This window comes from Bradyrhizobium sp., assembly GCF_052389815.1.
In the GTDB taxonomy this organism is placed as follows: domain Bacteria; phylum Pseudomonadota; class Alphaproteobacteria; order Rhizobiales; family Xanthobacteraceae; genus Bradyrhizobium.
Genome location: NZ_JBQTHN010000096.1, coordinates 1 through 111,872, shown reverse-complemented (window position 1 = coordinate 111,872; position 111,872 = coordinate 1). Strand labels below are relative to the sequence as shown.

The window sequence follows — 111,872 nt, the reverse complement described above, 5'->3', positions numbered from 1 at the left end:
TGGCTAAATCCCAGAACATCTGCGGCGTCGCCGTCTATCTCGCGCCGGACGCCGGAGCGGACCTCACGGCCCGGATCATGGCGCTGCCCGGCGTCGAGCTACAGGCCGCATCCGGCGAAAATCGGCTTGCGGCGACCGTCGTCGATACCCCGTCATCCATGGCGATCGACCAGATCGCGGCGATCCACCGCATGCCCGGCGTCGTCGCCGCCTCGCTGATCTTCCACGCGGTCGACGAGCCGGACGGCGAGACCGAGGCCAGTCACGACAATACTTGCGAAGACAATGCGGCGTGCTGTGCACGTGCCGGCCGGAATGGCGGCGCCAGCGTGCCGACCCAGCAACCAGAGATTCGTTGAGCGGAGAGCGACGATGGACAAGCAATTGACCGATACTAATGAACTTCAGACCACCCGTCGCGAGGCGCTGAAGGCAGCGGCTGCGGTTGCCGCCGCTTCGACGATCGGGGCGACGCTGCCGGACGCTGCGCTGGCGCAGGCCGGCAAGACCGACGGCATCAGGTGGGACAAGGGTGTTTGCCGCTTTTGCGGCACCGGCTGCGGCGTCATCGTCGGCACCAAGAACGGCAAGGTGGTCGCGACCCAGGGCGATCCCGATGCGCCGGTCAACCGCGGCCTCAACTGCATCAAGGGTTACTTCCTGTCGAAGATCATGTACGGCGAGGACCGGCTGACCCAGCCGCTGCTGCGCATGAAGAACGGCAAGTTCGACAAGAACGGCGAGTTTACCCCGATCTCCTGGGACGAGGCCTTCAAGATCATGGCCGAGAAGTGGAAGGCCGCGTTGAAGGCGAGCGGACCTTCGGCGGTCGGCATGTTCGGCTCGGGCCAGTGGACGATCTGGGAAGGCTATGCCGCTGCCAAACTCTACAAGGCCGGCTTCCGCACCAACAATCTCGATCCGAATGCGCGCCATTGCATGGCATCCGCCGTTGCCGGTTTCATGCGTACCTTCGGCATCGACGAGCCGATGGGCTGCTATGACGACCTCGAACAGGCCGACGCGTTCGTGCTTTGGGGCTCCAACATGGCGGAGATGCACCCGATTCTGTGGTCGCGTCTCACCGACCGCCGCCTGACGCATGAGGGCTGCGAGGTGCACGTGCTCTCCACCTTCGAGCACCGCTCGTTCGAGCTGGCCGACAATCCGATGATCTTCACGCCGCACGGCGATCTGGCGATTCTCAACTACATCCAGAACTACATCGTGAACACCGGGGCGGTGAACAAGGAGTTCGTTGCCAAGCACATCGAGTTCGCATCGACCGTGACCGATATCGGCTATGGCCTGCGCCCGACGCATGCGCTCGAGGCGAAGGCGGTCAACGCCTCGCACAAGGCCGGCAAGGACGGCGCGCTCGATCCGGCCGGAATGAAGGACAAGATCGGCTTCGACGAGTACAAGAGGCTGCTCGAGCCCTATACGCTCGACTACGCCCACAAGGCCTCCGGTGTGCCCAAGGAGAATCTCGAGCGGCTCGCCAAGCTCTACGCCGATCCGAAGAAGAAGATCATCTCCTACTGGACGATGGGCTTCAACCAGCACACGCGCGGCACGTGGGTCAACAACATGATCTACAACGTGCACCTGCTGACCGGAAAGATTTCGGAACCCGGCAACGGCCCGTTCTCGCTGACCGGCCAGCCGTCGGCCTGCGGCACCGCGCGCGAGGTCGGCACGTTCGCGCATCGCCTGCCGGCCGACATGGTCGTCACCAATCCGAAGCACCGTGCCGAGACCGAAAAGATCTGGCAGCTCCCGGAAGGCACGCTGCCCGGCAATGTCGGCTACCACGCCGTGGTGCAGCACCGCATGCTGAAGGACGGCAAGCTGACCGCCTATTGGGTCCAGTGCACCAACAACATGCAGACGGCCCCGAACATGAACGAGGAGGGCTATCCCGGCTATCGCAATCCGGCCGCCTTCGTCGTGGTTTCCGATCCCTATCCGACCGTCACGGCGCTGGCCGCGGATCTCATCCTGCCGACGGCGATGTGGATGGAGAAGGAAGGCGCCTATGGCAACGCCGAGCGGCGCACGCAGTTCTGGCGCCAGCAGGTCAAGGCGCCCGGCGAAGCGCGCTCCGACCTGTGGCAGCTGATGGAATTCTCAAAACACTTCAAGCTTGAAGAGGTGTGGCCTGAAGAGCTGATCGCCAAGAAGCCGGAATGGCGCGGCAAGACCCTGTTCGACGTGCTCTATGCCAACGGCGAGGTGAACAAGTTTCCGATCACCGAATGCCAGAAGGGTTTTGACAACTCCGAGAGCGCCGCCTTCGGCTTTTACGTGCAGAAGGGCCTGTTCGAGGAATACGCGAAGTTCGGCCGCGGTCACGCGCACGATCTTGCCGACTTCGAGCAATATCACCAGGCGCGCGGCCTGCGCTGGCCGGTCGTCAACAACAAGGAAACGCTGTGGCGCTTCCGCGAAGGCTACGATCCCTATGTGAAGCCGGGCGAGGGCTTCTCCTTCTACGGCAAGCCGGACAAGAAGGCGCGCATCATCTTCTGCCCGGTCGAGCCTGCGGCAGAAGTGCCCGACAAGGAGTTTGACCTGTGGCTGTGCACGGGCCGCGTGCTCGAGCACTGGCATTCCGGCTCGATGACGCGGCGCGTGCCCGAGCTGCATCGCTCCGTGCCGGCGGCGACGCTGTTCATGCATCCGGACGACGCGGCCGAGCGCAAGCTGCTGCGCGGCCAGTCGGTCAAGATCCAGACCAAGCGCGGCGAAGTTGTCACGCGGGTGGAGACCAAGGGACGCAACAAGCCGCCCCGCGGGCTCGTCTACTTCCCGTTCTTCGACGAGAGCCAGCTCGCCAACAAGCTCACGCTTGATGCGACCTGTCCGATCTCGAAGGAAACGGACTTCAAGAAGTGCGCCTGCCGCGTGGTTTCCGCCTGACCTGATGGAATGAACCATGGCGGATTCGGGTGCAGGCATTCCGGGCGATCCGCGGCGCCGCAAGGCACTGCAGGATATGGCACGTTTCGGCGGCGGCGCAGCCGTCGCCGCGACGATGCTGACCGCATTCGGCGTGTCCTCGCGCGCCAAGCCGGCGCAGACGTTGCGGCCGCCGGGCGCATTGCCTGAAAAGGAATTCCTTTCCGCATGCGTCCGCTGCGGTCTCTGCGTCCGCGACTGTCCTTACGACACCTTGAATCTCGCGGACTGGGCGGACGGTCTGGCCGTGGGAACGCCGTTCTTCGTGGCGCGCAACGTGCCCTGCGAAATGTGCGACAACATTCCATGCGTCAAGGCGTGCCCGACCGGCGCGCTCGATCATTCGCTTGTCGACATTGCGAAGGCGAAGATGGGCGTCGCCGTGATCACCAGCCGCGAAACCTGCCTCAATCTGCAGGGACTGCGCTGCGACGTCTGCTACCGGGTGTGCCCCGCGATCGACAAGGCGATCACGCTGGAGACCTCGCACAACGCCCGCACCGCCAGGCACGCCATTTTCGAGCCTGTCGTTCACGCCGAATACTGCACCGGCTGCGGCAAGTGCGAGAAGTCCTGCGTGCTGAACGAGGCTGCGATCAAGGTGCTGCCGATCGAGATCGCCGCGCTGAAGCAGGATGAGCACTATCGGCGCGGCTGGGATGAAAAGAAGAAGGCGGGCGGGGCTCTGGTCGATGCGCCGCTCAAGCTGCCGGTGCGCAGGCCCGAAGCGGGAGGCGCGCAATGACCGCCAACGCCAGGCCATATCTCGAGGCACGCGCGCAGAAGGGCCTTTGGGCATCGACGCGTTTTCTGCTGCTGCGCCGGGTCAGCCAGCTGTTCTTCCTGGCGCTGTTCCTGTCGGGGCCCCTGTTCGGCATCTGGATCGCGAAGGGCACCTTGGCCTCGTCGATGACGCTCGGCGTGCTGCCGCTGAACGATCCCTTCATCTTCCTGCAGTCGCTGGCGGCGCGGCACTGGCCCGAGGGCGTCGCGATCCTCGGCACGGCCATCGTTTTCGGCTCGTACCTGCTGTTGGGCGGCCGCAGCTATTGCGCCTGGGTCTGCCCGGTCAATCCGGTGACCGATCTTGCGGCCTGGCTGAGGCGGCGGCTCGGGATCACGTTCACGGCCAAGATCCGGCCGGAGTTGCGGCTCTATTTCGTCGGTGCGGTTCTCGTGGCCTCGGCCGTGTCCGGCTCGGTTGCCTGGGAGCTGATTAATCCGGTCACCGCGCTGCATCGCGCGCTCGTGTTCGGCCTCTGGTTCGGGGCCGGCGGGACGGTGGCGATCTTCCTGTTCGATCTTCTCGTGGCCAGGCAGGGCTGGTGCGGCCACCTCTGCCCCGTCGGCGCGTTCTACGGCCAGATCGGCAAGATCGCGCTGCTGCGCGTGGCGGCCGACAATCGCGCCGCCTGCAATGACTGCATGGATTGCTTCGCCGTCTGTCCGGAGCCGCACGTCATCAGCCCGGCGCTGAACGGCGAGCGCCTGGGCCTCGGTCCCGTCATCACGTCGGGCGACTGCACGCTTTGCGGAGCCTGCATCGACGTCTGCTCCAAGCGCGTATTCAATCTGAGCCTGCGCACCCGCAACGGCGCAGCGTCCGCCGATTCCGCGATCGTGCCAGCTTCGGCTGTGCGCGCCGCCTCACCCCGTCGCAGTCCTGAAAGGGTCGTCCCATGACGCGTGTCCGATTCATTCCACTGGTTGCGGCCTTGGCCGTAGTTCTTGCAGCTCCCCTTGCCGCCGTCGGGCCGCAGGCCCAGGAGGCCAAGGCGCCAAAAGGTTTGCGTGAAGCACCGCTGACCGACACGTCGGCTGCCCCCGACGTCGGCAAGCAAACGGTGCCGGCCGGCGGCTTCGACCGCGCCTATCGCCAGCAGCCGCCGCTGATTCCCCACAAGGTCGAAGGCTATCAGATCACCGGCGACAACAATGCCTGCATGGGCTGCCATGACTGGCCCGGCAATACGCGCGTCAACGCGCCGAAGATCTCGGAAACGCACTACGTCGACCGGCAGGGCGTGCGGCTCGATAAGGTCGCCGGCACGCGCTACTTCTGCCAGCAGTGCCATGTGCCGCAGGTCGACGCCAAGCCGCTGGTCGGCAACATCTTCAAGAACGCGACGCAGGCAAAGTGAGGCGACAATGGCCGATACCGACACTGTCGCTGCTCCGGCAGCCCCGCGGCCGGGCCTCGTAACGAGGCTCTGGCGCTGGTTCTTCTCACCCACGGCGCGCTTCGCCTGGGGCCTGATCATCGTCGTCGGCTTTGGTGCTGGCGTCGTCTTCTGGGGCGGCTTCAACTGGGCGATGGAGGCGACGAACACCGAGGCGTTCTGCATCTCCTGTCACGAGATGAAGGACAACGTCTACGCGGAGTATCGCAACACGCCGCACTATTCGAATCGCACCGGCGTGCGTGCGAGCTGCCCGGATTGCCATGTGCCAAAGGATTGGACCCATAAGGTCGTGCGCAAGATCCAGGCGTCGAACGAGCTGTATCACAAGGTGCTCGGTTCGATCGACACGCCGGAGAAGTTCTCCGCGCACCGGCTCGACCTCGCCAAGAACGTCTGGCGCGCCATGAAGACTACGGATTCGCGCGAATGCCGCAACTGCCACAAGTTCGACCACATGGAATATGCCGCGCAGGAGCCGCGGGCCTCGAAACTCCATCAGACGGCGTTCGCTCAGGGCAAGACCTGCATCGATTGCCATCAGGGCATCGCGCACAAGCTTCCACCGAAGGCGCAGGAGGCCTACCGCGACATGCTGGATCACATCGACGAAGTCGGGCCGCTGCAGAAGCTGATCGATTTCCTGCAGGATGCCAATGTGGCCCGCGCCAAGGCTGCGCGATAGGGCCGAAGGGGCTCCATGCCGAGCTCCGGAAAGCGGCGCGCTATGACCCGCATGGCGCGCCGGCATTTCTCTCCTCTCATGCAATTGCCACAGTCGCGTTTGCCCTTGCAGTCAAAGTGTCGTCCTCAAGTGCATCGTCTCCGCTGTGTGGGCGCCGGATTTTCCTGAAAGGGCGCGGGCGGGCCGACAGTTCACGAGCTTGTCGCGACTGAATCGCATCCTGATCGTTCGTGAGATTGTTCTGTTCATTTTCGATCCGCTATGTGGAAGCGTGCACGCGCCGCATTGGAAAATATGGAGAGCCATTTCATTGACCAATGCGCGAGACCGTCAGATGATTGGCTCCGCAGATTGTGCTGCCGAGGGTTTGCCGCATGAGGACGAGCGATACGCCATTGGTTGGGGAAACGCGCAGGCGCGTGACCCGTCGCTGCATCTCGGCGGCGACCGGAGCCTGTCGCTGACTACGACGCATTAACCCCGAAGAACGCAAATCAGACAGGAGCGCCGAAGTTTCGGCGAACGCATAGTCATGTCTCAAGCCTACATCATTGAAATCGAAAGTAGGACGGCGGGCATCGTCGCAAGGGAAGAGAGGGGATTTAGATTCTTCTCCTCCGAACGCGCCTTCGACAGCCTCGAGGGTCGACAATTCCGTTCGGCTCGCGATGCGGAACGCGCCGCAAGGGCCCTGCTCCGCGAACGAGGCCATCAATTCGCCCGGCGCCTCGTAGCCGCGCTCTGACCAACGAAAGGAAAGGATTGATGATCACGCGACGGACAACGCTGGGACGTTTCTGGTCGCGGCGCTTGCGACCTCGCCACTGCTCCTGATTCCAAGGGCTGTCAACGTTTCCGACATCATTTGGAAATGGACGCCTGGCTCCTGATCAACCCTACCACAAACTGAGGAACAAGCATGAGCTTCTACAAGGACTTCAACGACAAAGTCGCGATCGAGAAATGGAATGCCGAACGCCGCGCGGCGTACGAGACAATCGAGCTAAAGCAGCTATCACCAACGGTGGGTGCGGAAATCAGGGGCGTCGACCTTTCGAAGGATTTGCCGGGCAAGCAATTTGCCGAAATCCGGCGTGCGATCGACGAGAACCTCGCGGTCATATTCCGGGACCAGAAGCTGTCGCCGGAGGATCAGAAGCGTTTCGGCCGTCGTTTTGGCAAGTCGCTGCATCGGCATGAGCTTGCGGCGTCGCGCTTTCACAATGATACTCCGTTCGATCCGGAATTCCTGGCGTGGAAGACCGGCAGGGATTCGCGATTCACTCCCGGCGATGGCTGGCACCCGGACGTGTCCTGCGATCCGAGCCCGATTGCCTATTCGTTGTTGCGCGTGACCAAGACGCCGCCGATCGGAGGGGACACGGCTTTCGCCAACATGTATCTGGCTTACGAATTCCTTTCGGATCCGGTCAAGCACTTGCTCGATGGACTGACGGCGATCCATGATGGTGCGTTCGCTTGGACGGCGGGGTATGGGGCAAAGCCCGATCCGGGCAAGACATACCCGAAGACCGAACACCCGGTGGTCGCCACGCATCCGCGCACCGGGCGGAAGTTTCTCTATGTGAACGCCTCGTTCACGACACACATCGTGCAGCTTACTCGGCGGGAGAGCGACGCCGTTCTCCAGTTGCTGTTCCGCCATGTCGAGAGCCAGCTGGCACTGCAGGCCCGGGTGCACTGGCAGCCGAATTCGCTCCTGGTGTGGGACAACTGGGCGAGCCAGCATCATGCGGTGTGGGACTATTATCCCGAAGAGCGTTGGGGCGATCGCGTCTCGGTCGTGACCGGCGAGGCCCCCAAGGCCCGGCTTGATCTCGGCGCAGCGGCGGAATAGGCGGCCGATCAACGAGGCGCGCAAGTGCCGGCGTTCCGCTGCGGCGTACAGCCGAGTCGGAACGCCAGCATGCGCGCACCTCGGAGCTTTCTTTCGTGTGGCGAAATTTCTGGAGGCTGGACTCGATCCGCTCCGGGATTAGACTGTTGTCAACAACAACAGGCTCGTCGCGGGAGAGAAACGTCATGAAGTTCGGCATTTTCTACGAGCTGCAGCTGCCGAGGCCATGGCAGGACGGCGATGAGCTCAGGCTGTACCAGAATGCCCTGACGCAGCTCGAGACCGCGGACCTTTTGGGATACGACTACGCCTGGGTGGTCGAGCATCACTTCCTCGAGGAATATTCGCATTCGCCGGCGCCGGAATCCTTCCTGGCTGCCGCGAGCCAGCGCACGAAGCAGATCAGGCTCGGCCACGGCATCTTCCAGCTCACCACCAACCATCCGGCGCGCGTCGCCGAGCGCGTCGCGGTGCTGGATCTCCTCTCCAGCGGCCGCTGCGAGTTCGGCATGGGCGAGAGCGCGTCCATCACCGAGCTGACGCCGTTCGGGCGCGACATGGAGACCAAGCGCGAGGTGTTCGAGGAGGCTGTCTCAGCGATCTTCCCGATGTTCACCAAGGTCGGCACCGAGCATCACGGCAAGCACTTCGACATCCCCTTGCGCAATGTCGTGCCGAAACCGGTGCAGAAGCCGCACCCGCCGCTATGGATGGCCTGCTCGCAGCTGCCGACCATCGAGCGCGCGGGCGAGAACGGCTTTGGCGCGCTCGGCTTCCAGTTCGTCAGCGCGGATGCCGCGCATGCCTGGGTGCACGCCTATTACAACGCGATCACCAAGCGGCTGAAGAAGCTCGCCGACTACGAGATCAATCCGAACATGGCGCTGGTGTCGTTCTTCATGTGCGCGGAGACGGACGAGGAGGCGCGGCGGCGCGCCGACGGCGCCACCTTCTTCCAGTTCGCGCTGCGCTATTACGGCCAGTCGCAGAACCGCCAGCGTCCGGCGCCCGGCACCGTCAACATGTGGGGCGAGTACAACAAGTGGAAGCGCGAAAACCCGGAGGCTCAGGAGGCGGCGCTGCGCGGCGGCCTGATCGGTTCGCCGGAAACGATCGTTAAGAAGCTGCGGCGCTTCCGCACCTCGCATATCGACCAGGTGATCCTGCTCAACCAGGCCGGCAGGAACAGCCACGAGCATATCTGCGAGTCGCTGGAACTGTTCGCGATGGTGGTGATGCCGGAATTCCGGCACGATCCCGAGCACGCGGCCTGGAAGAAGGGCGTGCTCGACGGCTCGATCCAGCTCGAGGAAATCGATACCGAGGCCTTCAAGGACCGCTACGGCAAGCTCGCGGTCAACGTGGCGCCGGCGAAAGTGGCGGCGGGCTGACCGTTTTTCGGGCGGGCGGAACCTCACGGCCGCGTGCTGAAAAGAATTTCGCTGCGCGCGATCCACTCACGGAAACAAACCCTGCGCCGCGCGCTGCAACGGCAGTGCGCGCATTGTTATTTTTCGCAAGCGCTCGACAGCTTCGTCGCGTCGCACCATCATCCTGACATCGCTTGATCGCGCAACGTCGCGATCGTCAGGAGAAAGCAATGAAGCGTCGGGACTTCCTCAAACTGTCTGTGGGCGCCGCAACTGCGGGCGCTCTTTTGCCGCAGGCGCGCGCCAACGCACCCGTGAAGGAAATTCGTGTCGGCTACCAGAAGACCGGCGTACTGGTCATCGCGCGCCAGCAGGCGATCCTGGAAAAAAAGTTCGCCGCCAGGCAGGTCGGCATCAAATGGATCGAGTTTACGTCAGGGCCGCCGTTGCTGGAGGCCATGAGCGTGGGCAGCGTCGACCTGGGCGCGGTCGGCGATACGCCACCGATCTTCGCGCAGGCCGCCAATGCCAATATCGTCTATGTCGCGGGATCGCGGATCACCAACGGGCAGGGCATTCTGGTCCCTGAAAATTCCGGCATTCGGACCATTGCCGATCTGAAGGGCAAGCGCGTCGGCTTCACCAAAGGCAGCAGCGCACACAACGTGGTGATCGCGACGCTGGAAAAGGCCGGGCTGACCTTGGGCGACATCACGCCCGTCCATCTGACGCCGCCCGATGCGGTGCCGGCATTTGCCAACGGCAGCATCGATGCATGGGCGGTCTGGGACCCCTATTTCGCGATCGGGGAAAAACGCCAGAACGGCCGCATTCTGGTCAACGCCCACGAAGTCGCCAAGACCAATTCGTTCTATCTCGCCAACCGCGACTTTGCGATCACCCATGTGCGGGAAACCCGCGAAGTCATCGACGGACTCGCGGAGGCCGCGCGCTGGGCCGAGACCAATCGGGCCAAAGTCGCAACCGCGCTCGCAGCCGTTACCGGCGTGCCGCTCGAAGTGCAGACTGTCGCGGCCAACCGCGCCTCATTCCTGATCGGACCGATTACCGACGAGATCGTCACGACGCAGCAGGCGGTCGCAGACCGCTTCCACAAGCTCGGGCTGATCCCGAAACCCGTTGTCGTGCGGGATGCGGTCTGGAGGCCGGTGCAAACCTGACCTGACCGTCTCGTCACTCACCCAGGTATCTCAGGAGAACTGCATGCGTTGTCTTCAACGAGTGATGGCGGCTGCCATCCTGTCTGCGGTCACGGTCGCCTCGACCGTTGGCGCTTCCTTTGGTTAGAAACACGAACGGAGATCATGATGTATCGTCGTCAATTCATTCAGCTGGCCCTCGTTTCAGGGGTCGCTATCACGCTGCCGTCGCTTGCGCGCGCCGAGGACAAACCGAAGGAGGTCCGCATCGGAACACAAAAGGGCGGCTTCTTTCCTGCAGTGCGGCAGCGCCGCACCGTCGAGAGCGTATTCGGGCCGCTCGGCATCGAAGTGAAGTGGGTCGACTTCCAGTTCGGTCCGCCGCTGCTCGAGGCCATCAATGTCGGGAGCGTCGACTTCGGCTTTGTCGGCGATTCTCCGCCGATCTTTGCCCAGGCTGCGAACGCGCGGATTCGGTATGTGGCCGCCGTAAAGTCGGAGGGCAACACGCAGGCGATCATCGTACCGAAGGAGTCGGCGATCAAGACGCTTGCCGACCTCAAGGGCAAGCGGATCGCCTTCGGCAAGGGATCTAGTGCGCACAATTTGCTGGTCGCAGCACTGGAGAAGGCCGGCGTCCCCTGGACTGACATCACGCCCACGCCGTTGGCGCCTGCGGATGCGACTGCAGCCTTCGTCAAGGGCTCTATCGACGCCTGGTCGATATGGGATCCCTATCTTTCGCTCGCCGAACTGAAGGAGGGCGCCCGAGTGATAGCGTTCGACAAGGACATCCACAAGCCGAACGCATTCTACATCGCTGGCACCGAGTTCGTCGAAAAGTATCCGTCCGTTGTGGCCCGGCTCAACTCGGTGTTCGCCTCGGAAGGAGCCTGGGCCGAGTCCCACCACGAGGCGGTTGCGAAAGCGCAGGCCGAAGCGACGGGCGTCGACATCCAGGCCGTCAGGCGCTTTGTCAACCGTTCCAACTACCGGGTCGTTCCGATCGACGCCGACGTGATCAGGAGCCAGCAGGCGATCGCCGATCGTTTCGCTCGCCTCAACTTGATTCCCAGGCAGATCAACGTCGCCGACATCGTGTGGAAGTGGAGCCCGGGCACCTGACGGATCACTTGCACTTCTGAAAGTCTCGAACGACGGGGATCTGTATCAATGAGCGTCGACGTACACACTTCCACGAAAGTCCTCTGGTTCCTTCCGACCCATGGTGACGGGCACTATCTCGGCACCACGGTGGGCGGACGGGAGGTTGACTTCAATTACCTGCGGCAAGTTGCACAGGCCGCCGATCGGCTTGGTTACTATGGCGTGTTGATCCCGACGGGGCGTAGCTGCGAGGATTCCTGGATCGTTGCTTCCGCGGTCGCGTCGTACACCGAGCGACTCCGCTATCTCGTCGCGGTGCGACCGGGCCTGCAATCGCCGAGCGTTGCCGCGCGGATGACTGCGACGCTCGACCGGCTGACAAATGGCCGGCTGCTGGTCAACGTCGTGACTGGCGGTGATCCCGTCGAGAACAAGGGCGATGGCATCTTCCTGGAGCATGCCGCGCGCTATCAGGTGACGCGTGAATTCCTGACTGTCTACAACGCACTCCTGGAAGGAAACACCGTCAACTTCGAAGGCAGGCACATCCGCGTCGAAGGCGGCAGCTTGCTGTTTCGGCCGGCGCAGTCGCCGAGACCACCCCTGTTCTTTGGCGGATCGTCGGATGCAGGGATAGACGTCGCGGTCGATACAGTCGAGAAATACCTGACCTGGGGCGAACCTCCGGCGCAGGTCGCAGAGAAGATCAGCCGGGTGAGGGAAGTTGCCGCGAGCCGCGGTCGGAGTCTCTCCTTCGGCATCCGGCTCCATGTAATCGTCAGGGAGACCAATGAGGAAGCCTGGAAGGCTGCGGGCGATCTGATCAAATACGTCACCGACGACACTATCGCGGCTGCGCAGAACGTCTTTTCGCGCATGGACTCGGTCGGCCAGCAGCGCATGTCGCAGTTGCATGGCGGGCGACGCGACAAGCTCGAGATCAGTCCGAACCTCTGGGCCGGCGTCGGCCTCGTGCGTGGCGGCGCCGGCACGGCACTCGTTGGCGATCCCCCAACCGTCGCGGCGCGCATCAGGGAATATCAGGACATCGGCATCGATACCTTCGTCCTGTCCGGCTATCCGCACCTGGAGGAAGCCTATCGCTTCGCCGAACTGGTGTTCCCGCGGCTGTCGCTGTCGCAGCCCGGCAATGTCACGCCGATCCGCGTCAATACCGGCCCGTTCGGCGAAACCATCGCCAACGAGCGCCGTCCTCTGGTGAAGGCGTCGCAATCATGAGCCTTGTTGAAAGTCTCCCCCGCGTCCGACGGCTGCGTCTGCCGCGTGCCGATGGGCTCATCCCGTGGATTGTGCCGCTCGCGATCATCCTGATCTGGCAAGTGGCGAGCGTCACCGGCTTCGTGCCGACGCGCGTGCTGCCGGCACCGACTGACGTAGCGCTTGCGGGGTGGAAACTGCTGCTGTCGGGCGAACTCGTCCGCAACATCTGGGTCAGCTTCTGGCGGGCCAGCGTCGGCTTCCTGATCGGCGGCAGCATCGGATTCAGTTTCGGGCTGGCGAACGGCTTGTCTCAATTGTCTGCAAGACTGACCGACACCACACTGCAGATGGTGCGCAACATCCCGCACCTGGCGCTAATTCCGCTGGTCATCCTTTGGTTCGGCATCGACGAGTCGGCAAAGCTGTTCCTGGTGGCGCTCGGCGTGTTCTTCCCGATCTACCTCAACACACTTCATGGCATCCGCACCGTCGACCCGCAGTTGATCGAGATGGGGCGCATCTACGGCATGACCGATGGCGATCTGTTCCGCAGGGTGATTTTCCCGGGCGCGCTGCCCTCGATCTTCGTCGGCCTGCGCTTTGCACTCGGCATCATGTGGCTGACCCTGATCGTGGCAGAGACCATCGCGGCATCGTCCGGGCTCGGCTACATGGCGATGCAGGCGCGCGAATTCATGCTTATCGACGTCGTCGTGCTTTCCATCCTGATCTACGCGCTGCTGGGGAAACTCGCTGACAGCGCCTCGCGTGCGCTGGAACGGCTGACGCTGTCCTGGCACCCCGCCTTCCAGAAACATTGAGGAACAGATGCAAGAGGCCCTTCGTATTCTTCCCGCCGAGGCCGAACTGGTGATGCAGCCCGACTTCATCGAGCAGGCCCGGCAGGCCAAGCGCGGTCCGGAAAGCCACTCCCGCGGGCTGCCGCTGACCATCCGCTCCTTGCGCAAATCCTTCGGCGACAATGAAGTGCTGCGAAGTGTCGATCTGCACATCTCGGGGGGGCAGTTTGTGGCCATCGTCGGCCAGAGCGGCTGCGGCAAGAGCACGTTGCTGCGGCTGATCGCGGGGCTGGAGACCACCACCGGCGGCACCATCAGCTTCGGCGAGGAAGCGCGCGCCGCCGATATCAGGGTGATGTTCCAGGAGCCGCGGCTACTGCCCTGGGCACGGGTGCTCGGCAATGTCGAGGTCGGTCTCGGGCGCGAGCGCCATTCCCCCGACGCGCAGGCGCGCGCCGTGCATGCGCTCGACGAAGTCGGTCTCAGCGACAAGCGCGGCCAGTGGCCGGCAACGCTCTCCGGCGGCCAGAAGCAGCGCGTGGCGCTGGCGCGTGCGCTGGTCAGCCAGCCGCGGGTGCTGGCGTTCGACGAGCCGCTCGGCGCGCTCGATGCGCTGACCCGCATTTCGATGCAGCAGCTGCTTGAGCGGGTCTGGCGCGATCAGGGCTTCACTGCGATCCTCGTCACCCACGACGTCGCCGAAGCCGTGGCGCTGGCCGACCGTGTACTCGTCATCGAGGATGGCGAGATTGCCCATGATGTCGCCGTCGACATTCCGCGGCCGCGCCGACGCGGCTCGGCCGATCTTGCGGCGCTGGAAGGCTCGATCCTGCGGCAATTGCTCAAGTCAACCGACGACGCAGCATAGGAGGCGGCATGAACTCCACCGTCCGCGACATCAGCATCATCAGCGAGGTTTCCGCCGATGATTTCCGCAACGCTATGCGGCGGCTCACCGGCGGTATCAGCGTGATCACGGCCGGGCGGGGCAAGGACATCAGCGGCATGACGGTGACGTCGGTATTGTCGCTCTCCGTCGAGCCGCCGGCGCTGATCGTCAGCGTCAACCGAGCCGCTTCGTCGTGGCCGTTGATCCGCCGTTACGGCTTCTTCGGCGTCAACCTTCTCAACGCCGACCAGCTCGACATCGCCGAGCGCTTCACTGGCAAGGGCGGGCTGAAAGGCGCCGCGCGCTTTGCCGGGGCCAACTGGTTCACCCGGGCCTCCGGAGTGCCGCTGCTGTCGGGCGCGCTCGCCGCGATCGATTGCGAGGTAGAGGAAGTGGTCGAGCGCCATTCCCACGCCATCATCATCGGCCGCGTCCTGGATGTGCAGCTGTCGCCGCGCTGCGCGGCGTTGGCCTATTGGCAGGGGCAATATGTCGCGATCGATCGTGACGAGGATGCCGCCAAACTGGCTGAGGTCAGCGTTCCGGCCGGGCGTTCCCGGCGGTAGGGCTGGTCATTTCGAACCTCAGGGGCTAGAAGGCGTTCAGCGCGATGTCAGGCGCGCAATGCCAGCCCTTCGCAGGTTCGATGAAACGTCTTGCCACCTGGGCCTTCTACGCCGTCGGCGCGCTCGCGATCGCCTATCTCGCGCTCTATGCCTATGTGGCCTTCACCGGGCGCGATTTCACGCCCGGCGATCCCATTCATATTTTCCGCAAGCCTGACGCGCCGAGCTATTCGTGAGCAGTATCCCGGCATAACAGCCTCCTGGCCTTGTGCTGGGCTTCTTGCAATGACGGGGCTTACCCCGCCACTGCCGCGCGGTGATAGTCGCCGGCGCCGGCCGGCGTGATAGGAATGCCGCCATCGGCATATTCGTTGAGCTTGTTGCGCAGGGTGCGGATCGAGATGCCGAGGATGTTGGCGGCATGGGTCCGGTTGCCGAGGCAATGCTTCAGCGTCTCCAGGATCAGGTCGCGCTCGACGTCGGCCACGGTGCGGCCGACGAGGGCGCGCGTCACCTGCTCGGCGGCGAGCGTAGCGTGGGCCACGGCCGGCGCGGTCTTCGCGAGATCGAGGCGGTCGCCGTCCGGCGTGATGATGGCGTCAGACCCGATCTCGTCGCCCTGTGCCATCAGCACCGCGCGATGGATGGTGTTTTCCAGCTCGCGGACGTTGCCCTGCCAGCGGTTGGCGGTCAGCACGCGCTTGGCTTCCGCCGAGAGCGGACGCAGCGGCACGCCGTTGGCCTCGGCATACTTCTTGGCAAAGTGCTGCGCCAGCTCGAGGATGTCGGCGGGGCGCTCGCGCAGCGGCGGGATCTTCAGGTTGACGACGTTGAGGCGGAACAGCAAGTCCTCGCGGAAGGTGCCTTCGCGCACGGCGTCCTGCAGGTTGCGGTTGGAGGTCGCGATGATGCGGATGTCGACTGGTACCGGCTTGGTGCCGCCGACGCGGTCGATCACGCGCTCCTGGATGGCCCGCAGCAGCTTCGATTGCAGCCGCACGTCCATCTCGGAGATTTCGTCGAGCAGGAGCGTGCCGCCGGTCGCCTCCTCGAACTTGCCGATGCGGCGGGCGATTGCGCCCGTGAACGCGCCCTTCTCATGGCCGAACAGCTCGGATTCCAGCAGATGCTCGGGGATCGCGGCGCAGTTGATCGAGATGAAGGGCCGCTTTGCCCGCGCCGAGCGGGAGTGCACGTAGCGTGCCAGCACTTCCTTGCCTGTTCCGGATTCGCCGGTGATCATCACCGAGGCATCGGAGCCTGCGATCTGCTGCGCCAGCTTGATCACCTTGCCCATCGCTTCGTCGCGCCAGACGAGGTCGCGGGAGTCGTTGGCGACGGCGGCGAGCACGGCGGCGATCAGCTCGGGATCGGGCGGCAGCGGGATGTATTCCTTTGCGCCGGCGTGGATTGCGGCGACCGCGGCGCGGGCGTCGCTGGTGATGCCGCAGGCCACGATCGGTACGTGGATGTGCTCGGCTTCCAGCCGCATCACGAGATCGCGGATGTCGAGCGCGACATCGACCATCAGGAGGTCGGCGCCCTTGCCGCCGCGCAGCACGTTCATCGCCTGCTCGTTGCCTTCGGCATGGGTCACCGAGGCGCCGTTTTCCATCGCGATCTTGGTGGCGGTGGTGAGCTGGCCCTTCAGTGTACCAACGATGAGAAGCCGCATGATAGTCTCCTGTTCTTATTCCCTTCGCGCCATGAAGCGCGCTTGTTGTGCTCCGGGACGCCCTAGCTGCGGTCCGCCTTGATGATTTCCGTCATGGTCACGCCGAGCTTGTCCTCGACCAGCACGACTTCGCCACGAGCCACCAGGCGGTTGTTGACGTAGATGTCGATGGACTCACCGACCCTCCGATCGAGCTCGAGCACGGTGCCGGGCCCGAGCTTGAGCAGCTCGCCGACGTCCATCTTGGAGCGGCCGAGAACGGCCGAAACCTGAACCGGCACGTCGAACACCGCCTCGAGGTCGGCGGCGATGCGCGAGGCGTTCTCGTCCTCGTTGTAACCGATGTCGTCGGTCGGCGGCGCGTCGGCGGCGTTGAGGTCCGGAAGCGGGACGTTGGTGTCGGTGTCACTCATGGCTCATCCTCACGGCCCCTCGGCCTCGTTGCGGGACGCCATGTAGCGCCCGACAAGTTCGCTTATCTTGGCTTCGATCGCGGCGCGGTCCAGCACCACGCCGCCGTCGGCCCATTCGATCCGGCAGTCGCCGGTGGCAATGGTCGGCTCCGCCAGGATCACCAGGCGGCCTTCGAAGCCGGCATGGGCAGCGAGCCGCTCGATCTGCGTCTTCGCAGGCTCGTAAAGGCTGTCATTGATGCGCACCACCAGATGCGGCGTCGACACCAGGTGCGAAAAGCAGTCGGAGACCAGCGCGGTGATCTCGCCGAGCGGCTCGCGCGCGATCAACTCGGCGCAAAGCTTGCGGGCGACCGCGACCGCGACGTCGACGGCTTCGGTCTCCATCCGGCTCTCGATGCCGGCAAAGCGCGAGGCGATGCCCTTGATGGCTATGCCGATCTCTTCCAGCGCAAGCGCGACGCGGCGATCGCTCTCCACCTTGGCCTCGCGCTGGGCTGCGTCGTAGCCGGCCCGATAGGCGCGCGCCTCGGCTTCCGCGACTTTTGCCGCGATCTCGGCAGCGGTCGCGGCCTTCTCCTTCTTGTCGGGAGCGCCGAAGTCGACGTCGAACAGGAATTTTGCGGGAGCCGACATCAGTACACCAGCTCCTCGTCGGCGCGGTTCTTGGTGAGCGTGATCTCGCCCTTGGCGGCGAGATCCTTGGCGAGGTTGACCAGCAACGCCTGCGCCTCGTCGACGTCGCGCAGCCGCACCGGACCCATTGCGGCCATGTCGTCGAGCAGCATCTTGCCGGCGCGCGAGGACATGTTGCCGAGGAAGAAGCCGCGCACTTCCTCGTTGGCGCTCTTCAGCGCGACGGCGAGCTTTTCCTTGTCGACATTGCGCATCAGGGTCTGGGCCGAGGCGGAATCCAGCTTGATCAGGTCGTCGAAGGTGAACATCAGCGCCTTGATGCGCTCGGCCGCCTCGCGGTTGTCTTCCTCCAGCGAGGTGATGAAGCGGGTTTCGGTCTGGCGGTCGAAGTTGTTGAAGATTTCCGCCATTACCTCGTGGGCATCGCGGCGGCGGGTCTGCGAAAGGTTGGACATGAATTCGCTTCGCAGCGTCTGCTCGACGCGCTCGATCACTTCCTTCTGCACCGCCTCCATCTTCAGCATGCGGTTGACGACGTCGAGCGCCATGTCCTCAGGGAGAATGGCGAGCACGCGCGCCGCGTGCTCCGGCTTCAGCTTCGACAGCACCACGGCGATGGTCTGCGGGTACTCGTTCTTCAGGTAGTTGGCGAGCACCTCTTCCTGCACGTTGGAGAGCTTCTCCCACATGTTGCGGCCGGCTGGGCCGCGGATTTCGTCCATGATGCCGGTGACGCGTTCGCTCGGCAGGTACTGCTGCAGCAGCCGTTCGGTGGCGTCGAAATTGCCCATCAGCGCGCCGGAGGCCGACATGCGCGAGACGAATTCGAGGAGCAGGTCCTCGACCGTCTCGGCCTCGACGGTGCCGAGCGTCGACATGTGGATCGACAGCTCGCGCACCTCGTCGTCATCGAGCAGGCTCCACACCCTGCCGCCGTATTGCTCGCCGAGCGCCAGCATCAGGATGGCGGCGCGCTTCGGTCCGCTCAAGGGCTTTGCCTTGGGACGGTTGCTCTGACGGCTCGCCAGCGAGGAGATGACAGTGGTGATGTCGGCGGCGTTGGAGGTTTGCGGTACGGCCATGTCGGATCACGCGGGCTGGGCTTCTTCGCTGAGCCATTGACGGACAATGGAAGCGGTTTCGTTGGGATTGCGTTCGGCGAGTTCGCCGACGCGGTGAACGGCCTGGGCGTGGACCTGGCCCTGCACCTGGGCAACGTCGATCAGCGAGGCTGCCGTGGAGCCCGGCGGCAGCAGCGGCTGGCCCGGCGCGCCGCCGGCCTCGCCGGCCCTGGCGCCATCGGCAAGTGCCATCGTGCCGGCCTCGGTCAGCGCCGGGATGGCTTCGGCTGCGAGGATACGTTTGACCAGCGGACGGATCACCATGAACAACACGACGAGGCCGAGCAGCATCATCACGCCGAGCTCGATGACGTACATGACATCGTCCTTGGTGAACTGGAACATGCCGAGCAGGCCGGCCGGCTCCACCACGGCAGGAACGCTGGGCGGTTCGGCAAAGCGCAGGTTGACGACTTCCACCTGGTCGCCGCGCTTCTGGTCGAAGCCGATCGCCGAGCGCACCAGCGATGCGATGCGGTCGAGCTGTTCTTTGGTGCGGTCCTGGTAGACCATCTCGCCCTTGTCGTTCTTGGCATAAATGCCGTCGACCAGCACCGCGACCGAGACGCGGTTGACCCTTCCGGCCTCGGTCACCTCGGTCTTGGTGGTGCGCGAGATTTCGTAGTTGTTGGTCTCTTCGCTCTTCTTGCTCTGCTCGCGCGCGGCTGCCGTGCCGTCGTTGCGCTGCTGGCCGGGTAGCTCGTTGTTGACGGTGACCTGCCCGTTATTCTCGGCGGTGGCGGAGGATTCCTCCCGCGTCTGGCTGGAGCGCAGCACCCGGCCCTCGGGGTCGAATTTGTCGGAGGTCTGCGTCACCTTGTTGTAGTCGAAATCGGCGGAGAGCTGGACGCGGGCGCGGCCCTGGCCGACCACGGAGGAGACGATGTCCTCGACCTGCTTGCGCATCCGCTTCTCGAAGGCGTTGCGGCGGTCGTCGCCGATGGCGTTTTCGGCTTCCGACGTGGCGCCGTCGGCCAGCAGTTGGCCGCCCTCGTCGACGATCGAGACCCGCTGCGGCTTCAGCCCGTTGACGGCGGACGCCACCACGTGGCGGATGGCCCGGATCTGCTGCGGCTCCAGCGCGCCACGGACGCGGACCACGATGGAGGCCGACGGCTCCGGCTTCTCACGGGAGAACAGCGGCCGCTCCGGCAGCACGAGGTGGACGCGGGCGGCCTGGATGCGGTCGATGGCGCGGATGGTGCGGGCAAGCTCGCCCTCCAGCGCGCGCATGTGGTTGATGTTCTGGACGAAGCTGGTGGTGCCCAGCGCGTCCGACTTGTCGAAGATCTCGTAGCCGACGCCGCCGCCCTTGGGCAGGTTGTTCTCGGCCAGCTTCATGCGCAGGCGCGTCACCTTGTCCTTGGGGACCATGATGACGGCGCCCTCGTTGCGCAGCTCGAAGGGAATCGCCTGGCGCTCGAGATCCTTGATGATGGCCGAGGAGTCGTCCACCGACAGGTCGGTAAAGAGGGTGGTCATCTGCGGCGTCGTGACGCGCATGATGACGAAGGCGAAGAATCCGATCAGCGCGGCGGTCACCGCGACCATCGCCGCCAGCCGCGCCGCGCCCAGTCCTCTCAGGAAAGCAACCAGACTTTGCACCAAGGCCCCCAGGGATTCGGCCCGAACCGGCCGAGGTGGGCAATTATTGCCTAGGGTATGGTTTCCAACTGGTTAACGGGGGTTAACGGGGAGCAACGAAATCCAAAAAATGAGAAAAACCGGCTTCGCAAGACGAAGCCGGTTTTCATCAAATGCCACGATGGGAGAGCTTTACTGGCGGTACTGCTGGATACGGGTGGTGCGCAGGCCGGCCAGACCATGCTGATCGATCGAGAACTGCCAGGAGAGGAATTCGTCGACCGTCAGCGTGTAGCGGCTGCAGGCTTCCTCGAGGGAAAGCAGGCCGCCGCGGACCGCAGCGACGACTTCGGCCTTGCGGCGAATGACCCACCGCTTGGTGCCGGGTGCAGGAAGATCCGCGATGGTCAACGGACTGCCGTCAGGCCCGATGACGTATTTGACCCTCGGGCGATGGGGTTCTGTCATGGCGTACTCACAAACTCTCAACCACTGAACTCACAATGAGAAAACTACGCCGCCCCGCTTAAAATTTGCCTAAGCCCAAGGCTTCAATGAGAATCTCCTTCGAAATACCGAAAGACCCGCCTGCCGGATCAACGGCTTGCGGGCCAGTCTGGTTAATCTGGGTTAAGAAGTTCTAACCGAACGTTAACAAGCTCAGCTTGTGCTTGAGCTTGGGCGCACCACGCGCTTGATCTGGTCGGTGGTGTAAGTCTGGCCGCCGATCGAGAGCAGCGGCGGGGACGCCGTGAGGTCGACCGAATCAACCACGCCCTGAACCTCGGTCGAGATTGCCACGCTGTTGCCTGAAGAATCCTTACCCGTGGCGGTGAGGGTGTAGGTGCCCGCGGGCCATTGCGTACCGTCATTGCCCTTGCCGTCCCAGACGAAGCTGGCATTGCCCTGCTGCAGGGAATAGTTGCCGGAATAGACGGACTGGCCGGCCGAGTTGGTGATGGTGACGGTGGCGTTGGTGTCCTTGGGCGCATTCAGGTTCCAGGTCGCCGAGCCGTCGAACTTGGCCTTGCTGCCGTCCACCGCCACGGTATTGCCGACATAGACCAGCGCCTGGGTCGACTGCGCGCTCTTCTCGATCGCGATCAGCGAGGCGAGCTGCTCGTTCTGCCTCATTTGCTGCTCGATGCCGGCGAATTGCACGAGCTGGGCGGTGAACTGGTTGGTGTCGAGCGGCTCGAGCGGGTTCTGGTGCTGCAGCTGGGTGGTTAGCAGCGTCAGGAAGGTCTGGAAATTGCTCGCGATCGTCGCCGTGTTGTTCGACGAGGAATTATTGCCCGCATTTGTCGAGGTGTTGCTGGAGGTCGCGGAGACCACCGTGGTCGGCATGGTTGCGTCGATGGCCATGGCGTACTCCTTAAACCCTGATGTCCACGCCGCCGCTCGCGCCCAGCATGCGGCCGTAGCTGCCGGCGACGGCCGCAGGCACGGTTTCCTCGTCGGTGACGATCAGGCGCTGGGCGTTGGGATTGGAATGGTTGCCGTTCTGCCCCGAGGACGACTGGTCGCGCAGCGAGAATTGCAGGCCACCGTCGCCGGTGGAAAGGCCGGCATCGTTCAGCGCGCGCTGCAATTGCGGTGCGTCCTGGCGCAGCATCGACAGCGTCTCCGGCTTCTCGACCGTGAGATGCGAGGTCACCTGGCCATGGCGGTCGACGTCGATGCGCACATCGATGCGGCCGAGCTCGGCCGGGTCGAGCCGGATCTCGAAACGGCTCTTGCCGCTGCGCACGGACGCTGCAATTTCCATCGCCAGGCCCGAGAGCGGCACGGCGGCCGATTGCGTTGCCGCGGTTACGGTGAAGGAAGACTGTGTCGGGCCGGCCGTGGCCTGGATCAGCGGCAGGAAGGAGGCCGCGGCCTGCAGCGTGCCGGTTTGCGCATTCGACTGGCTGGACGCGGCATCAAGGCTTGCCGGATTGAGGTGGGTCGCCGTGGTCGAAGCGGCCTGGATGCCGGCCGATTCCGGCTTCGCCTGCTCGGCGTGGCCGGTCATGACATTCGGTTTTGCCACCGCTGGCTGCCCGGTGCCGGGGGCGACGGCGGCCGTGCCGGTGCTCGCTGCGTCGGGCGAAATCGTCGAAGCCTCGGGCGCGTCCGCAGATGCTGCGGCATCGCCGGCTAGGGTCGAGGCCTTGGCCCCGACCGTGATCTTCGGCGCCGCCGGCCGCGTCGCCGCAACCGTCAATCCGATCGCTTGTGCCGTCGTGGCGTCGCTGGATTGCGTGCCTTGCCCGGCCGTGGCGATCGCTTCGCCGGCTCTTGCCTTCGCATCGGCCTTCACCTCGGTCGCCGCTGCCTTGTTCGCTGCGTCGGTAGCGACGGCAGCAACCGCCGGCGTGCCGGCGGCTTCGGCCACCGCGTTGCTGGCGGCGATGGCCGCGGCCGCAATCGTCAGCGGTCCGGCGCCGGCGCCTGCGGTCGTGGCAGGGGCGGTTGACGGCGCGGCGGGGGCCTGCACGTCGGCCGCAATGGCGACGGTGATCGCGGTGGCGATCGCATCGGCGACCTCGGTGCCGTCCTGATCGGTGGCGGCCTGCGTTTCCGTGGGATCGGTTGCTTCCGCCTCGTCGGCAGCGGTCTTGTCGGCCTGCTTCATCTCGTCGCTCTTGCCGGCCGACTTCGTCTTGGCGCGCCTGGCCTGGCCTGCGTCCGTTGACGGGTCGGCGCCGGCCCGATCGGCGGCAGCGACGTCGCGCTTGTCGGCATCGTTGCGCTCGGGCTTGTCCGCGTTGGCATCGCGCGATTGAGCCCTGTCGGCGGCGGCGTCGTCCCGCCGGGCAGGGGCGGCACGCTTGCCGGCAGCCGACGGCTGCGGCGCAGGCGAAGGGTCCTGCGCGCGATCCTGGGTGCGGTCATTATGATTGGCCGCGGCGGTCGTGTTGCTGTCGACCAGCGAGGCGAAATTGTCGCTGACCGGCGACGGGTCGGCCTTTGCCCGCAGCTGGGCCTGGAACGACGGACTTGCGGCGATATCGGACGTGACGCTGACCACGGGCGGCCTCTCGGATAGGAACTCGTCCCTATGGTCAGCAAGGACCGGGCCAGCCGCGACCGCGGATCAAATTACAGCATTATCAAATACTTATGGAGCGGACGCCGCATGAGCCGCAGCCCGGAAGCGACCGCCTTTTCTGCCCGGCGGCAAGATTTGCCGTGGCCTTTGGAGCCTGTCCAATGTCTGCGCCCCCGTGATTGCTTCACGCAATCTCGGCCTATATTAGAGTGTGTCCGCCGGACCGTCCGGCGAGGCAAACGTTCCCTGAAGCCAAGGCCAAGGCCTTTCATCTCAAGGGCTTGAGCCGCGATATCGCGGGGCGCGCGCCCTTTGCGCGACCGCATCGACCGACCGGAGCCATGCGCAACAGTCTCGATCTCGAAGGCCGTCCCGAAGACACCCGTGTCGTGGTCGCCATGTCCGGCGGCGTCGATTCGTCGGTGACGGCTGCGTTGCTCAAGTCGCAGGGCTACGACGTCGTCGGCATCACGCTGCAGCTCTACGATCACGGCGCGGCCACCCATCGCAAGGGCGCCTGCTGCGCCGGGCGCGACATCCATGACGCCCGCAATGTCGCGGCCTCCATCGGCGTTCCGCATTACGTGCTGGATTACGAGAGCCGCTTCCGCGAGTCCGTGATCGACAATTTCGCCGAGAGCTATGCGCATGGCGAAACGCCGGTGCCGTGCATCGAGTGCAATCGCACGGTGAAGTTCCGCGACCTCCTGGAGACCGCGCGCGAGCTCGGCGCGGCTGCGCTCGCCACCGGCCACTATGTCGCTTCGCGCCGCCTGCCGGACGGATCGTGCGCGCTGCATTGTGCCGCGGACAGCGATCGCGACCAGAGCTATTTCCTGTTCGCCACCACGCGCGAACAACTCGATTTCCTGCGCTTCCCGCTCGGCGACATGAGCAAGCCCGAGGTGCGCGAGCTCGCGCGCCGTTTTGGCCTCGAGGTCGCCGACAAGCAGGACAGCCAGGACATCTGCTTCGTGCCGACCGGCCGCTACACCGACATCATCGGCCGGCTGCGCCCGAACGCGATGGAGCCCGGCGACATCGTCGACCTTTCCGGCCGCGTGCTCGGCCGCCATCACGGCATCGCGAATTTCACCGTCGGCCAGCGCAAGGGCCTCGGCATTGCTTCCGGCTCGCCGCTTTATGTCGTGCGGCTCGATGTCGACAGCCGCCGCGTCGTGGTCGGTCCGCGCGAGGCGTTGCGCATGGATCGTATCGTGCTGCGCGACGTCAACTGGATCGGCGACGGCGCGCTCGATTCCGCGCTCGGCGAGGGCATGGAGATGTTCGTCCGCGTGCGTTCGACGCGGCCGCCGCAGCCGGCGTTCTTGCGCGCCGGCAAGGACGGCTACGAGGTCGAGCTGGTCGCGGGCGAGGAGGGCGTTTCGCCCGGCCAGGCCTGTGTGTTCTACGACGCGCCCTCGGGGCAGGCCCGCGTGCTTGGCGGCGGCTTCATCAGAAGCGCGTCGGCGAAAATCGCCGAACGCGAAATGGCCGCGCCGCTGGTCGAAGCCGTGCGCGGGTAATCAAAACGCGCATGATCCCGTAAAGTGGGTACCGGTTTTCGGACCAGATCATGCGCCAACAGTAGAGTTCAGGGCAGGGGATGGGGGACATCAATCTCACGGGCGTGACCAAGGCGTATGACCGCTGGGCGCCGATCTACGATCTGGTGTTCGGCAAGGTGTTCGACGAGGGCCGCCGCTCCACCATCGCGGAGGCCGACCGCATCGGCGGGCGCGTGCTCGACGTCGGCGTCGGCACCGGGCTGTCGCTGTCGGACTATTCGCGCAGCACCAGGCTCTGCGGCGTCGATATTTCCGAGGGCATGCTGCGCAAGGCCAAGCAGCGCGTGCGCGAGTTCGGCCTGACCAATGTCGAGACGCTGGCGGTGATGGACGCCAAGCAGCTCGCCTTCGCCGACGCTTCGTTCGATGCGGTGGTGGCGCAATACGTCATCACGGCGGTGCCGGATCCCGAAGCGACCCTGGACGACTTCATCCGCGTGCTGAAGCCCGGCGGCGAGCTCATCCTGGTCAATCACATCGGCGCCGAAAGCGGCCCGCGCCGCGCCTTCGAGCTCGCCTTCGCGCCGTTGGCGCGCCGGCTCGGCTGGCGCCCGGAATTCCCGTGGGAGCGGATGGTCAATTGGGCCAGAAAACACGGCGGCGTAACGCTGACGGAGCGCCGCCCGATGCCGCCGATGGGCCACTTCTCGCTGATCCGCTACCGCAAATCGTGATCCCTTGCGGCGGGAACATCGAATGGCTCAGGCCGTTTTGTTCCCATGCGGATGAAACACGTGCTTCTCGCCTTGATGGTGGTGCCGGTTTCGGCCGGTTCCGTGCTCGCCCAGGCGCCGCCGTCTCCGACGACGCCGGCACAGCGGACCGCTCCGCCCGCACCCGATCGGCCGGCGAACTGCGCGCCCATGGACAAGGACGCGCATCCCGGCGTAGCGCCCGAAGGCCAGACGACGGGCCAGGCTCGCGAGCCGCTCAGCGACAAGCTAGCCAGATCCGACGGCGTGCTTTGCCCGCCGGCCGGCATCGACCCGGAAATGCGCGCGCCGACGCCGGACGCCGGCAAGACGCCCGTGATTCCACCGCCCGGCAGCCCCGGCGGCGATCCCTCGGTGCGTCCGAAATAAGCCGGAGTTGCAGATACTTGCGCGGAAGGGCGGGTTTGCTTGACAGGCAAGCGACCCACTCCTTATATGCCGCGCGTTCGCGAGATACGGCCGATTTCGGCCGCCGCCGAACGCGCGTGGCGGGGTAGCTCAGCTGGTTAGAGCACGGGAATCATAATCCTGGGGTCGGGGGTTCGAGTCCCTCCCCCGCTACCACGGGCCACTTTTGTCCAGCCCGGACACATAGGTAACAGAACGTACCTGGGACATGGGTGACAACCTCGTGCCGAACGGGTTGTCGGGGGTTGCAGGGTCACTCCACGCCTTCATGGCGCGGTCCATTATTGCTCGGCCCGCCCGGAAGACACATCCCGCGCGCACGCGCAAACGCTGATTCACGACATAAGCTCAAGCTCCGACTTGAGCGCGACCAGGAAGCGAGCGGCCTCGCCGCCGGTCACGATGCGATGGTCGAAGGTGAGCGACAACGGCAGCATGCGCCTCACCGCTGGCTGGCCCCGATACGCGACTGCCCGCTGCGAAATCCGCCCTGCTCCGACAATTGCCACCTGCGGCGGTACGATTACCAGATTGGCAAACCGGCCTCCAATCATCCCGAAATTCGACAGCGTAATGGTTGCGCCGCGCAGCTCTTCGGGGGGTATCGAGCGCGCGATTGAGTCGGCCCGCAAGCGGTCGAGGCCGGCCCGCAAGTTCGCGACGCTGCGCTCAGCGATATTGCGCAACACGGGAACGATGAGGCCGCCCTCGGTGTCGACGGCGATGCCTAAATCGATGCGCGCGATCAGGCGCCGTTCTTCCGTGCTGGAATTATACCAGGCATTGAGAACAGGTTCTGCCTTGCAGGCGACGGCGATGGCCCGCACCAGGCGGATCGTCACGTCCTCACCCGTCGGCCAATCGTCGATGTCGGCTTCATCGGTCACGGTGGCGGGGACAACTTCCGCGTGGGCTGCCGTCATGCGTTGGGCCATCGCGCGCCGCATCCCTCGCAGGGGCTCGGGGCGGCCGGTTTGGGACATGCTCTTCGCGGCCCGTTCGACATCGGCCCGTGTGATGGTGCCGCCGGGCCCCGTGGCCACGACGCTCTCAAGATCGACATCGAGCTTGCGTGCGAGTGAGCGTACGGCCGGAAACACCTGAGGCTGCTGTCCGGCCGGCCGCTCGGAGGAGGGGCCTGCCGCGAGCGAATGATCGGCGCTGCCGAGCTCGCCGACAATTGTGCCGGTGTCCTGCTCGGCGCTTTCGGCAAATTCGACGAGCGGCGTTCCGACCTTCACGATGTCGCCCTTGGCGCCAAACACGTGCGCAATGCGTCCGCTCGACGGCGATGGTATCTCAACGACTGCCTTGTCGGTCTCGACGGAAACGAGCGGCTGATCGGTGACGACGTGGTCGCCTTCGTTGACATACCAGGCGACGATCTCCGCCTCTTCAAGACCCTCTCCCAGATCCGGCAGCATGAAGTGACTCATCGGACGAAGTCCATCGAGAACTAGCTGAACTGGCACACCTTGCGCGCCCCCGCGACGATGCGTTCCACCGAAGGCATGTAGAATTGCTCGAGGCGTGCCATCGGGATGATCGTGTCGTAGCCGGTGATGCGGGTCACGGGCGCGAGCAGCGAGGAAAGACCGCGTTCGGCGACAAGGGCTGCGATCTCGGCTCCGAATCCGCCGGTGCGGGCCGCCTCGTGCACGATGACGCAACGCCCGGTCTTTGCGATCGAGCCGAGCAGGGTGCTTTCATCATAAGGCTTGAGCGTGGCAAGATCGATGACCTCGGCGGCGATGCCTTCGGCGGAGAGCGCATCGGCCGCGGCCATGGTCTCCTTGACTGCCGCTCCCCAACTGATCAGCGTGAGGTCGCGACCTTCCCGCAGGACAAAGGCACGATCCAGCGGCAAGGCTGCACCGTCATCCTGCAACTCGCCCCTTGCCGCACGGTACAAGCGCGTCGGCTCCAGAAACACCACCGGATCGGGATCGCGGATCGCGGCGAGGAGAAGTCGATAGGCGCGCTCCGGCGAAGAGGGGATGACAACGCGCAGGCCGGGAATATGGGCGAGCATCGCCTCGGTGCTTTCGGAATGATGCTCGGGCGCGCGAATGCCGGCCCCATGCGGCGTACGCAGGACCATCGGACAGGTGAGCCGCCCTTGGGTGCGGTTCCGGATGCGGGACGCATGGTTCACCAGCTGATCCAGGCAGGGATAGATAAACCCCATGAACTGGATCTCGCCGACGGGCTTCAGCCCCTGCGCTGCCATGCCCACGCAGAGCCCGCTGATCAGGAGTTCGGCAAGCGGCGTATCAAGGACGCGCTCAGCTCCAAAGCGTTTTTGCAATCCCGCAGTTGCGCGGAAGACGCCTCCGTTGATGCCGACGTCTTCACCCAGTACGACGACGTCGGGATCGTCCTCCATTGCGCGTCCCAGCGCCAGATTGATGGCATCCACCAGCGTTACCTCAGGCATCATGCTCTCCCGCGAGCTCACCGCGCTGGGCCGCATAGACCTCCGGCAAATCGGCGTAGAGGTGATCGAACATGGTTTCAGGCCGGCGCGGTGCTGTTGCCAGGTAACGCTCGACGGCCGTCTCGATGCGCTCATGACACTCGGAGGCGAGCCGCTCCTCATCTGCCTTGCCCCACATTTTTCGAGCAACGAGATGAGCCCTCAAGCGCGCAATCGGCTCTTCCTTCCAACGCGCCTGGACTTCTTCAGCCGAACGATAGCGTGATGCGTCATCGGATGTTGTATGGTCGCCGAGGCGGTAGGTGACCGCCTCGATGAAACGGGGGCCTTTGCCCTCACGCGCAGCAGCGATGGCCTCTTCGGCTGCGGCGTGCATCGCCACCACGTCACTGCCATCGACCTGCTCGCCGGTGAATCCCGCAGCGATGGCCTTCTGAGCCAGCGTTTCGCAACTGGTCTGCAGTCGCAAGGGTACCGAAATCGCCCATTGATTGTTGGCGGCGACGAACACGACGGGCAATTTGTGCACGCCGGCAAAATTCATCGCTTCGTAGACGTCGCCTTTCGAGGTGGCGCCATCGCCGAACAGGCACACGGCGACACGTGGCTCCTTGCGCAGCTTCAAGGCATAGGCGACGCCGGCGGCATGAGGCGCCTGAGACCCCACGGGAACGCAGAACGGAAAATCGTGAGCCGGTCCGGAGAAACAATTGCCGCGTTCGTCCCCGCCCCAAAACAGCAGGATCTCTTCAAGCTTGACCCCGCGCCAAATCAGCGCGCCATTGTCGCGATAGGACGGTAACAACACGTCTTCTTCCCGCATCGCACTGGCCATCCCAACCGATACCGCCTCCTGGCCGAGCGAAACGGCGAAAGTCCCAAGCCGGCCGGTGCGCTGCAACGCAACAGCCTTGTTGTCAAACAGGCGCAGCAGCACCATGGCCCGGTAGAGCGAGATGAGCAGGTCGGCGTTGGAGGCGAAGGCGGGGAGCGGCCGGATTATCGAGCCGTTTGGCGCGAGGTAGTTGCGATGGCGCACCTCAAAACGCGCGATGACGGGCAGATCTTGATTTAACCTGCGGCTAGCCACGCGCTCACTCCCGGAGCGATTGTGCCCTCTGTAATTGTTCAGTTGGTGATTGTGACGAGACGATGCAAGAGACTACGGTGGGTTCCCCTGACGCGCACCCGGTTGTTGCTGCACTGCAGTTTGCCGGGATCGATCCACACGATCGTGGTGGCGACGCAGCGATGGCGGTATAGGAGATCATGGCAAATGGTCAGGTCGTCCTGGTAACGACTGAGCCGCCAGGCGGCGGCCCATCGGTTCGCTCGGTCTTTTTCGTGGCGGAAGGAGATCCGGCCAAGGCGGCAGCCATCATCGCGGCCATGATGGCCCCGAATGAAAGAGTTGAGGCGTGGGGACCACTTCCGGAAGTTGCCGTCAAGGCACTCGGATTGAAACCTGGTGACTTCACGCACGGGTGACCGGCGTCCGGCGATACGAAAACATTACTTCCGCAACAATAGTGGGTATCGCGATGTAGCGCTCCCCCGCTACCAAATCTGCGATTCTGCGCCAACCGGCGATTTCGAACTCTTGGTGGAGCTTTGGATTTGACATCCGCGCCACGAGTTCGCGGCTACGTGGGGTCGCAACTGTAAGGTCCAATCCACCAGTCAGGAGAGCCAGCGCTTGCGCCGCTTGTAGCGCTTCACGTCGCGATAGGACTTGCGCAAGCCGGTCTCGTTCAGGCCCAGGTAGAACTCGCGAATGTCGGAGTTCGAACGCAGCGTTTCGGCGCTGCCCTCCAGAACGATGCGGCCGGTCTCCATGACGTAGCCATGATCGGCAACCTCCAGCGCCATGGTGGCATTCTGTTCGACCAGCAGCACGGAGAGCTTCTCCTCGCTCACCAGACGGCGCACGATGCCGAAGATTTCCTCGACCAGCATCGGCGCCAGGCCGAGCGAGGGCTCGTCCAGCAGGATGACTTTCGGCTCCGACATGAGTGCGCGACCTATGGCCAGCATCTGCTGCTCGCCGCCCGAGAGGTATCCCGACAGCTGTGCGCGCCGGCTCTTCAGCACCGGGAAATAGGCATAGACGCGCTCGATCCCGCTGCGCAGCTTCGCCGCGCTACGCTGCAGATGCGCGCCGGCGACAAGGTTCTCCTCGGTGGTGAGATGCTCGAATACGCGCCGGCCCTCGAAGACCTGCGAGATGCCGAGCTTCGTCACGTCGAAAGCCGGCATGCCGTCGATGCGGTTGCCGTCCAGTGTGATGGTGCCCTTGGTGACCGCGCCGCGCTCGGTGCGCAGCACGCCGGACACCGCCTTCAGCGTGGTGGTCTTGCCGGCACCGTTGCCGCCGAGCAGCGCCGTGATGGAGCCCGGCTTCGCCTCCAGCGACACACCTTTCAGCACCAGGATGATGTTGTCGTAGACCACCTCGATGTTGTTGATCGAGAGCATGCCGATGTCCTTAGCTGCTTCGCAGAGCGAGATGACCTTCTTCGAATCGTCATCTCGCTCTAGCCATTTGTCTCAGCATGATCTTTTCGGAAAACCGCTTCACACTTTTCCGGATCATGCTTCAGCCCGGATGTAGCGCAGCGAAATCCGGGAGCGCCGCCCCCGGATTTCATGACCGATGCGAAGCATCGGCGTTCTTGCGAACAGCGGCCTCGGCCGCTCATGTCATCCGGGCTACGGCGTCCCGATTCCTGCCTTAGTGCGTGGCCGCGAGATGCCTGTTGATCACGTCGCGGTAGGCTTGGAACCACTCTCCGTTCTTGACGAGTTTGCCGCCCTTGACGCTCCACACCTGCACCCAGCCGCCGCCTTCGTGGTCAGCCGGGGTGACCTCCATCGGTGGAACCATGCCACCCAGCGTGAAGCCCTTGATCGACTCCATGCCCTTCTTGACGTCCTCGCTCGTCGGCTTGGCGCCACCCTTGGCCTTGATGGCGTTGCGCGCGGCCTCCGCGTGGATCGCCGCGATCATGACGCCGCGATTGTAGAACACGCTGATCTCCTGCGCGGATGGCGCGGGCTTGCCCTGGGCCTGGTACATCGCGTTGATGTCCTTGATCACCTGGAAGTCCCCGCCTACGCCGGCGAACTGGATGGTGTGGTAGCCCTCGGCCACGCCGTAGCCGCCGGCCGCCTTGATGTCGGCTTCCGAAGCGCCCCATACCAACGAGATCACCTTGCTCATGGGAAAGCCCTTGCCCTTGAGCTCCTTGATCGACACCGACGGGGAACGGCCGAACAGGTGCGCGATGACGAAGTCGGGCCGGAAGCGGCCGGTGATATCGAGAACCTGGGCGGCCATTTCGACGCCCGGTGCGGGCACGGCGAAGGTCCTCAGCTCGAAACCCTCGCTCTTCGCCAGATCCTCGAGAATGACGAGCGGCTCCTTGCCCGCCGGATTGTCATAGAACAGATAGGCGATCTTCTTGCCCTTGAGGCTGCCGCCCAATTCCTTCTTCGCGAAGGCGACGGCCGCCGCGCCCTGTGACCAGTAGCTCGCCGCGATCGGGAAGACGTAGGGAAATTTCTTGCCGTCGGCGGCGGCGGCAGTGCCGAAGCCTGGCGACGTGCCGAGCATCTTGTCCTCCTCCAGCTTCTTGGTCAGCGCAGCCGTCTGCGGCGTGCCATAGAGGCTCTCCAGCACTGCGCCTTCCAGCTTGAAGCGCTCGTGCGCTTCCATCGCGGGCGGCACCTTGTATTCGTGGTCGATCTCAACCACGCGGATCTTGTAGCCTTCGACTCCGCCCTTGCTGTTCAGGAGCGCGATATAGTCGTGATAGCCGGGGCAAAGGAAAATGCCGACCGTCTGGGTCGCTCCGGTGCGGTCGCACTGCAGGCCGAACACCAGCTCCTTTTGCTGTGCGAAAGCGACATCGGTCGCCAGCGCCACGGCTCCCGCGGCAAGAGCCGCGCCGAGCCAACGTCGGGTATGCTTCATGGCTTCCTCCTCCAGGTCTAGTTGTTGCAGTTGCTCAGTACGAAAACGGCCAGACACGAAAGTAGTTGCGGATGTTGCGCCACAGCCGGTTCAGGCCTTCCGGCTCCATGACCAGGAAAAAGATGATCAGTCCGCCGAACAGCACAAGCCGGGTGCTGGCGATCACGCTCGACATCTCGCCGGGACTGAAGAAGAGGCCGGCGAGCGGCTCCATGGTGAGGCGCAACACGATCGGCAGCATGGTGACGAAGACGGCGCCGAGGATGGAGCCCAGAACCGAGCCGAGCCCGCCAATGATGATCATCGCCAAGTAGTCGATCGACACCACGATCTGAAACTGCTCGTAGTTGGCGATGCCAAGGTAGTACGTGTAGAGGACACCGCACACGCCCGCGTAGAACGACGAGATGGCGAACGATAGAAGCTTGTAGCGGTAGATGTCGATGCCGATGATCTCGGCGGCGATGTCCTGGTCGCGGATCGCGACAAAGGCGCGACCGATGCGGCTGCGCGCCAGGTTGAGCGTGGCGACGATGGCCACGCCTGCGAAGAACAGCAGGAAGAAGTAAAGCTGCCCCTGCGTTCTCAGCTCATGCCCGAATAAGCTCGGCCGCGGCACCTGGATCGAGGCCTGCGCGCCGCCGGAAATGGCCGGGGTGTGATTGATGATCCATTCGATGATGAGCTGGCCCGCCAGTGTGGCGATGGCGAGATAGAGCCCCTTGATGCGGAGGCTCGGAATGCCGACGATCGCCCCGATCAGTGCCGCCATCAGGCCGCCGGCCGGCAGCGTAATCCAGAACGGCAACCCGAGCTTCACCGCCAGGTTTGCCGCGGTGTAGGCGCCCACCGACATGAAGGCCGCGTGCCCGACCGAGATCTGGCCGGTGTAGCCGGTGAGGATGTTGAGCCCCAGCGCGCCGACGACGGCGATCAGCGACAGGTTGATGATCGATAGATAGTACTCGTGCAGCGACAACGGCACGATCACCGTGAACAGCACGACGATCGCCAGGATCGTCCAGCGCGCGATCGGCAGCGGATAGAGCGCCATGTCGGCGGCATAGCTGGTCTTGAAGACGCCGGACTCGCGATGCAGCATGGTTCAAACCCGTTCGATCCGCTGTGTGCCGAAAATGCCGTAAGGTCTGAACATCAACGCGATGATCATCACCACGTATGGCGCGAAATCCTTGGTGCCGCCGCCGACGTAGGGGTCGAGGTAGCCGGCGGCGAGGCTCTCCACGACGCCGATGATGACGCCGCCCACCACCGCCCCGACGATCGAATCGAGACCGCCCAGGATCACCACCGGGAACACCTTGAGGCCGATCAGCGCCAGATGCACGTCGACGCCCAGCATGCTTCCCCAAATCACGCCGCCCAGCGCCGAGACGATGCCGGCCATCGCCCAAGCCAGCGCAAAGTAGCGCTCGACGTTGATGCCCATCGCCATCGCCCCCTGCTGGTTGTCCGCGACCGCGCGCATGGCAATGCCCATGCGGCTCTTTAGGAAGAACCAGGAGAAGGTGCCGAGCAACGCGAAGGTGACGATGACGCCCGCGATCTGGATCGGCGGAAGGGTCGCCGGCCCGAGGGAAACGGGCGTATCCCCGATCGGCAGCGGCAGCGCGCGCGTTTCTCCGCCCGCGGTTATCGGCGGCAGGCCGCGCAGCATGGCACCAAGCCCGATTGTGGCCATGATCACGGCGATGATCGGCCGTCCGAGCAGCGGCCGCAAGACGATGCGCTCGAGCGCGAAGCTGAACGCCACCATGACTGCGACTGCGATCGCGACCGCTGCGATGGCGGGCATGCCCTGGACGCCGGCGGCGATGGCGGCGATGAAACCCGCCAGCATGACGAACTCGCCCTGCGCGAAGTTGATCGCGTCGGTTGCCTTGTAGACCAGCACAAAACCGAGTGCGATCAGCGAATACATCAGCCCGATCGAAAGGCCGCTTACGACCAGCGAAAACGCGAATTGAGCCTCATCCCACATGGGAACGTCTCCATTCGTGCGCCACTGTGCGTGCCATCTTCATGCCGCCTTCTGCCGGGTGCCGGCGACCGGATCGACGTCATGCACAAGCAGGGTCGAGGCGAGTTTGCTCTTGCGGCCGTCCTCAAAGGTGATGTCCATGGTGAGCTGCGCCTGTGTGCCGCCGTCGTAGAATGCGCTGATCACGGGTGCATACTTTTCGGCAATGAAGCCGCGGCGCACCTTGCGCGTTCTCGTAATCTCGGCGTCGTCGGCGTCCAGTTCCTTGTTGAGCAGCGCAATGCGCCTGACCTTGAGCGCGTCCGGCAGGGTAGCGTTGATCTTGCGAACCTCGCCAAGGATCAGTGCCGCGACGTCTGGCTTGCCGGTCAGATCGATGTAGCTGGTGTAGGGCATCCCGCGCTGCTCGGCCCATTTTCCGACGGTGGTCATGTCGATCGCGATCATTGCCGCAACTAACGGTTGCTGGTCGCCGAACGCCACGACTTCGCGTATGAACGGGCTGAATTTCAGCTTGTTCTCGATGAAGGCCGGCGCAAATGGCGTGCCGTCCGAAAGCTTGCCGACATCATTGGCCCGATCGATGATGGCAAGATGGCCGCGCGGGTCGATGAAACCCGCATCCCCCATCTTCAGCCAGCCATCGGGCGTGAGCGTGTCGCGGGTAGCTTCGTCCTGCTTGTAGTAGCCCTTGAACACGCCCGGTCCGCGGACCTGCACCTCGCCACGATCGCCGATGCGCAGCTCGGTGCCCGGCAACATGCGTCCCACCGTGTTTGGATCGGCTTCGCCGTCGGTCTGCCAGGCGACCAGCGCGCTTGCTTCCGTGGCGCCATAGATCTGCTTCAGATTGACGCCAAAGGAGCGGAAGAAGCGGAACGTGTCGGGGCCCAGCGGTGCGCCGCCCGTCAGGCACCAGCGCGCGCGGCGCAGGCCGAGCTGGTCACGCACCGGACCGTAGACGACGAACTCGCCGATGCGATAGGCGACCCTGACGCCGAACGGGATCGCCTTGTTGTCCTCCTTCAGCAACTCACGCCGCACGGCGATATCGCGAAAATAGGTGTAGGCTTTCCGCTTGAGCCAGGACGCGTCGGCCGCCCGCACTTCCAGTGCGGTCAACATGTTCTCCCAGATGCGCGGCGGCCCGAGCAGGGCGTTGGGACCCAGCTCGCGCAGGTCGCGCTGAACGGTCTCCGGGCCTTCCGGACAGTTGCACGTCGCCACGGCCACAAGGCTGGCGCTGAGCGAGAAGATGGAATCGCCCACCCATGCCATCGGCAGGTAGCATAACCAGTTGTCGCCGCGATTGACCTGTTCGACCGAGACAAAGCTTTCCGAGACGGCGATCAGGTTGCCATGCGAAAGCAGCGCTCCCTTGGAGCGGCCGGTCGTGCCGGAAGTGTAAGCTATCAGGGCTACGTCCTCCGCGCCGCCCTTGGCCAGCTCCGTCGCGTAGTGCCCGGGGTTGGCCTCGTGAAAGGCGCGGCCCTGCTCCTCCAGCTCCGCAAACGACTTGAGCATGGGATTGCAATAACCGCTCATGCCCAGCGGGTCCTCGAAGATGATCAGCCGGAGTTTTGGCAGCCGTTCGCGCACGGACAGCACCTTGTCGACCTGCTCCTGGTCCTCGGCCACCACGACGGATACCTCGGCATGGTCGAGCACATAGACCAGCTCGCTCGCAATCGAGTCCTGATAGAGGGGTATGGCCATACCCCCAATGGCCTGGCTGGCAAGTTGCGCCCAGTAAAGCCGCGGCCGGTTGTCGCCCAACACCGACAGCTTGTCGCCGCGGCCGAACCCGTTTGCCGCAAGCCCCAGCGCGAGGGCCTGCACGTGCGCCTGGCAGTCGCGCCAGCTGTAGGTCTTCCAGATGCCGCGGTCCTTCTCACGCATACCCGGCCGACGCGGATGCGCGAGCGCATTGCGTGCGAGCAGCTTGGGCAGCGTGTTGGTGGCACCCTGTTCGACCAGCGTCATGCCTTGCCTCTCTTCGCCGTCCCGAGGTAGGCCGCGATCACCGCCGGGTTGCCTTGCACCATTGCCGGCGAACCTTCCGCGATCTTACGGCCGCGATCCAGCACCACCACATGGTCGGAGATGTCCATCACCACGCCCATGTCGTGCTCGATCAGCACCACCGTCACGCCGCGCTCCTGGTTCACGTCCAGCACGTAGCGCGCCATGTCCTCCTTCTCGTCCTGGTTCATGCCGCCCATCGGCTCGTCCAACAGCAGCACCTTGGGATCCTGCGCCAGGGCGCGCCCGAGCTCGACGCGTTTGCGCAGGCCGTAGGCCAGCGCTGCCGTGGGCTGTTTGCGCAGATCCTGCAGCTTCAGAAACTCGATGATCTCCTCGCACGCATCGCGGTGGGCGATATCTTCGCGCTGCGCGAGGCCCCAGTACACCACGCTGGAAAACACGCCAGAGCGCATGCGCACATGCCGGCCCAGCATCAGGTTGTCGAGCACGCTCAAGCCGCTGAACAGGGCGATGTTCTGGAAAGTTCGCGCGACGCCGAGCGCCGCCACCGCGCTCGGGCGCCTGGAGGTGATGTCCTGTCCATCGAGCGTGATACGCCCTGTGTCGGGTTTGTAGAAGCCCGATATCATGTTCAAGAGCGAGGTCTTTCCGGCGCCGTTGGGCCCGATGATCGACAGAATCCCTCCCTTGGGGATGTCGATTGAGACCCCGTCGACGGCAGTAACGCCGCCGAAGCGCTTCGATACACCCTCGACGGACATCTGGACCGCCGCCGCCGTGATGCGCTCGGTATCCTCAATAATGTTCATGTGCGGCCCCGGCGGTCAGAGCCGACATCAGGCCGGAAGTCGTCGTCGGCGGAGGCGGATGAACCCGCCTCCAAGCGCGCGAACGGACAAAGAGGTGATCGGCCATTGCGACGTAACCCTCCCCGATATCCTGGCGATTTTTTCTATTATTCATTGTGCGCGGGCCGTCCTTCTGGGATCAGCCTGCCGCCAGTGTTGAGCCCATGTTAGTGCAGCCGCCAACCCGACGCCATGGCCACCGTTGCGGCGAGATGTCCGAACCGCATCGCGGTTCATGCGGGGTATCTTCAGCTTCCTGCGCTCACCGATCCCCGGTCGATCGCGAACACGCGGTCGAGCAGGCCGTGGGCATGCGTCATGCTCGATTCGGAGAGAACGACCGACAGCCCCGACTTGCGCAGCCCCGAGATCACCTCGGCCAGGCGCCGTGCCAGCACCGGCGCCACGCCCTCGAACGGCTCGTCGAGCAGGAGAAGCTTGCGCCCGGCCATCAGCGCCCGGCCCAGCGCCACCAGCTTCTGCTGGCCTCCCGAGAGCTGCAATGCCTTCCGGGCGCGCAGCGCCGTCAGCTCGGGGATGGTCTCGTAGATGCGCGCCAGCCTCGCCTCGGGTTCTGGTGCGTCGGCGGCCCATGCCGGCAGTAGAATGTTCTCCTCCGCCGTGAGGCCCGGCACGAGCCGGCGATCCTCCGGCATGTAGCCGATCCCGAGCTCCGCGCGGCGGTGGATCGGCAGGCCGGATAGCTCCCGGCTCTCGAAGTCGAGCGTTCCCGATGCCGGCGGCAGCAGTCCCATAATGGTGCGCAACAGGGTGGTCTTGCCCGCGCCATTGCGGCCGATCAGGCCCACGAACTCGCCGGTGCCGACGTTGAGGTCGACCGCGCGCAGGATCGCGACCGCTCCGATGGAGACAGACACACCCTCAAGCCGCAGCATGGGGTTCCTCGTCGCCTATCACGTAGCGGCGAACGCTGTCCGCGCGCAGCACGGTGTCGGGTGTGCCGTCCGCGATGATGCCGCCGTCGTAGAACGCCACCACGCGCCCGGCGAAGCGGGCGACGATGTCCATGTCGTGCTCGACGAAAATCACGGTCACACCCGCCGCGCGCGCCGCGCCCATCACGACGTCCATAATGGCGAACTTCTCGTCAGCGGAGACGCCGCTCGTGGGCTCGTCGAGAAGGAGCAGCCTGGAGCGGCTGGACAGCGCCATCGCGACGTCGAGAAGCTTGCGGATCCCCTCAGGCAGCAAGCCGGCCTGCTGGTGCGCGTAAGGCTCGAGCGCGAACCGCGCAAGCGCCGCTTCGGTTGCCGCCTGCGGATCGCTTGCACCGGCGATGCTCTCGGCAATCAGCAGGTTGTCGCGCACATCGAGCGTCTGGAACAGCTGCGGAACCTGGAACGAGCGCGAGATCCCGAGCTTGGTGATCTGGCGCGGGCTCGAGCCGACTATGTTGCGTCGATCGAACATGATGCGTCCGCTGTCGGGTTTGAGATAGCCAGTCACCATGTTCAGGAAGGTGGTCTTGCCGGCCCCGTTGGCGCCGATCAAGCTGACGACGGTATCGGCGTCGAACGCAAGGCTGATGTTGGCGGCGGCCGTGACGGCGCCGAAACTCTTCTTCAGTCCTTCCGCGGACAGGACGGCATTCATGCGGATCTCCGCCACCGCTCGGCGAGCGACCACAGGCCGGCCGGCTGGAACATGATGATGGCAAGCATGGCAAGCCCAAGCGACATCTGCCACACATTGGGAGCGTATTGGCTCGCCATCGTGCGCAGCGCCTCGAAGATGGCCGCCGCCACGAACGGGGCCATGATGCTCTGCGTCCCGCCGAGGATGGCGATGAACACGAACTCACCCGAGGTGGTCCAATAGGCTGTCTCGGGATCGACATGACCGACGGCCAGTGCGGCCAGCGCGCCGCCCAATCCTGCCAGGGCGCCCGCGATCAGGTAATTGACGTACACGACCCGGTAGGGTGATGCGCCGAGATAGGAGACGCGCAGCTCGTTGTCGCGCACGGCAGAGGCAAGTCGCCCCCAGTGTCCGCCGAGCAGCCGGTGCACCAAAAGTGCGGCAACGACTGCGCAAGCGGACCCGGCGATCAGGAACACGCGACGCTCCATTCCGGATGCGAATGCCATGCCGAAGAATGTCCGCGCATGCAGGTTGAACCCGTCCGTGCTTCCCAGAGCGGCACTCTTCACCAAAAGGCCGTACAGGATCATCGAGAGCGCGAGCGACAACATGGCGAAGAAGATGTCGCGATAGCGGGCGAGCAGCAGGCCGAGCAGGGCGGCGATCAGGCCGCCGGCCGCAGCCGCGGCGAGCAGCATCACGGCCGCGTCGGCAATGTGCCATTGGTGCGAGAGCAGGGCTGCCGCATAGGCGCCGATGCCGAAGTACAGCCCCTGCCCAAACGACACCAGGCCGGTGCGCATCAGGACGACAAGTCCCAGCACCACGACGCCCTTGGCGAGCGCGAGCATGGCCATGAACACGAGCCATTGCGGTGCCAGGAGGGCGAGCGCGCTCAGGAGAGCGAACGCAACGGCGGCGGTGGCAAGAGCCTTCATATCTTCCGCGCCTCCTGCGCCGCGAACAGTCCCTTCGGGCGCGCGATCAGCACGATCGCCATCACGGCATAGATCGAGAACAGCTCGGCCTCCGGCCAGTAGCGCACCGTCGCCGAGCGTACGAGGCCGACAAGCAGTGCGCCGAGCGCCGCTCCGCCGAGACTGCCGAGCCCGCCGATCACGACGACGGCGAAAGCGAGCACGATGACTTCAACGCCGATACCCGGCGTGACGGCCACCGTAGGTGCCGTCAACGCGCCGCCGAGCGCGGCCAGCGTCGCGCCGACGGTGAAGGTCGCAAGATAGAAGCGGCTCACGTTGATGCCCATCGCCATGCTCATCTCGCGGTCATGGATGACGGCGAGCAGGAGCTTGCCCTGCCGCGTGCGGTAGAGCGCCCACACAAGCGCGAGCCCCGTCACGACCGCCATGCCGATCAGCAGCAGGTTGTAGACGGGGTAGGCGAGGCCGCCGAGGGAGAAGTTGCCCGGCAGGGCGTACGGCTCGGGCAGCAGCAGCGAATCGACGCCCCACACGAGCTTGATCACGTCCTCCATGATGAGGAAGACCGCATAGGTGATCAGCACCAGGACCACCTCGTCCTTGCCGTACATCCACTGCAGGAGCCCGCGCTCGAGCAGCGGGCCTGCGAGGCCGCCGACGACAATGGCGGCAAGCAGCAGCATGCCGAAGCTGCCTGCCGCCGGCAGTCCGCCGTTAAGCCACGCGCCGGCGAGCGAGCACGCCGCGTAGGCGCCGAGTGCATAGAGGCTGCCGTGCGCAACGTTGAGGATGCGCATGACGCCATAGATCAGCGTCAGCCCGGCCGACATCAGGAACAGCCAGGACCCATACGCGATGCCATCGAAGGCTACAGGCAGGATATTGCTCATCGGGGGCGGAGTGGCGGCGGCTCGAACAAGCCGCCGCCTCCAAGGCTATTTCTTCAGACCGGTCTTGATCCAGGCCTCGCTCTTCACGCCATCCGGCGGGTTCACCTTGTCGGCGGGATAGCGGACGACATCGACCATCTTGAGCTGACCACCCTCGACCTTGGTGGTGCCGACCGCGGCATCCATGATCGCCTGGTGTCCCTTGCCAAGTGACATCTTCACCGTTCCGCCGGGCCCCTCGAAGGTGAGGTTCTCGAGCGCGGCAATGATCTTGTCTTGATCGGGGGCCGCGCCGCCGGTGCCCTTCGCCTTCTCGTAGGCGGCCTTCACGCCGAGAATTGCCTGGGCCATCTTGAAGGAGGCATAGTTCGGCGGCACCTGGTACCGGTCCTGGTAGTTTGTCTTCAGCCAGCGCGCCAGTACGGTATCGGGCGCGAATGGTCCGAAGGGGCCGCGAGCTCCCAGGATGGTTCCGTCAGGAATACGCGTGCCGAGCCTGTTGATCGCCGGTTCGCCCGCCGAGAGGATCACCTTGTGCTTTTCGAACAGGCCGCGCGGTGCGCCTTGCAGCACAAGCCCCTCGAGATCGCCGCCCCACATGCTGGAATGGATCACCTCTGCGCCACTACCGAGCAACGTCGTGATCTCGGCGCCGAACTGACCGGCAAAGAGCTTCGGCATCTGTGAGGTCTTCAGCTCGATACCGGGCTTCAGGGTCTTCATCGAATTCTCGAAGTCCGCCCATGAGTCCTGGCCCCAGGCGTAGTTCTGGTTGATGCCCGCAATCGACTTTACGTTGGGATTTCGTTCCACCAGGTAGAGCGCGACGGACACGTTGTCCATCGTGCCCGTGGGGCCGGTGCGGAACACATATTTGTAGCTCGCGTCCTCGAAGATACGCGGCGTACCGCAGTCGAACAGGATCGTGAGCTTCTTCAGCTCCTCGGCCACCGGCGCGATCGCCAGGCAATCGCCGCTCGAGATGTAGCCGATGACAATATCGACCCTCGGCGCAAGGTTACGAAATTCGGCCACCTGCTTCTGCGGACCGCCGGCCTCGTCGATGATGACGAGCTCGATCGGGGTGCCGCCGAATCCCTTCTGCGTGTGCGGCGCGGGCACGGTGCCGGCGTTGAGCATCTCGGCGGTGAGCTCGGCCGCGTTGCGGGCCGGGACGCCAAAGGGGCCGGCCGCCGGGCCGGAGAGCAGCGTCACGATGCCGACCTTGATCGGCTGCTGTGCCAGGGATGCAGGGACAGTGAGCAGCATGACGAAGGCGGCGACGGCCGCGCGCAGGCCGAAGCTGAGTGAGTTTCGCATCTGATTCCTCCTCCACGTCGTCGGTTGTTGCCTACTACAGGCCTCGCGCCCGCTCCCTGAGCGTGAACTTCTGCACCTTGCCGGTTGCAGTCGTCGGCAGCGGCCCGAACACCACGACTTCGGCGCCGCGCCGCTCGCCGTGGATCGCTGCGATCCGATCCGGATAGATCTCGGCCGAGCGCGGCAGGAACGAAACGGGCGTGAGCGGGGAGAAGTTTGCCTCGTTGCGGCCGAGGCCGGAAAACGCCCCGTTGCCGGTGCCGTTGCGCGACCGTGGATTGGATTTCGCCGCACGCTTCTTGCGTGCCGGTCTGGAGCTCGTTCGCTTCGGCCGTGCCGCGCGCTTGCCTTGCGCTGATCGTGCCATCGCAGCTCCTCCCGCGGCGCCCGCGCCTTTGAAGGGTCGGGCGCCGTCCGATCCGGTTCTCCTTGGACCGGGCGCTGGCATATGCCGCATCGCGCCCCCATTGCCGGCAATGCGACATTGTTGATCGGAGTTGGCGCCTTGGCAAGTTTGGCCTGCCGCTCAATTGCTGCGGCACGGCATAATTCGGGGCAAGAAGACAGGACTTGCAAACCGGCGTGACATTCCTCAGGCTTAGCATCGTCCGCGAACGGTCAGGCAGGGGCGTGCGCGGGACCGGCGTTGCAATATGCTCAACCACATGAGGCGGAAAAGCCGCCCGCGTTTTCAGCAGGAGGAGACACCATGAGAATTGTCAGTGTTGCGGCGGCCGCGCTGCTTGCCGGCATGATGACCAGTGTTTCGGGCGGGGCTTTAGCCCAGGAGCGTACCGTCAAGATCACCGGCTTCGGCGCCAAGTCCGGCGTCGTCCGCGTGTTCGGCGTCAACAGCGAGGCGGCGATGAAGGCGGCCGCCGAGGAAATCAACAAGGCGGGCGGCGTCACCCTGGGCGACGGCACGAAAGCAAAGCTTTCGGTCGAATTCCTCGACGATCGCTGCAATGCCGAGGAGGGAATCTCCGTCATTCGCCGCATCGCTTCGTCGGATGCCTTCGTGGCGATCGGGCCGACCTGCTCGAACGTTGCCGAGTCGCTGTTCGGAATCCTGCAGAAGAAGGTCGGCGATGCCTCCGACAGCGGCCTGCAATTTCCGGTGTTTGCGGACGTCGCGGCCAAGGGCGGCCTCGCTGCGATTTCCGAATGGGCGTTTCGCAACGTCCCGAGCGAGTTCCAGATGTACAAGTCGCTGTTCGCGTGGCTGAAGCAGGAGCACCCCAATCTGAAGACGATCTACGGCGGCGTCGAAAAGGACTTTGCGCATTCCAACGCCACCTACGGCGTGATGAAGAAGCAGGCCGAGGAGAACGGCTTCCAGTTGCTGGGGTCCGGCGAGTGGCTGCTGAATGACACGAACTTCTCGACGCAGGTCCGCGAAATGCGCCGCGCCAATCCGGAGATCGTCGCCATTTCCGCCCACCCGTTCACGACCTGCGGGGTGCTGCGCGAGATGGATCGCCAGGGCGTGAAGCCGAAACTCCTGATCGGCCTGACCAGCTCCTCCAGCATCGAGACGCTGCAGGGCTGCGGCAAGCAGGCGGAGGGCATCATCATACCGACCAGCTTTGCGCCTGTCACCCCGGAGGCGAAAGCCGCCGCCGACAACGTCACCAAGCAAGGCGGCAGCATGGATCTGCACAGCGCGGCGGCCTACGAGATCATGTTCATCCTCAAGGACGTGATCGAAAGCCAGAAGATCATGGCAAAGCCCGATACTGTGCAAGCCGATCGTACCAAGATGCGCCAGGGGCTTGCCGCGTTGAAGGAAACGAAGGGGCTGCTCGGCAAGGTCGGGCGCACCAACGACCGCGAGGCGATCAAGCCGTATCTCTACGTGCACGCGAAGGACGGCAGCTGGAAGGTTCTCCACAAGCCTTCCTCGTGATCGCCGTCGACAAGCGGCGGGCCGGGCTGGCCCGCCGCTTCCCTTGACCCTGTAGTGTGGGGGCACCGCAGTGGACCTGCTTGACCTGATCGATGCCGTGCAGTCCGTCGCCGACGGGTTGCTGTTCGGCTCCACCTATGCGCTGCTCGGAATAGGCTTCACGCTCATCTTCGGTGTGATGCACAAGATCAACCTTTCCTATGCCGCCGCGTCGATCGGCGCCGCTTACGGCAGCCTGCTGCTCGTCAGCGGCTTCACCGGCGCGCCGGCGATCGTCGTCTTCATGGCCGCGGCGCTGTGCGGCGGGGTGATCGGCGCGCTCGTCTATTTCATAGGCTTCAAGTTCATCCCGGTCGCCAACCCGCTGGCCACCTTGATGTCGACCGTCGGCCTGTTGCTGCTGATCGACGAGATCATCGTGCACACCACCGAGGGCGTGCCGCTCGCCTATCCGGCGCTGTATTCCGACGTGGTGGTGCGGTTTGGCTCGTTCATGTTGCGCGGCGACCTGATGTTCGTGTTCGTGCTTGGTTGCGCCTGCATGGTGCTGTTCCTGCTGCTGCTCTACCGGACCAGGCTCGGCATCGCCACGCGCGCCGTCTCGCAGCAGCCGATCGCCTCGCAGCTCTGCGGCATCAGCATCCTGCAGGTGAACGTTCTGACCTTCGTGGTCACCGGCATGCTGGGCGGCATCGCCGGCGCCATGAGCGGCGCGGCGATCGGCATGCTGTCTCCGCTGCTGGCGCAGCCGCTCACCGTCAAGGGCCTGATCGTCACCGTGATCGGCGGCCTCGGCAGCATACCCGGGGCGATCATCGCCGGCCTGATCGTCGGCGGGCTGGAGAGCCTGTTCCAGTTCCTGCGCGGCGTGACCGAACGGGACCTCTACATCATGATGCTCCTGTTCGCCTTCCTCGTATTCCGGCCGGGAGGCATTTTCGCCAAGGCGCCCGGGCGCGACTGAGAGGGGAGCGGCATGGATTTCTATCTCGGTCTCGCACAGGTCATAGGCGTCCATACGCTGCTGGGCCTGTCGGCCTATTGCGTCCTGCTCACCGGCCAGGTGAGCCTGGCGCAGGCGGCCTTCTTCGCCGTCGGCGCCTATGTCGCGGCGATCCTCACCGTCATCTTCAAGTGGCATCTAATTTCCGCGCTCGGTGTTTCCGCCGCCGTCTCCGGCCTGACCGCCTGCGCCGTCGGATTCCCGGCGCTGCGCGTCAAAGGATTGATGCTGGTGGTCGCCACGCTCGCTTTCGGCGAGGCCGTGCGCCTGTTCTTCTTCAATTTCACCTACCAGATCCAGGCGGGCGAATTGAAGATCGGCCCGCACGGCGCCGAAGGCTTTCGCCAGATCCGCTACTTCCCGGAGCATGGCTGGACCACCTTCGACGTCCTCGTGTTCATCTGGCTGATGGTGGCGATCGTGATGGCATGCCTGTGGTGGCTCGATCAATCGCGTGCCGGCGCCGTGATGCGCGCGGTCGGCGAAGACGAGGTGGCGGCGCTCAGCTCCGGCATCAACGTCACGGCGGTGAAGGTGTCGGCGATGACCATCGGCGGTGTCATCGCCGGAATCGGCGGCGGCATCTTCGCGCACTACACGACGCATATCGAGCACGTGCAGTTCGGCGTCATTCTCGCGACCTTCGCCATCGCCTATCCGATTCTGGGCGGGCTTTCGAACGTGTTCGGCACGCTGCTCGCCGTCGTCTTCATCCAGGGCTTCCTGATCGAGGGCCTGCGCTTCCTCGGCGACTGGCGCAATCTGCTGTTCGGAGCGCTGATCGTGCTGGCAATGAACCTGCGGCCGCGCGGCTTTCTCGACGCCAGCGGCATCGCCTCCGTGAAACGCATGCTGCTTGCGCGCAAGGAGGGCTCCGGTGCTTGACCTTCAGGGTATCGCCAAGCATTTCGGCGGCGTCCACGCGGTGGACGGCGTCGACCTGACCGTGAAGCGCGGCGAGATCCTCGGCCTGATCGGGCCGAACGGCTCCGGCAAGAGCACGATCGTCAACCTGGTTACCGGCCTGTTTCCATTGACCTCGGGCCGGATTCTCTTCAACGGCGACGATATCTCGGACCTGCCGTCCCATGCGCGGGTTGGCCTTGGCATTGCACGGACATTTCAGAATATCCGGCTGTTCGGGCAATTGTCGGTCTGGCAGAACCTCTGGGTCGCGCAGAATTCCCGCCAGCAGCGCCAGGAAATGTTCTTCAAGCGCTGGTTCGGCGGCTCCGCGGGCGTGCAGGCGGAAATCGAGCGGACGCTCGAATTCTTCGACCTGGCGCACAAGCGCCACGACCTCGCCGCCAACCTCTCCTTTGGCGAGCAGCGGCGGCTGGAATTCGCCCGCGCCATTTCTGCAAGGCCGGACCTTCTGCTGCTCGACGAGCCGGCGGCGGGCATGAATGCCGAGGAAGTCGATCAGCTCGATGCCCGCATCCGCAAGATGCGCGATGACGGCTTTACGGTCCTGTTGATCGAGCATCACGTCGAGCTGGTCATGTCGGTCGCCGACCGCATCGCCGTTCTCAACTTCGGCCGCAAGATCGCCGAAGGGCCGCCGGCTGCCGTGCAGGACGATGCTGCCGTGCGCGAAGCCTATCTCGGCACGCAGTGAGGTGAACCATGCTGGAAGTGTCGGACCTCGTCACGACTTACGGCAAGATCGAAGCGCTCAAGGGCGTGTCGCTGCAGGCCGAGGGCGGGAAGATCACCTGCCTGCTCGGACCGAACGGCGCCGGCAAGACCACCCTGATGATGAGCATCGCCGGAATTCTCAGGCCCCGGCGCGGCTCGATCAGGCTTGAAGGCGCCGAGCTGGTCGGGCTGTCGCCCGCGAAGATCGTCTCGCGCGGCGTCGCGCTGGTGCCGGAGAACCGGCTGGTCTTCCCGGAGATGTCGGTGCGCGAGAACCTGCTGGCGGGGGCATATCAGCGCCGGGACAAGGGCGAGATCGCCGCCGACATGGAGCAGATGTACGGGCGCTTTCCGCGACTGAAGGAGCGGAGGGAACAGCTCGCCGGCACGCTGTCCGGAGGCGAACAGCAGATGCTGGCGGTCGCCCGCGCGTTGATGTCGCGCCCGCGCGTGCTGTTGATGGACGAGCCCTCGCTCGGACTCGCGCCGCTCATCGTGGCAGAAATCTTCGATATCGTCGCTGCGCTCAATCGCGACGGCACCACCATCCTGCTGGTGGAGCAGAATGCACACATGGCCCTGAAGGTGGCGCACCAGTTTTTCCTGATGGAGCAGGGCCGCGTCACCTTCCAGGGCACGCCCGGTCAGCTGGCGGAAGACGAGGTGATCCAGCGGGCCTATCTCGGCACCCGCCGCGCCGCCGGCTGAGCCGGCAGGTCGGGGACCGATGATCGATTTCATCCAGAATACGATCGACGGCGCGATGATCGGCTCGTCCTACGGGCTGCTCGCGCTGGGCTTCACCGTGATCTTCGGCGTCATGCGGCGTCTCAACCTGTCCTACGGGCCATCGGTCATGATCGGCGCCTATTTCGGCACCGTGCTCTATCTGGACTTCGGCGCCGGGCCGTTCGCGGTCGCCGCCGCGGTCGTGGCCGGAGCGGTGATCTCCGGCGTCTACGTGGAGCGGCTCTGCTTCGCACCGATGAAGGCCGGCGCCGGGATCGCGTCGATGGTGTCGAGTTTTGCGATCTGGATGCAACTGGAGCAGGCGGCGGTTCTGGTCCTGCCGCGTCACACCTACCCGTTTCCGCCGCTGGCGACCGGCCCCGCGCTCGAGATCGGTCCATTTCTGGTTCGCCCCGACCACCTGATCATGGCGGCGGGCGCTGTTCTGCTCGCCGCGGTCGTACAACTCGCGCTCTATCGCACGCGCTTCGGCCTTGGCCTCCGCGCGGTGATCGCCAACCCGATTGCGGCGAATCTGGTCGGCGTGGACGTGCGGCGATCGGTCATGCTGGCGTTCGCCGCGGCGTCGGCCATCGGCGGCGTGGCCGGCTTTCTCGTGCTGGCGGTCGACCAGCAGGTGACGCCGATGTTCGGCATGTGGGTAACGCTCAAGGGCCTGATCGCGATGATGATCGGCGGCCTCGGATCGATACCCGGCGCGCTGCTCGGCGGATTGCTGCTCGGCATCGTCGAGGTGCACAGCCACTGGCTGTTCGGCCCGCAGGTGCGCGACCTGTTCGCCTATTTCGTGCTGTTCGCTTTCCTCGTCGCGCGTCCGGGCGGCTTGCTCGGCCGCACGGCCGACGTCGAGCTGTCGTACAGGGCGTGACCGATGGACGATTACCTGGTCAGCGTATTGTCCAACATCGGGGTCATTTCGTTCGTCGCGCTGTCCGCATATATCCTGCTGCTCACCGGGGAAATCTCCTTCGGGCAGCAGGCGTTCTTTGCGATCGGCGCCTATGCGGCCGGCATGGCAACCGCGATGTGGGGCTGGCCGCTGGCGCTGGGTATTGCCTTTGGCGCGGCGGCGGGCGCCGCCTGCGCCGTGTCGCTGGGCATCCCGACGCTGCGGCTTCACGGGCTTCAGTTCGCGATCGCGACGCTTGCGTTCGCCGAGATGGTGCGAATCCTGTTCGAGCTGTTGCGCTATCAGGTCGACGTCGACGGCGAACGAGTTGGACCCGACGGCACCGACGGCTTCCGCAACATTCGCTACATCTTCGATCACAACATCGAGATTTTCGATTTCATGATGCTGATCTACGCGATGCTGGCGGTCACGCTCGCCGGCTTCATGTTGCTCGAACGCTCGCGGCTTGGCGTCATTTTCCGCATGATCGGCGAGGATGCGACGCTCGCCTCGCTGCAGGGGATCGCGGTCGCCCGATACAAGGTTCTCGCGGCCGGCATCGCCGGTGCGCTCGCGGCGGTCGGCGGCGGCCTCTACGCCCATCTGACCACCTATGTAGAGCCGCGAAGCTTTGATGTCATGCTCGGGGTCCATTCCCTTGCCTATGGTCTGATCGGCGGGCTCGGCACTGCACTTGGACCGCTGCTCGGGGTCGTGATCGACGTCGGCCTCCTCGAGTCGGTGCGACTGTTTGCGGGCTACCGCATGATCATCTTCGGTGGTCTGGTCGCGTTGCTGCTGATTGTTCGTCCGCGCGGCCTGCTCGATGAGCGGCTGGTGCACGGAATCGGCCGATTGTTCCGGAACGCGGTTTCCGGAGCGCCGCGAACCGGACGAGGACCGCGATGAGAGCGATCGTTTGCCTGGCTGTCGCCGTGGCGGCGCTGCTGGCCTTGTACCCGCAAGCCGCGCTCGGCCAGGTGCGCGCCAAGGCTGCCGTGACCTGCGTCGCGGCCGGCGAGGTGCTGGAGTACGACTGCACGATCAAGCTTGCGAATGCGCGCTCCGGCGAGCCGCTCTCCGGGCTTACCGTTTCCGTCGGAGCGGACATGCCTTCCATGCCCGGCCTGCACAATTTGCGCCCGGTCAAGGCGACCGAGCAGGCGGAGAAGGGCGTCTACAAGGTGCGCCTCGAGCTCGAGATGCACGGCGACTGGGCGGTACAGATCGATCTGAGCGGCGCGGTGCGCGACCGCGTGATTGCGACGCTGCGCTTCGAAGACGTGGAAGTCAAAGACGTCAAACCGCCCTCCGGCCGGCGCTAAGCATTGAAGCGCGGCCGCCTCGATGCCTTGAACGACTCAGGGCCTCGGGCTCGTCAGTCCGCCGAGAACCCGAACGGGACGCTCGACGTCCTGAAATCGTCGGGAAGAAGCTCACGGCCGATCGGGAGCGCCGAGCGTGCCGCACATTTCGGGCGGTGACAGACGCGGCATGCGACGCCGATCGGCGTCGCCTCGTCGGCGCGCGGCCTCTGTCCGTCGCGGGTATAGATCAGCTGGCCGGCATGCTCGGCAGCGCAACCGATGGCGATGGCGCGCTCCACGCGGATTGCCCCGAACGAGCCGCCGCCGGCGGTGACGGTGCGGGCGATCGAGAAGAACTGCTGTCCGTCGGGCAATTCCAGCCACTGCGTGACGATCTGGCGCGGCGTCCTGAACACCCCGTGCACCGACCACAGCGGGCAGGCGCCGCCGTGCTTGGCAAACGGGAATCCGGCGCCGTCGAGCAGCTTGGAAATGTTGCCGGCCGGATCGACCCGGATCAGGAAGAACGGGACCTTCTCCAGACCCGGCCTCTGCAACGTGGTGACGCGATGGGCGGTCTGCTCGAAGCTGGTGCCGAACTGACGCGCCAGCGCCTCCAGGTCGTAGCGGCGTGCGTCGACGGCTTTCGCGAACATGGAATACGGCATGATCAGCGCGCCGGCGGCGTAGGCTGCGAGCGCCCGCCGCGCCAGCAATTCGGCGCTCTTGCTCGTGAACTTGCCGGCCTGCAGCGCCGCGCCGATCTCGTCCTCCATTTCGAGATAGGCAAGTTGCTTGGCCAGCTGGAAATTGAGGCTCGCGTTGTCGAGCGAGTCCTCGAGCAGCAATTGCCTGCGATGCAGGTCCAGTCGCCTGGTCGACCCGAGCATGACGCTCGGCGGCAGGTACCGGACTTGAAGGTCGTGGCGACCGCGAAGCCGTTCGATCAATCCGTTCGGCCCGGCAGGTACCTGCACGATGCGCTCGGCTGCATCGTCGAGGTTGGAAAAGTTGTTGCGGCGCGCCGCGAGAAATCGCCTGACTTCTGCAACGGGATCGTTGGCGTCGAGGCTCAGCTCGTTCGACGCTGCGCCCGCGGGCGCCGGCGCGCTGCGCTCCGCAAGCGCCAGCTGTTCCTCGCGATAGGCCGTATAAAGGCGAAGGAATGCTTCGGTCATTCCCGGGTAGCTTACGGCGAGGTCGCTGATTTCGAGCGCGGGGATATCGATGTCGGAAAACATCGGTTCCTTCAGGATCGACTGCATCCGCGCCGTGTGATCCGCCCCGCGATCGCCGGCGAGATCGGCCAGGTCGATCTTGTAGGTGCGGGCAAGGCGCAGCAGCATGTCCGCCGTCACCGGGCGCTGATTGCGCTCCAGAAGCGCAACGTAAGGGGCGGAAATCTCGAGATCGGCCGCCATGTCCGCCTGGGTCAGGCCGAGATCGCGCCGAAGCCGTCGCAGTCGTGGTCCCATGAAGACCGAACGGGTGCTGGAGGTAACCATATCGAATTCCTGCGTTCTGTAATGGTATTACAACAATACATCATTTTCTTGTAAAGTGTGACAAGTTTTCTGCGGAATGGCTAGCGACCGGCGTTATAGCCCTTACAAACACTCCCAAGATTGTCGTTACCGAAGGGAACACGGACATGAACTTCCAACCGCGCGGAATCAGCGACCGGGCCATCCAGGGACCGGCTTCCTACCAGAGCGAGATTGAGGCCGCCGAAGCGCTCCTCAAGACCAAGGAGACCTGGAACGGCGTCACCGCCGAGGCCGTGGCGCGCATGCGCCTGCAGAACCGCTTCAAGACCGGCCTCGACATCGCCCGTTACACCGCGGCGCTGATGCGCGCCGACATGGCGCGCTACGACGCGGACAGCACGAAGTACACCCAGTCGCTGGGCTGCTGGCACGGCTTCATCGCCCAGCAGAAGCTGATTTCGGTCAAGAAGCACTTCGGCAATACCGATCGCCGCTATCTATACCTCTCCGGCTGGATGATCGCCGCGCTGCGCTCCGAGTTCGGACCGCTGCCCGACCAGTCGATGCACGAGAAGACCTCGGTGCCGGCCCTGATCGAGGAGCTCTACACCTTCCTGCGTCAGGCCGACTCGCGTGAGCTCAACGATATCTTCCGCAGCCTCGACGCCGCCCGCAAGGAAGGCGACAAGGCGAAGGAAAAGGCGTTGATCGAGAAGATCGACAACTTCCAGACCCACGTCGTGCCGGTCGTCGCCGACATCGACGCCGGCTTCGGCAACGCGGAAGCGACCTACCTGCTCGCCAAGAAGATGATCGAGGCGGGTGCCTGCGCCCTGCAGATCGAGAACCAGGTCTCCGACGAGAAGCAGTGCGGCCACCAGGACGGCAAGGTCACCGTGCCGCACGAGGTGTTCCTGGCGAAGATCCGCGCCTGCCGTCACGCGTTCCTCGAGCTCGGCGTCGAGGACGGCATCATCGTGACCCGCACCGACTCGCTCGGCGCCGGCCTGACGCAGCAGATCGCCGTGAGCCACGAGCCCGGCGACCTCGGCGACCAGTACAACAGCTTCCTCGATTGCGAGGAAGTGACGGCCGCCAACGCCCGCAATGGCGATGTCATCATCAACCAGAACGGCAAGATGATGCGTCCGAAGCGGCTCGCCAGCAACCTCTACCAGTTCCGCCCCGGCACCGGCGCAGACCGCTGCGTGCTCGACTGCATCACCTCGCTGCAGAACGGCGCCGACCTGCTGTGGATCGAGACCGAGAAGCCGCATATCGAGCAGATCGCCCAGATGGTCGATCGCATCCGCGAGGTGATCCCGAACGCGAAGCTGTGCTACAACAACTCGCCGTCCTTCAACTGGACGCTCAACTTCCGCTGGCAGGTCTATGACGCGATGAAGGAAGCCGGCAAGGATGTCAGCAAGTACAACCGTGCCGAGCTGATGAAGGCGGAGTACGACGACACGCCGCTGGCGATCGAAGCCGACGAGCGCATCCGCACCTTCCAGGCCGATTCGGCCAAGCGTGCCGGCATCTTCCATCATCTGATCACGTTGCCGACCTATCACACGGCGGCACTGTCGACCGACAATCTTGCGAGGGAGTATTTCGGCGAGCAGGGCATGCTGGGTTACGTGAAGAACGTCCAGCGCGCCGAGATCCGTCAGGGCATCGCCTGTGCCAAGCACCAGAACATGGCCGGCTCCGACATCGGCGACGACCACAAGGAATACTTCGCGGGCGAAGCCGCTCTCAAGGCGGGCGGTGCGCACAACACGATGAACCAGTTCGGCTAACCGACGTCGATCGGGCAGCCTGCAAGTCTGGCCTTCAATTGCAGCGGGGCGATTTCAACGACAGCGATGTCGTCGAAATCGCCCCGCAAGTGTTTGCGGAAGACGCTCGACGCAAAGCCTATCCGGCCGGCGTCCCGTCAGCCTGCCGCGCCTGAACGGCCTCCTGCCTCGGCGGCAACGTAAATCGAAAAACCGCGCCCCGAGGCTCATTTGCACTTGCCCAGAGCCGGCCGCCGTGCGCCTCGATGATCGATCGGCAGATCGCCAGACCCATCCCCAGACCATCGGGTTTGGTGGTGTAGAAGGCCTCGAAAACGCGGTGTGCACTTGCCGGGTCCAGGCCAGGACCTGAATCCCTGATGGCAACGAGCACTCCGCCTGCGGCATCCGTCTGCGTGCCGATGAGCAGTTCGCGCGTCTCCTCGCCGAGATCGCTCATCGCCTCGGCTGCATTCATCAGCAGATTGAGGATCACCTGCTGCAGCTGAACGCGATCGCCGTCCAGGGACGGCAAGCCAGCCGCAAGGTCCGTCTGCAGCGCGACACCGTGCTTCAGCATCTCGCTCCGGGTCAGGGCGATGACGTCGAGGATCGCTTCGTTCAAGTCGAAGCGGCTGCCGCCGGGCGGCGCCTTCTTGATGAGGGTGCGGACGCGGCTCATCACTTCGCCGGCCCGTCTGCCGCTCTCGACGATCTGGCCGAGGGCCTGGCGGACCTCTTCGAGATCGGGCGGGTTGGCGCTCAGCAGGCGCAAGGCTGCCTGAGCGTTGATAACAGCAGCGCCGATCGGCTGGTTGAGCTCGTGCGCGATCGAGGCCGTGAGCTGACCCATGGTCGTCACGCGGTTGACGTGCGCCAGCTCCGCCTGCGCTTCGCGCAAGGCCTGCTCCGCTTGTTTTCGTTCCGTGATGTGCCTCCCGACGCCGCGGTAGCCGGCGAAGCGCCCGTCTTCGTCGAACACCGGCATTCCCGAGACCGATACGTAACGCTTGCTACCGTCGGGCATGGGTCGCGCGAGCTCGAAGTCGCGGAACGGCAGGTGAGCGTCAAGCGTCTCCCGATGCTTGCGCCAGGCCTCTTCATCGGGCTCCAGATAGGACACTTCCCACCGGGTTTTGCCGAGTTCGGAACCCCGGTCCGGTGCATCGACGACGCACTCGGCGAACTCCTGGCGAGTAAAGCGATGTTGCGCGTCGCTTTCCCAGTACACATCGAACGAGAATTGCACGAGCGTGCGAAAGCGCTCCTCGCTTTCGCGCAAGGCTGCTTCCGCCTGTTTGCGCACCGTGACGTCACGGACCATGGATATGCTCAGTGTGCGGCCACCATCCTGGAAACGTCGCAGGCGAACCTCAACGGGGAAAACCGTTCCATCCGCTCGTCGGTAGCGAGTCTCAATTGTGAGAAATTCGCCCTTTTTCAGGCTCTCATTGAGACCCTTCACAGTCGATTCGTTGAGATCGGCATCGATGTCGAAGCGGGTCTTCCCGATCAGCTGTTCGCGGTCGTATCCCAGGATTTCGCAGGCCCGGTGGTTCGCATCGACAATGGCTTCATCCTCGTCGTGGACGATGTACGCATCGGCTGCAAAATCCACAAACGTGCGGAAGCTGTATTCCGCATCGTGGCCGAACCGATATGATTGCTCCAACGGGCGCACTCCGCCGTACTCCGGTGGTCGCTATCGGACTGACTTGTCGGCCCTGGCTGTCACGATCGTCCGCTCGAGCAGGCCGACCTTCGGCAGCCATTCTGCCATAGCCGGCGCGGCATGGCATGCATTTCCGGCATTTGCGGTGGATGCAGAACATGCCGCGGCAAGCAGGGGCCGGGCACATCCTGCAGACCCGCCGAAGGACGTCCTTCGTGCTCGCGTATACATACGCTGGCGGTGCAAGCTTGGCGTGCCCGCCCGCGCCCGAGCAGGCGAACGGCGATCCGTCGCAGCGGAGCAAGCCGGCCGCTTTACCCGGAACAATGCAATTGGATATAGTCGATGCCGTCATGTTTGCGTCGCAAGCCCCGCTGCGGGGCTCGCCCGTGTGCGGAAGGACTGCAAGGTGACCCCGCTCAAGTTGTCAGCCGGTGCGGCCGCGAGCGTAGAAGAGCCGATTGTCTTCGTGGTCGACGACGACGCGCCGACCCGGCAGGCCCTTGCGAGGCTTTTCTATTCCGTACGGTTGCGGGTCGAGGTTTTTGCGTCGGCCCAGGAATTCCTGAAGAGCGGGCGTCCGGACGTCCCAAGCTGCCTCGTGCTCGACGTCAGGCTGCCCGGAGTAAGCGGGCTCGACTTCCAGGCCGAGCTGATGAACGCCGACATCAGGATTCCGGTCGTGTTCATCACCGGGCACGGCGATGTCCCGATGACGGTGCGGGCGATGAAGGCCGGCGCCGTCGATTTCCTGATCAAGCCGTTTCGCGATCAGGATCTCCTCGATGCGGTAGCCTCGGCGATCCAGCGGGATCAGGCGCGACGCGACGCGGAGAAGAGGATCGCCGACATGAAGACGTGCTTCGCCTCACTGACATCGCGCGAGCGCGAGATCATGGCCCTGGTCGCCGGCGGACTTTTGAGCAAGCAGATTGCCGCGCAAATCGACGTCAGCGAGATTACGGTCAAAGTGCATCGCAGTCATCTCATGAAGAAGATGGGCGCAAGATCGGTAGCCGACCTCGTCAGGATGGCGGAAGCGCTAGGAATAACTTCGGGCGCCCGCCGCTGAACCGGGCGTCGCAGCATGACGGCTCACGGTCCCAAAGACAGCATGCACGCGAATGCGAAAGAAACCGCTGCACTCGAAACCTAGGTATAGTTCCGCTGCGGCAGATTAGATCGTAGCTTTCCTCATTCGATGGCCGGCCAATGGTCGAAGCAATCCCAAGGGAAGGTCGGTCGCGTGCAGGGCCCGGTAATCTCGATCATTGACGACGATGCCTCGATACGCGGGGCGGTGGAACGGCTGTTGACGTCGATGGGGTTTGCGGTGCGGGCCTACCCTTCCGCAATCGAGTTCCTCGGCTCGCCGCGGCTGAAGGACACGCTCTGCATCGTTGCCGATGTCGAAATGCCGGGCATGAGCGGGCTCGAGCTGCAGGACCATCTGGTCGCGAACGGCTTCAACATCCCCGTCATCTTCATCACGGCGTTTCCCGAGGAGCGAATTCGCGAACGTGCCATGAAACGGGGCGCAGTCTGTTTCCTGAGCAAACCGTTCGATGAGACGCAGTTGCTGGAATGTGTGCAACGGACCTTGGCGTCCGACGGCGCAGCGGGACGATAACCGCGCGGGCGACTGGATTGCTCAAAGCCCGTACGCTTTGAAAACCGACCCGGCGGAGGGCGCGCGGCAATTCGCGCGCCAGCCTCAAACGATGTTTGTCTGAGAAATGGTTTCGCCAGCCGTCAGCCGGTCCTGGGCAGGCCAGCTCAACAACGCGCTTCTGCGGTGGCTGGTGTAGCAGCTGGAATCGCAATATGCGAACCGCGTGCCGATTTCCCGTACATAGCCCGTGCCGATGGGCGTGCAGCACATCACGCACCGCGAAGGCGAGATCGGCGTCCTTTCGTTGACCAGCACGAATCTGATCTGGCGCCTGGCCATCAGGCAGCTCGAAATCGATGGATCCACCGGTTGTCGCCCTCCCGGCGGGCCTTGAAGCGATCAACGCACTTCTTGGAACAGAGGGCGGACCGCCAGGAGTAGTACCTGATCAAGCCAAACCTTCCCTGACACACCGCGCAGCGATTTTCGACTCCGTTCCGGACATTCTGCTCACCGTCGCACATTCTTGCCTCCGTGTAGCGTTCGTCCCTTCGAGCGCAGCTCGCCGGGGCGAGGCTGCGGAGTGCAGCCAGACTAGCGGGTTGAGATCAAAGCTCAATTATACGGAGGGCTAGGAGCCGTATCGAAAGGAATTGGCAACCTATACCAAGGTTGCAATGTCCCGGTCTTCGCTGGCAGCACCGGTTTGATGCTGGTGGCGATGCTCGCCATGGCGCGGCCGGCTGCATCTATACCTAGGTATATGCCTCCCAACCAAAGTAAGGTCCGAAGCATACTTCCGTGCAATGGCCGCCGGGTCGTCCGGCCGTTACGCTTTCCATTCAGGGACGAAACGGCAGCTCTCGCTTGCAGTGGAGATTGATATGTCGAAGCCGCGCCTGCGACTGGTCCATTCCTCGAACGACACGGAGCCGGCAGCGCTGATTTGGCAACGCGGCCGCGGTTTGCGTCCCCTGGTCCTGCAGGGGGAGGGGCATGCGGGGCCATCCGCGTCCGAAGAGATATGGGAAGCCGGCCTTGAACTGGTCCATCTCGGCCTTCTGACCTCCTGTCGCAATTACTTGGCCTTTGTGCAGGCGACCATCGCGGTTCTCGATCTCTGCACGAACCCTGAAGAGGCGATCGCCTTCGGCTCCGCAGAGCGAGCGAGACGGCACTAGCGATCGCCTATCGTTCGTTTCCGTTTCGCATTTTGCAGATCGACCGTACTCATCCCGAAGAGAATTGAAGCGCCTGATGTTGTTGAACCCGCAGTCGAAGATCGCCGTGTTCATCGAGGGCGCCAATCTCTACGCGACCGCAAGGGCGCTCGGTTTCGACGTCGACTACAAGAAGCTGCTCAAGGAGCTGCAAGGCCGCGGCACTCTGGTGCGCGTGTTCTATTACACCGCCATCGTCGAGGACCAGGAGTTTTCCTCGCTTCGGCCGCTGGTCGACTGGCTCGATTACAACGGCTACACCGCCGTCACCAAGGTGACAAAGGAGTACGTCGACGCCTCGGGGCGCCGCAAGGTCAAGGCGGACATGGACATCGAGCTTGCGGTCGGTGCGATGGAAATCGCGCCCCATGTCGACGAGATCATGCTGTTCACCGGCGACGGCGATTTTCGCTCGCTGGTGGAAGCGCTGCAACGCCGCGGCGTACGGGTGACGGTGGTGTCCACCATCGCCTGCCAGCCGCCGATGATCGCCGACGAGCTGCGCCGTCAGGCCGACATTTTTCTCGATCTGGCGGAGTTGCGCGCCAGCGTAGGTCGCGATCCGTCGGAGCGGTTGGCCTCACGGCGTGCTCCGCCGTCGAGTGTCGTCTAGAGAAAAGCGTGCCCTCGGCTCGACCCGAGGGATCATGCTCAAACCAGTAGAGTTCGAGAGAGCCGCCATTGCATCGGCGGCAGGTGGGTGATTTCTCCTCCCGGTCATACCACCCCGGCCCGCGTTCGCCGCATCCTGATGCGGGCCGGCTCTCGCCCGATTCTCGTGCTCTACCAAACCGCAAGAGCAGCAAGCTGCTGCTGGCTGCACGATCGCGCCCGGCGGCGGTGGTCTCCGATGTGCCATCCCGTCAGATTTCCTGTATCTGTCTGGGAAACACCATGCCGACTCGAGGAGCAAACCTGCACATGACCGGCAAAGGGCGCCTGCTCAGGGACAAGATGGCCGAATCCGGCCTCGTCCACATCATGGCGGCGCACAGCCCGCTGTCCGCGCGGCTGGCGCAGGAGGCGGGATTCGACGGCATCTGGGCGTCAGGCTTCGAGCTCTCGGCGCTCTACGGTCTTGCCGATGTCAGCCTGATTTCGATGACGCAGCATCTCGAGATGATGCGCGCCATGGCCGAGCGTGTCGACCTGCCGGTCGTCGCCGACATCGACACCGGCTTCGGCAACGCCATCAACGTGATCCACGCCGTCAGGCAATACGAGCGGGCAGGGGCCGCCGCCGTCGTGATCGAGGACAAGTCGTTTCCGAAGGTGACCAGCCTCGTCGCCGGCGGCCGCCAGGAGCTGCTGCGGATCGAGGAGTTCCAGGGCAAGATCGAGGCCGCCTGCCAGGCGCGGACGGATGCCGGTTTCCTGGTGATCGCGCGCGATGAAGCGCTGATCGCCGGCCTCGGGGAGCCGGAAGCGCTGAAGCGGGCCGCGGCCTATGAGGAGGCCGGGGCGGACATGATCCTGATTCATTCCAAACAGAGGACGCCCGATGAGGTGGAGAGCTTCGTGCGCGCCTTCAAGGGTAGGGCGCCGATCGTCATCGTCCCGACCGCCTATCCCGAGATGACCGCGGCGCGTATTCGCGCGCTCGGAAAAATCCGGATGGTGATCTACGGCAACCACGCCATCCGCGCCGCGGTCACGGCGATGCAGGATGTCTTCGCCGCCATCCTGAAGGACGGCGGCATCCAGAATGTCGACAAGGAGATCGTCCCGGTCGGGGAAATCTTCCGCCTGCAGGACATGGACCGGGTGAAGATCGACGAGAAGCGTTACCTGCGATGAACAAGCAAGGCGCAGTCATCGTCCTCGCGAATTGGGTTGCACCGCTCTTCCGGCAGCACAGCAAGGGAGTGTTTCAGTGAAAGCCGTCTACACCGAGCTGCATCGCAGCCACGATCCGCGATTCTTCCTGGTTCGCGGCGTGGTCAAGCGCACCACCGAGCAGCCTGAGCGCGCCGACCGCCTGCTGGCCGGGCTTGCCGCCGGCAAGCACGAATTGATCGCACCGACCGGGTTCGGGCAGGGGCCGCGGGCGCGCGTGCACAGTCCGGAGTATCTCGACTTTCTTGCCACCGCCTGGGACGCCTGGTCGGCGCTTGGCGACGCCGGGCCCGAGATGATCGCCAATGTGCATCCCGTGCGGCATGCGGCGACCTATCCGACGCACATCGTCGGCCGGCTCGGCTGGCACACCGCCGACACCGGCTGCCCGATCGGGCCGGGCACCTTCGCCGCGGCTTGCGCAGCCACCGATGTCGCAGCGACCGCGGCGCAGCTGGTGCTGGACGGCGAGGACGCCGTCTACGCGCTGTGCCGTCCGCCCGGTCATCACGCCTTCCGCGACGTGGCCGGCGGCTTCTGCTTTCTCAACAACAGCGCGGTTGCCGCCGCCCATCTGCGCCTGCGCCACGAGCGCGTCGCGATCCTCGACGTCGACGTCCACCATGGCAACGGCACGCAGGGCATCTTCTACGAACGCGCCGACGTCCTCACCGTCTCGATCCATGCCGATCCCGCCTTCTACTATCCCTATGTCTGGGGCTACGCCCACGAGCGCGGCGCGGGCGAAGGGCTGGGGGCCAATCTCAACATCCCGTTGCCCCTCGGCACCGGCGACGACGGCTATCTCTTAGCGTTCGAGGCGGCGGCGAGGACCATCCACGCCTTCGCGCCCGGCGCGCTGGTGGTCGCGCTTGGCCTCGATGCGTCCGAGCACGATCCGCTCAAGGGATTGGCGGTCACCACCGACGGCTTCCGCCGCATCGGTGCTGCGCTGGCACGGCTCGGCCTGCCGACGGTGCTGGTGCAGGAAGGCGGCTATCTCTCGGATATTCTCGGCGCCAACCTGACGGCCGTGCTCGCCGGACTCGAGGCGGCGCGGTGATGATCGAGGCTCGCTCCCAGCGCCTTCCGTGCGACGGACACGAAAGCCTTTGCGGCCGGCGACAGCGTTCGGCCTTGGCGACGCAATAGCGACACCGGCCGCGAGATGGCCGGCCGCGCCAGCGGCTTTGCAATCAGCGTTGGAAACTGATCGGTCGGCAGCATCGTGGCGGGCAGGATGGCAAGCCCCAGCCCCTGCGCCGTCATGGCGAGCGCGGTGTTGATCAGCGTGACTTCATAGGTCGGGGAGAGGCGCTTGCCCTGCTGCGCCAGCGCCAGGTCGATCTGCATGCGGATTCGCGTTTCGCGCCGCATCGCGATGGTCGGCTGCCCGGCCAGGTCGTCCCATGTCAGCGAACGCCGTGCGGCGAACTCGGTGGTTCGCCGGCCGATGGCGCTGAGCCGCCCGCTGATCAGCGTTTCGATGGTTAGCCCCGCGATCTCGCCTTCGACGCTGCCGATGGCGAATTCCGCATCTGAAGCGATCATGCGCGGCACCAGGTCGTCGGCCGCCACATCGCGCATGTCGATCTCGATGTCGGGATGGGCGGTGCGGAATTTCGCCAGCACCCGCGGCAGCAGCGCCGATGCGGCGCCGGCGGACGCCAGGAACGCTACGCGCCCGGCACGCGCCTCGGCGAGGTCGCGCATGCGCCGCGACAACGCCTGCGCATCGTTCAGCATTCGCTCGGCCGCGTGGAAGGCTTCGTCGGCCGCCGGCGTCGGCTGCACGGCGCGCGTCGAGCGGTCGAACAGTCTCACGCCGAGCTGGGCTTCGAGCTGCTGGATCAGCAGGCTTGCCGCCGACTGCGTGATGGCGAGCTCGCGCGCGGCGCGCGTGATGCTGCGCGTGCGATACACGGCGGCGAAGGCCCGCAGCTGCCGCAAGGTTACATTCATATGAAAAGCTCATGAATTGATGAGTTCTTTCAGTCTAATCTCATAAACGATCCTTCTCTAGAATGCATCATGCACCGCAACGGCGGGCAGAAGGCTTTAGGGGAAGCGATGAAGACCCAGGTATTGATCGTGGGCGCGGGGCCCGTGGGACTGACGGCCGCCATGGATCTCGCATCGCGCGGCATCGATGTCGTGGTCGCCGAAATCCGCCATGCCGGCGACCCGCCCAGCGTCAAGTGCAACCACGTCTCGTCGCGCTCGATGGAAATTTTTCGACGGCTCGGCGTCGCCGCCAGGCTGCGCGAGGCCGGACTGCCCGCGGATTTTCCCAACGACTGCTCCTATCGCACCACGGCGACCGGCATCGAACTCTGCCGCATCGATATCCCTGGCCGCGCCACCCGCTACAGCGCAACCGGCGGACCCGATACCTGGTGGCCGACACCGGAGCCGCCGCACCGCATCAACCAGGTCTATCTCGAGCCGATCCTGTTCGACCATGCCGCTGCGCAACCGCGCATCGCAATTCTGCCGCGCACGGAAATCGTCGACATCGCGCTGCACGACCATGGGGTTGTGGCGCAGGCCCGCAACCTCGACGACGGAACCTCGTTCCGCATCGAGGCCGCCTTCCTGATCGGGTGCGACGGCAGCCGTTCGATGGTGCGCAAGTCGATCGGCGCGACCCTGTCGGGCACGCCAGTGATCCAGCGCGTGCAATCTACCTATATCGAGGCGCCGCAACTGAGGGAATTGATGTTGCCGCACAAGCCGGCCTGGATGGTGCTCTCGCTCAACCCGCGTCGCTCCGGCACCACGGTTGCCATCGACGGCCATGACCGCTGGCTGATCCACAATCATCTGAAGTCGGATGAACCGGACTTCGACTCGGTGGATCGCGACTGGGCCATCCGCGCCATCCTCGGCGTCGACGAGAATTTCCAGTATACGATTCTCAGCGAGGAGGACTGGGTCGGCCGCCGCCTGGTCGCCGACCGCTTCCGCGATCGCAGGGTGTTCATCTGCGGCGATGCCGCGCATCTGTGGATGCCCTATGCCGGCTACGGCATGAATGCGGGGATCGCCGACGCCGTCGATCTGTGCTGGCAACTGGCCGCCCATCTCAACGGCTGGGCGCCGGCCTCGATCCTCGACGCTTACGAAGCCGAGCGCCAGCCGATCACCGAGCAGGTGTCGCGTTTTGCCATGGACCATGCGCTCGCCATGATGGCGCAGCGTAGCGGGGTCTCGGCCGAGATCGAGGACGATACGCCGCGTGGCCACGCTGCGCGCGCCTCGCTCGCCAAGGCGGCATACGATCTCAATGTCCAGCAATATTGCTGCGCCGGCCTCAACTTCGGCTACTACTACGACGCCTCGCCGATCATCGCCTATGACGGCGAAACACCGCCGCCCTATACGATGGGAAGCTTCACGCCGTCGACCGTTCCCGGCGCGCGTGCTCCGCATCTGTTCCTGCGCGACGGGCGCTCGCTCTACGATGCGTTCGGGCCGGGCTATACGCTTCTGCGGTTCGATCGCGCGATCGACGTTGCTCCGCTGCGTGCCGCCGCCGAACGGCGCGGCATGCCGCTCGCGTCGGTCGATATCGCGGCCGATGAAGCCGACAATGCCTTTGCCGAGAAGCTCGTGCTGGTGCGGCCGGACCAGCACATCGCCTGGCGAGGAAAGGTCGCGCCTGACGATCCTGACGCGTTGATTTCGCGCATCATCGGTGCGGCGCATGGCGCGGCAATCGCAAGGCCGGGCGTCATGCTGCCGGCCTGACGTCGCCGGCATCCGCCGCAACGAAAAGAATGCACACAGGGGAGGAAGACATGTTTCACATCGCAAGGCGGAGCGTTCTGGCTGCGCTCGTCGGCGCTGTACTCGCCATGCTGCCGCAAGCTGGCCACGCGGCCTTTCCGGAGCAGCTGATCAAAGTCATCGTCACCTTCCCGCCGGGTGGCAGCGCCGACATCGTCATCCGCGCGCTCGAGCCGGCGGTTGCGGCAGAGCTCAAGCAGAGCCTCGTGATCGAAAACCGGGCCGGCGCCGGCGGCAATATCGGCATGGCCGCGGTCGCCCAGGCCAAGCCTGATGGCTACACGCTTGGCGTTGCGCCCGCCGGCGCGCTGACGGTGAATCCGCATCTGAGCCAGGGAATGCCGTTCGATCCCAAGGATCTCGCGCCCATCACGCTGCTGGCGGAAATCCCGTTCGTGCTCGTGGCGTCCGGCGACGTACCGGTGCGCAACGTGGCGGAGACGGCGGCGCTCGCCAAGGCAAAGCCGGGCAAGCTGTCGATCGGTCATGGCGGCAACGCGACCGCGATGCATCTCACCGCTGCCCTGTTCACGCAGAAGGCCGGCGTCGCCATGGAACTCGTCCCGTATCGCGGCACGGCGCCGGCCACCGTCGACGTGCTGGCAGGCCACGTTCCCTTTGCGGTGCTGGATATCCCGGCATCGAGGCAGTTGATCCTCGAAGGCAAGCTCAAAGCCATCGGCGTGTCCGCCGCACGCCGGCTGCCGTCCTTGCCCGACGTGCCGACGCTGGCCGAGAGCGGCCTTGCCGGTTTCGAATCAGTCGGCTGGTTCGGCCTCGTCGCGCCCGCCGGCACGCCGGCCGAAATCGTCGCCAGGCTGAACGACGCCTTCGTCAAGGCGTTGAAGGATCCTTCGGTGGTCGAGAAGATCCGTACCCTCGGCGCCGAGCCCGCGCCGATGTCGCCCGAGCAGTTCGCGCGCTTCATCGCAAGCGAAAGCGAAAAATGGGGCAGGCTGGTCAAGGAGGCCGGAATCAAGGGGAATTAGGATCGACGCGCCGCGAGAATGAGCTGCGTTGGCCGAACCGCGCAGCAGCGTCCTTACGGCCCCTTCATCGCCTGCGAGAACGTCAGCACGCGAATTTAACCTGCACTGTGCGCCGTCACCAGACAATCCATGAAGCCGGCGAACTCGGCGGTGGCCACCAGACTCCCTTCTGCGCCCAGCGCCAGAAGCGCGTATGGACCGTCACGGATCGCGCGATGATGGACCAATACCGCTGATTTGCCCGACGTGTCAAGTCTTATTCCGGATTACCGAAGAAGCCGGCCGACGACGCAATGCTACTTTGCATGGGGTTGTTTTCCATATTTTGAGTTGAGGTCGCAATCTCCGAGAGCCGTGGCGGGCCTGCGCTCTCCCGCCTGCAATCCCGTCGACAAGCTGCGGCAAGTCGCCTTGCCGGCGGGCGCGGTCCGCATCGTTGTGGCGCAAGGCATCCAACTCGCGTAGGCTTCGCGCAGGCGGGCCCGCTAGCCCACCTGCTGCTTGTTAACAGGAGAAAACAAACAAGAGGGAGGAGCAAGTGATGCGATATACTTCGTTCGTCGCCGCGGCCCTGGTTGCCGCGGCCACCGCTACCCTGGGGCTTGCGGGTGCAGCGCACGCGCAGCAGGCCCGAACGCTTAAAGTGCAGTCGGCCGTGCCGCCGTCGTCCACGGCGCAGGATGCCTTGAAGTTCTTCGCCGAGCGGGTGGACAAGCTGACGGCGGGTCAGCTCAAGATCGAGGCCCTGCCGGGCGGCGCCATCGTTCCGCCGTTCGAGATTCTCGACGCAGCGCACAAGAAGGTGATCGACGGCGCCTGGGGCATCTCCTACTGGTGGTTCGGCAAGAACAAGGCTGCGACCCTGTTCGCCAATACCCCGGCCGGCATCGCCGGCATGGATCCCGTCGACTTCGTCGGCTGGGTCTATGAGGGCGGCGGCCTCGCCCTCTGGAACGAGTTCTACCAGAAGGAGCTCAAGCTCAACCTGGTTGCATTCCCCAGCATGCCGCCGAGCCCGCAGGCGCTCGGCTGGTTCAAGCGCCCGATCAAGGACCTCAACGACTTCCGCGGCATGAAGTGCCGACAGACGGGCATCGTCGCCGAGCTCTATTCCAAGATGGGCATGGCGGTGGTCAACATGCCCGGTGGTGAAATCCTGCCCGCCGCCGAGCGTGGCACCATCGACTGTGCCGAGTGGGTCGGCGGCATCGAGGACCAGCGGCTCGGGCTGCACACCGTGTGGAAGTACCACTACACGCCGGGCATGCACGAGAGCGCGTCGGTGGCCGAGATGGCCTTCAACAAGGAAGTGTGGGACAGCCTGCCGGACCAGAACAGGGAAGCGATCAAGTCGGCGCTTTCGGAAACGTTCCTGCGCTGGTGGGCGAGCTATCAGCGGCAGAACGCGGATGCGATCGCCGAATTCGCGGACAAGCACAATGTGAAGCTGCTGACTACGCCGCCCGAGATCAACCAGGCCTTCCTCAAGACCTGGGACGAGTTCGCGGCCGCCGAGTCGGCCAAGAACCCCTTCTTCAAGAAGGTCTACGACTCCCAGAGGGCCTATGCCGCCAAGGTGGTGCCGGCCAAGCGCTTCATGTTCCCGCCTTACGCGTTCCAGGCGGACTACTACTATCCGCCGAAGGAGAAGTAGCGCCGGAGAACAGGGATCGAGGGGCGGCGGCAGCGCCGCCCCTTTTTGCTACCTCACCGCATGCGGCAGCCACAGCGCGATTTGCGGCCACAGCAGCAGCAGGATGAGGGCAAAGACCTGGATCACCATGTAGTCGGCCATGCCCTTGTAGATCGTCGACAGGCTCCAGCTCGGCACCACGTTGCGCAGATAATAGGCCGACATGGCGACGGGCGGACTTAAGTAAGCGGTCTGCATGTTGACGGCGGTGAGCGTGCCGAACCAGATCAGCAGGTCGAGCTTGCCGAGGCCGAGCTGCAGCTTTTCCACCACCGGCAGGGCGATCGGCAGGAACACCAGGATGATGACAGGCCATTCGAACGGCCAGCCGAGGATGAAGAAGATCGCCATGATGAGGGCGAGCTTCCACCAGTCGCTCAAGGGGACCGCGAGCAGGTAGCTGGTGATCAGATTGGCCGAGCCGAGCTTGGTGAAGACGGCGCCGAACACGGTCGAGGCCACCGCCAGGAACAGCACCATGGCTGATGTCACCATGGTGCCGATGCCCGCATTGGTGAGCGACTTCACGCTGAGCCGGCCGTAGACGAACGCCAGGATGGTGGCGCCGAATGCCCCGCAGGAGGCGGCCTCGGTCGGCGTGGCGAGGCCCCCGACGATGGTGCCGAGCGTAAAGCCGATCAGCGCGCTGAGCGGCGCGATGCCAAGCACGACGGCACGGAAATAGGCGTTGCGGACATAGGCCAACGCCGCCAGCAGCGCCGGCGCCAGCGCTGCAACCGACACGCTGATCCTGCCGACCGTCACCGGGACGGGCGGGACGCCAACGAGGTCGAGCAGCACGCCGGCGAGCAGATAGACGATCGCCATGAGACAGAGCAGCGCCAGGACCAGCACCGGCATTCCCACCCTTTCGGTGGTCATCTCCTTGTAGGCGGTCTGGCGCTCCTCCATGGTCATGGCCGGGCCGAGCTTGGGGTTCATGAAGCTCCGGGTCAGTGTGTAGGCGATGTAGCAGCCGGCAAGCAGGAAGCCCGGACCGAGCGCCGCCGAGTAGAGCAGGTTGACGGGAACGCCCATCACCGGGCCCATCACCACCAGCATGACGCTGGGCGGGACGAGAATCCCGAGCGTGCCGCCGGCGGCGATCGCCCCCGAGGACAGCCGGGCGTCGTAACCGGTCTTGATCATCATCGGCGCTGCCATGATGCCGAGCACGGTGACCGCCGCACCGACGATGCCGGTCGCCATGGCAAAGATCGTCGCCGTCAGGATAACCGCCAGATAGAGCGAGCCGCGCACCGGTGCGAGCAGGCTGCGCATGGCGCCGAACAGGCGCTCCATCAATCCGGCCTGCTCCGTCATGTAACCCATGAAGATGAACAGCGGCACGGCCGGAAAGATCTCGTCCTTCATCGTGCCCCAGATCTGCAGGTAGCTGAGGTTGAAGGTCTGCTCCCAACCCAGGCCGAAGCCACCGAACACGATTGCGAGAAACAGCAGCGTGAAGGAAATCGGGAAACCGATGAAGATGACGGCGACCATGCCGACCAGCATGACGAGACCGAGAAACTCCGAAAAGCCCATGCTCAGACCTCGATCTTCTCGTGCTTGGTCAGGAACTCGCCGGTGCGCCATGCCCACAGGCTCTTCATCAGCTCCGAGATGCCCTGCAGCGCCAGCATGAAGGCGGTGAGCGGGATGACCCCGCGCAGCGGCCAGATTATCGGCGTCCAGGCCCCGGAGCTCGAGCGTTCGTCGATCGACACCGAGTAGAGGAAGTCGTCGATCGAGATGTAGAACAGCACGGCCATCGTCGGCAGGAAGAACACGATGAAGGCGAGGCTGTCGATCATGCCCTTGGTCCGGTCCGAAAACCCCTCCCACAGCATGTCGGTGCGCACATGGGCGCCCTTGAGCAGCGCCAGCGCCGATCCCAGCATGAACAGCGCGGCATACGACATGGTCGTCACATCGAGCGCCCAGATGGTGGGGCTCCTGAGCAAGTAGCGGGCGAAGACCTCGTAAACGTTTGCGAGCACCAGGGGGATGATGAAGAGCACGAACAAGTAGCCGGTCAGCGTCGTGAACCTGTCGATGGTCCGGATGACCGCCAGGAAGGGCCGTGGCGGCATGGGCTTTGGCAGGGAGGTGCTGGTCATTTGCAGTATCCAGAGGCGGTCTGCGGGAAGATTGGCGGGCTTGGCGTCGGCTCTTTCGGCGTGAAGTCTCGCTTGCCGGCTGCGGTCGCCGGCAGCGGCCGTCCGATCCGGTTCTATTTTGACCGGGCGGCCGGGCATGTGCCAGACCGCGCAACATTGCCGGCTTCGCGGCATTGTTGATCGTTGGCGGCGCCTTGGCAAGGCTGACCGGCTCGACTGGCAGGATCCGGTGGCTCCGATATCTGCGCGACGGCCGCGGGTTGAGATCGTCCGCGCTCTTCACCGCGCCGTTTGGTCCCGCGAGCGGCGCATCCGCTCGCCTGGCTTTCGATCACATTGCAGTTGCGAACGGTCGATCGGGCGGAACCGTCCTTCGGCGACAGGCTTATCGACGTACTCAGGTGCGGAGGCTTTCCACATGGCCGTCGACTTCAACCACACCATCCTCTCGACCCGCGACAGCAAGGCCTCGGCCGATTTCCTCGCCGGGATATTGGGATTGCCGCCGCCGCGGCGCTGGGGACCGTTCTACATGGTCACCACCGCCAACGACGCCAACCTCGACTACATGAACATCGACGGCGAGATCGCCCGCCAGCACTATGCTTTCCTGGTCGGCGATGCCGAGTTCGACGCGATCTTCAGCCGCATTCGCGAGCGGAAGCTGACCTGGTGGGCCGATCCCGGCCGCAAAAAGCCCGGCGAGATCAACGACCACGACGGCGGGCGCGGTCTCTATTTCGAGGACCCGAACGGTCACCTGCTCGAAATCATCACGCGCCCCTATGGCAGCGGCGGCTGGAATCCGTGAGGGCTGTGGCCGGAGGTGCGTTCACGTTGACTCGCTCTTTGGACCGAAACGTTCGAGCAGATTGACCGGGAGCGGAAAGACCACGGTCGAGGACCGCTCGCCGGCGATGTCGTGCAGTGCCGCGAAATATCGCAACTGCATCGCCTCCGGCTGCTGAGCGAGGATCCGGCCGGCTTCGACCAGCTTCTCGGCCGCCTGCTGTTCGCCCACCGCGTTGATCACCTTGGCGCGCCGCAGCCTTTCTGCCTCGGCCTGCTTGGCGATGGCGCGCACCATGGTTTCATTGAGATCGATGTCCTTGATCTCGACGGCGGTGACCTTGATGCCCCACACGTCGGTCTGCTGGTCGAGGGTCTCCTGTATGTCGGCGTTGAGCCTGTCCCGCTCGGCGAGCATCTCGTCCAGCTCGTGCTTGCCGAGCACCGAGCGCAGGGTGGTCTGAGCCAGCTGGCTGGTCGCGGCCATGTAATCGCCGACCTTGATGATCGCGCGCTCGGGATCGACGATGCGGAAGTAGAGAACGGCGTTCACCTTGACCGAAACGTTGTCGCGCGAAATGACGTCCTGCGGCGGCACGACCTGCACCGTCACCCTGAGGTCGACCTTCACTAACTGCTGCACGACGGGAATGAGGATGATGAGCCCCGGTCCCTTCACGGCGGTGAAGCGGCCCAGCGTGAACACCACGCCGCGCTCGTATTCGCGCAGGATGCGGATGGCGGAAGCCAGAAATATGATGATGAGCACCGCGAACGCGGCATAGGTCAGATAATCAAGCATCATGACGGACCTCTCTCGTCGGTCAGCGCGGAAGGCGCCGTACCACCAGCGTCAAATCGTTGATGTTGGCTACCTCGACCACATCTCCCGGTTTGAAGGCTTCGATGCCGCGGGCCTTCCAGCGCTCACCTTGCGCGAAGACGTGACCTTCGTTTTCGGACCAGTCGAGAACCTCGGCAGGGACGCCGTTCATGGCTGCCGCGCCAACCCGTATCGGTCCCTTGCGGGCGCGCCAGACCGAGCCGAGCACGACGAGCATGAGGCCGGCGAACATTGCAGTCGCCAATCCGACCACCGTCCATGACAGCCGGTAGCCCGGCGCTTCGAACTTGAAGAGCATCACCGCGCCGAGCGCAAAGGCGACCAGTCCGCCGACGCCGAGGACGATGGTCGGGTTGAAGGCCTCGATGGTCAGAAGCGCGATGCCGATCAGGATCAGGGCGAGGCCGGCATAGTTGATCGGCAGCAGATTGAGCGCATAGAGGGCCAGCAGCAGGCAGATCGTGCCGACGATTCCCGGCGCCACAGCACCGGGGGAGGTGAATTCGAAGATCAGGCCGTAGATGCCGATCAGCAGCAGAATCAGCGCGACGTTCGGATTGGTGATGACGGCCAGGAATCGCGAAACCCATCCGGGATCGATCGCTTCGACGGTGGCGCCCTTTGTCGCCAGGTGTCGCCTTTCGCCGGCGATCTCCACCGCGCGACCATCGACTTGCCTCAACAGGTCGGCCGCGTCCCGGGCGACGATCTCGATGACGCGCTCCTGCAGCGCGGCGTTGGCGGAGAGGCTGGCGGCCTCTCGGACGGCCTTCTCGGCCCAGTCGGCATTGCGGCCGCGCAGTTCGGCGAGGCTGCGGATGAAGGCGACGGCATCGTTCGTCGCCTTCTCGGCCATGGTGTTCTTCGGCCTTTCCTTCGTTTCCTTGTCGTTCTTGTCGGGGGTGCCGCCCGGAAGTCCCGGCATGGGATTGCCAATCTGCACCGGCGTTGCGGCACCAAGATTGGTGCCGGGCGCCATCGCCGCGACATGGGTGGCGTAAAGAATGTAGGTCCCGGCGCTGGCTGCATGGGCGCCCGATGGTGCAACATAGCCGATGACCGGAACGGGGGACGCCAGCAAGTCGGCTATGATCTCGCGCATGCTGGTGACCAGTCCGCCTGGCGTGTTGAGACGAAGAACCACAACGGCGGCGCGGCGCTCGGCGGCCTTGGCCAGGCCGTCCTTGACGTAGCCGGCCGCCGCCGGTCCGATCGCACCGTCGATCGAGATGGTCAGGACAAGGCTGCCGTTCTCCCCCGCACCGGCCGGAAGGGGAGAGAGAGCCGGGGCGACGGCTACGATCGCCGCAACGATGGCCGCAACGATGGCCGCCTGTATGGTCCGCACGGCAAGGCCTCCCTTGCAATTGGATATGGGCTGCAAGTTGCAAATCTCAATGCCCGCCCGGCTCCGGCTGTGGTCTGGGTGCGCCGTTGTGCGGTGCGATTGCTCGCGGCGTGGTGAGACCGCCGCTCGCCGCCATTTTCGCCAATGCGGGGTGCAAAGGAGCGCTGCACCGGACCGGTGCGGAATCGCGCGTCCGGATACGACAGCAGCTTTGTCCAATCGACGCCTGCCGCGCCGCAGATTGACGGTTGGCGGTCGATAGGACTATAGAATACTAATTAGTACGAGACGGTACTATTACATAACACGTCCGTACCCCAGGGAGGAATGGATCATGCTTCGACAAGCCCCTCTTGCAGGTACAGCGCTGCTCGCGCTGGCTCTCTTTGCCCTGAATCCGCCGGGCCGCGCTCTGGCCGCCGACGACGTCAAGGTCGGCGTGCTGCTGCCCCTGTCAGGACCGGTCGCGCCGATCGGACAGAATAACCGGCGCGGCCACGCGCTTGCGATCGACGAAGTCAACGCAGCCGGCGGCGTCAAGTCGCTCGGCGGCGCCAAGCTCGTGATCGTCGATGGCGACACGCAGGGCAACCCGAAGGTCGGAATCCAGGAAGCCGAGAAGCTGGTGACGCAGGGCGTCGCCGCCATTCTCGGCGCCTACCAGTCCAATGTGACGTTCCCGAGCACGCAGGTCGCGGAGAAGGCGGCGGTCCCCTATATCGACCCGGTTGCCATCGCCGACACGATCACCGAAGGCCGGAACTTCAAATATACATTCAAGGTGGCGCCGAAGGCGTCATGGTACGCGCGCGACCAGCTGAAGTTCATCAAGTGGGTCGGCGAAAAATCCGGAAAACCGATCAAGCGCGTCGTCCTCATGTATGAAGACACGCTGTTCGGGCAATCCACCTCGAAGGGTCAGGAAGCTTCCGCCAAGGAGCTTGGCATGGAGGTGGTCGAGAAGATCGCCTATCCGGCGGAAAGCCCGGACATGACGCCGACCATCTCGCGAATCAAGCAGATCGCGCCCGATGCGCTGGTTCTGGTGTCCTATATCGCCGACGCCGTGCTGATCACGAAGACCATGAAGGAGCTCGGCGTCAACGTTCCCATCATGGGTACCTCGGCCGGTCACATCGATCCCGCCTACATCACCAACCTCGGCCCGCTCGCTGAAAACAGCTTCACCGTCGGCGAATGGAATCCGGACCTGAAAAAGAAAGGCGCCGCGGAAATCGCCGCGCGCTTCCAGGCCAAGTTCGGCGTGCCGATGAACGGCCACGCCGCGGAGACCTACATGTCCACCATGGTGCTGGTGGATGCGCTGGAGCGCGCGGGATCGGCGGATCGCGCCAAGCTGCGCGAGGCGCTGACCAAGACCAACATCTGCGGCGAACGCAATATCCTGCCCTATAATTGCATCCGCTTCGAAGCGTCGGGGCAGAGTCCGGAAGGCCAACTCGTCATGCTCCAGGTCCAGAACGGCAAGTTCGTGTCGGTTTGGCCGCCCGAGGTCGCCGCGGCGTCGCCGGTCTATCCGGTTCCGGCCTGGAAATAGGGCTGATCCACGATCCGGCGCGCCGTTCACCGCGGCGTGTCGGGTTCCTGCCGAGCGGCCGGGCCGCAGAACGGGTAACCGCGTGAATTCCATCGTCCTGGGACAAACCATCGTCAGCGGCCTGCTGCTCGGCGGCATTTTCGCCCTCGTCGCCGTGGGGCTGACGCTGATCTTCGGCGTCATGCGCATCCTGAATTTCGCGCATGGCGACTTCCTCATGCTCGGCATGTATTTCGCGTTCCTGCTGTCGGTTCTGTTCGGCATCGATCCCTATGTATCGGCGCTGCTGTCGCTGCCGGTGTTCTTCGCGCTGGGTTGGGCGATTCAGTCTCTCCTGATCCGGCCGGTGCTGCAGGCGCCGGAAAGCATCCAGATTCTGCTCACCGTCGGGCTGTCGCTGCTGCTGCAGAACCTTGCGCTGTTCCTGTTCAGTCCCGATTTCCAGAGCCTGCGTGTCTCCTACGGCGGCAACACGGCCACGATTTTCGGCGTATCCGTCAGCTATGTACGAGTCGTCGCCAGCATCGTGGCGGTTGCCGCCAGTGCCGGGCTCTTTCTCTTCCTGCGCGGAACCGACGTCGGCAAGGCGCTGCGCGCCTGCGCCGAGGAGCGGCTCGGCGCGATGGCGGTCGGGCTCTACGTCGATCGCATGTACAACGTCGCGTTCGGCCTCGGCATCGCCTGCGTCGGGCTCGCGGGCGTGCTGATGACGCCCTTCTTCTATATCGCCCCGCAGGTCGGGCTGCCCTTTACCCTGACCGCCTTCGTCGTCGCCGTGCTCGGCGGGCTCGGCAGCCTGCCGGGCGCCCTGATCGGAGGTTTCGTGATCGGGCTGATCGAAAGTCTCGGCGAGCTGTTCATGCCGTCGCCTTCCATGAAGCAGATCGCGACGTTTTCGGTGTTTTTGGTGATCCTGCTGCTGCGGCCGCAGGGCCTGTTCGGCGGCAAGTTGACCTGAGGGCCTACCATGAAGCGAGCCGCTGTCGCAGCAATGGTCCTGTTCCTGCTGACGCTCCCGCTCTTCGCCGGGAGCGATGCGGTCGCGCGCGTCATGCCGCGCGGCCTGAGCGGCTCGGCGCTGCTCAACGTCTTCCTGCTGATCTTCCTGTTCGGCTTTCTCGCGCAGAGCTGGAACATCCTCGGCGGATTTGCCGGCCAGCTCTCGCTCGGGCACGCCGCGTTCTTCGGTCTCGGCGCCTACAGCTCGACGCTGCTTTATACCGAGTTCGGCGTCTCGCCCTGGCTCGGCATGCCCGTCGGCATGGCGGTGGCGGGCTCATTCGGTCTGGCGATCGGCTTCGTCAGCTTCCACTATCGCCTCGTCGGTCCGTTCTTCACGCTCGCGACCATCGCCTTTGCGGAGCTGATCCGGCTCACCGCGCTGCATCTGAAGTTCACCGGCGGCTCGATGGGCATCCTCATTCCCCTGCAGGGCGACAGCTTCTGGCACTTCCAGTTCACCGGCAAGGCCCCGTACTACTACATCGCGCTGGCCATGCTTGCCGCGGTCACGGCGCTGATCTGGTGGATGTCGCGTTCGCGCATCGGCCATTATCTTCACGCCATCCGCCAGGATGAGGATGCCGCCGAGGCGATCGGCATCGATACCCGTCGCTACAAGCTGATCGCCGCAACGCTCAGCGCGGCGCTGACCGGGGCCGGGGGAACGCTCTACGCGCAATATACCCAGTACATCGTGCCCGACGACGTCTTTGCCGTCGGCATGTCGGTCGAGATCATCCTGCGCGCCATCGTCGGCGGATCGGCCACCGTGTTCGGACCGGTGGTCGGCTCGTTCATCCTGACTCCGGTCGCAGAGGCGACGCGCGTGCTGTTCTCGGGCGGCGGCTCGGGCGCTGCGATCGTCAAGCTGTTTGCATCTGACGCCTCGCTCGAGGCCAAGCTGTCGGGCTATTTCAAGTTCCTGGCCGCGGGCGGCGGGGGCGGGGGCGCGTTGATGCTGTACGGCGCCATCCTGATCTTCACCTGCCTCGCCATGCCGGCGGGTGCGATACCGTGGCTGCGCAGGAGGTATCGCGCATGACCCGGCTTCTCGATGCATCCGGCGTCACTGTCGCCTTCGGCGGACTGACCGCGGTCAACGCAGTCAGCTGCCACGTCGACGAGGGCGAGATCGTTGGCCTGATCGGCCCGAACGGCGCCGGCAAGACGACGTTCTTCAACGCGATTTCCGGCTTTCGCCAGCCTGACCGCGGCACGGTGACCTTCAAGGGCCGGAACATTCTGGGCCTGCGCTCTCACAAGATCAGCCGCATGGGCATGAGCCGCACTTTCCAGATCGTGAAACCGTTTCCGGAGATGACCGTGCTCGACAACGTCATGGTCGGTGCTTTCAGCGTTCATGCTTCCCCGGCACGCGCACGCGAGGCCGCACTGCAGGCGCTGGAGGCCGTTCGGTTCGCCGGCTGGGCGCACCGGCTGGCCTCGGATCTTCCGGTAGCCGGCCGCAAGAGGCTGGAAGTCGCCAAGGTGATGGCGTGCGATCCGAAACTCATCCTGCTCGACGAGGTGATGGCCGGGCTCACTCCTTCCGAGCACAACGAGATGATCGATGCGGTGCGCAACATCCGCAACTCCGGCATTACCGTCATGATCATCGAGCATGTCATGCCGGTCATCATGAATCTGTGCGACCGCATCTATGTCCTGCATCACGGCGATCTCATCTGCGAGGGTGCGCCCGCCGCCGTGGTCCGCGATCCCGAGGTGGTGCGGGCCTATCTGGGCGAGGATTTTGCGCTATGACCGCCGTCCTGGAAGTGCGAGGTCTGTCTGCCGGCTACGACGGCGTTGCGGTCGTGCGCGGCGTCGACCTCGCGGTCGAGGCCGGAGGCATCGCCACCATCGTCGGCGCCAACGGTGCCGGCAAGACCACGATCATGCGCGCCCTGTCCGGCGTGCTGCGGCCGGTCGAGGGCGCCATCCTCTTCGAAGGCGAACCGATCGAGGCGTTGCCGCCCCATGAGATCGTCGCGCGCGGCCTCGTCATGGTGCCGGAGGGCCGCAGGTTGTTTCCTTCGTTGAGCGTTCTGGAAAATCTCGAGCTCGGCGCGTACCAGCCGCATTGCCGCGGCCGTCGCAGGGAAAACATGCAGCGAATGTTCGAGCTGTTTCCGCGGCTTGCCGAACGGCGCGGGCAGCGTGCCGGGACGCTGTCCGGCGGCGAGCAGCAAATGGTCGCGATTGCCCGCGCGCTGATGAGCATGCCGAAGGTCCTGATGCTCGACGAGCCTTCGCTCGGGCTCGCGCCGGTGATCGTCGCCACGCTGTTCGAGATCGTCAAGGGCATCAATGCCGCGGGGACGACAGTGGTGCTGGTCGAGCAGAATGTGAAGCATGCGCTGGCGATCTCGGCGCAGGCCTGGGTTCTCGAAAACGGATCGATCGTGCTGGGCGGAAGCGGTCCCGCGCTGCTGACGGACGACAAGACGCGCCGCGCCTATCTCGGGATGTAGCCATCGCCTGCGTATTTCCTCCAGCCGCCTCACGACAGATCATGCTCCTCGCAACCAACGAACCGACTCCCGCAACGCGCACCCGTCGCATCGACGCCGGCGACGGCGTTTGCCTCGGCATGCTGGAGAAGCCGGCAGGCCGCATCGGCGCGAGCGGGCCGCCGGTTCTCCTCGTCCACGGCGCCACCCTCGGCGCGGCGCTGTTCGACATCGGGCTGCCGGGCTATTCGCTGATGTCCGAGTTCTCCCGGCGCGGCCGGCCGGTCTATGCCGTCGATATCAGGGGATACGGAAGCTCTTTGTCCGGTGCGACAATGGACGCGCCGCCGGCGGACAACCCGCCTTTCGCCCGGCTGGACGACGCCGTGTCGGACGTCGGAGCAGCATCGGCCTTTGTCCGCGAGCGCAGCGGCAGCGCGAGTGTCGACCTGGTCGGATTTTCCTGGGGCTCCGTCGTCGCCGCGGCGTTTGCCGGCCGGCGCCCCGAGCGGGTTCGGCGCCTCGTTCTCTATGCGCCGCTGTTCGGCGAAAGGAACGATCTGTGGCGCGCCCGCATCGGCGATCCCGGCGATCCCTCGCGGATATCCCCGGATATCGGATGCTATCGCCTGATCTCGCGCGACGACATCCGCAAGCGATGGGATGCCGACATCGGATCGGACGATCCGGACCGGCTGCGCGCCCCCGAGATGCCGGATGCGGTATTCGATGCCCTGGCCGGGCTCGATCCGCTGACCGGTACCCGTTCGCCGCCGGCGTTCCGTTCGCCTGCGGGCGCGCTCGCCGACTTGATCCAGATCTTCAACGGCAAGCCGCTCTACGACCCGGCGCGGATTTCCACGCCCACGTTGCTGGTCCGGGGGGCGGACGATACGACCTCCACGGATGCCGATTCGAAGAACCTGCTGCGGTTGATTGCCTCCGCCTCGAAGGACTATCAGGTGATAACGCCCGGTTCGCATTTTCTTTGTGTCGAACGGAATCGACAGGAGTTGTATGACCGGATTGCCGCCTTTTTTGAAAGACCGATGCCTTGAGAACGCAAGCCAGCAGGAAGAAGCCCGCCGAACGCTCCGCCGTGTCGCGGGGCAAGCCGCTGACCGTATGGCAGCCGGAAGCCGAGATCGCGCATGATCTGGTGCTGGCCGCGATCCTGAAGGACAACCCCATTCCGGTCGCCTACCGGCTGAACTACGTCGCCAATTTCTATGTCGGTCCGCTGATCAAGAAGATGGAGCGGCAATACCGGATGTCGCGCCCGGAATGGGTCGTACTTTTCTGTCTGAACCAGCAGCCGAACCTGAACGCGCAGAAGATCAGCCAGGTCACCGGCCGTCCCAAGACCAGCATCTCGACCGCGGTCAAGCAGCTGCAACGCAAGAAGCTGATCGTGCGCCACGCCGACAGCGCCGACGCCCGCCGCCAGGTGCTGCGCACCACGGAGGCCGGCCAGAGGATCTACAGGGCCATCCTGCAGAGCTTCGTGGCGCGCGAGGCCGACATGCTGGCCTGCCTGCGCCGCAGCGAGCAGGAATTGCTGATGGACCTGCTCGACAAGATGATCAAGAAGGGCAGCCACTGGGCGCGGATCTACTGAGCGGCGCGCCCGCGCTGCTATCCGCACCTCAATAATGCGGATCGTACATCTGCGCTTCGATGAATCCCGACAAGTCGTTCGGCGGCGGGCCGTCGGCGAGGCCGTTCTGATAGGCGACGCTCGCCACTGCCGTTGCGATCTTCGCCGAGACCTCGCGGATGCGCGGCAGCGCCGGATAGAGGCTTCCCTGACCGAGATCGTCTGTTTTGACGCAGTCGGCGAGCGTGTGCGCGGCAGTCATGAACATCTCGTCGGTGACCAGCCGCGCGCTGCTCGCGATGGCGCCGAGCCCGACGCCCGGGAAGATGTAGGAATTATTGCCCTGCCGCGGCACAAAGGTCGTTCCGCTCAGCTTTACCGGATCGTACGGACTGCCGCAGGCGAACAGGGCGCGTCCCTCGGTGTAGCGATAGGCGTCTTCCGCCGAGCATTCAGCCTTCGAGGTGGGATTGGACAGCGCAAACACGATCGGCCGCTCGTTGAGCCCGGCCATGAGACGAAGCACCTCGGGGGTGAAGGCGCCGCCGACCGCGGCCACCCCGACGATCGCCGTCGGCTTCAGCGTTTCGATCGCGGTCGCAAAATCGGAGATCGTGGCGTGATCGTGGGCGTAGCGCAGCTTGTGGCCGGAAAGGCCGTCGCGGCCGCGCACCACGAGCCCGCGGGAGTCCACCAGCCAGTTGCGCTGCAACGCTTCTTGCTCCGTGGCGCCCTCGGCCATCATTGCGGAAACCACGAGGTCCGCGATTCCCGTAGCGGCCTCGCCGGCGCCGAGGAACAGCAGCTTCTGGTCCTTCAACTTGCCGCCGCTGACGCGCAGCGCCGAGAACAGGCCGGCGAGCGCGACCGCCGCCGTGCCCTGGATGTCGTCGTTGAAGACGCAGGTCTTCTGGCGATATTTGTGCAGCAGGCGGAAGGCGGAGTGGTTGGCGAAATCCTCGAACTGGATCAGCACGCCCGGAAAGGTCGCGCGCGCCGCCGTCATGAATTCGTCGACGAATTCGTCATAGGCAGCGCCCGTCAGGCGCTTCTGCCGCAGCCCGAGATAGTAGGGATCGCGCAGCAATTCCTCGTTGTTGGTGCCGACATCAAGGACAACGGGCAGGCACAGTTCGGGATGCACGCCGGCGCAGGCCGAATACAGCGACAACTTGCCGACCGGAATGCCCATGCCATTGGCGCCGAGATCGCCGAGGCCGAGGATGCGCTCGCCGTCGGTGACGACGATGAGCTTGGCGGGATAGGGCCAGTTCTTCAGCACTTCGGCGATATGGCCGCGCTCATTGGCGGAAATGAACATGCCGCGCGGCCGCTGGAAGATCAGGCCGTACTTCTGGCAGGCCAGCCCGACCGTCGGCGTGTAGATGATCGGCTGGATCTCGTCGATGTTGTCGCAGACGATGCGGAAGAACAGCGCCTCGTTGCGGTCGTGCAAGGCGTTGAGCGCGACGTACTTCTCCAGATCGGTCGGCAGGTTGCGCATGTTGGTCAGCACGCGATCGGCCTGCGCCTGCATCGTCAGCACGCAAGGCGGCAGCAGCCCACGCAATCCGAGTTGCTCGCGCTCGCTAGCGGAGAAAGCGGTGCCCTTGTTGAGAAGGGGATCGCGGAGCAGGGTCATGCCGTGAAGCAACGTCATGCCCTGGAATGGCGCCGGCTGTTTGCCGGTCTTGTCAGGCTGGTGCACGCGTTCCCCCACACGATACTTCGAGATGACGATAGTCACACCCGTTCGCGGCCGAAGGCAAGACGAAATGCCGTTTTGCGGCGATGCGGGAAGATGGTCAATCCTGCAGGAAAAGCCGGCGCGGAAGCTTGTAGGATTTTACCCACTCCTCCCATACGACGTCGGTTGGAAGGAAGGCTTCCTGCACGACGACCCACGACGCGCCGCTGCGACGCAGCAGCGCGAGGACCAGGTCGCTGTCGAGATCGGCAATATAGTCCCTGGCATATCGCGTCCTGCGATAGTCGATCCGCCCGCCGGCTTCGGCGCGTGGATGCACTTCCGCAAATGCCCAGTCGCCGAATACGGCCAGCCGCTCGACTTCGAAGATGACCTTGATGCCGAGCCGCCGCTCGACCGGCACGCGTACGACGTCGAGGATCGCCTTACGCTCGGGCGAGCCGCGCGGAACGAGGACGATCGACTGGGCTTCGGCGTGCGTGGCCGGAAAGACGGCTGCCGACGTCAGAATGGCAAGTATCGTGCGTCGGGACAACATGACGGCGCGTTCCGGGACATGGCGCTGACGGCTATCCATACGCAACCATGGCGCGCGGCTCCTTGATACGAATCAACCGGCGGCAAATGAGGGCTTTGCTCACGCCGGCACCTTCAGCGTCAACTGCGCGCGGAATGGAATGCTGTAGCTGCCGACCAGCGCGGTGCCGTCGATGTCGGCGGTGCCCTCGGCATAGCTGCCGGTGAAGCCGCAGGTCACCTCGCGGCCTCCGAACACGAGGTTGAGGCCGGGCGCTTCGGTGTGCTGGTGCACGATCATCTCGCCGCGCCACTTGCCGCGGCTGAAGGAATAGGAGCCGGTGTAATAGAAGAGGCTGTCGCCGCCCATGATGACCCCGCCGCGCAGCACCGCGATGCCGGTGGCGCGGCCCTGCTTGAGGCCCGTCATCTCGATGCCGAGCGTGTAAAGCCCGTCCCGCACGGACTCGCCGTCGGCGCCCGCGGAGCTGTCCGGTCTTTCCGCAACTCTCACGATTGCATCCCTTCTTGCGGCGGATACGGCATTACAGCCGCTTCCACGGCCGGCCGCAACGGATGTGCCGTCGCGATGCCACGGTTGCGTTCACGTCCCGGCGGTCGCCGCGGTTTCGAGCAGGGCCAGCAGGCCGCGGAGGATTTCGAGCGGCGGCGGCGGGCAGCCGGCGATGTGCAGGTCGACCGGCACCACCGCCGACACGCCGCCGGCGACGGCATAGCTACCGGCAAAGCAGCCGCCGTCGCGGGCGCAGTCGCCGACCGCGACCACCCATTTCGGGTTGGGCGTGGCGGCATAGGTCCGCTCCAGCGCCATGCGCATGTTTTTGGTCACGGGACCGGTGACCAGCAGCACGTCGGCATGGCGGGGCGAGGCGACGAAGCGCAGGCCGAACCGCTCGAGATCGTAATAGGCGTTGCCGAGCGCGTGGATCTCGAGCTCGCAGCCGTTGCAGGAGCCGGCATCGACCTCGCGGATCGACAGCGAGCGGCCGAGCCGCCGCCGCGCGACGTTCGCAACCGCCGCGCCGATTTCCGCCAGCGCCGCGTCGTCGACGGAGGGCGCGGGCTCGGTGAGCGACATCTGCGCGAGACTCTGGAACAGCAGCTTGCGCATCAGAGATCGTGCCCCGAATAGGAACAATTGAATGACTTGTTGCAGAGCGGGAAGTCGGCAACGATGTTGTCCTCGATCGCGGCCTCCAGCAGCGGCCACTGGAACCAGGAGGGATCGCGCAGATGGCAGCGCGCGACGCGGTTGCCTGCATCGAGCCGCAGCCAGACGAGGATGTCGCCGCGGAATCCTTCGACCAGCGCCATGCCCTCGCAAGGCATGCTCGCGGCGGGCAGATCTATCCGCAGCGCGCCTTGCGGCATGTGGTCGAGCAGCTGCGCGACCAGCGACAGGCTCTGCTCGATTTCGCGGATGCGGATCCAGACCCGTGCGTTCACGTCGCCGGCTTCGAGCACGGGCACCTCGAAGGCGAGCTTGTCGTAGGGCGCGTAGGCGAGATTCTTGCGGACATCGAAGCTGCGGTTGCAGGCGCGGCCGATATACCCGCCGGGCGCATATTGCCGGGCGAGGTCCGGCTTCACCGTTCCAGTGGTCACGGTGCGGTCCTGCAGCGAGGCGGTGTTGTCGTAGAGTTCGACCAATGCCGGGAACAGCGCCTTGATGTCGGCGATCAGCGTGCGGATCGCGGCCATACCGCTGCTGGCGATATCCGTCGTCACGCCGCCGGGCACGATGCGGTCGCGCATCAGGCGGTGGCCGAACGCGGCATGCGCGGCGCGCAGCACCTTTTCGCGCAGCACGGCGCAATGGGCCTGGATCAGCGCGAAGGAGGCGTCGTTGCAGATGGCGCCGAAGTCGCCGAGATGATTGGCGATGCGCTCCATTTCCGCCATCAGCGCCCGCAATTGCGACGCGCGGGGCGGCGCCTCGACGCCGAGCGCGGCTTCGACCGCGCGCGCAAAGGCGAAACCGTAAGCCACTGTGCTGTCGCCGGAGGTGCGCGCGGCGAGCCTGCTTGCTGCTTCCAGCGTCGCACCGGCCATCAAGCCTTCGATGCCCTTGTGCACGTAGCCGAGCCGCTGCTCCAGCCGCACCACCGTCTCGCCGTTGGCGGTGAAGCGGAAGTGGCCAGGCTCGATGATGCCTGCGTGCACCGGGCCGACCGGAATCTGGTGCAGCCCGTCGCCTTCGATCGGCAGGAAGGCGTAGGCCTTGTCGATCGGTGCGGGCTCGGGCGTCGTGGCAAGCGGATGCCGGACGTCCCAATTGCCGTGATCGAGCCAGCCGCGCCGGTCGGGAAGGCCGACCGGGTCCAGCCCGAACAGGTCGCGCAGGCTACGCTCGAGGCGCAGCGCGGGCGGATGATGCAGGGCGACCGACGGATAACGCCGGTCCTCGCAAGCGAGGCTGAGGGCGGCGATACACTCGTCGGCCTCATCGCGCAGCGCCATGTGGACGCTGTCCGCCTCGCCCCACAGCCCGAGCAGCTGCCATTGCCCGGAGGCCAATCCCGCAATCGCCTCGTTCCACATTTCCGCCGTGGCGGCGATGCGCGGCCATGGGCGATGGTTCGCTGCGATGTCGCCCCTGCGCAGGATTTCGTTGAGGCCCGCCATCATCAGCTACCCCAGAATCTCGGCGACGTGGCGGAACCAGTTCACCAGCGTTGCCGGCAAGTAGACGCCTGCGATCAGCACGAGGCCGAAATGCACGACCATCGGCACGTAGGAGGCATCCGACGGCGCGATGCTGCCGGTCGGCTCGCCGAAGGCAAGGCCGTTGAGATGCTGGAACAGCGCGCCGAGCGCCAGCAGGATGCCGAGCACCAGGGGAATGGCGAGCAGCGGCTCCCGTGCGAACGTGGAGCTCACCACCAGAAATTCGCTCATGAATACGCCGAACGGCGGCAGGCCGGCGATCGCGACCACGCCGATCACGAGACTCCAGCCGAGCCAAGGATGCGTCTGCGTCAAGCCGCGGATGTCGGCGATCTTTTGCGTGCCCTTGATCTGCGCGATGTGGCCGACGGCAAAGAAGATCCCCGACTTGGTCAGACTGTGCATCGCCATATGCAGGAGGCCCGCGAAATTCGCCACCGGCCCGCCCATGCCGAAGGCGAAGGTGATGATGCCCATGTGCTCGATCGAGGAATAGGCGAACATCCGCTTGATGTCGCGCCGGCGGTACAGCATGAAGGCGGCGAACAGCAGCGAGACGAGGCCGAGCGTCACCATCAGCGGGCCTGGCGCGATGGCGCCGGGGTTGGCGGCGAGCAGGATCTTGAAGCGCAGCACCGCGTAGAGTGCGACGTTGAGCAGCAGGCCCGACAGCACGGCCGAGATCGGCGTCGGGCCCTCGGCATGCGCATCGGGCAGCCAGGCGTGCAGCGGCGCCAGCCCAACCTTGGTGCCGTAGCCGAGCAGCAGGAAGATGAAGGCGAGGTTGATCATGGCCGGATCGAAGTCCGCGGCCCTGGTGACGAGCACCGTCCACACCATGCCGTTGAGGCCTTCGCCGACCACCGGCAGCGCGGCCATGTAGACGAGGATGGTGCCGAACAGCGCAAGGCCGATGCCGACGCTGCCGAGGATGAAGTATTTCCACGCCGCTTCCAGTGCCTCGTGGGTGCGGTAGATGCCGACCATCAGCACGGTGGTGAGCGTCGCAAGCTCGATGCCCACCCACATCAGGCCGATGTTGTTGGCGGTGAGCGCGAGGTTCATGCCGCCGATCATCACCTGATACATGGCGTGATAGAAGCGCAGGTAAGTAGGCGTCAGCCGTCCGCTCTCGAGCTCGTGCCCGATATAGCTCGCCGAGAACACGCTGGTGGTGAAGCCGACGAACGCGTTCAGCACGATGAAGACGATGTTGAGATCGTCGACGAAGAGATACGGACCGTGCCCGCCGTGGTCGCCGAAGAACAGCGAAACCGAGGCGAGCAAGGTCAGGCCCGAAGCCAGCACGTTGAGGCGCGAGGAGATGCGGTAGCCGGGAAGCGCCGCAAAGACCGCGGCCGCGACCAGCGGGATGACGAGGACGGCGATGACGCCGGTCGAGGCGGCGATGATCATCGGCGCTCTCCGCGAAACCGGTCGAGCGCCTGCACGTCGACGGTGTCGAAGCGCTCGCGGATGCGGAACAGGAACACGCCGATCACGAAGAAGGCGATCAGCACCGAGAAGGCGACGCTGATCTCGACCACCAGCGGCATGCCGCGCGCGCCGGCTGCCGCAAGGACGAGGCCGTTTTCCAGCGACATGAAGCCGACCACCTGGCTCACGGCGTTGCGCCGGCTCACCATCATCAGCAGGCCGAGCAGCACCACGGAAAGCGCAAAGGCGAGATCCTCTCGCGCCAGCCGATCGGCACCCGGCGTCAGCTTGAGCATCACCGTCATCGACAGCGCGACCAGCCCCATGCCGACCAGCATGGTGGTGCCGGAGCCGATCACGGTCTCGATTTCGCGGTGGATGCCGAGGCGTTGGATGATCCGGTGCAGGCCGACCGGCACGACGATCGCCTTGAACACCAGCGCGATGAAGGCGGTGATGTAGAGATGCGGCGCGTGCTGGACATAGGCCTGCCAGGCGACCGATGCCGACAGCAGCACCGCCTGCAGCGCAAAGGCGTTGAGCAGCGCATAGAGACGGTGCTGCGTGATCATCAGGAAGCTGATGAGCACGAGGCCGCCGGCCAGGAGATGCGCAACGTCGAAGGTGAGCCCGTGTCCCATCTACAGGCTCCTCGATACGAACAACAGCAGCGTGCCGAGCAGGCCGAGCATCAGGGCGCCGCCGACGAAGTCCGGCAGGCGGAACACGCGCATCTTGGCGATGGCGGTCTCGAACACGGCCAGCAGGAAGCCCAGCACGCCGAGCTTTGCGAGATAGAAGCCGAAGCCGGCGAGGTGGCCCGCCGTCGAGCCTTGGGGCTCGGCCAGCGTCCAGGGCAGGAAGATGCAGCCGATCAGCGAGAGATAGAGCAGGAGCTTCACTGCCGCCGCAAGCTCGATCATGGCGAGATGGCGGCCGGAATATTCCAGCACCATCGCCTCGTGCACCATGGTGAGTTCGAGATGCGTCGCCGGGTTGTCGACGGGAATGCGGCCATTCTCGGCGATCGCCACGATGATGAGGCCGACCAGCGCCAGTCCGAGCGAGACGCGCAGACCCACCTCGGTCGAGGACAGGAGGTCGGCGACCGCCGACAGCTGCGTCGAGCGCGCGACCAGCGCCATCGTGAAGACTACGAGGAGCATCGCGGGCTCGGCGAGCGAGGATATCATCACTTCGCGGCTCGAGCCGATGCCGCCGAAGGCGGTGCCTACATCCATGCCGGCGAGCGCGAGGAAGAAACGGGCGCTGGCCAGCAGCGCGATGATGGCGATGAGGTCGGCGGACCAGCTGAACAACAGCCCCGTCGCGAAGGTCGGCACCAGCGCGGCGGCGACCCAGGTGGTGGCAAAGATCACATAGGGCGCGACGCGGAATATCCACGAGGCGTTATCCGCAACCACGACCTCCTTCTTCAGCAGCCGCAGGATGTCGCGATAGGGCTGCACGACCGGCGGGCCGCGGCGGCGGAGCAGCCGCGCCTTCACCTTGCGCACGAAGCCGGTCAGCAGCGGGGCTGCCGCGAGCACCAGCAGCATCTGCATCAGCTGAACGAGGAGGGCGGAAATCAGCTCCATATCGCAAGCACCAGCAACAGCGCGACCAGCGAGAAGAAGACGAGACTGAGATATCGCCTGATCGTGAGGAACTGCAGATGATTGAGTTGCAGCGACGCGAATTCGACGGCGCCGGCAACGGGCTGGTACAGCCAGGTCCAGACGGGATCGGTGACCGTGAGCGAGAAGCGGGCGGGCCCGACGTCGCCGGGCGCCGGCATCGTCACCTCCTCGTGCACGGCGGAGCTGCGCGCGAGGAGGACGCGGCGGATCGGTTGCGCAAAGCTGCTGCCGGAATATTGCGTCAGCGGGCTCGCGTCGGGGAAACCGCAATCCCAGGCCGGTCCACGGCGGATCGCATGCGACGCGAAGCGATGAATGGCCCACACTGCCAGCATCGCGGAGGTCGCGATGAACAGGAATACCAGCAGGCCGTTATAGGAGCTGCCGCTGGCGATCGCCGGAACGATTGTCAGCCATGGCTGGCTCGCCTGCAGCGGCAGCGCACCGCCGGTGAGCTGCCGCGTGATCGGCGCAACCGAATCGATGAGCAGGCCCGGTACGATACCGGTGATCAGGCAGAGCACGGCCAGCAGCGCCATCGCCGCGAGCGAGAAGCGGTCTACCTCCTGCGCGGTTGCAGCCTCGTTGCTGCGCGGGCGGCCGAGGAAGGTGATGCCGAACGTCTTGACGAAGGTCGCGCCGGCAAGGGCTGCCGCCAGCGCCAGCAGTCCGCCGACCGCCGGCACCATGACCTTCAGTGCCCATTGCGGCAGGTCGGGGCTGAGCAGGATGGCCTGGAAGGTCAGCCACTCCGACACGAAGCCGTTGAGCGGCGGCAGCGCGGAGATCGCGGTGCAGCCGACCAGGAACAGGAAACTCGAGACGGGCATGCGATGGATCAGTCCGCCGAGCCGGTCCATGTTGCGTTCGCCGGTCGCGACCAGCACGGCGCCGGCGCCGAAGAACAGCAGGCCCTTGAACAGGGAGTGGTTGAGGACGTGCAGCAGCGCGGCGGTCATCGCAAGCGCGGCGGCGGCTTCCATCGCATTGGCGCGGAAGGCGAGCCCGAGCCCAAGCCCGATGAAGACGATGCCGATGTTCTCGATCGTCGAATACGCGAGCAGCCGCTTGATGTCGTCCTGCATCAAGGCCTGCAGCACGCCGAGCACGGCCGAGAGGCCACCGACGGCGAGCACCAGCGCGCCCGACCACCATGGCAGGGGTCCTGCGAGATCGAACACGATGCGGATGAAACCGTAGACGGCGACCTTGGTCATCACGCCGCTCATCAGCGCCGAGACGTGGCTGGGAGCGGCCGGATGCGCCAGCGGCAGCCAGGCATGCAGGGGCACGAGGCCGGCCTTGGATCCCGCACCGATCAGGACGAGCACCAGCACGAGCGCGGCGGTCAGCGGCGTGCGGGTGCCGGCGCGGATGGCCTCGAACGTATAATTGCCGTCGGGTCCGGTCAGCAGGCCGAGCGCCAGCAGCAGGGAGAGCGTGCCGATGCTCGCCATGATCAGATAGACGAAACCGGCGCGCCGGTTCTCGGGGTCGTGATGATGCGCGATCACCAGCGCCCAGGAAGCGAGCGACATGAATTCCCAGGACAAGAGATAGCCGAACGCGTCGTTCGCCATCACGACCAGATTCATGCCGGCGAGGAAGGCGGGGAAGAACGGCAGCACGCGATGCGGCTCATCCTCATGCTGGCCATAGCCGAGCGCATAGAGGCTTGCGGCGGCGCCGCCGATATTCACGACGCAGAGGAAGAAGGCCGCCAGCGCATCGACGCGGAAATGCGCTCCGGTCCAGGGCAAGCCGATGGGAAGCACGAGACCGGCGGGCGCGCCGCGGCCGGTGAGGGCGGCAACCGAAGCGGCAACTGCCGCGACGGTGATGACCAGCGTCGCGCCGTAGACGATCGATGTCGCCGCTTGGGACCGCGCGCTAGCGATGGCCAGCAGTGCAACCCCCAGCAACGCGGCAGCGCAGAGCATGAGGAACGCAACAGATGTCATCGAGATGCTTCCCTAACGATCCTTGCCCGCGTTCTTGTCCGGACGTGGATCGGAGCGCGCAGTCCGCAACCGGATGCCGCGGCCACCGCCCTGGCTGGAGGCGTTGTCGCCGATCAATTCGATGCCGGCTCGGTCAAGCGCGCCGATCAGCTTCATCAGGGAATCGACATTGCCCCGAATGACGCCGTCGCTTGCCTCCATCCGCTGGATGGTGGGAACCGACAGGTCCGACAATTCGGCGAGCTGGCGCTGATCGACGCCGAGGAGCGCCCGCGCGGCTCGCAACTGTGCCGAGGTAATCATGGCCTGAGGATCGATGATCGCGTGTCTCGGGCACATGCTAGATATCAATGTATTTATGTCAACTATAATCGTATGGATATCCATATTGATGTGCTGTGCATCATCTTTAGTCCGCCGCGAGAACCTGGCGCGCTCCCAGCCGATAGAGCCGCGCGATCGCTTCGGTGACCGTGCCGGCAACGCGGGGATCAGTCCCGAATGTGCCGAACACTGACTCGACCGCAAGCAAGGCTGGTGCCAGACGCTCGGCAACCGGGCCGGCCTCGCGCGCGATCGCGGCCAGCTTTCCCGCGATCGGGTCGCGCACGTCGATCTCCCTGTCCCGCTCGTCGCGCCCGGTGACGTAGCGCATCCAGCCTGCGACGGCGAGCGCGTGGGTATCGATCGGCAGGCCGAGCTGCAGCCGGTCGGACATCGCGGCGAGCAGCCGCTGCGGCAGTTTTTGCGAACCGTCCATGGCGATCTGCCAGGTGCGGTGATGCAGCGCCGGATTGGCAAAGCGCGTCAGCAGCGACGCTTGATAGGCCGCAAGGTCGGTGCCGTCGGGCATCTTCAGCGTCACCGCGGCCTCTTCCATCACGCGGGCGGCAAAGGCCGCAAAGTGCGGGTCCGCCATGGTGGCGGCGATGGTCTCGTAGCCTGCGAGATAGCCGAGATAGGCCAGCGCCGAATGGCTGGCGTTGAGCAGGCGCAGCTTCATGTGCTCGAACGGCGTCACATCGCTGACGAGCTGCACGCCGGCCGCGGAGAGATCCGGCCGTCCGCACGCAAAGCGATCCTCGACGATCCACTGCGTGAAAGGTTCGGTGATGACGGGCCAGGCGTCGGTCATGCCGAGTGCGGACGACACCGTCGCGCGATCGGTATCCGTCGTCTCCGGCACGATCCGGTCCACCATGGTGCAGGGGAAGGTGGCCTCGTCTTCGATCCATCGGCCGAGATCCTCCGACCGCAGCGCGGCGAATCGGGTAACGATGCGCTGCACGGTCTTGCCGTTGGCGGAGAGATTGTCGCAGCAGAGAATCGTAAAGGGCGGGACGCCGGCTTGCCTGCGGCGCGCCAGCGCTTCGACCAGGAAGCCGGCGGCCGAACGCGGCGCCTGCGGGCTGGCAAGATCATGCACGATGTCGGGATGGGCTTCGTCCAGCTCGCCGGTTTGCGGCGTGTGGCAATAGCCCTTTTCGGTGACGGTCAGAGATACGATGCGCGTTGCTGGATCGGCCATCCGCGCGATCAGGCGCTCGGGATCGTCATTGCCGACTTCCATCGCGAGAAGCGAGCTGATCACCCTGATCTCCGTGCCCGTGCCGGAGCGAACGGTTAGCGCATAGAGACAATCCTGCGGGGCGAGCGCGTCGCGCGTGTCTGGACTGCGCAGACTGGCGCCGACGATGCCCCATTCGGCAGAGCCGGCCGCCAGCAGGTCGTCGATGACAACCGCCTGGTGCGCGCGGTGAAAAGCGCCGACGCCGAGATGAACGATTCCGGGCCTGACCGACGAGCGGTTATAGCAGGGGCGTCGGATCGCGGCCGGGAGCCGGGCGAGGGAGGCGTTGGTAAGGCGCAAAATGCCTCCAATCGGGCTCGAACTGGGGATTTTCCGCCGTTCGCTTGACATGTTCTCCCATTTCCGTCAATTGTTCGGTCAATTGGTCAGGCCAATTATCCAATATTGGCTGAGCCGGACAGGGATGGAGCCGACCCGAAACGGGTCGCCAAGAGGGATTTCGGGCGTGCCACTGGAAGCCGTGGAAGCACGACGCCTTTATCGTCAGGTCGCCGATCAGCTGCGCGCGCTGATCGAGGGCGGCGAATATCCCGTCGGCAGCCGCCTGCCGACCGAGCGCGAACTCGCCGAACAATTGCAGGTGTCGCGGCCGACGGTGCGCGAAGCGCTGATTGCGCTCGAGGTCGAGGGCAGGGTGCGCATCCGTGTCGGCTCCGGCATTTACGTCATCGAACCGACGCCCGTATCCGTCGTGACGGGCTCGGCCACGATCGAAGGCCCGTTCGAGCTGCTGCGCGCCCGCGAATTCATCGAGGGCGCGATCGCCGGCGAAGCGGCGCGGCTCGCGACACCTGACGATATCGCGCGGATCGATGCCGCGCTTGCGGCGATGGCGTCCGTCGAGCATCCGAGCGAAGCCTCGATGATCCACGACCGCGCCTTCCATGTCGCGGTGGCCGGATGTCTCGGCAATGCCGTGCTGGTGCGCGTGGTCGGTGAACTGTTCGACCAGCGGCTCAACCCCTATTTCGCGAAGCTGGCGAACTACTTCGAGAATCCGCAGTCGTGGCGGGCGGCGCACGCCGAGCACCAGGCGATCCGCCTCGCCATCGCGGCGCACGATCCCGAGCGCGCGTGCATCGCGATGCGTGACCATCTGGCGCGTTCGCAAGAACGCTTTGCCCAAAGCTTCGGTACGGATGCAGCCGCGTCCCGCGCCCGGGCCGGCAGCGGCTGACCACGTCTTTTCAATTGAATGCAACAGAAATCAAACCAGGGAGGTAGTTCAAATGTTCAAGAAAGTAACGATCCTGTCGCTCGCGGCCGCAGCCGCGCTGATGGCGACGCCGGGCGCGGTCTTCGCCCAGACCAAGCTGAAATGGGCGCACGTCTATGAGACCTCCGAGCCGTTCCACACCGCCTCGGTGTGGGCCGCGCAGGAGATCGGCAAGCGCACCAACAACCGCTACCAGATCGACGTCTATCCCGCCTCGCAGCTCGGCAAGGAGACCGACATCAATCAGGGCCTCGCACTGGGCTCGGTCGACATCATCATTTCCGGCTCGAGCTTCGCGGCCAAGAGCTACCCGCCGATCGGCGTGACCTATTATCCCTATACCTTCCGCGACGCCGATCACCTCCTCGCCTACACCAAGAGCGACGTCTTCAAGGAACTCGCCAAGGGCTATGCGGACAAGACCGGCCATCAGATCGTGGCCGTCACCTACTATGGCGTGCGGCAAACCTCGTCGAACAAGCCGATCAAGGCCTGCGCCGACATGAAGGGACTGAAGATGCGCGTGCCCGACGTGCCGGCGTATCTGGCGATGCCGCGCGCCTGCGGCGCCAACACTGCGCCGATCGCGTTCGCCGAAGTCTATCTCGCCCTGCAGAACGGCACGGTGGAAGCGCAGGAGAATCCGCTCACGACCATCGAGGCCAAGAAGTTCTACGAGGTGCAGAAGCACATCGTGCTGACCGGCCACATCGTCGATCACCTCAACACGGTGGTGGCGGGCAATCTCTGGAAGAAGCTCAGCGAGGAAGACCGCAAAATCTTCACCGCCGTGGCGCAGGAAGCCGCCGCGAAGGCGACCAACGAGATCAAGGCCAACGAGGCCAAGCTCGTCGCCTTCTTCAAGGACAAGGGGCTGACCGTCACCGAGGTCAACAAGGACGAGTTCCGCGGCGCGGTCATCAAGGCGATCAGCTTCGAAAGCTTCGACTATCGCAAGTCCGACTGGGATCGTATCCAGGCGGTCAAGTAACGTCGGCCAGATTCGCCCTTTCTCGCCGAAGCGGCGGGGAAGGGCGGACTGTTTCGCCCGCAACGCCTGCCCGGTTGAGGAAAACGCATGTCTACGGCTGAAATGCATCGGCAGATTACCGCCGACGAGATCGCCCATACCTTCGAGGAAGGCGAGCCCGTCACCGCCGATCTCAGCCCGTACGCCCCCGAAGACTGGCTGGCGCTCGCCATCTTCTGGATCATGGCGCTGTGCGTCTTTCTGCAATTCTTCACCCGCTATGTAATGAACGACAGCTATGCCTGGACCGAGGAGATCGCGACCTATTGCCTGATCGCCGTAGTGTTCATCGGCTCTGCGATGTGCGTGCGGCTGTCGCGGCACATCCAGGTCGACCTGCTGTTTCGCTATCTGCCGGGCCGGCCGGCGCGCGCGCTCTCCACGGTCATCGATGCGATCCGCATTGCCTTCTTCGCCTATGCGATCAAACTGGTCTGGGTCTTCATCGACGTGATCGGCGACGAGCGGATGACGACGATCAAGTTCGAAAAGAAGTGGGTCTACTATCTCGTGCTGCTCGGCTTCGTGCTGATGCTGGTGCGCTCGATCCAGGTCGCGGCGCAGAACTGGCGGCGCGGCTATTCCATTCTCGAGCGCCCCGGCGCGTTCGACGGCACGGAGGCCTGACCGTGCTTCTTCTGCTTGGATCGTTCCTCGTCCTGATGCTGGTCGGCCTGCCGGTTGCGCTCGCCATGGCGGTGGCCTCGCTGCTCTATATCCTCGTTACCGGCATCACACCTGACGTGACGCTGGCGCAGCGCATGATCGCCGGCGTCGAGAGTTTTCCGCTGCTTGCGGTGCCCTTCTTCATCCTCGCCGGCAACCTCATGAACATCGCCGGCGTCACCGGGCGCATCTATCGCTTTGCCGTCGCGCTGGTCGGCTGGATGCGCGGCGGCCTCGGCCACGTCAACATCGTCGGCTCGGTGATCTTCTCCGGCATGTCCGGCACCGCGATCGCCGATGCCGCTGGTCTCGGCACCATCGAGATCAAGGCGATGAAGGATCACGGCTACTCCACCGAGTTCGCCGTCGGCGTCACGGCTGCTTCCGCGACGCTGGGGCCGATCATCCCGCCGTCGCTGCCCTTCGTGATCTACGGTATGATGGCGAACGTCTCGATCGGCGCACTGTTCCTCGGCGGCCTCATCCCGGGCGTGCTGATGACGCTCGCCATGATGGTGACGGTTGCCTATTTCGCTCATAAGAACGGCTGGGGCAGCGACACGCCGTTTTCCCTGTCGCAGGTCGGCTCGGCCGGGTTGGAAATTGTGATCGTGCTGGCCTTCCCGTTCGCGGTCTGGCTGCTCGTCGTTGCCGGCCTCTCCGTCAACCTCGCGGTCGGCATTGGGCTTGCCGTGCTGCTGGCGATCGACTGGTATTTCGACTTCTCGGCGGTGATGGCGCTGATGGCGCCGGTAATCCTGATCGGCGGCATGACGCTCGGCTGGTTCACGCCGACGGAGGCCGCGGTCGCCGCGGTGATCTGGTCGCTGTTCCTGGGACTGGTGCGCTACCGCACCATGACCCTGCGCACGGTGGCGAAAGCGACGTTCGATACCATCGAGACCACGGCTTCCGTGTTGTTCATCGTCACGGCAGCCTCGATCTTCGCCTGGCTGCTGACGGTATCGCAGGCCGCGCAAATGCTGACCGATGCGATGCTGTCCTTTACCCAGAACAAGTGGGTGTTCCTGCTGCTCGCCAACATCCTGATCCTGTTCGTCGGCTGCTTCATCGACACCATCGCTGCTATCACGATCCTGGTGCCGATCCTGCTGCCGATCGTGCTCAAGCTCGGCATCGACCCGATCCACTTCGGCCTGATCATGACACTGAACCTGATGATCGGTCTGCTGCATCCGCCGCTCGGCATGGTGCTGTTCGTGCTGGCGCGCGTCGCAAAGCTCTCGGTCGAGCGCACCACCATGGCGATCCTGCCCTGGCTGGTGCCGCTCTTGCTCGCGTTGATCGCCATCACCTACATCCCCGACCTTACGCTCGGTCTGCCGAAATACATGGGACTTGCGAAATGACATTGACGAGTTTTGCCGCAACGCTGTTCGGCCCCGAGGATCTGCGCATCGTCGAGCGGCCGCTCGATCCGCTGGCGCCCGGCATGGTGCGCGTCCGCTTCGGTGCCGGCGGCATCTGCGGCTCTGACATGCACTACTTCCGCCATGCCCGCACCGGCGATTTCGTGGTGACGTCGCCCCTGGTGCTCGGCCACGAGATCGCAGGCGAGGTCGTGGAGATCGCGGGTGCGGCGCCCGGCGTGAAGGTCGGCGATCGCGTCGCCGTCAATCCTTCGCGCTGGTGCGGCCACTGCACGCCGTGCCGCGAGGGCCGGCTGAACCTCTGCGAGAACATCTTCTTCATGGGCTCGGCGTCGAAAACGCCGCACATGCAGGGCGGCTTTGCCAGCTACTTCGACGCCATCCCCGCGCAATGCGTGAAGATCCCGGACCATGTGTCCTACCAAGCGGCGGCGCTGGCCGAGCCCCTCGCGGTGTGCCTGCATGCGGTGGCGCGGGCCGGCGACATCAAGGGCAAGCGCGCGGTGCTGTTCGGCGCAGGTCCGATCGGTCTTCTGACCATGCTCGCCGCGCGCCGCGCCGGCGTTGCCGACGTCACCGTCGTCGATATCGCACCGGCGCCGCTCGCCTTTGCGAGCCGGCTCGGCGCCGAGCGGGTGTTCGATATTTCCGGCGGCGACGCAGGACTGAAGGCGCAGGCCGCCAAAACCCCGTTCGATGTGGCGTTTGAAGTATCGGGAACCGCGGCAGGTCTTGCCGGCGCCATCGGTATCGTCAGGCGCGGCGGCGTCGTGGTGCAGATCGGCAATCTGCCGGGCGGGCAGATCCCGACACCGTCGAATGCCGTGATGGCCAAGGAGATCGACCTGCGCGGCTCGTTCCGCTTCAGCCTGGAGTTCATGACGGCGGTGGAGCTGATCTCCGACGGCAGCGTTGAAGTGCTGGCGCTGGTCACGGCGGAACGTCCGCTGAGTGCGGCGCCCGATGCGCTGCGGTTGGCGCTCGACCGCTCGCAGAGCGTCAAGGTGGTGCTGACCGCGCACTGATCGGCCGCCTCAAGGAGATTGCCACATGCTCGAGGGATGGCGCTGGTACGGACCCGACGATCCCGTATCGCTGGATGACGTGCGGCAGGCCGGTGCTTCACATATCGTCACCGCGCTGCACCAGGTGCCGATCGGCGAAGCCTGGACCCGAAAGGCCGTCGAGGAGCGCAAGAACATCGTCGAGAACGGCCAGCCCGGCCGCTCGCGGCTCACCTGGTCGGTGGTGGAATCGATCCCGATCCCCGACGACGTCAAGCGGCTCGGCGGCCGTGCCTCGCGCTCGATCGAGGCCTGGATTGCCTCGCTCGAGGCGGTCGCCGCCGCCGGCATCAGGATCGTCTGCTACAATTTCATGCCCGTGGTCGACTGGTGCCGCACCGACCTCGAATGGGAGCTGCCGAACGGCGCGCGCGCCATGCGCTTCGACCAGGACCGCTTCGCCGCGTTCGAGTTGTACATCCTGCAACGCCCCGGTGCAGCGAGGGAGTATTCTCCGGCCGTGCAGGCCCGCGCGCGGCAGCTCTTTGAGGGGTTGGGCCAGGCCGACGTCGACTATCTGATCAAGGTGATCGCGAGCGCATTGCCGGGCTCGACCACCGAGCCGATGACCATTCCGCAATTCCGCGATCGGCTTGACCAATATCGCGACATCGCTTCTGTCGTGCTGCGAAGGCACCTGATCGAATTTCTCGCCAAGGTAACGCCGGTGGCCGAGCAACTCGGCGTGACGCTGACGCTGCATCCCGACGATCCACCGCGCCCGCTGTTCGGCCTGCCGCGGATCGCCTCGTCGGCGGAGGATTATCAGGCGCTGTTCGATGCGGTGCCGTCCAAGGCGAACGGGATTTGCTTCTGCACCGGCTCGCTCGGTGTCCGCGCGGAGAACGATCTTCCCGCCATGGCGAGACGCTTTGCGCCGCGTATCGCCTTCGCCCATCTGCGCGCAACCAAACGCGAGGCCGACGGGCTCTCCTTCCATGAATCCGACCATCTCGACGGCGACGTCGACATGATCGCCGTGCTGAAGGTGCTTCTGACCGAACACCGACGCCGCGGCGCCGATAACAGAATCGTGTTCCGGCCCGACCACGGCCACCGCATGCTCGACGATCTCGCCGCGACCAAGCGGACCAATCCCGGCTATACCGCGATCGGGCGGCTGCGCGGCCTCGCCGAATTGCGCGGTGCCATCCGCGCCATCGAACATGATAGGATGCGGGCTGCGTAACTAACTAACCGGCCGCGCCGCATGATCCTATCCGAGCGCCAGTCGCACTGGCAGAACGTCTATCTGAAGAAGGGCGAGCAGGAAGTCAGCTGGACGCAGGCCGATCCGCAGCCGTCGCTCGGCCTGATCGAGAAGTTTGCCCGCGATCGCAATTCTGCGATTGTCGACGTTGGCGGCGGAGCTTCGCGGCTAGTCGATGCGTTGCTCGCACACGGTTTTGCGGCGATCACTGTGCTGGACGTGTCGGACGCCGCGCTGCAGTCGGTGAAGGCCCGGCTCGGCGAAAACGGCGCGTCCGTGCGCTGGATTGCTGCCGATGCAACTGATTGGCAGCCGCCGGAGGCTTTCGATATCTGGCATGACCGCGCCGCGTTTCACTTCCTGGTCGACGAAAAGGAACGCGCCGCCTACATCGCCCGTCTGAACGCCGGGGTGAAGCCGGGTGGTCACGCCGTCGTCGCGACCTTTGCGCCCGACGGACCGGAGAAATGCAGCGGCCTGCCGGTGCAGCGCTACAGCCCGGAAAGCCTGAGCAAGGCCATTGGCAGCGCGTTCGAACTGGTCGAACATCAGGCCCATCGCCACGTCACCCCATGGGGCGCGGTGCAATCGTTCCAGTTCAGCGTGCTGCGGCGGCGCTGACGATACAAAGGAGCCAATGATGACCGATAGTGCGCCGCGTCCGATCAAGGAGATCGCGAGCTACCACGCCCACATCTATTACGATCCGTCGACGACGCGCGCGAAAGCCGAGGAGCTGCGCAACTGGATGGGGGAGCGCTTTTCCGTCACTCTCGGGCGCTGGCATGACGTCAAGGTCGGGCCGCACGATCAGGCGATGTATCAGGTGGCCTTCGCCAAGGAAGTGTTCGCCGATCTGGTGCCGTGGCTGATGCTCAACAGCGGCGGGCTCTCCATCCTCGTGCATCCCAACACGACCAATCCGAAGCGCGACCATCTCGTTGATCCCCTCTGGATCGGCACGCCGCTCCACGTGCATGGTGACAAGCTGCCGGAGGAGGCCGAAGCCGAGCTGCCGCTGACGCCGAATACCAATCCGAGCTTGCGGCCGTAACGTCAGCCGATTTCCTTCCGCACCGTTGCGGCCACCCCTCTGATCGCAGATGAGCGGGCAGGGCATTGGATTCGTTCGCGTTTTTGCCAAGTATGTATACCGGAATATAGAAAATTCGCCAATATTTGCGGATTCTTGCCCACTCCGACGGAGTATTGTATACAGGAGGTATCCATTCTTGAGGAGCGCCGCCATGAAGCCCTTTCCCATGAACGCCTGGTACGCCGCCGGCTGGGATGCCGAGGTCAAGCATGCGCTGCTGCCGCGCACGATCTGCGGCAAGCATGTCGTGATGTACCGGAAGGCGGACGGGCAGGTGGCCGCGCTGGAGGACGCCTGCTGGCACCGGCTGGTGCCGCTGTCCAAGGGCCGGCTCGAGGGCGACACCGTCGTGTGCGGCTATCACGGGCTGAAGTTCAACCCGCAGGGCCGCTGCACCTTCATGCCCTCGCAGGAGACCATCAACCCTTCTGCCTGCGTGCGCTCCTATCCCGTGGTCGAGCGCCACCGTTTCATCTGGCTCTGGATGGGCGACCCGGCGCTGGCCGATCCCGCGCTGGTGCCGGACATGCACTGGAACGACGATCCGGCCTGGGCCGGCGACGGCAAGACCATTCACGTCAACTGCGACTACCGTCTCGTCGTCGACAACCTGATGGACCTCACGCACGAGACCTTCGTGCACGGCTCCTCCATCGGCAATGAAGCGGTGGCCGAAGCGCCGTTCGACGTCACCCATGGCGACAAGACCGTCACCGTGACGCGCTGGATGAAGGGTATCGAGCCGCCGCCGTTCTGGGCCGCTCAGCTCGACAAGCCAGGGGCGGTCGATCGCTGGCAGATCATCAATTTCGAGGCGCCGTGCACGGTCAACATCGACGTCGGTGTCGCGCCCGCCGGCAGCGGCGCGCCGGAAGGCGACCGTTCGCAGGGCGTCAACGGCTTCGTGCTCAACACCATCACGCCGGAAACGGAGAAGACCTGTCACTACTTCTGGGCCTTCGTGCGCAACTATCGCCTCGGTGAGCAGCGCCTGACCACCGAGATCCGCGAAGGCGTCTCCGGCATCTTCCGCGAGGACGAGAACATCCTGGAGGCGCAGCAGCGCGCAATGGACGAAAATCCCGACCGCGTGTTCTACAACCTCAACATCGACGCAGGCGCGATGTGGGCGCGGCGGGTGATCGACCGGATGATCGCCAAGGAAGCGCCTCCGCAATTGCAGGCCGCGGAGTAAAGGCATGTCCGAGCGCGACGCCGACCGCTCCGTCTCGCAGACCGTCCGCGCGCAGCTTGCGCTGCGCGACCAGATATTGTCCGGCGCCTTGCGGCCCGGCGAGCGCATTTCCGAGTTGCAGGCGGTGGAGGCGACAGGCGTGTCCCGCACGCCGGTGCGCATGGCGCTGGTGCGGCTGGAGGAGGAGGGTCTGCTGGAGGCCATTCCCTCCGGCGGCTTCATGGTGAAGGCATTCTCCGAGCGCGACATTCTTGACTCGATCGAGCTGCGCGGCACGTTGGAGGGGCTGGCGGCGCGCTTTGCCGCCGAGCGCGGCGTCTCCGCCCGCGATCTCGAACCGCTGAAGGAATGTCTCGGCGAGATCGACGTCCTGGTGCGCCAGAACCCGATCTCGGTCGATGCGTTTTCTTCCTATGTGGCGCTGAACGCGCGCTTCCATGCGCTGCTCACGGAGCTGTCGCGCAGCCCGCCGCTGATCCGCCAGATCGACCGCGCTTCCGCGCTGCCCTTTGCCTCGCCCAGCGGCTTCGTGATGGCGCAGTCGGCGCTGCCGGAAGCGCAACAGATTTTGCTGATCGCGCAGGATCATCACCGCATCGTGGTGGACGCCATCGAGAACCGCGAGGGCGCGCGGGCCGAGGCGATCATGCGCGAGCACGCGCGGCTCGCCGTGCGCAATCTGCGGCTCGCGCTGCGCAACCGCACGCATCTGGACCTGCTGCCGGCGCTGGCGCTGGTCCGCACGTCGGAGGTTTAGGGAGAGCGTCATGCGTTTTGTCGAGACCTGGACATCGGCCACGCTGGTCGCGACGCGCGACCTCACATCCGATATCCGCGAATTCCTGATTCGGCCGGAAGCGCCGATCGCGGGCTTTCCGCCCGGCAGCCATATCAATGTCGGCGTCACGATTGACGGGCGGCCGGACACACGCTCCTATTCTCTGGTGGGCGAGGCCGATCCCCGGGGCTTGCGCATCGCGGTGCGCCGGGCAGCGGATTCGCGCGGCGGCTCGCGCTACATGTGGCAGCTCGCGCCAAGCGCGCGACTGCACATCACATTGCCGTCGACGCAGTTCCAGATCGACTGGGCGCGGCCGCATTATTGCCTGATCGCGGGCGGCATCGGCATCACGCCGATCCTTGGGATCGCGCAGGCGCTGGCGCGCCGCAATTCGAACGTCATCCTCCACTATGCCGTGCGTTCCCGCCGCGATACCGCCTATCTCGAAGAGTTGCTGCCACTGCTCGGCGATCGCCTCGTCGTTCATGCCGGCGACCAGGGCCGGCGGCTCGATCTCGCCGCCACATTCGCGCAACTCCCGCAGAACGCCATGACGCTGTTCTGCGGTCCGATGCGCATGCTCGATGCCGCCCACCATGCCTTGCTCGCCGCCGGTCGGCCGCTTTCCGATCTCTCCTATGAGACCTTCGGCTCCAGTGGTCTGTTGCCGACCGAAGCGTTCCGGGTGCGGCTGGTGGACGCCGGTGTCGAACTCGTGATTCCCGGCGACCGCTCGATGCTCGACGTGCTCAACGAAGCCGGGCACGAGGTAATTTCCGACTGCCGCCGCGGCGAGTGCGGCGTCTGCGCCATCGACGTCGTCGGCTTCGAGGGCGAGATCGACCATCGCGACGTCTTCCTCAGCGACCACCAGAAGCGCGAAAACCGCAAGATCTGCCCCTGCGTGTCGCGCGCCCGCGGCGTCCTGACGGTGGATACGCTGCATCGCACGCAGGCCGCCTGAGGCCTCACGCAGCCTGATCTGACCGCAGCTTCTCCGAGTCAAGCAGGGCCGGCATCCGGTCGGCCGATTCCGGCCGCCCGATGAGATAACCCTGTGCCTCGTCGCAGCCAGCCTGACGCAGATATTCGAGCTGGTCCGCCGTCTCGACGCCTTCCGCCACCACGCCGATGCGCAGGTCCTGCGCGAGTCCGATGACCGATTTCACGATTGCGGCGCAATCCGGCTGAGACAGCATGTCCCTGATGAAAGACTGGTCGATCTTGATGCGGCTGAACGGCAGCTTGCGCAGGTAGGTGAGCGATGAGAATCCTGTTCCGAAATCATCGAGCGCGACCGTGACGCCGAGCTGCAGCAGTGAATTCAGGATCGAGGACGCCGATCCATATTTCGAGATCAGCATCGATTCCGTGATCTCGACTTCGAGGCGGTTTGCACTGACGCCGGCATCGGCAAGCGCCTGCATGGTGGCCTGCAGGATGCCGGCATGGTTGAACTGGACCGCCGAAACGTTGACCGCGATCCGGACGTCCGCCGGCAACGTCGACAGCGTCACGCAGGCGCGGCGCAAGACCCATTCGCCGAGCTGATGAATCAGTCCGCTTTCTTCGGCGATCGGAATGAACTCGCTGGGCGGAATCAAACCGCGCGTCGGGTGTTGCCAGCGCAGCAAGGCCTCGAAACCGGTGATCCGGTCTTGATCGATATCAAGGAAGGGTTGATAGACCAGGAACAGCTCGTTCCTTTCGATAGCTCGCTCCAGGTCGCGCTGCAGCGCCATGCGATCGCGCGTCTGCTTGTCGTCGCTGGCCTCGAAGAAGCAGATCGAGCCCGGGCCGGCCTTTTTTGCGCGATAGAGCGCCATATCGACATGCTTGAGCAGTTCGTGAGAGCTGCTGCCGTCGCGCGGTGCCAGCACGATGCCGACGCTGGTCGCCCCTACGACTTCGTATCCGTCGATCAGGAAGGGATCGCAAAAGGCCGCAACGAACCTTTCGGCGATCTCGAGAGCCTCTTCCGCCCGGGTGAGCTTGGTCATGATGAGCGCAAACTCGTCACCGCCGATGCGCGCGACATGCTCAGCGGCGCGGGTGCAGCGCTGCAATCGCGCCGCGACCTGGATCAGAAATTCGTCGCCGGCCGGATGGCCGAACTTGTCGTTCACCTCCTTGAAGCGATCGAGGTCAAGCAGAAGCACGGCGAATTCCTCGCCGGTTTGCGCCAGCCGGGTATGGGCGCCGTCGAGCGTCTCGTTGAAGGCGAAACGGTTCGGCAGATGCGTAAGCGGATCCTGCCGAACGGTTCGTTCGGCTTCGAGTTGGGCAACGATGCGCCGCGTGAATTCGAAGGAATTGAGGAAGACGCCGCGCAGCAGCACGAAGCCATAGACGACAACGAGAATGGCGACGAGCACATAAACGAAGTCGTCGTTCCTGCCGAGGCAAATCGCGATGCCTAGGAAGATCGGCGCCGTGAACGCGATTGCGGCCACTGGGATGGTGGCAAAGGCGAAGGCGCCGCCAGCGAGCATACCGGCGCAAAGGCAGGTGATGACGAGCTGTGCGCCGCTGGACGCGTCGGCGAAGAAAGCCACGGGGACGATCCCCCAGGCCGTGCCGAGGATCAGTGCATTGCGCACCAGCCGATGCATGGTACGGCGGGACACGAACTGGGGTTTTGCGATTCGCCGCGATGAATGCGCCCGGATGCCGAGGAAGATCGCGCCGCCGGCTACCATGGCAGCCCAGCCCAGAGCGAGGTTGCGATCCGGCGAATGCCACAGCGCAACAGCGAGCACCGTCGCATTGCAGGCGTTGGCCAGCATGATGCCGGCCGTATAGCCGAGTACGAGGGTTATCTGCTCGGCACGAATGTAGCCAGCGATCGCTTCATCCGACGGTGGTACGCCGAAGGCGGACAGTTCGCCGGCGAACAGCTTTGAGAAATAGGAGTTCAGATTTGCCCGCATCGGGACCCTACACCGTTGCCTCAACACTGGGCTGGTCGAAGTTCGGCGCAAACCTTTGACAAACCGTGAATTATTGCGGGTAGGCAACCCCGAATGCGACATGCTGGCACGTTCCAATCCTCGGCATCGCTAACAAATCGATACAAAGGCCCGAGGCGATGGCGCCTTGGCTCACCGAAGGTCCGGTGCCGCGGAGGCCGCGGTTCCGGCACCAGCTTGAAACCCGATGTCTTTTTCGTGAAAACTTGAGTGGTTTCGCTGTGCCCCGCGCCGTCGGCGGCGGCAAAAGAGAAGGTCGCGCGCATGAGCCTCCCCGCCACGAAATCTCGTTCTCCGGGAAACGCGCCTTGAAAATGCATTCGATCTACGACGCCGTGATCGTCGGCCTCGGCCCCGTCGGCGCGGTCTTCGCCAACCTGCTCGCCAAACGCGGTCTGAAGATCGCGGTGATCGAGCGCACGGCCGCGGTCTACGACAAGCCGCGTGCGATTGTCGTGGATCACGAGGCGCTGCGCATATTCCAGGCCATCGGTCTTGCCGGCTACATGGAAGGCGCGATCGCGCCACACAACGGCACGCAGTTTCTCGGCGTCGACGGCGACATCATCAAGATCTTCGACCCGATGCCGCCGCCTTATCCGCTCGGCTGGATTCCAAACGCGACCTTCGTGCAGCCGGACGCCGAGAAGGCGCTGCGTGAAAAGCTGACCGGATACGACAATGTGCAGGTCTTTCTTTCGGCGACCGGCCTGTCGCTGACGCAGGACAAGTCGTCCGTGTCATTGTCGGTGCGTCGCGACGACGGCGACGAATTCACCCTGCGCGCGCGCTATCTCGTCGGCTGCGACGGCGCCAACAGTCTCGTGCGCAGGCAGATCGGCGCCGGCCTCGAGGATCTCGCCTTCGACGAATGGTGGATGGTGGTGGATGCGCTGACCAGCGAGCCCAACAAGCGTCCTGCGAAGGCCTTTCAATATTGCCGGCCGTCGCGGCCCGGCACCTTCGTGCCCGGCCCCGGCAATCTGCGGCGCTGGGAGATCAAGCTGCTGCCGGGCGAGGATCCCGAAGCGACCGGCGCGCCCGACAACGTCATCCGGCTGCTCCGGGGATTCACCGACATTTCCGACCTCACGATCTGGCGCTCGGCGGTCTATCGCTTCCACGCATTGCTCGGGGAACGCTGGCGCGACCGCCGCGTGCTCCTGATGGGCGATGCGGTGCATCAGACGCCGCCCTTCCTGGGGCAGGGGCTCTGTGCCGGTATCCGCGACGCCGCCAATCTCGCCTGGAAACTGGCGCTCGTGCTGCGCGGCGATGCCGACGACGGACTGCTCGACAGCTACGAGATCGAGCGCAAGCCACATGTTCGTGCGGTCGTCGCAAGCGCCAAGGAGTTCGGCACGATCATCGGCGAGCTCGATCCCGCCGCTGCGGCGGCACGCGATGTGCGTCTGCGCGCCGACCTGAAGTCCGGAAAGGCCGTGACCGTGCGCCAGCGATTCATTCCCGATCTTGTCTCCGGCCTGATCGCGCCGGATGCGAGGCTTGCGGGAAGGCTGTTCGTGCAGCCGCATGTGCGTGGGCCAGATGGCGCGGTGCGGCGGCTCGACGATCTGCTCAAGCCGGAGTTCGCGATCGTCTCGGCTACGCCTGAGCCGATGGGATGGATGTCAGACGTCTCGCACGCCGGCTGGCAGCAGATCGGCGGCGAGTGCGTCGTCATTGCCACATCGGGCGAGCCTTCCGATCGTGGAGGCATCCTCACCGTGGTCGAAGGCGAAAGCCTCTTTGCCGACTGGATGCGGCAAAGCGCCGTCGCGGCGGTGATCGTCCGCCCGGACCGTTACGTCTACGGCGGCGCCGAGAATGCCGCGCAGCTGAACATGCTGGTCCGGCATCTGCTCCAGAACCTGCACGCAGGACGGCAGGCTTTTCAAGAGGCGGCTTTGTCTGTACCACCGTCGTAACAACGGTGCGGGAACGCAATGAAAAATAACAACGAAGCTTCCGAATTCGATTACGTCGTCGTCGGCGCCGGCTCCGCCGGCTGCGTGCTGGCCAATCGCCTCTCGGCCGACGGCAAGCATTCGGTGCTGCTGCTGGAGGCCGGCCCGAAGGACAGCAACATCTGGATCCACGTTCCCGTCGGCTACGGCAAGCTGTTCAAGGAAAAGGCCGTCAACTGGATGTACCAGACCGAGCCGGAGCCCGGACTGAACGGCCGCCAGGTGTTCCAGCCGCGCGGCAAGGTGCTGGGCGGATCGAGCTCGATCAACGGTCTCTTGTATGTGCGCGGCCAGCACGAGGATTACGACCGCTGGCGCCAGCGCGGCAATGCCGGCTGGGGCTATGAGGACGTGCTGCCTTATTTCAGGAAGGCCGAGAACCAGCAGCGCGGCGAGGACAAATATCACGGCGCGGGCGGCCCGCTGCCGGTGTCGGACTGGCGTCATCACGATCCGCTGTCGGAAGCGTTCGTGAAGGCGGCCGTCGAGGCCGGCCTGCCCTTCAATCCGGATTTCAACGGCGCGAAGCAGGAAGGGGCAGGCTTCTTCCAGACCACCACGCGGCGCGGCCGCCGCGCCAGCAGCGCCTTCTCCTATCTGCGCCCCGCGAAGAACCGCGGCAATCTGCACATCGAGACCGACGCACTTGCGCAGCGCATTCTCTTCGAGGGGCGCCGCGCGCGGTCCGTCGAGTACAAGCAGCGCGGCCAGTTGCGCACGGCGCGAGCGCGCCGCGAAATCCTGGTGTCGAGCGGTGCCTACAATTCGCCGCAGCTCTTGCAGCTCTCCGGAGTCGGACCGGCGGACCTGCTGAAAAGTCACGGCATCGCGGTCGTGCTCGATTCACCCGGCGTCGGCAACGACCTGCAGGATCACTTGCAGGTGCGCATCGTGACGCGCTGCCCGCAAGCCTGCACGCTCAACGACGTCGTCAACAATCCCGTGCGCCGGGTGCTGGCGGGCATGCAATGGGCGGCGCTGCGCAAGGGGCCGCTGACGATCGCCGCCGGCACCTCGGGCGCGTTCTTCAAGACCAGCCCGCGGCTCGCCTCGCCCGACATCCAGATCCATTTCATCCCGTTCTCCACCGACAAGATGGGCGAGAAGCTGCATCCGTTCTCCGGCTTCACCGCCTCGGTGTGCCAGTTGCGCCCGGAGAGCCGCGGTACGCTGCGCATCAGGAGCGCCGATCCTGCGCAGCCGCCGGAAATCCGCATCAATTATCTCGCCACCGAAACCGACCGCCGCGCCTTTATCGACGGCATCAGGGTTCTTCGCGGTATCCTCGCCAAGCCCGCACTGAAGGCCTATGTGACGGAAGAGGTCTATCCCGGTGCCAGGGTCGTCAGCGACGACCAGATCCTGGAGTTCTGCCGCCAGACCGGCTCGACCGTCTATCATCCGACCTCGACCTGCCGGATGGGCAACGATCCGCTCGCCGTGGTCGACCAGCGCCTGAAAGTCCGCGGCATCGAGGGCCTGCGCGTGGTCGATGCCTCCATCATGCCGGATTTGATGTCGGGCAATACCAATGCCCCCACGATCATGATAGCCGAGAAGGCCTCTGATATGATCCTGGAGGATGCGCGCTAGGGGCGCGCCCAGCGAAGGCAATATATGGCCGCATTAAGGATAGGCACGCGCAAGAGCGTCATGGCGCTCGCCCAGACCGACGAGATCGCGCGGCAGCTCGTGCGCGCCTCCCCACGCCTCGAGGTCGAGATCGTCAAGTTCGACACGTCAGGCGATACCGACCAGACCGGCAAGCTGTTGCCGCATGGCGGCAAGGGCGGCGCCTTTGTCGCGCAAATCCGCGCCGCCATGCTGGCCGGCGAACTCCATGCCGCGATGCATTCGTTGAAGGACATGCCGGGCAATGAGGACACGCCCGGCCTCGTCATCGGCGCGACCCTGGCGCGCGATCCGCCGGGCGATGCATTGGTGCTGCGGCCGGGACTGTCGCTCGACGATTTCCGGCGCGGGCGCGGCAAGGGCTTTAAGATCGGCACCAATGCGGTGCGGCGCGCGGCCTATGCACGAAGACTGTTTCCGGATGCCGAGATCATCCACTATCGCGGCGCCGCCGACACCCGCGTACGCAAGCTCGACAATGCCGAGATGCAGCGGCTGCCCGACGGCGGCGCGGTGGGGCCGGCCGACGCGCTGATCATGGCGCGCTCGGGCCTGCAACGGGTCGGCCTTGCCGAGCGCATCGCCTATGAGTTCTCCGTGCAGGAAATGCTCCCCGCAGTAGGGCAGGGCATCGTCGCGGTGGAATGCAGCGCGCGCGACTTTGCGACCCGGCAGACGCTTTCGCTGATCGACGATCCCACGGCGCACGCCTGCGCCGACGCCGAGCGCGAGGTGCTGTGGGTGCTCAACGGCCACTGCAACTCGCCGATCGCGGGCCACGCCGAGATCAAGGGTGCTGACATGTCGCTCACCGCTTCGGTGCTGGATCATGCCGGCTCGCGCATCATCGAGACGTCGCGCACCGGCCCCGCCGACCGCCCGCGCGAACTCGGCCGCGCGGTGGCGCTGGAGCTGCTCGCCAAGGGCGCCGCCGAGATCATCGAGCGCAGCCGGCCGGAGGAGGCGATGGAAGATTCTGCGTAAGGTGAGCACGCCGCGCAGGTTCAGCCCTCATAATCCCGAACCCGTCGCACCATCTGCTCGACATGCGCGATCGGCGTCTCCGGCTGGATGCCGTGGCCGAGATTGAAGATCAGCCGGCCCTTGCCGTAGTTCGCCAGCACCTCATCTACCGCGCGGTCGAGCGCCGCGCCGCCTGCGATCAGCACCAGCGGATCGAGGTTGCCTTGTATGGCGACTTTGCTCTGCACGCGCTCGCGGATCATCGAGGGCTCGGCAGTCCAGTCGATGCTGACGGCGTTGACCCCGGTCGCCTCGACATAGGCCGGCAGCAGGCCGGTTGCGCCGCGGGGAAAGCCGATGATCTTTGCGTCAGGAGCCTGTTTGCGCACGCCTTCGATGATGCGCCGCGCCGGCTCGATCGACCAGCGCTCGAATTCCCGCGGCGGCAGCACGCCGGCCCAGGTGTCGAAAACCTGCAGCGCGTCCGCGCCGGCCTTCAATTGCCCGACAAGGTATTGAATGGAGTTCTCGACCAGCACGTCGATGATGCCGGCAAACGCCTCTGGGTGGCGGTACGCCATCATCCGCGCCGGCGCCTGGTCGGGTGTGCCTTGTCCCGCGACCATGTAGGTCGCAACCGTCCACGGCGCGCCGCAGAAGCCGATCAGCGCGATCGTCGGGTCGAGCTCGGCGCGCGCGCGGCGCAGGGCTTCATAGACCGGCTCCAGCTTGCCGAAATCGGCTTTCGCCGCGAGCGTCGAAACCTTCTCCGGCGTGTCCAGCGGATCGAGCCGCGGCCCTTCGCCGGCCTCGAACCGGACCGAGCGGCCGAGCGCATGGGGAATGACGAGAATGTCGGAAAAGATGATCGCGGCATCGAAATTGAAGCGGCGGATCGGCTGCAGCGTCACCTCGGCGGCATATTCCGGCGTGAAGCAGAGATCGAGAAAGCTGCCTGCCTTCTCGCGCAGCGCGCGGTATTCCGGCAAATAACGGCCGGCCTGGCGCATCATCCAGATCGGCGGCACCGCCTGGCGCTTGCCGGCCAATACTTCGATAAAGGGCTTTGTCACTGGCTTCCCGGGATCAACGTAGGGCCATCCTGATACACGTCGTGGCGGCCTTGGCCAACCGGAGTTCCCATACACCGGCGGGGGCGGCGAGGGAACCGTGCAGCCGACCCTCGCGTTGTCCCGGCAAATGGAGGCATTCATGGCTGAAAAGCCGGCCAAAAAGTTCGATCCTGCCGCGCACGACAAGCACGCCGTCGATCCGCGGGAAGCGCTGAAGGCTGATCGCGAGACTCACGAGGAACTCGAGGCAGGATTGCGGGATACGTTCCCCGCGTCCGATCCCGTCAGCGCCACGCAGCCCGCGAAATCCAAGCCCGATGGCGATCACAAGAACGCCTCGCCATAGGGCGAGATCACGGCGGCATTCCGCTGACGAAGCTCGATAATGGGACGCGCCAGCCTCAATAATGGGGCGGGCGTTCGTTGGCTGGGCCCGGGGCGCGCGCCTCGGCTTCCCTTAGGCGGTCGTTCAGGGCCGCGAGTTGCCGCGTCAGCGCGTCGATCTGCTTCCATTGCGTCGTGATGGTCGCATTCAGCGTCTCGATCGTGTCGTCCTGATAGGCGATGCGTGCTTCCAGTGCGTCGACGCGCTCGCTCAAGCCCTGCAGTTCGCTCATTTCTGCCGCTCCCGCAAGCCGTGGCCGAGCGCGACGCGCTCGTCGAACACGAAGCATTCGCCGCGCCAGCGGCTCTGGCTCTCCGGCATGTCTTCCAGATATTTCAGGATGCCGCCCCTGAGATGGAACACCTCGGCGAACCCGCGCGCCAGCAGGTAGGCGCTCGCCTTCTCGCAGCGGATGCCGCCGGTGCAGAACATCGCGATCCTGCGATGCCTTGCCGGATCGAGCCGCTGCGTCGTGAATTGCTTGAACTCGCCGAAGCTCTTGATCCCCGGATCGACCGCACCCGCGAACGTGCCCATCGCGACTTCGAAGGCGTTGCGGGTGTCGAGTACCAGCGTTGCGGGATCGGCGATCAGGTCGTTCCAGTGGGCAGCGTCCACATAAGTGCCCACCCGCTTTGTGGGATCGGCATCGGCCGCGCCGAGCGTGACGATCTCATTCTTCAGCCGCACCTTCAGGCGTTGGAACGGCGCGGCACCCGCCGTCGAATATTTCAGTTCGAGATTGTCGAGCCGACCGGCGAACAGCGGCCCATGTTGCAACGCCTCGACGAGCCCGGCGATGCCCTCGACGCTGCCCGCGAGCGTTCCGTTGATGCCTTCATTTGCCAGCAGCACGCTGCCCTTGAGTCCGTGTGCAGCGCACAGCGCGCGCAAGGGCTCGCGCAATTCCCGGAAGTCCGGCAGCGCGGCGAACTGATAGAAGGCGGCGACCCTGTAAGCCATGGCCGTGGTTTATCAGGGGGGCAGGGAAGGGAAAACCCCGCCGGACCCGCGATCTTCCCGGCGGCCGTGCCGATGCGTCATGCGCGGGCAGCCATTGCGCTGCCTGCCCCGAATATGTCATCTAGCCCGGCTTTTTCCGGTTATCCCGCCTGCCGGACAACGACAAGAGAGCCCTCCATGAGAAGCTTCCATTTCGCCGGTCGGTCGACCGTCCATGCCCAGAATGCGATGGTTGCGACCTCGCACCCGCTCGCGGCGATGACGGCGATCGACGTGCTGCGCGCCGGCGGTACGGCGGCGGACGCTGCGGTTGCGGCCTGCGCGCTGCTCGGGGTGATCGAGCCGCAATCGACCGGCATCGGCGGCGACTGCTTTGCGCTCTTGCAGAAGAACGGCGAGGGCAAGATCACGGCTTATAACGGCTCTGGCCGCGCGCCGATGGCCGCGAAGGCGGAATGGTATCTGGAGCGCAAGATCAACGCGGTGCCGCTGACCTCGGCGCATGCGGTGAGCATTCCGGGCGCGGTCGACGCCTGGGCAACGATCCTGCGCGACCACGGCAAGCTCGGCCTCGACACGCTGCTGCAGCCCGCGATCAAGGCGGCGGAAGAAGGCTACGTGGTGTCGCCGCGCATTGCCTTCGACTGGAAGAACCAGTTCGAGAAGCTGAAGAAGGGCACCAACACCGAGCGCTATCTGTTGCCCGGCGGCAAGCCCGCCGTCGCCGGCGACGTCATCCATCAGCCCGAGCTCGGCATGACACTGCGCGCGATCGCCGGCAAGGGTCGCGAGGCCTTCTACAAGGGCGAGATCGCCGAGGACATGGTCGAGACGCTGCGCGGCATCGGCGGCCTGCATACGCTGGACGATTTCGCCGCCCACAGCACCGAGACCACCGTGCCGATCGGCACCGGCTACAAGGGCTATGACGCCTGGCAGTGTCCGCCGAACGGCCCGGGCATCACCATGCTGGTGATGCTCAACATCCTCTCGCGCTTCGACCTGACGAAGTTCGCGCCCGTCAGCGTCGAGCGTTTCCACATCGAGGCGGAAGCGGCCCGCATCGCCTACATGATGCGCGAGCAGTTCATTGCCGATCCCAAGCATGTCGACGTCGACGTGGTGCGCATCCTCGCCAGGGAATTCGCCGAGGAGCATGTCGGCAAGATCCGCATGGACCGCGTGCTGGAATTGCCGAATGTGGCGCCGCCAATGAATCCATCGACGATCTACGTCACCGTGGTCGACAAGGACCGCAACGTCTGCTCCTTCATCAATTCGATCGCGCATTCCTTTGGTTCTGCGATCGTCTCCAACAAGACCGGCATCCTGCTGCAGAACCGCGCCGGCGGCTTCCGCATCCAGCCGGGCCACCCCAATTGCATCGCGCCGGGCAAGCGGCCGCTGCACACCATCATCCCCGGCCTTTTGACCAAGAACGGCCGCTCGATCATGCCGTTCGGCGTGATGGGCGGGCAGTACCAGCCGACCGGCCAGTGCCACGTGCTGACCAACATTCTCGACTATGGCTGCGACCTGCAGGAGGCCATCGATATGCCGCGTGGCCTGCACTACGAGGGCATCTACCAGCTCGAGGATGGCGTGCCGGCGGAGGTCGTTGAAGGGCTGAAGAAGCTCGGCCACAAGACCACCAGCATCGTCAGCCCGCTCGGCGGCGGCCAGGCGATCTGGATCGACTGGGACAAGGGCACGCTGACCGGCGGCTCCGATCCGCGAAAGGACGGCTGCGCGCTCGGTTACTAGAGCATGATCCCGAAAAGTGGGAACCGGTTTTCGGAAATGATCATGCTCAAACGAACGAGTTCATTCAAGCAGAGGTATCGGCAATGCGATCTTCACGGCGCACCATCCTTTCGACCATGCTCGGTGGCGTCGCTGCCGCGATCGCCACCAGCGCTGCCGCGCAGAAAGGGAAACCCATGACCACGGCTTCAGGTCTGCAGATCATCGACGTCAAGGAAGGCAGCGGCGCTTCGCCCAAGGCCGGCCAGACCTGCGTGATGCACTACACCGGCTGGCTCTATGAGAACGGCCAGAAGGGCAAGAAATTCGACTCCTCGGTCGACCGCAACGAGCCGTTCGAATTTCCGATCGGCGCCGGCCGCGTCATCAAGGGCTGGGACGAGGGCGTTGCGACGATGAAGGCTGGCGGCAAGCGCACGCTGATCATCCCGCCCGCGCTCGGCTACGGTGCGCGCGGTGCCGGCGGCGTGATCCCGCCGAACGCGACGCTGATGTTCGACGTCGAATTGCTCGCGGTGAAGTAAGCTCTCTCGTCTCCCTCGCCCCGCTCTTCGCGGGGTCGAGACGAGCGAAGCTCGCTCTTAGAGGGCGGGGTGAGGGGTGCTTCGGCATCGGGACTCGTGGAGAGCCCCCTCACCCGGATTGCATCTTGCGATGCAATCCGACCTCTCCCCGCAAGCGGGGCGAGGTGAAGAAAGATTGTGACTGGCGCTCCCGATTGAACTGGTCCGCGCGCCGCCGTTTCGATATTCTCGGCGCAGCAGGAACTCATTCGAAAGCACAGGAAATGTCCGGTTCCCACGATCAAGCGCATTCGCACGACCATCACGATCACGCCGACATGGAGCGCTGGAAGCATGACGGCGTGCGCGTCATTCCCGGCAACCAGCTCGATCCCAACGTGCCCTCGACGCCGGGCATGGATCGCAAGGCCGCGATCAATTTCGCCCGCGCCGGCGCCCAGAAGCTCTGGGCGGGCACCGTCACCATCCGGCCCGACGCCAAGACCGGCGCGCATCACCACGGCCATCTCGAAAGCATCATCTTCGTGGTGAAGGGCAAGGCGCGGATGCGCTGGGGCGAGAAGCTGCAGTTCACCGCCGAGGCCGGCCCCGGCGATTTCATCTTCGTGCCGCCGTACGTGCCGCACCAGGAGATCAACGCCTCGACCGACGAGCCCCTGGAGTGCGTGGTGGTGAGGAGCGACAACGAGGCGGTCGTCGTCAACCTGAGCATCGAGCCGGCCGAGAAGCCTGAGGAGGTTCGCTGGGTCGACCCGATTCACAGATAGTCGGTCACCGCTCGAGGTCGACCCGGCAGCGCCCCGCCAGCGGCGCCATTCCGAGCTGCTCGGACAACGCGAGCGCCTCCCGAAGCCGCTGCTCCGAGGCCTGGACCTCGCCCAGCAGCCGCAGCGCGTAGGCGCGGCTCGCGCGCTCGCCATGCGCATCGGCGAGAGCCAGCGCGCGCTCGCCCGTCGCGTGCGCGTCCTCGAGACGGCCGGCCCGCAGGTAGCCCTCGCCGAGGCAGGTCGTGCGCCGCGACTGCCACCACAGGGTGCCGCGGGCGTCGGCCAGCCCCACGGCCTTTTCCAGCAGCGGCAGCGCCTCCGCGGCTCGACCACAGCGGGACCGCGCGTCGCCCAGCGAACAGAAGATCAAAGGCGACAGGATCGGGATGTCGTACTCCCCGCACAACGCGGCGGCTCGCTCGAGGTGGGCGAGTCCGAGCG

Annotated in this window: 110 protein-coding genes, 1 tRNA gene and 1 pseudogene (2 of these 112 only partly in view); 66 read left to right on the top strand and 46 right to left on the bottom strand. The window is 64.9% G+C overall.

Annotation, left to right across the window (positions count from 1 at the left end):
* Positions 1-7, top strand: the 3' portion of a protein-coding gene (locus ACT4OC_RS17005; protein ID WP_444840173.1) for a 4Fe-4S dicluster domain-containing protein. It extends 326 nt beyond the left edge of the window; 7 of the gene's 333 nt are visible here — the last part of the coding sequence; its start codon lies beyond the left edge, outside the window; it ends in the stop codon at positions 5-7.
* Positions 1-359, top strand: the 3' portion of a protein-coding gene (locus ACT4OC_RS17000) for a chaperone NapD (protein WP_444840172.1). 1 nt of this gene lie to the left of the window's left edge; the window shows 359 of its 360 coding nt (coding positions 2-360); the start codon is cut by the window's left edge — 2 of its three bases fall inside, at positions 1-2; the stop codon is at positions 357-359. Before ACT4OC_RS17005 ends, ACT4OC_RS17000 begins: the two co-directional genes overlap by 8 nt.
* Positions 360-372: 13 nt before the next feature.
* Entirely contained in the window at positions 373-2,922 is a 2,550-nt protein-coding gene (gene napA / locus ACT4OC_RS16995) for a nitrate reductase catalytic subunit NapA (protein ID WP_444840171.1), read from the top strand.
* Between the two features lie 16 nt (positions 2,923-2,938).
* The gene (gene napG / locus ACT4OC_RS16990) at positions 2,939-3,706 is read left to right on the top strand and encodes a ferredoxin-type protein NapG (protein WP_444840170.1); all 768 of its coding nucleotides are present in this window, start codon (positions 2,939-2,941) and stop codon (positions 3,704-3,706) included.
* Positions 3,703-4,644 (top strand): quinol dehydrogenase ferredoxin subunit NapH, encoded by a 942-nt coding sequence (napH, locus tag ACT4OC_RS16985; protein ID WP_444840169.1) that lies wholly within the window; start codon positions 3,703-3,705, stop codon positions 4,642-4,644. Before napG ends, napH begins: the two co-directional genes overlap by 4 nt.
* Positions 4,641-5,102: a nitrate reductase cytochrome c-type subunit gene (locus ACT4OC_RS16980; RefSeq protein ID WP_444840168.1), complete on the top strand. Its 462-nt coding sequence runs from the start codon at positions 4,641-4,643 to the stop codon at positions 5,100-5,102. Before napH ends, ACT4OC_RS16980 begins: the two co-directional genes overlap by 4 nt.
* A gap of 7 nt (positions 5,103-5,109) precedes the next feature.
* Positions 5,110-5,826 carry a NapC/NirT family cytochrome c gene (locus ACT4OC_RS16975; RefSeq protein ID WP_444840167.1) on the top strand — a complete coding sequence of 239 codons (717 nt, stop codon included), beginning with the start codon at positions 5,110-5,112 and terminating at the stop codon, positions 5,824-5,826.
* Between the two features lie 532 nt (positions 5,827-6,358).
* A complete protein-coding gene (locus ACT4OC_RS16970) occupies positions 6,359-6,571 on the top strand; it encodes a hypothetical protein (protein WP_444840166.1) in 213 nt (70 codons plus the stop codon).
* 174 nt (positions 6,572-6,745) lie between these two features.
* Positions 6,746-7,684, top strand: a complete 939-nt coding sequence (locus tag ACT4OC_RS16965) for a TauD/TfdA dioxygenase family protein (protein ID WP_444840165.1) — start codon at positions 6,746-6,748, stop codon at positions 7,682-7,684.
* Positions 7,685-7,869: 185 nt separating this feature from the next.
* On the top strand, positions 7,870-9,075 hold the full coding sequence (locus ACT4OC_RS16960; protein ID WP_444840164.1) for an LLM class flavin-dependent oxidoreductase: 1,206 nt from the start codon (positions 7,870-7,872) through the stop codon (positions 9,073-9,075).
* A 209-nt stretch (positions 9,076-9,284) separates the two neighbouring features.
* Positions 9,285-10,235 carry a sulfonate ABC transporter substrate-binding protein gene (locus ACT4OC_RS16955; RefSeq protein WP_444840163.1) on the top strand — a complete coding sequence of 317 codons (951 nt, stop codon included), beginning with the start codon at positions 9,285-9,287 and terminating at the stop codon, positions 10,233-10,235.
* 147 nt (positions 10,236-10,382) lie between these two features.
* On the top strand, positions 10,383-11,339 hold the full coding sequence (locus ACT4OC_RS16950) for an aliphatic sulfonate ABC transporter substrate-binding protein (protein ID WP_444840162.1): 957 nt from the start codon (positions 10,383-10,385) through the stop codon (positions 11,337-11,339).
* Positions 11,340-11,387: 48 nt separating this feature from the next.
* Positions 11,388-12,560 carry an FMNH2-dependent alkanesulfonate monooxygenase gene (gene ssuD / locus ACT4OC_RS16945; RefSeq protein WP_444840161.1) on the top strand — a complete coding sequence of 391 codons (1,173 nt, stop codon included), beginning with the start codon at positions 11,388-11,390 and terminating at the stop codon, positions 12,558-12,560.
* Positions 12,557-13,363, top strand: coding sequence for an aliphatic sulfonate ABC transporter permease SsuC (ssuC, locus tag ACT4OC_RS16940; RefSeq protein WP_444840160.1), 807 nt, complete (start codon positions 12,557-12,559; stop codon positions 13,361-13,363). The genes ssuD and ssuC overlap by 4 nt, the downstream gene beginning before the upstream one ends.
* A gap of 7 nt (positions 13,364-13,370) precedes the next feature.
* On the top strand, positions 13,371-14,210 hold the full coding sequence (locus tag ACT4OC_RS16935; protein ID WP_444840159.1) for an ATP-binding cassette domain-containing protein: 840 nt from the start codon (positions 13,371-13,373) through the stop codon (positions 14,208-14,210).
* 8 nt (positions 14,211-14,218) lie between these two features.
* Positions 14,219-14,797 (top strand): flavin reductase family protein, encoded by a 579-nt coding sequence (locus tag ACT4OC_RS16930; RefSeq protein WP_444840158.1) that lies wholly within the window; start codon positions 14,219-14,221, stop codon positions 14,795-14,797.
* An 80-nt stretch (positions 14,798-14,877) separates the two neighbouring features.
* On the top strand, positions 14,878-15,033 hold the full coding sequence (locus ACT4OC_RS16925) for a hypothetical protein (protein ID WP_444840157.1): 156 nt from the start codon (positions 14,878-14,880) through the stop codon (positions 15,031-15,033).
* Between the two features lie 59 nt (positions 15,034-15,092).
* Here ACT4OC_RS16925 and flbD read toward each other — a convergent pair whose 3' ends face one another.
* The 8 genes from flbD to ACT4OC_RS16885 form a co-directional block, all read right to left on the bottom strand.
* Complete coding sequence (gene flbD / locus ACT4OC_RS16920) at positions 15,093-16,472, bottom strand: sigma-54-dependent transcriptional regulator FlbD (protein ID WP_444840156.1); 1,380 nt, start codon at positions 16,470-16,472, stop codon at positions 15,093-15,095.
* 62 nt (positions 16,473-16,534) lie between these two features.
* Positions 16,535-16,885, bottom strand: coding sequence for a flagellar motor switch protein FliN (fliN, locus tag ACT4OC_RS16915; protein ID WP_444840155.1), 351 nt, complete (start codon positions 16,883-16,885; stop codon positions 16,535-16,537).
* Positions 16,886-16,894: 9 nt separating this feature from the next.
* Positions 16,895-17,521 carry a FliH/SctL family protein gene (locus ACT4OC_RS16910; protein WP_444840154.1) on the bottom strand — a complete coding sequence of 209 codons (627 nt, stop codon included), beginning with the start codon at positions 17,519-17,521 and terminating at the stop codon, positions 16,895-16,897.
* The gene (gene fliG, locus ACT4OC_RS16905; RefSeq protein ID WP_444840153.1) at positions 17,521-18,603 is read right to left on the bottom strand and encodes a flagellar motor switch protein FliG; all 1,083 of its coding nucleotides are present in this window, start codon (positions 18,601-18,603) and stop codon (positions 17,521-17,523) included. Before fliG ends, ACT4OC_RS16910 begins: the two co-directional genes overlap by 1 nt.
* 6 nt (positions 18,604-18,609) lie before the next feature.
* Positions 18,610-20,247, bottom strand: a complete 1,638-nt coding sequence (gene fliF, locus ACT4OC_RS16900; RefSeq protein WP_444840152.1) for a flagellar basal-body MS-ring/collar protein FliF — start codon at positions 20,245-20,247, stop codon at positions 18,610-18,612.
* A gap of 171 nt (positions 20,248-20,418) precedes the next feature.
* The gene (sciP, locus tag ACT4OC_RS16895; RefSeq protein WP_002714638.1) at positions 20,419-20,694 is read right to left on the bottom strand and encodes a CtrA inhibitor SciP; all 276 of its coding nucleotides are present in this window, start codon (positions 20,692-20,694) and stop codon (positions 20,419-20,421) included.
* Between the two features lie 192 nt (positions 20,695-20,886).
* Complete coding sequence (locus ACT4OC_RS16890) at positions 20,887-21,591, bottom strand: flagellar hook assembly protein FlgD (protein ID WP_444840151.1); 705 nt, start codon at positions 21,589-21,591, stop codon at positions 20,887-20,889.
* Positions 21,592-21,601: 10 nt separating this feature from the next.
* Positions 21,602-23,239: a flagellar hook-length control protein FliK gene (locus ACT4OC_RS16885; protein ID WP_444840150.1), complete on the bottom strand. Its 1,638-nt coding sequence runs from the start codon at positions 23,237-23,239 to the stop codon at positions 21,602-21,604.
* 362 nt (positions 23,240-23,601) lie between these two features.
* On the opposite strand from ACT4OC_RS16885, the gene mnmA reads away from it, so the two are divergent.
* The 4 genes from mnmA to ACT4OC_RS16865 all read left to right on the top strand — a co-directional run bounded on the left by mnmA (position 23,602) and on the right by ACT4OC_RS16865 (position 26,105).
* Complete coding sequence (gene mnmA, locus ACT4OC_RS16880; RefSeq protein WP_444840149.1) at positions 23,602-24,786, top strand: tRNA 2-thiouridine(34) synthase MnmA; 1,185 nt, start codon at positions 23,602-23,604, stop codon at positions 24,784-24,786.
* Between the two features lie 80 nt (positions 24,787-24,866).
* Positions 24,867-25,502: a class I SAM-dependent methyltransferase gene (locus ACT4OC_RS16875; RefSeq protein ID WP_444840148.1), complete on the top strand. Its 636-nt coding sequence runs from the start codon at positions 24,867-24,869 to the stop codon at positions 25,500-25,502.
* Between the two features lie 51 nt (positions 25,503-25,553).
* Positions 25,554-25,910 carry a hypothetical protein gene (locus ACT4OC_RS16870; protein WP_444840201.1) on the top strand — a complete coding sequence of 119 codons (357 nt, stop codon included), beginning with the start codon at positions 25,554-25,556 and terminating at the stop codon, positions 25,908-25,910.
* Positions 25,911-26,028: 118 nt separating this feature from the next.
* Positions 26,029-26,105 (top strand) — tRNA-Met (locus tag ACT4OC_RS16865).
* Between the two features lie 179 nt (positions 26,106-26,284).
* On the opposite strand, the gene ACT4OC_RS16860 is transcribed toward ACT4OC_RS16865, so the two are convergent.
* Genes ACT4OC_RS16860 through pdhA form a run of 3 tightly spaced genes read right to left on the bottom strand, consistent with a single transcriptional unit; the run spans position 26,285 to position 29,476 of the window.
* A complete protein-coding gene (locus ACT4OC_RS16860; RefSeq protein ID WP_444840147.1) occupies positions 26,285-27,385 on the bottom strand; it encodes a dihydrolipoamide acetyltransferase family protein in 1,101 nt (366 codons plus the stop codon).
* Positions 27,386-27,405: 20 nt separating this feature from the next.
* A complete protein-coding gene (locus tag ACT4OC_RS16855; RefSeq protein WP_444840146.1) occupies positions 27,406-28,386 on the bottom strand; it encodes an alpha-ketoacid dehydrogenase subunit beta in 981 nt (326 codons plus the stop codon).
* On the bottom strand, positions 28,379-29,476 hold the full coding sequence (pdhA, locus tag ACT4OC_RS16850) for a pyruvate dehydrogenase (acetyl-transferring) E1 component subunit alpha (protein ID WP_444840145.1): 1,098 nt from the start codon (positions 29,474-29,476) through the stop codon (positions 28,379-28,381). The genes ACT4OC_RS16855 and pdhA overlap by 8 nt, the downstream gene beginning before the upstream one ends.
* A gap of 179 nt (positions 29,477-29,655) precedes the next feature.
* On the opposite strand from pdhA, the gene ACT4OC_RS16845 reads away from it, so the two are divergent.
* Complete coding sequence (locus ACT4OC_RS16845; RefSeq protein ID WP_444840144.1) at positions 29,656-29,874, top strand: hypothetical protein; 219 nt, start codon at positions 29,656-29,658, stop codon at positions 29,872-29,874.
* Between the two features lie 192 nt (positions 29,875-30,066).
* Here the strand turns inward: ACT4OC_RS16845 and ACT4OC_RS16840 are convergent, their stop codons facing one another.
* The 12 genes from ACT4OC_RS16840 to ACT4OC_RS16785 form a co-directional block, all read right to left on the bottom strand.
* Positions 30,067-30,861: an ABC transporter ATP-binding protein gene (locus tag ACT4OC_RS16840; RefSeq protein ID WP_444840143.1), complete on the bottom strand. Its 795-nt coding sequence runs from the start codon at positions 30,859-30,861 to the stop codon at positions 30,067-30,069.
* Positions 30,862-31,117: 256 nt separating this feature from the next.
* Positions 31,118-32,359 carry an ABC transporter substrate-binding protein gene (locus ACT4OC_RS16835; RefSeq protein WP_444840142.1) on the bottom strand — a complete coding sequence of 414 codons (1,242 nt, stop codon included), beginning with the start codon at positions 32,357-32,359 and terminating at the stop codon, positions 31,118-31,120.
* 34 nt (positions 32,360-32,393) lie between these two features.
* Entirely contained in the window at positions 32,394-33,461 is a 1,068-nt protein-coding gene (locus tag ACT4OC_RS16830; protein WP_444840141.1) for a branched-chain amino acid ABC transporter permease, read from the bottom strand.
* Between the two features lie 3 nt (positions 33,462-33,464).
* Positions 33,465-34,361, bottom strand: coding sequence for a branched-chain amino acid ABC transporter permease (locus ACT4OC_RS16825; RefSeq protein WP_444840140.1), 897 nt, complete (start codon positions 34,359-34,361; stop codon positions 33,465-33,467).
* A gap of 39 nt (positions 34,362-34,400) precedes the next feature.
* Positions 34,401-36,344 carry an AMP-binding protein gene (locus tag ACT4OC_RS16820; protein ID WP_444840139.1) on the bottom strand — a complete coding sequence of 648 codons (1,944 nt, stop codon included), beginning with the start codon at positions 36,342-36,344 and terminating at the stop codon, positions 34,401-34,403.
* Positions 36,341-37,156, bottom strand: coding sequence for an ABC transporter ATP-binding protein (locus tag ACT4OC_RS16815; protein ID WP_444840138.1), 816 nt, complete (start codon positions 37,154-37,156; stop codon positions 36,341-36,343). The genes ACT4OC_RS16820 and ACT4OC_RS16815 overlap by 4 nt, the downstream gene beginning before the upstream one ends.
* Before the next feature lie 287 nt (positions 37,157-37,443).
* Positions 37,444-38,091: an ABC transporter ATP-binding protein gene (locus ACT4OC_RS16810; protein WP_444840137.1), complete on the bottom strand. Its 648-nt coding sequence runs from the start codon at positions 38,089-38,091 to the stop codon at positions 37,444-37,446.
* Positions 38,078-38,809: an ABC transporter ATP-binding protein gene (locus ACT4OC_RS16805; RefSeq protein WP_444840136.1), complete on the bottom strand. Its 732-nt coding sequence runs from the start codon at positions 38,807-38,809 to the stop codon at positions 38,078-38,080. The genes ACT4OC_RS16810 and ACT4OC_RS16805 overlap by 14 nt, the downstream gene beginning before the upstream one ends.
* Positions 38,806-39,735 carry a branched-chain amino acid ABC transporter permease gene (locus ACT4OC_RS16800; RefSeq protein WP_444840135.1) on the bottom strand — a complete coding sequence of 310 codons (930 nt, stop codon included), beginning with the start codon at positions 39,733-39,735 and terminating at the stop codon, positions 38,806-38,808. Before ACT4OC_RS16800 ends, ACT4OC_RS16805 begins: the two co-directional genes overlap by 4 nt.
* Positions 39,732-40,628, bottom strand: coding sequence for a branched-chain amino acid ABC transporter permease (locus ACT4OC_RS16795; RefSeq protein ID WP_444840134.1), 897 nt, complete (start codon positions 40,626-40,628; stop codon positions 39,732-39,734). The genes ACT4OC_RS16800 and ACT4OC_RS16795 overlap by 4 nt, the downstream gene beginning before the upstream one ends.
* Positions 40,629-40,673: 45 nt before the next feature.
* Positions 40,674-41,948, bottom strand: a complete 1,275-nt coding sequence (locus ACT4OC_RS16790) for an ABC transporter substrate-binding protein (protein ID WP_444840133.1) — start codon at positions 41,946-41,948, stop codon at positions 40,674-40,676.
* Between the two features lie 34 nt (positions 41,949-41,982).
* Positions 41,983-42,315, bottom strand: a complete 333-nt coding sequence (locus ACT4OC_RS16785; protein ID WP_444840132.1) for a hypothetical protein — start codon at positions 42,313-42,315, stop codon at positions 41,983-41,985.
* Positions 42,316-42,657: 342 nt separating this feature from the next.
* Here ACT4OC_RS16785 and ACT4OC_RS16780 point away from each other — a divergent pair, with 342 nt between their 5' ends.
* The 8 genes from ACT4OC_RS16780 (at position 42,658) to ACT4OC_RS16745 (ending at position 49,462) form a co-directional block, all read left to right on the top strand.
* The gene (locus ACT4OC_RS16780; protein WP_444840131.1) at positions 42,658-43,854 is read left to right on the top strand and encodes an ABC transporter substrate-binding protein; all 1,197 of its coding nucleotides are present in this window, start codon (positions 42,658-42,660) and stop codon (positions 43,852-43,854) included.
* Between the two features lie 70 nt (positions 43,855-43,924).
* Positions 43,925-44,818 carry a branched-chain amino acid ABC transporter permease gene (locus tag ACT4OC_RS16775; protein WP_444840130.1) on the top strand — a complete coding sequence of 298 codons (894 nt, stop codon included), beginning with the start codon at positions 43,925-43,927 and terminating at the stop codon, positions 44,816-44,818.
* A 12-nt stretch (positions 44,819-44,830) separates the two neighbouring features.
* Positions 44,831-45,742, top strand: a complete 912-nt coding sequence (locus ACT4OC_RS16770; protein ID WP_444840129.1) for a branched-chain amino acid ABC transporter permease — start codon at positions 44,831-44,833, stop codon at positions 45,740-45,742.
* On the top strand, positions 45,735-46,475 hold the full coding sequence (locus tag ACT4OC_RS16765) for an ABC transporter ATP-binding protein (RefSeq protein WP_444840128.1): 741 nt from the start codon (positions 45,735-45,737) through the stop codon (positions 46,473-46,475). Before ACT4OC_RS16770 ends, ACT4OC_RS16765 begins: the two co-directional genes overlap by 8 nt.
* A gap of 8 nt (positions 46,476-46,483) precedes the next feature.
* Complete coding sequence (locus ACT4OC_RS16760) at positions 46,484-47,203, top strand: ABC transporter ATP-binding protein (protein ID WP_444840127.1); 720 nt, start codon at positions 46,484-46,486, stop codon at positions 47,201-47,203.
* A 19-nt stretch (positions 47,204-47,222) separates the two neighbouring features.
* A complete protein-coding gene (locus ACT4OC_RS16755) occupies positions 47,223-48,113 on the top strand; it encodes a branched-chain amino acid ABC transporter permease (protein ID WP_444840126.1) in 891 nt (296 codons plus the stop codon).
* 3 nt (positions 48,114-48,116) lie between these two features.
* The gene (locus tag ACT4OC_RS16750; RefSeq protein WP_444840125.1) at positions 48,117-49,046 is read left to right on the top strand and encodes a branched-chain amino acid ABC transporter permease; all 930 of its coding nucleotides are present in this window, start codon (positions 48,117-48,119) and stop codon (positions 49,044-49,046) included.
* Positions 49,043-49,462, top strand: coding sequence for a FixH family protein (locus ACT4OC_RS16745; RefSeq protein ID WP_444840124.1), 420 nt, complete (start codon positions 49,043-49,045; stop codon positions 49,460-49,462). The genes ACT4OC_RS16750 and ACT4OC_RS16745 overlap by 4 nt, the downstream gene beginning before the upstream one ends.
* A gap of 53 nt (positions 49,463-49,515) precedes the next feature.
* Here the strand turns inward: ACT4OC_RS16745 and ACT4OC_RS16740 are convergent, their stop codons facing one another.
* Positions 49,516-50,949, bottom strand: coding sequence for a helix-turn-helix domain-containing protein (locus ACT4OC_RS16740; protein WP_444840123.1), 1,434 nt, complete (start codon positions 50,947-50,949; stop codon positions 49,516-49,518).
* A 146-nt stretch (positions 50,950-51,095) separates the two neighbouring features.
* Between ACT4OC_RS16740 and ACT4OC_RS16735 the strand changes: the two genes are divergently transcribed.
* Positions 51,096-52,733: an isocitrate lyase gene (locus tag ACT4OC_RS16735; RefSeq protein ID WP_444840122.1), complete on the top strand. Its 1,638-nt coding sequence runs from the start codon at positions 51,096-51,098 to the stop codon at positions 52,731-52,733.
* A gap of 118 nt (positions 52,734-52,851) precedes the next feature.
* Here ACT4OC_RS16735 and ACT4OC_RS16730 read toward each other — a convergent pair whose 3' ends face one another.
* Positions 52,852-54,384 carry a PAS domain-containing sensor histidine kinase gene (locus ACT4OC_RS16730; protein WP_444840121.1) on the bottom strand — a complete coding sequence of 511 codons (1,533 nt, stop codon included), beginning with the start codon at positions 54,382-54,384 and terminating at the stop codon, positions 52,852-52,854.
* Positions 54,385-54,793: 409 nt separating this feature from the next.
* Between ACT4OC_RS16730 and ACT4OC_RS16725 the strand changes: the two genes are divergently transcribed.
* From ACT4OC_RS16725 to ACT4OC_RS16700, 6 genes are all read left to right on the top strand, one after another.
* A complete protein-coding gene (locus ACT4OC_RS16725; RefSeq protein ID WP_444840120.1) occupies positions 54,794-55,456 on the top strand; it encodes a response regulator transcription factor in 663 nt (220 codons plus the stop codon).
* Between the two features lie 174 nt (positions 55,457-55,630).
* On the top strand, positions 55,631-56,014 hold the full coding sequence (locus tag ACT4OC_RS16720; RefSeq protein ID WP_444840119.1) for a response regulator transcription factor: 384 nt from the start codon (positions 55,631-55,633) through the stop codon (positions 56,012-56,014).
* Positions 56,015-56,880: 866 nt separating this feature from the next.
* Positions 56,881-57,177, top strand: coding sequence for a hypothetical protein (locus ACT4OC_RS16715; RefSeq protein WP_444840118.1), 297 nt, complete (start codon positions 56,881-56,883; stop codon positions 57,175-57,177).
* Between the two features lie 76 nt (positions 57,178-57,253).
* Entirely contained in the window at positions 57,254-57,829 is a 576-nt protein-coding gene (locus ACT4OC_RS16710; protein WP_444840117.1) for a LabA-like NYN domain-containing protein, read from the top strand.
* Positions 57,830-58,137: 308 nt separating this feature from the next.
* On the top strand, positions 58,138-59,013 hold the full coding sequence (locus tag ACT4OC_RS16705) for a phosphonopyruvate hydrolase (protein ID WP_444840116.1): 876 nt from the start codon (positions 58,138-58,140) through the stop codon (positions 59,011-59,013).
* A gap of 76 nt (positions 59,014-59,089) precedes the next feature.
* A complete protein-coding gene (locus ACT4OC_RS16700; protein ID WP_444840115.1) occupies positions 59,090-60,115 on the top strand; it encodes a histone deacetylase family protein in 1,026 nt (341 codons plus the stop codon).
* On the opposite strand, the gene ACT4OC_RS16695 is transcribed toward ACT4OC_RS16700, so the two are convergent.
* Positions 60,049-61,014 carry a LysR family transcriptional regulator gene (locus ACT4OC_RS16695; RefSeq protein WP_444840114.1) on the bottom strand — a complete coding sequence of 322 codons (966 nt, stop codon included), beginning with the start codon at positions 61,012-61,014 and terminating at the stop codon, positions 60,049-60,051. The two genes, ACT4OC_RS16700 and ACT4OC_RS16695, sit on opposite strands and share 67 nt — an antisense overlap.
* Before the next feature lie 108 nt (positions 61,015-61,122).
* Here ACT4OC_RS16695 and ACT4OC_RS16690 point away from each other — a divergent pair, with 108 nt between their 5' ends.
* The 3 genes from ACT4OC_RS16690 (at position 61,123) to ACT4OC_RS16680 (ending at position 65,484) form a co-directional block, all read left to right on the top strand.
* Positions 61,123-62,802, top strand: coding sequence for an FAD-dependent oxidoreductase (locus tag ACT4OC_RS16690; RefSeq protein ID WP_444840113.1), 1,680 nt, complete (start codon positions 61,123-61,125; stop codon positions 62,800-62,802).
* A 50-nt stretch (positions 62,803-62,852) separates the two neighbouring features.
* Positions 62,853-63,830 (top strand): Bug family tripartite tricarboxylate transporter substrate binding protein, encoded by a 978-nt coding sequence (locus ACT4OC_RS16685; RefSeq protein WP_444840112.1) that lies wholly within the window; start codon positions 62,853-62,855, stop codon positions 63,828-63,830.
* Positions 63,831-64,371: 541 nt separating this feature from the next.
* Complete coding sequence (locus tag ACT4OC_RS16680) at positions 64,372-65,484, top strand: TRAP transporter substrate-binding protein (RefSeq protein ID WP_444840111.1); 1,113 nt, start codon at positions 64,372-64,374, stop codon at positions 65,482-65,484.
* A gap of 48 nt (positions 65,485-65,532) precedes the next feature.
* Here the strand turns inward: ACT4OC_RS16680 and ACT4OC_RS16675 are convergent, their stop codons facing one another.
* Both ACT4OC_RS16675 and ACT4OC_RS16670 read right to left on the bottom strand, forming a co-directional pair.
* Positions 65,533-67,068 (bottom strand): TRAP transporter large permease, encoded by a 1,536-nt coding sequence (locus ACT4OC_RS16675; protein ID WP_444840110.1) that lies wholly within the window; start codon positions 67,066-67,068, stop codon positions 65,533-65,535.
* Between the two features lie 2 nt (positions 67,069-67,070).
* Positions 67,071-67,643: a TRAP transporter small permease subunit gene (locus tag ACT4OC_RS16670; RefSeq protein ID WP_444840109.1), complete on the bottom strand. Its 573-nt coding sequence runs from the start codon at positions 67,641-67,643 to the stop codon at positions 67,071-67,073.
* Between the two features lie 418 nt (positions 67,644-68,061).
* Between ACT4OC_RS16670 and ACT4OC_RS16665 the strand changes: the two genes are divergently transcribed.
* Positions 68,062-68,454, top strand: a complete 393-nt coding sequence (locus ACT4OC_RS16665) for a VOC family protein (RefSeq protein ID WP_444840108.1) — start codon at positions 68,062-68,064, stop codon at positions 68,452-68,454.
* A 21-nt stretch (positions 68,455-68,475) separates the two neighbouring features.
* On the opposite strand, the gene ACT4OC_RS16660 is transcribed toward ACT4OC_RS16665, so the two are convergent.
* Both ACT4OC_RS16660 and ACT4OC_RS16655 read right to left on the bottom strand, forming a co-directional pair.
* Positions 68,476-69,237, bottom strand: coding sequence for a slipin family protein (locus ACT4OC_RS16660; RefSeq protein ID WP_444840107.1), 762 nt, complete (start codon positions 69,235-69,237; stop codon positions 68,476-68,478).
* A gap of 19 nt (positions 69,238-69,256) precedes the next feature.
* A complete protein-coding gene (locus tag ACT4OC_RS16655; RefSeq protein ID WP_444840106.1) occupies positions 69,257-70,624 on the bottom strand; it encodes an NfeD family protein in 1,368 nt (455 codons plus the stop codon).
* A 334-nt stretch (positions 70,625-70,958) separates the two neighbouring features.
* Here ACT4OC_RS16655 and ACT4OC_RS16650 point away from each other — a divergent pair, with 334 nt between their 5' ends.
* The 7 genes from ACT4OC_RS16650 (at position 70,959) to ACT4OC_RS16620 (ending at position 77,255) form a co-directional block, all read left to right on the top strand.
* The gene (locus ACT4OC_RS16650; protein WP_444840105.1) at positions 70,959-72,182 is read left to right on the top strand and encodes an ABC transporter substrate-binding protein; all 1,224 of its coding nucleotides are present in this window, start codon (positions 70,959-70,961) and stop codon (positions 72,180-72,182) included.
* Between the two features lie 82 nt (positions 72,183-72,264).
* Positions 72,265-73,140: a branched-chain amino acid ABC transporter permease gene (locus tag ACT4OC_RS16645; protein WP_444840104.1), complete on the top strand. Its 876-nt coding sequence runs from the start codon at positions 72,265-72,267 to the stop codon at positions 73,138-73,140.
* A 9-nt stretch (positions 73,141-73,149) separates the two neighbouring features.
* Positions 73,150-74,226: a branched-chain amino acid ABC transporter permease gene (locus ACT4OC_RS16640; protein WP_444840103.1), complete on the top strand. Its 1,077-nt coding sequence runs from the start codon at positions 73,150-73,152 to the stop codon at positions 74,224-74,226.
* On the top strand, positions 74,223-74,948 hold the full coding sequence (locus tag ACT4OC_RS16635; protein ID WP_444840102.1) for an ABC transporter ATP-binding protein: 726 nt from the start codon (positions 74,223-74,225) through the stop codon (positions 74,946-74,948). The genes ACT4OC_RS16640 and ACT4OC_RS16635 overlap by 4 nt, the downstream gene beginning before the upstream one ends.
* Positions 74,945-75,658, top strand: a complete 714-nt coding sequence (locus tag ACT4OC_RS16630; protein WP_444840101.1) for an ABC transporter ATP-binding protein — start codon at positions 74,945-74,947, stop codon at positions 75,656-75,658. Before ACT4OC_RS16635 ends, ACT4OC_RS16630 begins: the two co-directional genes overlap by 4 nt.
* Positions 75,659-75,699: 41 nt before the next feature.
* Complete coding sequence (locus ACT4OC_RS16625) at positions 75,700-76,695, top strand: alpha/beta fold hydrolase (RefSeq protein ID WP_444840100.1); 996 nt, start codon at positions 75,700-75,702, stop codon at positions 76,693-76,695.
* Positions 76,692-77,255 carry a MarR family winged helix-turn-helix transcriptional regulator gene (locus ACT4OC_RS16620; RefSeq protein WP_444840099.1) on the top strand — a complete coding sequence of 188 codons (564 nt, stop codon included), beginning with the start codon at positions 76,692-76,694 and terminating at the stop codon, positions 77,253-77,255. Before ACT4OC_RS16625 ends, ACT4OC_RS16620 begins: the two co-directional genes overlap by 4 nt.
* Before the next feature lie 28 nt (positions 77,256-77,283).
* Here the strand turns inward: ACT4OC_RS16620 and ACT4OC_RS16615 are convergent, their stop codons facing one another.
* The 11 genes from ACT4OC_RS16615 to ACT4OC_RS16565 form a co-directional block, all read right to left on the bottom strand.
* Positions 77,284-78,894, bottom strand: a complete 1,611-nt coding sequence (locus ACT4OC_RS16615) for an NAD-dependent malic enzyme (protein ID WP_444840200.1) — start codon at positions 78,892-78,894, stop codon at positions 77,284-77,286.
* A 145-nt stretch (positions 78,895-79,039) separates the two neighbouring features.
* Positions 79,040-79,480 carry a hypothetical protein gene (locus tag ACT4OC_RS16610; RefSeq protein WP_444840098.1) on the bottom strand — a complete coding sequence of 147 codons (441 nt, stop codon included), beginning with the start codon at positions 79,478-79,480 and terminating at the stop codon, positions 79,040-79,042.
* 99 nt (positions 79,481-79,579) lie between these two features.
* Positions 79,580-79,972, bottom strand: coding sequence for a GrlR family regulatory protein (locus ACT4OC_RS16605; RefSeq protein WP_444840097.1), 393 nt, complete (start codon positions 79,970-79,972; stop codon positions 79,580-79,582).
* 90 nt (positions 79,973-80,062) lie between these two features.
* The gene (locus tag ACT4OC_RS16600; RefSeq protein ID WP_444840096.1) at positions 80,063-80,590 is read right to left on the bottom strand and encodes an NADH-quinone oxidoreductase subunit B family protein; all 528 of its coding nucleotides are present in this window, start codon (positions 80,588-80,590) and stop codon (positions 80,063-80,065) included.
* Positions 80,590-82,104, bottom strand: coding sequence for a hydrogenase large subunit (locus ACT4OC_RS16595; protein ID WP_444840199.1), 1,515 nt, complete (start codon positions 82,102-82,104; stop codon positions 80,590-80,592). The genes ACT4OC_RS16600 and ACT4OC_RS16595 overlap by 1 nt, the downstream gene beginning before the upstream one ends.
* 6 nt (positions 82,105-82,110) lie before the next feature.
* Positions 82,111-83,562 carry a hydrogenase 4 subunit F gene (locus tag ACT4OC_RS16590; RefSeq protein ID WP_444840095.1) on the bottom strand — a complete coding sequence of 484 codons (1,452 nt, stop codon included), beginning with the start codon at positions 83,560-83,562 and terminating at the stop codon, positions 82,111-82,113.
* Positions 83,559-84,224 carry a hydrogenase-4 component E gene (locus ACT4OC_RS16585; protein WP_444840094.1) on the bottom strand — a complete coding sequence of 222 codons (666 nt, stop codon included), beginning with the start codon at positions 84,222-84,224 and terminating at the stop codon, positions 83,559-83,561. The genes ACT4OC_RS16590 and ACT4OC_RS16585 overlap by 4 nt, the downstream gene beginning before the upstream one ends.
* Entirely contained in the window at positions 84,225-85,181 is a 957-nt protein-coding gene (locus ACT4OC_RS16580; RefSeq protein WP_444840093.1) for a respiratory chain complex I subunit 1 family protein, read from the bottom strand.
* Positions 85,172-87,184: a hydrogenase 4 subunit B gene (hyfB, locus tag ACT4OC_RS16575; RefSeq protein ID WP_444840092.1), complete on the bottom strand. Its 2,013-nt coding sequence runs from the start codon at positions 87,182-87,184 to the stop codon at positions 85,172-85,174. Before hyfB ends, ACT4OC_RS16580 begins: the two co-directional genes overlap by 10 nt.
* Positions 87,185-87,196: 12 nt before the next feature.
* Positions 87,197-87,487 carry a helix-turn-helix domain-containing protein gene (locus tag ACT4OC_RS16570; protein WP_444840091.1) on the bottom strand — a complete coding sequence of 97 codons (291 nt, stop codon included), beginning with the start codon at positions 87,485-87,487 and terminating at the stop codon, positions 87,197-87,199.
* 106 nt (positions 87,488-87,593) lie between these two features.
* Entirely contained in the window at positions 87,594-89,105 is a 1,512-nt protein-coding gene (locus ACT4OC_RS16565; protein ID WP_444840090.1) for a mannitol dehydrogenase family protein, read from the bottom strand.
* A 115-nt stretch (positions 89,106-89,220) separates the two neighbouring features.
* On the opposite strand from ACT4OC_RS16565, the gene ACT4OC_RS16560 reads away from it, so the two are divergent.
* The 11 genes from ACT4OC_RS16560 (at position 89,221) to ACT4OC_RS16510 (ending at position 99,388) form a co-directional block, all read left to right on the top strand.
* Complete coding sequence (locus ACT4OC_RS16560) at positions 89,221-89,952, top strand: FadR/GntR family transcriptional regulator (protein ID WP_444840089.1); 732 nt, start codon at positions 89,221-89,223, stop codon at positions 89,950-89,952.
* 52 nt (positions 89,953-90,004) lie between these two features.
* Positions 90,005-90,982: a sialic acid TRAP transporter substrate-binding protein SiaP gene (locus tag ACT4OC_RS16555; RefSeq protein WP_444840088.1), complete on the top strand. Its 978-nt coding sequence runs from the start codon at positions 90,005-90,007 to the stop codon at positions 90,980-90,982.
* 87 nt (positions 90,983-91,069) lie between these two features.
* Positions 91,070-91,648 carry a TRAP transporter small permease gene (locus ACT4OC_RS16550; RefSeq protein ID WP_444840087.1) on the top strand — a complete coding sequence of 193 codons (579 nt, stop codon included), beginning with the start codon at positions 91,070-91,072 and terminating at the stop codon, positions 91,646-91,648.
* 2 nt (positions 91,649-91,650) lie between these two features.
* Positions 91,651-93,057: a TRAP transporter large permease gene (locus ACT4OC_RS16545; RefSeq protein WP_444840086.1), complete on the top strand. Its 1,407-nt coding sequence runs from the start codon at positions 91,651-91,653 to the stop codon at positions 93,055-93,057.
* Positions 93,054-94,103 (top strand): L-idonate 5-dehydrogenase, encoded by a 1,050-nt coding sequence (locus ACT4OC_RS16540; RefSeq protein ID WP_444840085.1) that lies wholly within the window; start codon positions 93,054-93,056, stop codon positions 94,101-94,103. Before ACT4OC_RS16545 ends, ACT4OC_RS16540 begins: the two co-directional genes overlap by 4 nt.
* Positions 94,104-94,128: 25 nt before the next feature.
* Positions 94,129-95,331: a mannonate dehydratase gene (uxuA, locus tag ACT4OC_RS16535; protein WP_444840084.1), complete on the top strand. Its 1,203-nt coding sequence runs from the start codon at positions 94,129-94,131 to the stop codon at positions 95,329-95,331.
* A gap of 21 nt (positions 95,332-95,352) precedes the next feature.
* A complete protein-coding gene (locus tag ACT4OC_RS16530) occupies positions 95,353-95,973 on the top strand; it encodes a class I SAM-dependent methyltransferase (RefSeq protein WP_444840083.1) in 621 nt (206 codons plus the stop codon).
* 19 nt (positions 95,974-95,992) lie between these two features.
* Entirely contained in the window at positions 95,993-96,406 is a 414-nt protein-coding gene (locus ACT4OC_RS16525; RefSeq protein WP_444840082.1) for a DOPA 4,5-dioxygenase family protein, read from the top strand.
* Between the two features lie 193 nt (positions 96,407-96,599).
* On the top strand, positions 96,600-97,643 hold the full coding sequence (locus ACT4OC_RS16520) for an aromatic ring-hydroxylating dioxygenase subunit alpha (RefSeq protein WP_444840081.1): 1,044 nt from the start codon (positions 96,600-96,602) through the stop codon (positions 97,641-97,643).
* Between the two features lie 4 nt (positions 97,644-97,647).
* On the top strand, positions 97,648-98,400 hold the full coding sequence (locus ACT4OC_RS16515) for a GntR family transcriptional regulator (protein ID WP_444840080.1): 753 nt from the start codon (positions 97,648-97,650) through the stop codon (positions 98,398-98,400).
* Between the two features lie 10 nt (positions 98,401-98,410).
* Complete coding sequence (locus ACT4OC_RS16510; protein ID WP_444840079.1) at positions 98,411-99,388, top strand: PDR/VanB family oxidoreductase; 978 nt, start codon at positions 98,411-98,413, stop codon at positions 99,386-99,388.
* Positions 99,389-99,392: 4 nt separating this feature from the next.
* Here ACT4OC_RS16510 and ACT4OC_RS16505 read toward each other — a convergent pair whose 3' ends face one another.
* The gene (locus tag ACT4OC_RS16505) at positions 99,393-101,354 is read right to left on the bottom strand and encodes a putative bifunctional diguanylate cyclase/phosphodiesterase (protein ID WP_444840078.1); all 1,962 of its coding nucleotides are present in this window, start codon (positions 101,352-101,354) and stop codon (positions 99,393-99,395) included.
* A gap of 353 nt (positions 101,355-101,707) precedes the next feature.
* Here ACT4OC_RS16505 and mhpA point away from each other — a divergent pair, with 353 nt between their 5' ends.
* From mhpA to hemC, 3 genes are read left to right on the top strand one after another with little or no spacing between them, the layout of a single operon-like run.
* Positions 101,708-103,321: a bifunctional 3-(3-hydroxy-phenyl)propionate/3-hydroxycinnamic acid hydroxylase MhpA gene (gene mhpA, locus ACT4OC_RS16500; RefSeq protein ID WP_444840198.1), complete on the top strand. Its 1,614-nt coding sequence runs from the start codon at positions 101,708-101,710 to the stop codon at positions 103,319-103,321.
* Between the two features lie 18 nt (positions 103,322-103,339).
* Positions 103,340-104,953 (top strand): GMC family oxidoreductase, encoded by a 1,614-nt coding sequence (locus tag ACT4OC_RS16495; RefSeq protein ID WP_444840077.1) that lies wholly within the window; start codon positions 103,340-103,342, stop codon positions 104,951-104,953.
* 24 nt (positions 104,954-104,977) lie between these two features.
* Positions 104,978-105,976: a hydroxymethylbilane synthase gene (hemC, locus tag ACT4OC_RS16490; protein ID WP_444840076.1), complete on the top strand. Its 999-nt coding sequence runs from the start codon at positions 104,978-104,980 to the stop codon at positions 105,974-105,976.
* A 20-nt stretch (positions 105,977-105,996) separates the two neighbouring features.
* Here the strand turns inward: hemC and hemE are convergent, their stop codons facing one another.
* On the bottom strand, positions 105,997-107,028 hold the full coding sequence (gene hemE / locus ACT4OC_RS16485) for a uroporphyrinogen decarboxylase (RefSeq protein ID WP_444840075.1): 1,032 nt from the start codon (positions 107,026-107,028) through the stop codon (positions 105,997-105,999).
* 139 nt (positions 107,029-107,167) lie between these two features.
* Here hemE and ACT4OC_RS16480 point away from each other — a divergent pair, with 139 nt between their 5' ends.
* Positions 107,168-107,374 (top strand): hypothetical protein, encoded by a 207-nt coding sequence (locus tag ACT4OC_RS16480; RefSeq protein ID WP_444840074.1) that lies wholly within the window; start codon positions 107,168-107,170, stop codon positions 107,372-107,374.
* Positions 107,375-107,429: 55 nt separating this feature from the next.
* Here ACT4OC_RS16480 and ACT4OC_RS16475 read toward each other — a convergent pair whose 3' ends face one another.
* Both ACT4OC_RS16475 and trhO read right to left on the bottom strand, forming a co-directional pair.
* Positions 107,430-107,645 carry a SlyX family protein gene (locus tag ACT4OC_RS16475; protein WP_444840073.1) on the bottom strand — a complete coding sequence of 72 codons (216 nt, stop codon included), beginning with the start codon at positions 107,643-107,645 and terminating at the stop codon, positions 107,430-107,432.
* Positions 107,642-108,376: an oxygen-dependent tRNA uridine(34) hydroxylase TrhO gene (gene trhO / locus ACT4OC_RS16470; RefSeq protein ID WP_444840072.1), complete on the bottom strand. Its 735-nt coding sequence runs from the start codon at positions 108,374-108,376 to the stop codon at positions 107,642-107,644. Before trhO ends, ACT4OC_RS16475 begins: the two co-directional genes overlap by 4 nt.
* A gap of 177 nt (positions 108,377-108,553) precedes the next feature.
* Between trhO and ggt the strand changes: the two genes are divergently transcribed.
* From ggt to ACT4OC_RS16455, 3 genes are all read left to right on the top strand, one after another.
* A complete protein-coding gene (gene ggt, locus ACT4OC_RS16465; RefSeq protein WP_444840071.1) occupies positions 108,554-110,140 on the top strand; it encodes a gamma-glutamyltransferase in 1,587 nt (528 codons plus the stop codon).
* Between the two features lie 116 nt (positions 110,141-110,256).
* Positions 110,257-110,664, top strand: a complete 408-nt coding sequence (locus ACT4OC_RS16460) for an FKBP-type peptidyl-prolyl cis-trans isomerase (protein ID WP_444840197.1) — start codon at positions 110,257-110,259, stop codon at positions 110,662-110,664.
* 263 nt (positions 110,665-110,927) lie between these two features.
* Positions 110,928-111,431: a cupin domain-containing protein gene (locus ACT4OC_RS16455; RefSeq protein WP_444840070.1), complete on the top strand. Its 504-nt coding sequence runs from the start codon at positions 110,928-110,930 to the stop codon at positions 111,429-111,431.
* Positions 111,432-111,435: 4 nt separating this feature from the next.
* Here ACT4OC_RS16455 and ACT4OC_RS16450 read toward each other — a convergent pair.
* Positions 111,436-111,872 (bottom strand): annotated as a pseudogene (locus ACT4OC_RS16450) (adenylate cyclase); the annotation flags it as partial.

What these genes read in the sequence shown, in the direction of transcription:
- ACT4OC_RS16735 (WP_444840122.1), top strand. Translation starts at nt 51,096, where the DNA reads ATGAACTTCCAACCGCGCGGAATCAGCGACCGGGCCATCCAGGGACCG.
- ACT4OC_RS16660 (WP_444840107.1), bottom strand. Translation starts at nt 69,237, where the DNA reads ATGATGCTTGATTATCTGACCTATGCCGCGTTCGCGGTGCTCATCATC.
- napG (WP_444840170.1), top strand. Translation starts at nt 2,939, where the DNA reads ATGGCGGATTCGGGTGCAGGCATTCCGGGCGATCCGCGGCGCCGCAAG.
- ACT4OC_RS16975 (WP_444840167.1), top strand. Translation starts at nt 5,110, where the DNA reads ATGGCCGATACCGACACTGTCGCTGCTCCGGCAGCCCCGCGGCCGGGC.
- sciP (WP_002714638.1), bottom strand. Translation starts at nt 20,694, where the DNA reads ATGACAGAACCCCATCGCCCGAGGGTCAAATACGTCATCGGGCCTGAC.
- mhpA (WP_444840198.1), top strand. Translation starts at nt 101,708, where the DNA reads ATGCATTCGATCTACGACGCCGTGATCGTCGGCCTCGGCCCCGTCGGC.
- ACT4OC_RS16585 (WP_444840094.1), bottom strand. Translation starts at nt 84,224, where the DNA reads ATGGGACACGGGCTCACCTTCGACGTTGCGCATCTCCTGGCCGGCGGC.
- napA (WP_444840171.1), top strand. Translation starts at nt 373, where the DNA reads ATGGACAAGCAATTGACCGATACTAATGAACTTCAGACCACCCGTCGC.
- ACT4OC_RS16800 (WP_444840135.1), bottom strand. Translation starts at nt 39,735, where the DNA reads ATGAAGGCTCTTGCCACCGCCGCCGTTGCGTTCGCTCTCCTGAGCGCG.
- ACT4OC_RS16565 (WP_444840090.1), bottom strand. Translation starts at nt 89,105, where the DNA reads ATGTCAAGCGAACGGCGGAAAATCCCCAGTTCGAGCCCGATTGGAGGC.
- ACT4OC_RS16455 (WP_444840070.1), top strand. Translation starts at nt 110,928, where the DNA reads ATGTCCGGTTCCCACGATCAAGCGCATTCGCACGACCATCACGATCAC.
- ACT4OC_RS16760 (WP_444840127.1), top strand. Translation starts at nt 46,484, where the DNA reads ATGCTGGAAGTGTCGGACCTCGTCACGACTTACGGCAAGATCGAAGCG.
- ACT4OC_RS16955 (WP_444840163.1), top strand. Translation starts at nt 9,285, where the DNA reads ATGAAGCGTCGGGACTTCCTCAAACTGTCTGTGGGCGCCGCAACTGCG.
- ACT4OC_RS16930 (WP_444840158.1), top strand. Translation starts at nt 14,219, where the DNA reads ATGAACTCCACCGTCCGCGACATCAGCATCATCAGCGAGGTTTCCGCC.
- ACT4OC_RS16770 (WP_444840129.1), top strand. Translation starts at nt 44,831, where the DNA reads ATGGATTTCTATCTCGGTCTCGCACAGGTCATAGGCGTCCATACGCTG.
- ACT4OC_RS16810 (WP_444840137.1), bottom strand. Translation starts at nt 38,091, where the DNA reads ATGCTGCGGCTTGAGGGTGTGTCTGTCTCCATCGGAGCGGTCGCGATC.
- ACT4OC_RS16580 (WP_444840093.1), bottom strand. Translation starts at nt 85,181, where the DNA reads ATGGAGCTGATTTCCGCCCTCCTCGTTCAGCTGATGCAGATGCTGCTG.
- ACT4OC_RS16715 (WP_444840118.1), top strand. Translation starts at nt 56,881, where the DNA reads ATGTCGAAGCCGCGCCTGCGACTGGTCCATTCCTCGAACGACACGGAG.
- ACT4OC_RS16690 (WP_444840113.1), top strand. Translation starts at nt 61,123, where the DNA reads ATGAAGACCCAGGTATTGATCGTGGGCGCGGGGCCCGTGGGACTGACG.
- ACT4OC_RS16510 (WP_444840079.1), top strand. Translation starts at nt 98,411, where the DNA reads ATGCGTTTTGTCGAGACCTGGACATCGGCCACGCTGGTCGCGACGCGC.
- ACT4OC_RS16980 (WP_444840168.1), top strand. Translation starts at nt 4,641, where the DNA reads ATGACGCGTGTCCGATTCATTCCACTGGTTGCGGCCTTGGCCGTAGTT.
- ssuD (WP_444840161.1), top strand. Translation starts at nt 11,388, where the DNA reads ATGAGCGTCGACGTACACACTTCCACGAAAGTCCTCTGGTTCCTTCCG.
- ACT4OC_RS16515 (WP_444840080.1), top strand. Translation starts at nt 97,648, where the DNA reads ATGTCCGAGCGCGACGCCGACCGCTCCGTCTCGCAGACCGTCCGCGCG.
- ssuC (WP_444840160.1), top strand. Translation starts at nt 12,557, where the DNA reads ATGAGCCTTGTTGAAAGTCTCCCCCGCGTCCGACGGCTGCGTCTGCCG.
- uxuA (WP_444840084.1), top strand. Translation starts at nt 94,129, where the DNA reads ATGCTCGAGGGATGGCGCTGGTACGGACCCGACGATCCCGTATCGCTG.
- ACT4OC_RS16520 (WP_444840081.1), top strand. Translation starts at nt 96,600, where the DNA reads ATGAAGCCCTTTCCCATGAACGCCTGGTACGCCGCCGGCTGGGATGCC.
- ACT4OC_RS16570 (WP_444840091.1), bottom strand. Translation starts at nt 87,487, where the DNA reads ATGATTACCTCGGCACAGTTGCGAGCCGCGCGGGCGCTCCTCGGCGTC.
- ACT4OC_RS16495 (WP_444840077.1), top strand. Translation starts at nt 103,340, where the DNA reads ATGAAAAATAACAACGAAGCTTCCGAATTCGATTACGTCGTCGTCGGC.
- ACT4OC_RS16790 (WP_444840133.1), bottom strand. Translation starts at nt 41,948, where the DNA reads ATGCGAAACTCACTCAGCTTCGGCCTGCGCGCGGCCGTCGCCGCCTTC.
- ACT4OC_RS16480 (WP_444840074.1), top strand. Translation starts at nt 107,168, where the DNA reads ATGGCTGAAAAGCCGGCCAAAAAGTTCGATCCTGCCGCGCACGACAAG.
- ACT4OC_RS16785 (WP_444840132.1), bottom strand. Translation starts at nt 42,315, where the DNA reads ATGGCACGATCAGCGCAAGGCAAGCGCGCGGCACGGCCGAAGCGAACG.
- ACT4OC_RS16600 (WP_444840096.1), bottom strand. Translation starts at nt 80,590, where the DNA reads ATGCGCAAGCTGCTGTTCCAGAGTCTCGCGCAGATGTCGCTCACCGAG.
- ACT4OC_RS16750 (WP_444840125.1), top strand. Translation starts at nt 48,117, where the DNA reads ATGGACGATTACCTGGTCAGCGTATTGTCCAACATCGGGGTCATTTCG.
- ACT4OC_RS16830 (WP_444840141.1), bottom strand. Translation starts at nt 33,461, where the DNA reads ATGCTGCATCGCGAGTCCGGCGTCTTCAAGACCAGCTATGCCGCCGAC.
- ACT4OC_RS16475 (WP_444840073.1), bottom strand. Translation starts at nt 107,645, where the DNA reads ATGAGCGAACTGCAGGGCTTGAGCGAGCGCGTCGACGCACTGGAAGCA.
- ACT4OC_RS16680 (WP_444840111.1), top strand. Translation starts at nt 64,372, where the DNA reads ATGCGATATACTTCGTTCGTCGCCGCGGCCCTGGTTGCCGCGGCCACC.
- ACT4OC_RS16970 (WP_444840166.1), top strand. Translation starts at nt 6,359, where the DNA reads ATGTCTCAAGCCTACATCATTGAAATCGAAAGTAGGACGGCGGGCATC.
- ACT4OC_RS16635 (WP_444840102.1), top strand. Translation starts at nt 74,223, where the DNA reads ATGACCCGGCTTCTCGATGCATCCGGCGTCACTGTCGCCTTCGGCGGA.
- ACT4OC_RS16870 (WP_444840201.1), top strand. Translation starts at nt 25,554, where the DNA reads ATGAAACACGTGCTTCTCGCCTTGATGGTGGTGCCGGTTTCGGCCGGT.
- ACT4OC_RS16780 (WP_444840131.1), top strand. Translation starts at nt 42,658, where the DNA reads ATGAGAATTGTCAGTGTTGCGGCGGCCGCGCTGCTTGCCGGCATGATG.
- ACT4OC_RS16610 (WP_444840098.1), bottom strand. Translation starts at nt 79,480, where the DNA reads ATGTTGTCCCGACGCACGATACTTGCCATTCTGACGTCGGCAGCCGTC.
- ACT4OC_RS16795 (WP_444840134.1), bottom strand. Translation starts at nt 40,628, where the DNA reads ATGAGCAATATCCTGCCTGTAGCCTTCGATGGCATCGCGTATGGGTCC.
- ACT4OC_RS16950 (WP_444840162.1), top strand. Translation starts at nt 10,383, where the DNA reads ATGTATCGTCGTCAATTCATTCAGCTGGCCCTCGTTTCAGGGGTCGCT.
- ACT4OC_RS16820 (WP_444840139.1), bottom strand. Translation starts at nt 36,344, where the DNA reads ATGACGCTGGTCGAACAGGGTGCCACCAACACGCTGCCCAAGCTGCTC.
- ACT4OC_RS16705 (WP_444840116.1), top strand. Translation starts at nt 58,138, where the DNA reads ATGACCGGCAAAGGGCGCCTGCTCAGGGACAAGATGGCCGAATCCGGC.
- ACT4OC_RS16805 (WP_444840136.1), bottom strand. Translation starts at nt 38,809, where the DNA reads ATGAATGCCGTCCTGTCCGCGGAAGGACTGAAGAAGAGTTTCGGCGCC.
- trhO (WP_444840072.1), bottom strand. Translation starts at nt 108,376, where the DNA reads ATGGCTTACAGGGTCGCCGCCTTCTATCAGTTCGCCGCGCTGCCGGAC.
- ACT4OC_RS16965 (WP_444840165.1), top strand. Translation starts at nt 6,746, where the DNA reads ATGAGCTTCTACAAGGACTTCAACGACAAAGTCGCGATCGAGAAATGG.
- ACT4OC_RS16835 (WP_444840142.1), bottom strand. Translation starts at nt 32,359, where the DNA reads ATGAAGCATACCCGACGTTGGCTCGGCGCGGCTCTTGCCGCGGGAGCC.
- ACT4OC_RS16890 (WP_444840151.1), bottom strand. Translation starts at nt 21,591, where the DNA reads ATGGCCATCGACGCAACCATGCCGACCACGGTGGTCTCCGCGACCTCC.
- ACT4OC_RS16595 (WP_444840199.1), bottom strand. Translation starts at nt 82,104, where the DNA reads ATGGCGGGCCTCAACGAAATCCTGCGCAGGGGCGACATCGCAGCGAAC.
- ACT4OC_RS16555 (WP_444840088.1), top strand. Translation starts at nt 90,005, where the DNA reads ATGTTCAAGAAAGTAACGATCCTGTCGCTCGCGGCCGCAGCCGCGCTG.
- flbD (WP_444840156.1), bottom strand. Translation starts at nt 16,472, where the DNA reads ATGCGGCTTCTCATCGTTGGTACACTGAAGGGCCAGCTCACCACCGCC.
- ACT4OC_RS16960 (WP_444840164.1), top strand. Translation starts at nt 7,870, where the DNA reads ATGAAGTTCGGCATTTTCTACGAGCTGCAGCTGCCGAGGCCATGGCAG.
- hyfB (WP_444840092.1), bottom strand. Translation starts at nt 87,184, where the DNA reads ATGACATCTGTTGCGTTCCTCATGCTCTGCGCTGCCGCGTTGCTGGGG.
- ACT4OC_RS16695 (WP_444840114.1), bottom strand. Translation starts at nt 61,014, where the DNA reads ATGAATGTAACCTTGCGGCAGCTGCGGGCCTTCGCCGCCGTGTATCGC.
- ACT4OC_RS16825 (WP_444840140.1), bottom strand. Translation starts at nt 34,361, where the DNA reads ATGTGGGATGAGGCTCAATTCGCGTTTTCGCTGGTCGTAAGCGGCCTT.
- ACT4OC_RS16615 (WP_444840200.1), bottom strand. Translation starts at nt 78,894, where the DNA reads ATGACGTTGCTTCACGGCATGACCCTGCTCCGCGATCCCCTTCTCAAC.
- ACT4OC_RS16550 (WP_444840087.1), top strand. Translation starts at nt 91,070, where the DNA reads ATGTCTACGGCTGAAATGCATCGGCAGATTACCGCCGACGAGATCGCC.
- ACT4OC_RS16675 (WP_444840110.1), bottom strand. Translation starts at nt 67,068, where the DNA reads ATGGGCTTTTCGGAGTTTCTCGGTCTCGTCATGCTGGTCGGCATGGTC.
- hemC (WP_444840076.1), top strand. Translation starts at nt 104,978, where the DNA reads ATGGCCGCATTAAGGATAGGCACGCGCAAGAGCGTCATGGCGCTCGCC.
- ACT4OC_RS16505 (WP_444840078.1), bottom strand. Translation starts at nt 101,354, where the DNA reads ATGCGGGCAAATCTGAACTCCTATTTCTCAAAGCTGTTCGCCGGCGAA.
- mnmA (WP_444840149.1), top strand. Translation starts at nt 23,602, where the DNA reads ATGCGCAACAGTCTCGATCTCGAAGGCCGTCCCGAAGACACCCGTGTC.
- ACT4OC_RS16925 (WP_444840157.1), top strand. Translation starts at nt 14,878, where the DNA reads ATGAAACGTCTTGCCACCTGGGCCTTCTACGCCGTCGGCGCGCTCGCG.
- ACT4OC_RS16665 (WP_444840108.1), top strand. Translation starts at nt 68,062, where the DNA reads ATGGCCGTCGACTTCAACCACACCATCCTCTCGACCCGCGACAGCAAG.
- ACT4OC_RS16530 (WP_444840083.1), top strand. Translation starts at nt 95,353, where the DNA reads ATGATCCTATCCGAGCGCCAGTCGCACTGGCAGAACGTCTATCTGAAG.
- ACT4OC_RS16640 (WP_444840103.1), top strand. Translation starts at nt 73,150, where the DNA reads ATGAAGCGAGCCGCTGTCGCAGCAATGGTCCTGTTCCTGCTGACGCTC.
- ACT4OC_RS16875 (WP_444840148.1), top strand. Translation starts at nt 24,867, where the DNA reads ATGGGGGACATCAATCTCACGGGCGTGACCAAGGCGTATGACCGCTGG.
- napH (WP_444840169.1), top strand. Translation starts at nt 3,703, where the DNA reads ATGACCGCCAACGCCAGGCCATATCTCGAGGCACGCGCGCAGAAGGGC.
- fliG (WP_444840153.1), bottom strand. Translation starts at nt 18,603, where the DNA reads ATGGCCGTACCGCAAACCTCCAACGCCGCCGACATCACCACTGTCATC.
- ACT4OC_RS16525 (WP_444840082.1), top strand. Translation starts at nt 95,993, where the DNA reads ATGACCGATAGTGCGCCGCGTCCGATCAAGGAGATCGCGAGCTACCAC.
- ggt (WP_444840071.1), top strand. Translation starts at nt 108,554, where the DNA reads ATGAGAAGCTTCCATTTCGCCGGTCGGTCGACCGTCCATGCCCAGAAT.
- ACT4OC_RS16740 (WP_444840123.1), bottom strand. Translation starts at nt 50,949, where the DNA reads ATGGTTACCTCCAGCACCCGTTCGGTCTTCATGGGACCACGACTGCGA.
- ACT4OC_RS16625 (WP_444840100.1), top strand. Translation starts at nt 75,700, where the DNA reads ATGCTCCTCGCAACCAACGAACCGACTCCCGCAACGCGCACCCGTCGC.
- ACT4OC_RS16745 (WP_444840124.1), top strand. Translation starts at nt 49,043, where the DNA reads ATGAGAGCGATCGTTTGCCTGGCTGTCGCCGTGGCGGCGCTGCTGGCC.
- ACT4OC_RS16670 (WP_444840109.1), bottom strand. Translation starts at nt 67,643, where the DNA reads ATGACCAGCACCTCCCTGCCAAAGCCCATGCCGCCACGGCCCTTCCTG.
- ACT4OC_RS16650 (WP_444840105.1), top strand. Translation starts at nt 70,959, where the DNA reads ATGCTTCGACAAGCCCCTCTTGCAGGTACAGCGCTGCTCGCGCTGGCT.
- ACT4OC_RS16540 (WP_444840085.1), top strand. Translation starts at nt 93,054, where the DNA reads ATGACATTGACGAGTTTTGCCGCAACGCTGTTCGGCCCCGAGGATCTG.
- ACT4OC_RS16630 (WP_444840101.1), top strand. Translation starts at nt 74,945, where the DNA reads ATGACCGCCGTCCTGGAAGTGCGAGGTCTGTCTGCCGGCTACGACGGC.
- ACT4OC_RS16710 (WP_444840117.1), top strand. Translation starts at nt 57,254, where the DNA reads ATGTTGTTGAACCCGCAGTCGAAGATCGCCGTGTTCATCGAGGGCGCC.
- ACT4OC_RS16935 (WP_444840159.1), top strand. Translation starts at nt 13,371, where the DNA reads ATGCAAGAGGCCCTTCGTATTCTTCCCGCCGAGGCCGAACTGGTGATG.
- ACT4OC_RS16845 (WP_444840144.1), top strand. Translation starts at nt 29,656, where the DNA reads ATGGCAAATGGTCAGGTCGTCCTGGTAACGACTGAGCCGCCAGGCGGC.
- ACT4OC_RS16755 (WP_444840126.1), top strand. Translation starts at nt 47,223, where the DNA reads ATGATCGATTTCATCCAGAATACGATCGACGGCGCGATGATCGGCTCG.
- ACT4OC_RS16590 (WP_444840095.1), bottom strand. Translation starts at nt 83,562, where the DNA reads ATGATCATCGCCGCCTCGACCGGCGTCATCGCCGTCCTCGTCATCCCG.
- ACT4OC_RS16815 (WP_444840138.1), bottom strand. Translation starts at nt 37,156, where the DNA reads ATGAACATTATTGAGGATACCGAGCGCATCACGGCGGCGGCGGTCCAG.
- fliN (WP_444840155.1), bottom strand. Translation starts at nt 16,885, where the DNA reads ATGAGTGACACCGACACCAACGTCCCGCTTCCGGACCTCAACGCCGCC.
- ACT4OC_RS16855 (WP_444840146.1), bottom strand. Translation starts at nt 28,386, where the DNA reads ATGCCTGAGGTAACGCTGGTGGATGCCATCAATCTGGCGCTGGGACGC.
- ACT4OC_RS16910 (WP_444840154.1), bottom strand. Translation starts at nt 17,521, where the DNA reads ATGTCGGCTCCCGCAAAATTCCTGTTCGACGTCGACTTCGGCGCTCCC.
- ACT4OC_RS16860 (WP_444840147.1), bottom strand. Translation starts at nt 27,385, where the DNA reads ATGAGTCACTTCATGCTGCCGGATCTGGGAGAGGGTCTTGAAGAGGCG.
- ACT4OC_RS16840 (WP_444840143.1), bottom strand. Translation starts at nt 30,861, where the DNA reads ATGCTCTCGATCAACAACATCGAGGTGGTCTACGACAACATCATCCTG.
- ACT4OC_RS16685 (WP_444840112.1), top strand. Translation starts at nt 62,853, where the DNA reads ATGTTTCACATCGCAAGGCGGAGCGTTCTGGCTGCGCTCGTCGGCGCT.
- ACT4OC_RS16460 (WP_444840197.1), top strand. Translation starts at nt 110,257, where the DNA reads ATGCTCGGTGGCGTCGCTGCCGCGATCGCCACCAGCGCTGCCGCGCAG.